The sequence below is a fragment of the Nonomuraea sp. NPDC050733 genome, assembly GCF_040654215.1.
Taxonomy (GTDB): domain Bacteria; phylum Actinomycetota; class Actinomycetes; order Streptosporangiales; family Streptosporangiaceae; genus Nonomuraea.
In genome coordinates this window covers 2,188-116,025 of the sequence record NZ_JBFAHO010000012.1, presented here as the reverse complement: position 1 = coordinate 116,025, position 113,838 = coordinate 2,188, and the positions used below count along the sequence as shown (strand labels likewise).

The following is a 113,838-nucleotide window of genomic DNA, read 5'->3' as shown; positions in this document are numbered from 1 at the left end:
GGCAGCGGCGCGGCGCCGGTGGCGGTCCACTCCGCGCGGTCGAACCCGATGAGCGCGCGCACGCCCGCCAGCAGCTCCGCGTCGGCGCGCTCGTAGGCGGCGCGGACCTCCGGGGTGACGGTGTGGCCGTGCTGCCCCGCCTCGACGTAGGCCAGACCGGCCGCCATGGCCCGCCGCACGGCCTCCTGGCGCTCCTCCGGCTGGGCGGAGAGCACGGCGAGCAGGCGGGCCATCATCTTCTCCCACACGCGGGGCACGCCGAAGAACAGCATCGGCCGTACCTGCCCGAGCGTGGCGCCGAGCTGGGCCAGGTCGGTGCAGAAGTGCACGTGCGACGCCTTCGCCAGCGGCAGGTAGAGGCTGAGGACCCGCTCGGCGATGTGCGCGTACGTCAGGTAGGAGACCTGGGTGCCGCGCTCCGGCAGCCGGGCCATGCGGTCGGTGGCCGCGACCTCGTACAGCACGTTGCGGTGGGTGAGCGGCACGCCCTTGGGCGTGCCGGTGGTGCCCGAGGTGTAGAGGACGGTCACCACGTCCTCGGCGCTCACGGCGCGCAGGCGGGCCTCGGCGGCGTCCGGGTCGGCGGCCAGCGCGGAGCGGCCGAGCGCGAGCAGGTCGTCCCACGCCATGAACCGGTCGCCGGCCGGCGCGCCCTCCAGCAGGATGACCTTCCGCAGGCCGGGCAGCTCGTCGAGCACGGGCTGCCAGCGCGCGAGGTCGGCGGGGCCGCCCAGCACGGCGTAGGCCGCGCCGGCGTCGGCGGCGGCGAACGCGATCTGGCCCGGCGCGAACGTGGAGTAGATCGTGCACCCGACGCCGCCCGCGTGGACGGCGCCGAGGTCGGCCAGCACGTGCTCGCTGCGGTTGACCATCATGAGCGCGACCGTCTCGCCGGGCCGCAGGCCGAGCGCGGCGAACCCGGCGGCGATCTCCAGCACCCGCAGCCGCGCCTCGGCGTAGGTGAGCGTGACCCAGCCGCCCGCGGCGGCCGGGTCCGAATAGGCGGGGGCGTCGGGATGCCGCTCGGCCGCCGTCCTGAGCTGGTCGCAGATGGTACGGCCGGCGATCAGCTCGTCGATCTCCGCCCGCACGTCGAGGACATCGGCCATGGCAACCGCCTCCGCAGCTGTTCACTTGTCCGCGTGGCATGCATCGCACCACACGACCGGGGTAGCGGCAAGGCCTCGCCGGTAGCGGAGACCGTCATCACGTAGAGTGATGGATCGGCTGCGGAGGAATGCCCGGGGGAGCGCATGAAAACGCACGAACGCACCTTCTTCGGCCACCCGTGGGGGCTGGCCACGCTCTTCGGCACGGAGATGTGGGAGCGGTTCAGCTGGTACGGCCTGCGTGCCATCCTGGCCACGTTCATGGCCGCGTCCCCCGCCCAGCACGGCCTGGGCATGAGCGAGCAGACCGCGACGGCCGTCGTCGGCGTGTACGGCGCGCTCATCTACCTGGTGGCGCTGCCCGGCGGCTGGATCGCCGACCGCATCCTCGGTCCGCGGCGCTCGGTGTTCTGGGGCGGGTTCGTCATCATGTGCGGCCACATCAGCATGGCCGTGCCGGTGACGTCGCCGGTCTTCGTGTGGCTGGGGCTGGGGCTGATCATCTCCGGGACCGGCCTGCTCAAGCCGAACATCTCCGTCATGGTGGGCAAGCTCTACCCGGAGGACGACGACGGCCGCCGCGACGCCGGGTTCTCGCTGTTCTACCTGGGGATCAACCTGGGCGCGTTCTTCGCGCCCATCGTGGTGGGCTGGCTGGCCGACGGCGACCGCTGGCACCTGGGCTTCAGCGCCGCGGCCGTCGGCATGGCCCTCGGCCTCGCCCAGTACGTCCTCGGCCGCGGCAACCTGCGCGGCGTCGGCGAGCGGCCCGGCATGCCGCTGGCGCCGGAGCACCGCCGGCAGGTGCTGCGGCACGTGGGGCTGGGCACGCTCGGCGTCGTGGCGGCCATGGCGATCTGGGTGGCGACGGGCACGTTCACCATCGACCGGTTCACGGTCGTGGTGACCGTGATCATCCTGGCGGTGCCGGTCGTCTACTTCGGCTACATCCTGCTGGGCAGCCACGACCTGACCGAGGACGAGCGGTCCCGGGTGAAGGCGTACGTGTGGCTGTTCACCGCCGCGGCGATCTTCTGGATGCTGTACGACCTGGCGCCGAGCAAGCTGCTGTTCTTCGCCGAGAACAGCACGGACCTGACGCTGTTCGGGGTGCACATCAACGCGGCCACCACCCAGTCCTTCAACCCGCTGTTCATCATGATCTTCGTGCCGGTGTTCGCGGCGCTGTGGGTGAAGCTGGGCACGCGGGTGAGCACGCCGCAGAAGTTCTCCTTCGCGCTGGTCATGGTGGGGCTGAGCTTCCTGGTGATGGCGGTGGCGGCCACGCTCGCCCAGGGCGGCCGGGTGTCGGTGTGGTGGCTGGTGCTCGTCTACCTCATCCAGGTGTTCGGCGAGCTGTCGCTGAGCCCCGTCGGGCTGTCGGTCACCACCAAGCTGGCTCCCCGGGCGTTCAAGGGGCAGATGCTGGGGCTGTGGTTCATCGCGGTCTCGGTGGGCGACGCGGTCGGCGGGCAGACCGGGCGGCTGAGCGGCGTCGTGTCCGAGCCGATGTACTACACGCTGCTGGCGCTGATGGCGATCGTGGCGGGGCTGGCCCTGCTGATGTTCACCCGCCGGCTGCGCCACCTGATGTCCGAGCACCACGAGCCCGCGACGCCGCCGCTCGGCTGACCCGCCCGCTGATCCCGTCCACCGGCCCCGAACGCGCCCGCGGGACAGCCGATCCGATAGACATGTGACCGTGCCCGAACTGCTCGACCTGGTGGGAATCTTCGTCTTCGCGCTGTCCGGCGCGCTCATGGGCGTGCGCAAGCGGCTCGACGTCGTGGGGATGGCGGTGCTCGCCGAGATGACGGCGCTGGGCGGGGGCGTGGTGCGCGACCTCATCCTGAACGTGCGGCCGATCGCGTTCCAGAGCGTGGGGTACGTGCTCGTGCCGCTGGCGGCCACGGTGATCGTGTTCTTCTGGCACCCGCACGTGGCGCGGGTGATGCCGGCGATCCTGGTGTTCGACGCGGCCGGACTCGGGCTGTTCTGCGCGGTCGGCACGCTCAAGGCCCTCGACTACGGGCTGAGCCCGCTGCACGCCACCCTGCTCGGCGTCACCACGGGCGTCGGCGGCGGCATGCTGCGCGACGTGCTGGCGGGCGAGATCCCGACGCTGCTGTACGACCGCCAGCTCTACGCGGTGCCCGCGCTGCTCGGCTCGTCCATGATGGCGGAGCTGTCCACGCTGGGGCTGCACGGCTGGCCGGCCACGCTGGCCTCGGCGCTGGTGGCCTTCGGGCTGCGCGTGGCCGCGATGCGCTACAAGTGGCGCGCCCCGCTGGCCCGGGGCGTCAAGCCCTCCGAGTGAGCACCGGTCATACCATCGGGACCAGCGAGTCGGCGGGCCTGTCCCCTCCTGCCGGGCCGTGGTCGCGGGCGGCCACGATGCGCTCCACGGCCTCCTCCAGCACCGCCGGCGGCAGCGTGTACGGCAGGCGCAGGTACCCCTCCAGCGTCCCGTCGACGCCGAACCACGGCCCCGGCGCCAGCCGCACCCCGCGCGTGGCGGCGGCCTCGGCCAGGGTGACGGCCGAGCCGGAGTCGAGCCGTACCCACAGGGTGCCGCCGCCGCGCGGCACCGCGAACTCCCAGGCGGGCAGCCGCTCCCGCAGCGCGGCCACGAGCGTGGCGCGGGAGGCGCGCAGGCCGCGCAGGCGCTCGGCCCTGGTCTCCTCCAGCCGGTCGAACAGGCGGGCCACCACGAGCTGCTCCAGCACCGGGCTGGCGATGTCGACGGCGGCCCGGTGCACGGCCAGCCGGCGGATCAGCGCGGCGCTGGCGCGCAGCCAGCCGATGCGCAGCCCGCCCCACCACAGCTTCGAGGCCGAGCCGATGCTGATCATCCGGTTGTCGGAGTCGAAGGCGCCCATGGGCGCGACGGTCCCGCTCCGAGCGGCCGTGGACGGGCCGGGCTCGGACAGGTCCAGCTCCGCCCAGGTCTCGTCGATGAGGATCGTGGTGTCGGTGCGCCGGGCCGCGCCGGCGACGGCGGCGCGGGTGGCGTCGTCCATGAGCGCGCCGGTGGGGTTCTGGAAGTCGGGCATGAGGTACGCGACCCGGGCCGCCGACTGGCGCAGCGCGCAGGCGACCAGGTCGGCCTGCCAGCCCTCGTGGGAGATGCCGACCGGGACGATCCGGGCGCCGCACCGGCGGGCCACGTCGATGGCGTGCGTGTAGGTGGGCGACTCGACGAGCACGGGGTCGCCGGGCCCGGCCAGCAGGCTCATGGCGAGGTGGAGGGCGTGCTGGGAGCCGGTGGTGACGAGGATCTGCTCGGGCCGGGTGGCCAGGCCGCGCGCGGTGTAGCGGGCGGCGACGCGCTCGCGCAGCACGGCCAGGCCCATGGGGTCGTAACCGTGGCCCATGCCGTACCGGGGCAGGTCCTCGACGGCCTCGGCCATCGCCTCGCGCAGCGCGGACGGCGCGGGCGGGGCGGCGGCGTGGAGCTGGATGAGCCCGTCGCGGCCGGTGGACAGCCACGGGTTGTCGGCGGTGGAGGCGGGGTCGGGCAGGGCGGTCCAGCTTCCGGAGCCCTGCCTGCTGTCGAGGTAACCTCGCTCGCGCAGCAGGTCGTAGGCGGCGGTCACGGTGGTGCGGCTGACGCCCAGGGTGGCGGCGAGGTGCCGCTCGGCGGGCATGCGCACGCGGACCGGGATGCGACCGTCCAGGATGAGCGCGCGCACGGCGTCGGCGAGCGCCCGGTAGTACGGGCGCGCCTCCGGGGGCACGTCGGCGAGCCGGGCCACCTGCGCCGCTCCCACATACCTCATCGGGCCACTTTTGCTGATTGGCCCTGTTTTGGCAAGCGGGTGGCCTGCCACTCTGGGTCCACTATGAGCGAAGCGACCGTCCCGCACCTGGGCTCCCTCCCCTCCCGTCTCGTCCGGCTCTACGGCGGCCTGGCCCTGTACGGCGCCGGCATCGGCCTCCAGGTCCGCTCGGGGCTGGGCAACAACCCGTGGGACGCCTTCCACCAGGGCCTGGCCGGCCGCCTCGGGCTGTCGATCGGCACCGTGATCATCGGGGTCGGGGCACTGGTGATGCTGCTGTGGATCCCGATGCGGCAGCGGCCCGGCCTCGGCACCGTCAGCAACGTGATCTTCGTCGGCCTGTTCGCCGACGCCGCGCTCTCCGTGCTGCCCGCCTCCGGCCACTGGGCGCTGAGCTGGCTCTACCTGGGCCTGGCCATCGTGTCGATCGCGCTGGCCACCGTGCTCTACATCGGCGCCGGCATGGGTCCCGGACCACGTGACGGGCTCATGACCGGCCTGGTGCGGCTGGGCCTGTCGCTGCGGCTCGGCCGCTTCCTCATCGAGATCGCCGTGCTGGCCGTGGGCTGGCTGCTCGGCGGCACCGTCGGCGTCGGCACGCTGGTGTTCGCGCTCGCGATCGGGCCGCTGACCCAGCTGTTCGCCCGCCGCTTCCCCCTGACGTGATCACGCGGCCGGGTCCGTCACGACGCGACGTGATCGGACCCGGCCGCGTGATCACCCTCCGGCCGAGTAGCGTCAAGGCATGCGGATCGAGGACTACGCGCTGATCGGAGACATGCAGTCGGCCGCCCTGGTGGGCAGGGACGGCTCGATCGACTGGCTCTGCCTGCCCAGATTCGACTCCCCGGCCTGTTTCGCGGCGCTGCTCGGCGGCGACCGCAACGGTCACTGGTGGATCGGCCCGCCCGGCAGGCAGCCCGCCACCCGCCGCCGCTACCGTCCCGACACGCTGATCCTGGAGAGCGAGTGGGACACCCCCACGGGCACCGTCCGGGTCATCGACTTCATGCCGCCCCGCGACCTCAACCCCGACGTCGTGCGGATCGTGGAGGGCGTCTCCGGCACGGTGGAGGTGGCCACGCAGCTGCGGGTGCGCTTCGACTACGGCCGGATCGTCCCGTGGGTGCGCCGTACCGACGGGCACCTCCAGGCCGTCGGCGGGCCCGACTCCGCCTGGCTGCACTCCCCCGTCCCCCTCAAGGGTGGCGACTACGCCCACCGCGCCACCTTCCACATCAAGGCGGGCCAGCGGCTGCCGTTCGTGTTCACCTGGCATCCGTCGCACGAGCCGATGCCCGAGCAGATCCACGCCGAGGCCCAGCTCGACGAGACCGAGGCCCTGTGGAAGGAGTGGGTGGACACCTGCACCCACCAGGGCCCCTGGCGCGAGGCCGTGGTGCGCTCCCTCATCACCCTCAAGGCGCTCACGTACGCCCCCACCGGCGGCATCGTCGCCTCGCCCACGACGTCCCTGCCGGAGGACCTCGGCGGGGTGCGCAACTGGGACTACCGCTTCTGCTGGCTGCGCGACGCCACGATGACGCTGGAGGCGCTCATCAACAACGGCTACCTCGGCGAGGCCGCCGAGTGGCGGGCCTGGCTGCTGCGCGCGATCGCCGGCCGGCCGCAGGACCTCCAGATCATGTACGGCGTGGCGGGCGAGCGGCGGCTGCCGGAGATGCAGCTCGACTGGCTCGACGGCTACGAGGGCTCCCGGCCCGTCCGCATCGGCAACGACGCCGTCAACCAGCTCCAGCTCGACGTGTACGGCGAGGTGATGAACGCCCTCTACCTGGCCGGCGCCTCCGGGCTGACGGCCGACCAGCGGGCCTGGTCCATCCAGCGGCAGCTCCTGGACTACGTCGAGGAGCACTGGGACGAGCCCGACGAGGGCCTGTGGGAGGTGCGCGGCCCGCGCCGGCACTTCACCCACTCCAAGGTCATGTGCTGGGTGGCCCTGGACCGGGCGGTCAAGTACGTCGAGCGGTACGGCCGGGTCGGCCCCGCCGACACGTGGCGGAGCATCCGGGACCGCATCCACGCCGAGGTGTGCGAGCACGCCTTCGACGCCAGGCGCAACACCTTCACGCAGTCCTACGGCTCCAGCGAGCTGGACGCGGCGCTGCTGCTGATGCCCATGGTCGGCTTCCTGCCGGCGGACGACCCGCGCATGGTGGGCACCGTGGCGGCCATCGAGAAGGAGCTGATGGCCGACGGCTTCGTGCTGCGCTACCCCGTGGCCGAGGACAACGCGGTGGACGGCCTGCCCGGCGGCGAGGGCGCGTTCCTGGCGTGCAGCTTCTGGCTGGTCGAGGTGATGGCGCTGCAGGGGCGCAGGGACGAGGCGAAGGAGCTGTTCGAGCGGCTGCTGGCGCTGCGCAACGACGTGGGGCTGCTGGCGGAGGAGTACGACCCCCGCTACGGCCGCCTGGTGGGCAACTTCCCGCAGGCGTTCAGCCACGTGCCGCTGATCCACGCGGCCCGCGCGCTGTCCGAGAGCGACCGCACCCCCAAGCTGGGCCGCGACAGCTGAACCGGGCCCCCTCCTCCCGCCCGGACCGGGCGCCCCGGTCAGGCGGCGAGGCGGGCCAGGACGCGGGCGAAGTCGGGCGGCGGGGCGACGACCAGTCTCGTCTGGCCGCCCCGCAGCTCGATGTCGGCCCGGATGAGCGTCAGCCGGCCCCCGTGCCACCAGTAGACCTGCGGGCTGAGCCCGCCGGTGCGGGCGGCGTGGACGCGCAGCCGCTCGATGGCGCGCACCACGCCGATCCCGTTCACGGGATGGACCAGCAGCGTGTACGGGTCGGGCAGCACGGCGAGCGCGCCGTGCGCGGGCACCGGAAGGTAGTCGCCGAGCCAGCGCAGGTGCGTGGCCGCCGACGGCGTGGGCGCGGTCAGCCGGACGACGGCCGTGCCGGACAGCTCGACGGCCTCCACCGTCAGCCTCTCCACGCGCCGGACGTTGGCGACGGCCAGCTCCAGCGCCTCGGCCGCGGGCAGGGGCCAGCAGCCGGCCTCCTCGGGCAGCACCGGGCGGCCGCCGACGGTGAGCAGCTCCACCAGGTCGCCGTTGAGGTGCCGGCCGACCACGCGGGCCGGGTCGGGCACCTCGTCCACCGCCTCCACGCGGGTGCGCAGCAGCGGCGCCGCCTGCTCGAAGTCGCACACGTCCACCCGGTCCCCGGCGGCGGCGACGGCCCGTGCCAGGTGCTCGGAGACGAGGGTCGGCCAGTCCTCGCGCGGCCGGCGGCCCGCCTCGCGGCGCAGCCCGGCCAGCCGGACGAGGATCTCGCCTTCGCGCGGCCGTCGGGGGGCCGGCAGGCCGAGGGTGAGTGAGCCGCCGTCGGCGGCGAAGGCGCAGGTGAAGCCGAGAGTCTCGGCGACGAGCGCGAGCAGGGAGTCGAGGTCGACGTCCTCGACCGCCCTGCGGGGGGGTTTGCGGCCACGTTTGAAGAACGTCACGCGCCGTGTCCCATCATGTCCGTTTCATCCCGATATGTCCCTCCTACCTTGCCTGCTCCCCGCTGCGGAGCGGCCCAGCCAGCGAGCACGATTCGGTATCGATAACGGCCGGGGCTCCAAGCCACACACTCAGCTGTGGTGATCCGTGCCCAACCGGCAGACCCGCCAGGACCGGCACCCCGAGCGGCAGCAGCCGGTCACGCAGCACCGGACCGGGATCGCCGCAGTCCACCCACGAGCCGAGCACCAGGCCCCGCACGCCGTCGAAGGCGCCCGCCTGAAGGAGCTGGGTGAGCATCCGGTCGATCCGGTACGGCTCCTCGCCGATGTCCTCCAGAAGGACGACCTTCCCGTCGAACGACGGGTGGTGGCGGGTGCCGCACATCGAGGCCAGCAGCGACAGGTTGCCCCCGGCCAGCACGCCCTCCGCCCGGCCCGGGACCAGCGCCCGGTCGCCGGTGACCGGGGGCGCCTGCCCGGTCAGGGCCGCCCGCAGGTGCTCCCACGACACCGGCTCGGGGGCGTCGCCGCCGGCGATCGTGTCGCAGGCCGGCATCGGGCCGTGCAGGGTCGGCACGCCCAGCTCGGCCGCGAACACGTGGTGCAGCGCGGTGATGTCGCTGGAGCCGACCAGCGTCTTCGGACCGGCCGCCCGCATCGCGTCCCAGTCGATCAGGCCGATCAGCCGCGCCGCGCCGTACCCGCCCCGGGCGCAGAACACCGCCGTGACGGCCGGATCGCACCAGGCGGCCTGCAGATCGGCGGCGCGGTCCGCGTCCGAGCCGGCCAGGTACGGCAGCTCCTGCCGGTCGAGCACCCGCCCGCCGGCCACGACCTTCAGCCCCAGCCCCTCCAGCCGCTCGACTCCGCGCTTCAGCAGCGCGGCGTCCGGCGGCCCCGACGGCGCCACGACGGCGACGGTGTCCCCGGGCCGGACCGGGGTGATCTGTCCTTCAGGCCGCGCCGGCCCGTTCCCTGGCTCGTTCACGGGGAAAACGGTGTCACACTTGCATCTCGTATGCGACTTCCGCCCCACATCCTCGTGGTCAACGGCATCAAGGTCCGCCGGCCGGTCTTCCTGCTCGGAGCGCCGCATTCCGGCACGGACCTGCTCGGCCGCGCCCTGAAACGGTCACCGGGCTTCCACGTGACCATGGGCCGGGCCGGCGTGGCCAACGTCCTGTACGCCTTCGCCCGCAAGCCATCCCTCGGCGAGAGCTCCGGCGCCGTGCGGGTGCTGCGCGACGCGCTCGCCGAGTCGTGGCAGGTGCTGCCCGACTCGTGCCGCCGGTGCGGCCAGGTGTGCCGGGACGCGGGCGGCGTCACCGGCGGCGGTCCCTGCGTCTCGACGGGCGGCGTCACCCGCTTCGGCGACGCGAGCCCCGACCTGATCTACAGCGCGGCCACGCTCCTGCGGGCCTTCCCCGACGCCCGGTTCATCCAGATCGTCCGCGACGGCCGCGACGTGGCGGCCGACATGCTGGCCGACCCGGCGTGCCTGGCCTGGTTCAAGCCGGCGATGCTGTCGGACGGGACCGAGTTCCCCAACCCGTTCCTCGGCGTCAACCGCGACGAGCACCTCGACAAGTGGAAGGGCATGCCGGTCGCCGGCAAGAGCGCCCTGCGCTGGCGCAGCGCCGTGCGCCTCAGCGCCACGCTCCGCCGCGACCTGCCCGAGGACCAGCTCCTGACGCTGCGCTACGAGGACCTGGCGCTCAGGCCCGCCCAGGCGGCGGCGTCGGTCGCGGACTTCCTCGGCACGCGCGTCTCCAAGGTCGCCCTGTACGGCGGCCCCTCGGAGCCGGGCTCCCACCGCTCCCGGCTGCGGCCCGAGGACCTCGCGCTGGTGGAGAAGGTCGCCCGGCAGGAGCTCATGACGCTGGGCTACCTGACGAGCTGAACTGGGTGCGGTGCAGCTCCGCGTAGAGGCCGCGGCGCGCCAGCAGCTCGTCGTGGGTGCCCCGCTCGGCGATCCGCCCGTCCTGGACCACGAGGATCTCGTCGGCCTCGCGGATCGTGGACAGCCGGTGGGCGATGACCAGCGAGGTGCGGCCCGCGAGCGCCGTCTTCAGCGCCTGCTGCACGGCCGCCTCCGACTCCGAGTCGAGGTGCGCGGTGGCCTCGTCGAGGACGACGACGCGCGGCGCCTTCAGCAGCAGCCGGGCCAGGGCCAGCCGCTGCTTCTCGCCGCCCGACAGCCGGTGACCGCGGTCGCCGACGACCGTGTCGAGCCCGTCGGGCAGACCCTCCACCAGCTCGCCGATCTGCGCGGCGCGCAGCGCCTCCCACAGCTCCTCGTCGCTCGCGCCGGGCCGGGCGTACCGCAGGTTGGCGCCGATCGTGTCGTGGAACAGGTGGGGGTCCTGGGCCACCACGCCGACGGTGTCGCGCAGCGAGGCGAGCGTGGCCTCGCGCACGTCGAGCCCGTTGAGCCGCACCGCGCCCTCGCTCACGTCGTACAGCCGGGACACCAGGGAGGTGATCGTGGTCTTGCCCGCTCCGGACGGGCCGACCAGCGCCACGAGCCGGCCCGGCCTGGCGGTGAACGACACGCCCTTGAGCACGGGGTGCGAGGGGGCGGTGTCCTGGCGGGCCACCGACTCCAGCGAGGCCAGCGAGACCTCCTCGGCGGCCGGATAACGGAAGCGGACGTCGTCGAACTCGATCGTCACCGGCCCGTCGGGCACCGGCCGGGCGTCGGGCCGCTCGGCCACCATGGGCTTCAGGTCGAGGATCTCGAAGACCCGGTCGAAGCTGACCAGCGCCGTCATCACGTCCACGTGCACGTTCGACAGCGACGTCAGCGGGCCGTACAGGCGCATGAGCAGGGCGGCCAGCGCGACCAGCGTGCCGAGCTCGAACACGTCGCCGATGGCCAGCACGCCGCCGATGCCGTACACCAGGGCGGTCGCCAGCGCCGCGACCAGGCCGAGCGCCACCCGGAACACGGTGCCGTACATGCCGACCGTGACGCCGACGTCGCGCACCCGGGCCGCGCGCCCGCCGAACATCGCCGCGTCGTCCTCGGGCCGGCCGTAGAGCTTGGCGAGCATCGCGCCGGCCACGTTGAAGCGCTCGGTGGTGACGGAGCTCATCTCGGCGTCGAGCCGCATCTGCTCGCGCGTCAGCGCCGACATGCGCCAGCCCACCCACTTGGCCGGGATCACGAAGATCGGCAACAGCACCAGGGCGACCAGCGTCACCTGCCACGACAGCACGAGCATGGCGCCCAGCACGAGCACCAGGCTGATCACGTTGGACACGACGGACGACAGGGTGCTGGTCAGGGCGCGCTGGGCGCCGATGACGTCGGTGTTGAGCCGCGAGACGAGCGCACCGGTCTGCGCCCGCATGAAGAACGCGACCGGCATGCGCTGCACGTGATCGAACACCTCGGTACGCAGGTCGTAGATCAGCCCCTCGCCGAGACGGGCCGAGAACCACCGCTGCGCCAGCGTGAGCCCGGCGTCGAGGAGCGCGAGCGCCCCGATCGCCAGCGCCAGGCCCACCACGACGTCGGTGCGCCGGGGCAGGATGCCGTCGTCGATGATCGCCTTCATCAGCAGCGGGTTGGCCACCACGACGCCCGCCCCCGCCATCACCAGCAGCAGGAACGCGGTGATCTGCCGGGTGTACGGCCGGGCGTAACCCGCGATGCGCCGCACGGTGCCGGGCGTGAGCCGCTGCTTGGTGACCGACTCGTCGCGGCGCAGCGACGCCATCACGTGGGGACCGAAGCCCCCTCCCATCATCGCCATCCGGGGCCCTCCTCCCCGGTATGAGCGCCGCCGGGACGCCCGGTGATTCCCCGTTCCCGCGAGATCGGCTCCGCTCAGCGCGAAACCCGGGGATCAGGGCTGGGCGGCGAACAGCGCGCGGAGGCGTTCGGCCTGCTCGGCGCCCTCGGCCGCGCACTGCTCCTCCAGGGTGCGCGAGCGCGCGCCCTGGAGGAGTCGCTTGGTCGCCGCCGCCGCGTCCCGGTTGGTCGAGAGCAGCCCGGCGATCTTGTCGTGCACGGCCCGGTCCAGGTCGTCGCGGGCGACGACCTGCTCGGCGAGCCCGATCCGCTGGGCCTCGTCGGCCTCCACGGTCCGGGCGGTCAGGCAGATGTCGATCGCCTTGGCCAGGCCCACCAGCTCGACCAGCGGCTTGGTCCCAGTCAGATCGGGCACCAGCCCCAGGGCGGGCTCCTTCATACAGAACTTGACATCGTCGGCCACGATCCGCAGGTCGCAGGCGAGCGCGAGCTGGAAACCCGCGCCGATCGCATGACCCTGCACGGCCGCGATGGAAACGATCTCGGGGCGGCGCAGCCACAGGAACCCCCGCTGTGCCTGCCGCAACCGCTGCTCGAACGCCGCGGCCCCGAGCCGCGCCGTCGAACTGAACGAGCCCTGTCCGGGCACGCCCTCTGGTGTGAACATCCGCAGGTCGATGCCTGCCGAGAAGGACGGTCCCTCACCTCTCACCACGACGACGCGCACCCGCTCCGGCAGGTCATCACCAATACGGGCCAACGCTGACCAGGTCGCGAACGTCTGAGCGTTCCGCTTGTCCGGCCGGTCCAGCGTGATCGTCGCGATCTCACCGTCCACCTCGAAGCGCAGTCCCGTCTCCGCCGGATCTCCGGCGAACACGTGGTCCGCGTTCCCCCCGCGCTTGTGTGGCGCCTTCGCTTCCGCCATCGCCCGCTCCCTCGTCGCCGCTGAACCGTCGCGCCCGAGCTTACAGAATGAGATTCTGGGCCCGGGCGCGACGGCTGGCTGACTAGGGACGAGCGGCTGCGGTCGCACGTTCCGAGGCGGCCGTCAGCGCTTGGACTTGCCTCGGGTCGCCCCGCCGCGCCCGCGCAGAGTCACACCGGACTCGCTCAGGATGCGGTGGATGAACCCGTAGGACCGACCGGTCGAAGCGGCGAGCGCACGGATGCTCTCGCCCGCGGCGTAGCGCTTCTTGAGATCGCCGGCCAGCTTTTCACGGTCGGCCCCGGTGACCCGGGTGCCCTTCTTCAGTGTCTCGGCCACGAGTACCTCCTGTAGTGCCGGACTTCCGCAGCGTTACTCCGCCATGATCAGTCATTTCAGCGGGATCGGCTACCTACTCCATGGGAAAAGATCCGTACCCGCCCAAATTAAGATCAGGCAAGTGCCACAAGATCGGAAAATTCGGCGCTCCATGCGTCTTCAGTTCCGTCCGGTAGCAAGATCACCCTATCCGGTGACAGGGCGTCAACGGCACCCTCGTCGTGGGTCACGAGGACGATTGCTCCTGAATACGACCTCAGAGCGTTGAGAACCTGCTCGCGGCTGACCGGATCGAGGTTGTTCGTTGGCTCGTCGAGGAGGAGGACGTTGGCGCTGGAGAGGACCAGCATGGCCAGCGCCAGGCGGGTCTTCTCGCCGCCGGACAGCACGCCCGCCGGCTTGTCGGAGTCGTCGCCGCTGAACAGGAAGGAGCCGAGGACCTTGCGCAACTCGGTGTCGGTGAACTCGCCGCCGGCCGAGCGCATGTTCTCCAGGATCGTGCGCTCGCCGTCGAGCGTCTCGTGCTCCTGGGCGTAGTAACCGATCTTGAGGCCGTGGCCGGGGCGGACCTCGCCCGTGTCGGGCTTCTCGATGCCGCCCAGTATCCGCAGCAGTGTGGTCTTGCCCGCGCCGTTGAGGCCGAGGATGACGACCCGGTGACCTCGGTCGATGGCCACGCTGACGTCGGTGAAGACCTCCAGCGAGCCGTACGACTTGGACAGGCCCTCGGCGGTGAGCGGGGTGCGCCCGCACGGCTGCGGCTGCGGGAAGCGCAGGCGGGCCACCTTGTCGCTCTGGCGCTCCTCCTCGGTGCCGGCCAGCAGCCGGTGGGCGCGGCGCATCATGTCCTGCGCGGCCTTGGCCTTGGTGGCCTTGGCGCGCATCTTGTCGGCCTGGGCGAGCAGGGCTCCGGCCTGCTTCTCGGCGTTGGCCCGCTCGCGCTTGCGCCGCTTCTCGTCGGTCTCGCGCTGGGCGAGGTAGGCCTTCCAGCCGACGTTGTAGTGGTCGATGACGCAGCGGTTCGCGTCGAGGTGCAGGACCTTGTTGACCGTGGCTTCAAGAAGACCGACGTCATGGCTGATGATGGCCAAGCCGCCCTGATGGGAACGCAAAAAATCACGAAGCCACCCGATTGAGTCCGCATCAAGGTGGTTTGTCGGCTCGTCAAGAAGGAGAGTTTCCGCACCGCTGAAAAGAATGCGCGCCAATTCCACGCGCCTGCGCTGTCCGCCGGAAAGCGTTTCCAGTGGTTGTCCGAGGACGCGGTCCGGCAGACCGAGGCTGGAGGCGATCGAGGCGGCCTCCGCCTCGGCCGCGTAGCCGCCGAGGACGTGCATCTGGTCCTCCAGCCGGCCGTAGCGGCGGACCGCCTTCTCGCGGGTCTTGTCGTCGGCGGAGGACATGCCGATCTCGGCCTCGCGCAACTTGCGCAGCACCTCGTCGAGCCCGCGGGCGGACAGGATGCGGTCGCGGGCGAGCACCTGCAGGTCTCCGGTGCGGGGGTCCTGCGGCAGGTAGCCGACGCTGCCGCTCGTGGTGACCGACCCGGAGGCGGGCAGCGCCTCGCCGGCCAGGACCTTGGTCAGCGTGGTCTTACCCGCGCCGTTGCGGCCCACCAGACCGATCTTGTCGCCCGGGTTGACCCGGAAGGAGGCGCTTTCGATGAGCAGGCGCGCGCCGGCGCGCAGCTCGATGTCATTGGCAATGATCATGGTTGACGGAACACTCCCGAGCTAGGAAACGAGGGATGGGGTGTGCGGCGGCCGCGTGCGCCGTGCCGTCAATCGGGAGTGTGCATACCGATCAGTGTAGGCCCCTGAGCTGGAGTCCCACCTCCCGTTATCGCCCTGCTCGTCACCTCTGTCCCGCGGCTCTCTCCCCTACCGCCCCGACGCCTTTTCCTGTGTGCCGGGGGGCTGCTCCGGGAGGTGGTCGCCGATGAGCGCGAGGTTCTGGATGGCCGCCAGGCCGTACTGGGCGGCGTCGTTGGTCGAGACGAACGGCGCCTCCTCGACGGCGGCGAGCACGCCCGGCCCCTCCACGCGGGTCAGCCGCCAGTGCGGCTCGCGCTGCAGCTCGTTGCGGTTGAGCTGGTCGTCCTCGTCCAGGTAGAACTTGCGCCAGGCGCGCGCCGCCTGCGCCGCGTCACCCGTGCGGGCCGCCGCGTACGCGGTCAGCCGGCTGTGCGCCTGCACCAGCGAGATGCCGCGCAGCGGCTCCCCCACCTCGGCGGCCTGCTCGGCGGCGGGCGCCAGGTAGAGCCGGCAGTAGTCCAGCCAGGCCCGCTCGAAGCCCGGCACGTCCAGGTCGAGCGCGATCAGCTCGGAGCACATCTCCGGCAGGCCGAACACCGACGACAGGTGCGAGACCATGATCGCGTCTCGGGAGGCGTCGAAGCGCCCCGTGGCCAGGTCGAGCCGGGCCTCGCCGGTCAGGAACCCCCGCGGCAGCGCCCCGATGCCGGCCATCGTGCCGAGCAGCCGGTCACGCGCCCGCTCGTCGCCGTGCCGCTCCCAGCGGGTCAGCCACGCAGCCGCGAGCGCGCCCCAGTCGGTGCCGAGCCCGACAGACAAGGCCGACGGGTCCGGCGTGTAGACGTCCTCGCGCACCTTGCGCTGCGGGTCGATCGCCAGGAACGTCGCCTCCGGCTCGGACAGCTCGTCGAGCAGGTCACCGGTGCGCTCGTCGGCGGTCAGGTAGTAGAAGAAGCGCCGGTAGGCGGCGTTGGAGATGCGCAGCTGCTTGCAGCTGCACCCCCAGTGCTGCACGTTGTGCCGGCTGCCGAGTCCCTTCCAGCGGCCCAGGTGGTAGACGTCGACCTCGCCGGTGTGGCGGGTCATCGCCTCGGCGAAGCGGAAGACGTCGGCCCGCCCGGTGCGCAGGAACTGGTACCACAGCCACAGGTCGGGCGAGAGCTCGGAGTTGTCCCAGGCGTAGCCGCCCACGTCGTAGCGCCAGGTGTGCCGGTCGGCGTCGTAGGTGTGCATGACGTCGCCGTAGTCCCAGAAGCCGTACCAGCGGCGCTGCTCCCGCTCCCGCGTGTACAGGTCGAACAGGAAGTCCAGCCGGTCCTCGATCGCGGCGCGGGCCGGGGTCGAGCGGTCCGGCAGCGCCCAGTCGCCGAAGACGCCCGCCTCGCGGATCCGCGCGGGCGGGGCCGTCAGCAGCGCGGGGTCGTTCATGGCGGTGGCGTGCGCGGCCAGCGCCTCCGCCGGGGGCGTGGCCTCGTGGACGCGCAGGGTCAGCTCGTGGGTGCGGGCGACGCCGTGGGCGTCGCCGAAGCCCGGCTCGTGGTCCTCGTAGGTGATCTCCAGACCTTCGAGCTGCTCGGCGTACGTGTCCTGGCCCATGCCGTCGTGCCAGAACCGCAGGTCCATGGCCGGGGCGGACGGCGACCACAGCCAGACCGTCGCCGTGGCGAGGTTCGTGGCCGCGCCGCGCACGTCGAGCCGCGTCGGGTGCAGCCGCCAGAAGTCGCGCAGCCCGAACCCGAGCCCGCCGCTCACCCCGCCCACGTAGCCGTAGCCGGCTGAGCGGGTGCCCGAGGGGATCGTCACCCAGGCGTGGCCCTCGCCGGTGCGCTTGCGCAGCGTGAAGCCGTCGGCGGAGGTCTGGTCGAGGGTGTAGTCGTTCCAGGCCGGGATGAGGTGCAGGCGGCCGGCCACCTCCGGATTGCCGATCGGGCCGCACGGCCGGCCCTCGACCTGCGCCCGCCGCACGGCCTCGCCCGGGTCGCGGCGCAGCCCGGTCAGCCCGCGCACGGCCTCGGTGAGGAACCCGTCCGGCCCTGCCAGCCGTACGTGCCGGTCGTGGAGCTCGTCGCGCATGACGACGTCGGCGCGCAGGCCGAGCCCGGCCAGGAAGTCCCGCTCGGGGTCGCCGTCCCAGACGAACGTGTGGACCACGCGGACGTCCTCGGCCCCGGCGTAGAAGTACAGCCGCACACGGAACGGCAGCCGCGCGCCGCCGTCTCCTCCCGCCGCGCGGACGTGGTGGCCCTCCAGCCGGACGACCGCGCGGACCGGGCCGTCCTGCTCGACGGTGACGCGGGTGACGTGACCGGTCGCCTCGGCTCTCGTGAGCGGGCCGGCGTCGTCGGGTGTGGGCCCGTCCTGGTGCAGGCTGACCAGGCGGACGTCGCGGACGATCTCCTGGGAGCCGCGCGTCACCGAGCGGGCGAGCGTGGCGCCCGACTCCTCGATCGTCCAGGTCACGACGCCCGTGCTCACGCGCAGCACGCCGTCCCCGCGCGTCACGGTGACGGGCGAGGAGGGGGCGGCCGGCCCGCGGCCGGGCTCCAGCCGGTACGTCGCGGCGGGCTCCGCCTGCGGGCCGACGGCGTGCGCCGACCACTTCACCGAGCCGTCCGGCCAGGTCGCGGTCACCCAGCTCTGCACCGGGACCTCGCGGCCCTCCGGATCGGCCAGGGCGAACGCCGCACCCGGCTGCACCGTGCCGCGCGACCAGGGGACTCCCCAGGTCACCCCATGCTCCGCGGGTCGGTCCAGCCAGCGCAGCACAGTCATGCGATCTCCTTGAGTCGCTCGGCGACGACGGCGGCCACCTCGTCGGCGCCGCGGAAGCAGAAGTGGGTGTCGTCGGCCACCCCGTCCGGGTGGAGCGGGTGCCGGCCGGGCGGGAAGTGGGTGAACAGCGCCTTCGACCCCTCCGGGCCGAGGCGCTCGTACAGCTCGGTGGTGGCGGCCGTCAGGTCGATCAGCGGCACGCCCAGCTCGGCGGCGAGCGCGCGGACCCGGTCCGGGTAGTCGCCGTGCGTCGGCGCCAGCCGGTCCCCCACGAACCGGCGGCGCTGCACGGGCGTGCACAGCACCGGCAGGGCGCCCGCGCCGCGCGCCTCCTCGACGAAGGCGCGCAGGTTGTCGCGGTACGGCAGCTCGGGCTCCTTCTGGTCGTTGTGCCCGAACTGGATCACCACCACGTCGCCGGGGGACGTCTCCAGCAGCAGCGCCGCCCACAGCCCCTCGGCCCGGTGGCTGGCCGTGGTGGCCCCGCCCTTGGCGAAGTTGCGCACCGGCCCGCCCGTGTACGCGCCGAGCTGCGCTCCCCACCCCGACATGGGCGCCTCGACGGCCGGGCAGGAGGCCACCGTCGAGTCGCCCGCCAGCAGCACGGTGCGGGTCACTCCTTGACGCCCCCGATCAGCACGCCCTTGGCGAAGTGCTTCTGCAGGAACGGGTAGAAGAACAGGATCGGCAGCGTCGCGATGACGACGACGGCGAACTTCAGCCCCTGCTCCGGCGGCACCCAGTTCCGGTCCATCTGGGCCAGGGCGTTGGCGGCGTCGGTGCTGGTGAGCTGACGCACCAGGATCTGCAGCGTCCACTTGCTCGGGTCGTTGATGTAGAGCAGGGGCGACATGTAGTCGTTCCAGATGCCCACCGCGTAGAACAGCGAGAACGTCGCGATGATCGGCTTGGACAACGGCAGCACGATCTTGAAGAAGACGCCCATCTCGTTGGCGCCGTCGATGCGCGCCGCCTCCTCGAGCGCCTGGGGCAGCTCCTGGAAGAAGCTCTTCACGATGATCAGGTAGAACGGGTTGATCGCCAGCGGCAGGATCAGCGCCCAGTAGCTGTCGAGCAGCCCGAGGTCGCGCACCACGAGGTAGGTGGGGATCATGCCGCCGGAGAAGACCAGAGTGAAGATGACCAGGTTCAGCACCAGGGCCCGGCCCGGCAGGTACCGCTTGGCCAGCGGGTAGGCCATGCTGAGGGTCAGCAGCAGCTGGATCACCGTGCCCACCGCTGTCACCACGACGGTCGTCAGCAGGGAGCGGACGAAGGTGTCCGTGGCGAAGATGTAGCGGTACGACTCCGTGACGAACTTCTCCGGCCACAGGAAGAACGGCCGTGAGGAGATCTCCGCCTCGCCGGCGAACGACCCGGCGAGGACGTAGAGCAGCGGCAGGATGGTGATCAGCGCCAGGCCGACGAGAATGGCGATGTTGATCACGTCGAACACGCGGCTGCCCGTGGTGCTGTAGTCGTCCGCGAGCTTCTTGGTGTTGGTCTTCATGGCGGGCTCCTCAGAAGAGTCCACGCTGGCCGAGGCGCTTGGCCAGCCAGTTGGAGCCGAAGATCAGGATGACGCCGGCCACGCCCTTGAACAGGCCGACTGCGGTGGAGTAGCTGATCGCGCCCTGGGTGATGCCGGTGTAGTAGACGTAGGTGTCGAACACGTCCGCCACCGAGCGGTTCAGCGAGGTGGTCATCAGCCAGATCTGTTCGAAGCCCGAGTCGAGCAGGTTGCCGGAGGCGAGGATGGCCATGACGACGACCGTGGGCCGGATGGCGGGCAGGGTGACGTGCCAGAGCTGCTTGAAGCGTCCCGCACCGTCCATGCGCGCCGCCTCGTACAACTGCGGGTCCACGCCGGCCAGCGCGGCCAGGTAGATGATCGTTCCCCAGCCGGTCTGCTTCCACAGCTGCTGCAGGACGATCAGCGGCCGGAACCAGTCCTCCTGCGCCATGTAGTCGATCTTCGAGGTGTCGCCCGCGATGTCGCGGATCCATCCGGAGAGCACGCCGAAGTCGGCCGCGAACAGCACGTACGTCAGCGACGCGACGATCGTCCAGGACAGGAAGTGCGGGATGTAGATCAGCGACTGGACCGAGCGCTTGAGGACGTTGATCCGCAGCTCGTTGAGCAGCAGCGCGACGATGATCGGCGCCGGAAAGACGAAGACGATGTGCAGCAGCGCCAGGAGGAGCGTGTTGAACATCAGCCGGCCGAAGTCGGGCCCGGAGAACAACTCCTCGAAGTGCCTGAACCCGACCCACGGACTGCCGGAGTAGCCGAGGAAGGGCAGGAAGTCCTGGAACGCGATCGTCACGCCGTACATCGGCAGGTACTTGAAGAGCGCGAAGTAGACGACGCCCGGCAGGAGCATCAGGTAGAGCCAGCGATAGCGCACGAACGAGACGCGCAGTCCCAGCTTATGGCGTCGGCGCCCGGAATTTCTCGCCGCCCTCGTGGGAGGCGGCGCCAGGTCGGTGGCCACAGCGGCCTCCTTTCATCTGAGGGGCCCGGGCGAGGCCCGGGCCCCTCAGGGCGGGGTCAGTTGGTGGTGCCGAGCTTGGAGACCAGGTCGTTGATCTCGGTGGCGACCTGCGTGCCGCCGCTGTCGTACCAGCGCTTGATCTCGCCCTTCAGCTGCTCCTCGGTGAGCTGGCCGGACAGGAACTTGATCCGGGCGTCGGGGATGATCGTGTCGATCTGGGCGCCCTTGGCGACGGCCGTGGGAGAGACCACCGGCAGCGCGGGGTTGAACACCGCCGTCTTGAGGTCCTCGGCCATCAGCTTGTTCTGGAGGTTGATCATGTCCTGGTACGGCTTCCCAGGAGGCGTGCGCTGGTAGGCGATGCCGCCGATGTCCGCGGTGCCCTTGGTGCTGAGCTGGGTGAAGGCGTTGTCCACGTCCTTCTGGACGATCTCGACCTTGGGGTCGGTCTCGTTGATCAGCGAGGCGGTGTTGCCCGCGACCTTGAAGTTGCGGCCCTCGATGCCGTTCTGCAGCAGGACCTGGCCCTCCTTGGTGGCCAGCTTGTCCAGCGCCTTCAGCAGGTTGTCGAGGTCCGCCTCGGTCCGCACGCTCTGCTTGGAGATGGCCAGGGTGTCGTTGTAGCCGGTGAACGGGGAGGAGAACTTCTGGCCGTCGGAGCGCTTGAGGTTGCCGACCATGGCGACCTTGTCGCCGTAGTTCTCGGGGTCGTCCTCCCTGAACAGGTCGAGCAGCGCCCTGGAGCGGATGTTCACGTCGATGATGATGCCGCCCTTGCCCTGGTGGAACGGCTCGTTCCACTTGGCCGAGTCGAGCGTGGCGAAGTCGGGGTTGACCAGCCCCTCATCCACCATCTTCTTGAGGAACTTGTTCGCCTCGAGGAACTCGGGGGTGTCGAACCCTGGGACGAGCTTGCCGTTGCGCTCACCCCAGCCGTTCGGGGCGCCGAACCAGGTCTCCAGCACGTCGTACGGGCTGGAGGTGGCGTAGTTCCCCGGCCACTTCGGGATGATCAGGCCGTAGGTGTCCTTCTTGCCGTTGCCGTCGGGGTCCTTCTCGGCGAACGCCTTGGCGATGTCGTACAGGTCGTCGACGGTTTCGGGCAGCTTCAGGCCGACCTTCTCCAGCCAGTCCTTGCGGATCAGGACCGCGGAACGCAGCTGGGGCCGCATCCGGTAGAGACCGTAGATCTTGCCGTTGACGGAGGCGTTCATCGCGGTGCGCGGGTCCGCCTGCTTGAGGTTCGGATACTTGTCCAGCTTGTCGGTCAGATCCCAGAACGCACCGGCCTGCGCGGCCTTGACGAACGACGGGTTCTTCGGGTCCACGACCATGACCTGCGGGAGGTTGCCCGACGCGAGAGTGACGTTGATCTTGTCGGTGTACTCGGCGTTGGGGACCCAGTTGATCTGGAGCTTCTTGCCGATGAACTTCTCGACCGCCTGCTGCATCTCGCCCTTGGGATCGGGCGCGGTGCCGAAGAGCTTGGACATCACGGTGATCGTGTTGGGGTCTGCCGCGGGCGCGTCACCGCCGCCCGAGCAGGCCGAGGCGGTGAGTGCAGCCGTGAGCGTTAGCGCACCGGCGATGAGCCGGCGGCGACGGGGTGCGCTCATGTGTTCCCTTTCGAATGCAGGCGCGCCTCGTTCTCCTCGAAGAAGCGCAGGCAGAGCCACGTGTTGAGGTAGATCCACGCGCCGAAGCTGATCATCGGGGCGAGGATGTACGCCGCCGAGGTCGCGTAGGCGATGGCTGAGAGAGCTAGCAGCAACAGCACGGACGAGGCCGGGCGCAGGAGCGCTAGCTGTGCCGCCTTGGGCCAGTACGCCCACAGCGGCAGGTCGAAGTGCGCGTAGAGCGGCCCCACGTACGCCCCCACACCGGCCAGTGCGATGAGCGCCACGAAGGTCGTGATCCGCAACGCTCCCATGTCGGGCCCGAGGGCGGAGAGGTACAGGTAGCTGCCGACCATGAGGACGGCCAGCACCGCCACCGGCAGCACCAGCAGCGAGCCGCGGACGAACTCCCGCCGGTAGACGGACCAGAACTCCGGTACCGCCTGAAACGATTCACCACGAGCGTGCCTCCGGGCCAGCGTGTAGGCGGCGACGGTGGCGGGGCCCAGCCCCAGGACGACTCCGCCCACGAGGGTGAAGGCGATCCACAGCAGGTTCAGCCGGACCGCCCAGACAAGCTCCGAGCAGACCGCGTAGACCCTGATTGACGTGGTGGAATGGCTCATCCGGCAGCACTTTCTCGTAGCGTGTGCACGGACACGGCGATGGGGGTGTTGCACCGTGGTTCCCGCCCCGTTACGGACGGATGAACGTCTCGGTGGTGGCGAACGTAGTGTTGAATCGACTCAGAGTCAATGACGCGAAACCCGGAGATTTCCGTATTCGCCGATCAATGGGGCCATCTGCCGGAAGCCGACCTTGCCTCCAACCAGGGCCGGACCGCCCACGAGGCCCTCGTCCATCCAGCTGAACGAGACCAAATCGTTGACCGAGAACGTGACCTCACCTGCGCGGATGTCGAGACGCATGGCGTAGGGGCCCTCGGCGTCGAGCACCGCGGGCAGCGGGTCGGGCCCCTGCGCGACCAGATGGAACCCGTGGCTCTTGCGCAGGTTGCAGGTGTGCAACTTTCGCTCCGAGGTCCACATCCGTCGAAAGTAGGACACGTGGTAGGCGTCGATGTCGCCGCTGTGATACTGCTCGTACGGCCCCTCACGCCGGGCCAGCGCCGGGTCGAACAGGTCCTCGCCGCCCCTTCCCCGCGCGTGGAAGAACAGGATGGCCAGCCCCGGCTCCCTGACCGGCCAGAAGTCCCACTCGATCCGCACGTCGGCGGGGAAGTCCTCGGGACACCACAACACCAGGTTGGCCGCCTGCCCGTCGGCCGGCGGGCGCAGGCTCTCCAGCCGCATCCTGCCCATGGGGAAGGAGACCGCCCCGGCTCCCTCCATCCGGAACCCCTCCAGGTCGTCGGGTCCCGCGAGCCGGTTGCGGTAGATCTCGGTCACGGTGATGCTCCTTCTAGCTGCGCCTTCGCAGTGCGCTGGACTCCCGGACGACCAGGTCCGGCTGGAAGATCACCTGCCGGTGCCGGTGCCGCTCCGGGTGGGCGACCTCCTCCAGCAGGAGCTCGATGGCCGTACGGCCGAGCAACTCGCGCGGCTGCCGCACCGACGAGAGAGGAACCGCCGCGGCGGCGGCGAAGTCGATGTCGTCGTAGCCGACGATCGCCATGTCGTCGGGCACGCGCAGCCCGCACGCGGCCATGGCCTGCAGGAACCCGAGCGCCAGCAGGTCGTTGGCACAGAAGGCGGCCGTCGGCCGCTCACCCTCGGGCATGGCCGCGACGCGCTCACCGGCGGCGCGCCCGGCCGCGGCGCTGAGCATGGGCATCGAGGAGTCGACCAGCTCCACGCCCCCGGCCGCGGCGACGGCCCCGGCCACACCCGCGTGCCGGTCGGCCACCTGCTTGATCGACGGCGGCCCGCCGACGAACGTGATGCGGCGATGCCCCCGCTCGATGAGGTGGGCGGCGGCGATCTGGCCGCCGAGCCGGTCGTCCACGGCCACCGAGCACTGGAGGCCGGTCGCGGCGCTGTCGACCAGCACCACGGGCGTCCCCCGGGCGGCCAGCTCGGCCAGCCGGGGCTGCTGCGCGTCGACCGGGGTGATCAGTATGCCCATGACGCGCTGCTGTTCGAGCTGGTCGAGGTGGCGCCGCTCACGGCTCGGATCGGCCCCGCTGTTGCACAGCACGACCATCGTGTCGTGCTCGTCGGCCAGCGTCTCGGCGCCCTGCGCGACGTCGGCGAAGAACGGGTTGGCCACGTCGAGCACGAGCAGGCCGACCGTGCGGCTGCGGCCGACGCGCAGGTGGCGGGCCACCTCGTTGCGCACGAAGCCCAGCTCGCGGATGGCGTCGAACACCCGTGCCCGGGTCGCCGGCGCGACGATCTCCGGCCGGTTGAGCACGTTGCTCACGGTGCCGACCGAGACGCGCGCCAGCCGCGCGACCTCCTTGATGCTCCTTGTCGCCATGGATCCTCACGAGGCCGCGCCGGGGGTGAACGTCGCTCATCATAGCGGCCTTGAAGATTCTTTTGAATCGACTCAACCTGCGGTTTCTCTGGCAACCGCTTACCGGAACAATATTCTACTTTTCGTTTCAGTGCGTCCCTGCCGAACACCCCTCCGACGCACCCACCGAACGGACGTCCGAGAGTGGAAGCCGCTCCTGCGCCTCCACAGCGCGCGGCCGGCCGCGCGGGCTCCATGCGACCGAGCCGGGAGGCCGCGTCGCGGGGCCGGACTCACGAACCTTCGGACGTAGGTCCCTGGCGGCCCAGCAGGGAAGCCGCGTTGCGGAGCCGGACTCACGAACCTCCGGACGCAGGCCCCAGGCGGCCCAGCCCGGGAGCCGGGTTACCGGGCCGGACTCACGAACCTTCGGACGCGGGTCCCATGTGGTCCCACCGGGAAGCCGGGTTGCCGGCTGCGGGTCCCGTGCCCGTGGGCGGTGGTGGGTCCACCACGTGGATGCGGACCGCGCGGAACTGTGCCGGCGTCTCCCGCAGCACCGCCAGCCTGGGGTCCGGGACCGTCAGGAACGGCTCCGCCTCCAGCGCCAGGAGCGGCGCGAGCCGGCGGTCGGCGCGCAGGGCGTCCACGGCCCGCCGGTCACCCCCGAGCACCACGGCCTCCAGCTCCGGCAGGTGCGGCGTCAGCACGCGCAGCGCCGTGTCGGCGGCCGTCTCCAGCGCCTGGTCCGCCTGGTTGCGACGGCGTCTGGCGAAGCGCTGCTGGGACCAGCCGCCCGCCGCCGTGCGCCCCTGGACCAGCCGGGAGCCGACCTTGGACGCCACCAGCTCCGAGCCCTGGAACACCCCGGCCGCGTACCCGCCCAGCCGTACCAGCACGACACCGATCCGCCGCTCCGCGCGGGCGTGCGCGACGAGCCGGGTGACGTGCGGCGGCCCCGGGCGCATGGGCGGGAAGGGCGCGTGCAGCTCGGCGAGCGCCCCGTCGGCGGCCACCAGCCGCACCGCCCGGTCGTCACCCGTCGCCTCGAACGGCCCGTGCCGGTCGGCGAACCCGTCGATCCACGGGTGGACCCGCTCGGGGGGCACGGACACCCACCGTCCGCCGCCCTTGGCCGGTCGCGCGCTCATGCCGGAAGGCTAACCGACGCGCCCACTCCACCGGTCAGCCGAGCGGGGTCCCCGGCCGGACGTGAGCGTGCGAAAGCCCCACGCCACGCGCAGCGGGGAGAGCGGCCGGCGGCGTGCGCGAGCCCCACGACATGCGCGGCGGACCGCGACCGGCTACATGCGGAAGCCCCACGCCACCCGCGGTCGACGGCGTCGGCGGCGTGCGGCACGGGATGGAGACCCCGGCGGTGACGCGAGGGCCGCCGGGGACAGGGAAAGGCAGGTCAGAGGCGGCAGGCGTAGATGTCGGTGACCAGGATCGCGCGGGCGCCGATGTCCCAGAGCTGGTCCATCACCTGCTGGTGGCCCTTGCGCCGGACCATGGCACGGACCGCGACCCAGCCCTCGCGGTGCAGCGGCGACACCGTCGGACCCTCCATGCCGGGCGTCAGCGCGATGGCCTCCTCGATGCGCTCGGCGCGGATGTCGTAGTCCATCATGACGAAGTCGCGCGCGTGCACGACGCCCTGGAAGCGGCGCACGAGCTGCTGGACGCCGGGCGGCTCCGGGGCGCTCTGCCGCTTGATCAGCACGCCCTCCGAGCGCATGATCGGCTCGCCGAACACCTCCAGGCCGACGTTGCGCAGCGTGGTGCCGGTCTCGACGACGTCGGCGATCGCGTCGGCCACGCCGAGCCGGATGGCGGTCTCGACCGCGCCGTCGAGCTTGATGACGCGCGCGTCGACGCCCGCGTCGGACAGGTACTTGCCGAGCAGCCCGGTGTAGGAGGTGGCCACGCGCATGCCGTCGAGGTCCTTGACCGACGAGAGCGTGCCGGGCCTGGCGGCCAGGCGGAAGGTGGAGTCGCCGAAGCCGAGCGGCATGATCTCCTCGACCGGCGCGCCGGAGTCGACGAGCATGTCGCGGCCGGTGATGCCGGCGTCGAGGGTGCCCTCGCCGACGTAGACGGCGATGTCGCGCGGGCGCAGGAAGAACAGCTCGCAGCCGTTGTCCTCGTCGAGGATGAACAGCTCCTTGCTGTCCCGGCGGGGCCGGTAGCCGGCCTCCTTGAGCATGGCCTGGGCGGCTTCGCTGAGTGCGCCCTTGTTGGGTACGGCTAGTCGGATCATGTCGGTGTCGTCTCTCCGTGTCTCGCGGATGCGGGCGTGGGGCGGGCGAGGCGGGCGCTGGGCGCCCTAGAGATGCTTGTAGACCTCGTCCAGCCCGATGCCCTTCGCGAGCATGAGCACCTGCACGTGGTAGAGAAGCTGGGAGATCTCCTCGGCGGCCCGGTCGCTGGACTCGTGCTCGGCGGCCATCCAGCTCTCGGCGGCCTCCTCGACGACCTTCTTGCCGATGGCATGGACGCCGGCGTCGAGCGCGGCCACGGTGCCCGACCCCGCGGGCCGGGTGCGCGCCTTCTCGGACAGCTCGGCGAACAGCTCTTCGAAGGTCTTCATGGTCTCTCTCGTCGGTCGGCTGACGTGCACGACCAGCCTAGTCGGACCGCGCGGGTCGCACGTCCGGTGTCCGGAACGCGAGACACGATCCCGGTGAACTGATCTTGACCCCATTCTGTCATTCATCTATGGTCCATTTGGCAAATGAACAGGGGAATTTTCGACCAGCCGATGGAGGCTTTTGTGCCGACGGAAAGCCTCTTTCCGCTTTCACTCCGTACACTGCTCCGCCCCGAAATACTGCGTGACCCCGCTCCGGTGTACTCGGCGTGGCGCGAGAACGACCCGTTCTTCTGGTTCGAGGAGCTCGGCACGTGGGTGCTGACGCGTCACGAGGACTGCACGGCGGTGCTCAAGCGGCTCGACTGCTTCACCTCCGACTGGCGGCGGCTCGGCGAGGGCGTCCCCGGCGAGCTGGTCATGCTGCAGACGGTGGACCCGCCCGAGCACCCTCCCGTGCGGCGGCTGCTCACGGCCGCCTACCGGGCGTGCGACCACGCCGCGCTGGCCGAGCGCACGGCCGCGCGGAGCAGGGCGCTGCTGGCCGGGGTGGACGGGCGGACGGCCGACTTCGTGGACGAGGTGGCCCTGCCGCTGACGGTCGCGACGATCTGCGACGTGCTCGGGGTGGACCCCCCGGACCTCGCCCTGCTGCGGCGCGTGTCCCCGCCCGTCATCGACACCATGGACGCGGGGCTGCGGCCCGAGGTGATACCCGCCGGGCTCGCGGCGCGCGCGGAGCTGGACGAGATGGTCGAGCGCTGGATGAGCGACCACCGTCCGGGCGGCATGTTCGCAAATGTCAGCCAAAAACTCGACGGGCTCGGCGCGGATCGTCGTTTGGCAATGAATTCCCTGCGGTCCACATTTCACGCCGGTTTCGAATCGTCCGCCCGGCTGCTGTCGCTCGCGCTGCTCGCCTTCACCGATAATCCGGGCGTCCTTCCAAAATTCACCGAAAATCCGGAATCCGCGGTGGAAGAAGTCGTCCGTTACACGAGTCAGGTGCAGGTGCTCGCCCGCGGCTGTCTGACGGACACCGAGGTGGGAGGCCACAAGGTGCGCGGCGGCGACGGCGTGACGCTGATCATCGGCGCCGCCAACCGCGACCCCGCCGTCTTTCGGGAGCCCGACCTCCTGCGCCTGGGCCGCTTCCCCAACCCGCACCTCGGCTTCGGCCGCGGCCTGCACTCCTGCCTGGGCGCCGGGGTCGCGTCGATGCAGGCCCGGGTGCTGTTCACCGAGCTGGCCGGCTACGCGGACGTACGCCGCGACGGCGAGCCGGTCATGTGGGACAGCGGCACCCTGCGCGGAGTGCGAGCCCTGCCCGTCACGCTCTCCCGAGGAGGTGATCCCGCATGCGCTACGCCTACTGACCGGTAGCCCGTGGCCGGTCGCCCGATGGCCGGCGCGGCCGGCCGCGCCGGCGTCCTACCCTCCGAGGAGGTCCCATGGACCGACCCACCGGCCGGCCCCCCGATCGTTCCCCCGGCCCGTCCTCCATCACGCCCGACGGCCTGCCCGACGGCCTGCCCGACGGCCTGTTCGACGACCCGGCCGACGTTGTCGGTGGTCCGGCCGACGTTGCCGGTGGCCCGGCCGGCGTCTCGGCCGGCGGCCCGGCCGTGACGGCGCGCGGCCGCTACCGTGACGCCCTGGCCGTCCCCGAGTTCCGTGCCCTGTTCCTGTCGCACGTGGCGGCCATGCTGGGCACGATCATGACCCAGTTCGCGCTCACCGTGCTGGTCTACCGCCAGACCGGGTCGCCGTTGCTCTCGGCCCTGGTGTTCACCGTGGCGTTCGTCCCCTACCTGTTCGGTGGGGTGCTGCTGTCCGCGCTGGTCGACCGGGTGCCGGTCCGCCGGCTGCTGGTGGGGTGCAACCTGGCCACGGCCGCGCTCGCCGCCGTGATGGCGCTGCCCGGACTGCCGGTCGTGGCGGTGCTGCTCGCCGCGTTCGCGATCGGCCTGGTGGCGCCGGTCTTCGCGGGGGCGCGGGCCGCGGTGCTGCCCCGCGTGCTCGACGCCGACGTCTACATAGCCGGTCGCAGCCTCTTCCGGCTGGTGGCGCAGGCCACGCAGGTGAGCGGCTTCGCGCTCGGAGGGCTGCTGCTGGTCGTGGTGACGCCCCGGACCGTGCTGCTGATCGACACGGCCGCGTTCCTCGTGTCGGCCGCGGTGCTCGCCGTGGGCGTCAGGGTCAGGCCGGCCGCCTCCCCCCGGGCCCACGGCCTCGCTCGTCCGCGACTCGGTGGGCGGCCTGGGGCGGGTCTTCCGCGTCGTACGGCTGCGCCGGGTCCTGGTGTTCGGCTGGGCCGCGCCCGCGCTGGCGGTGGCTCCGGAGGCGCTGGCGGCGCCGTACGCGGAGCTGAAGGGGTTCGGCACGCTGGGGCTGGGGCTGCTCATGTCGGCGCTGCCCGTGGGCACGGTGCTGGGTGAGGTGCTGTGCCTGTGGATCGCCTCGCCGGAGCGGCGGCTGCGGCTGGTCGTGCCGCTGGCCCTGCTGATGTTCGCGCCGCAGCTCGGCTTCGGGCTGCGGCCGGGGCTGCCGCTGGCCGTCGCGCTGCTCGTGCTGTCCGGCATGGGCCTGGCGCACCACCTGGGGCTGGACGCGCTGCTGGTGGACGCGGCCCCGGAGAGGTTGCTCGGGCGGGCGCTGAGCATCCAGACGTCGGGGCTGATGTTCTGGCAGGGCGTCGGCTTCGCCGTGGCGGGCGCGGCGGCCCAGCTCGTCCCGCCGCCGGTCGTGGTGGCGGCGAGTGCGGCGCTGGGGCTGGCGCTGGTCACGCTGCTGCGCCCCGCCCGGGCCCCCGCCCGGACGGCGCCTTCGCCGGGCGTCACACCGGAACGATCAGGGTGACACCCCACTGGATCAGGCCCCAGCGAACGGGGTGATGTCGCACGAGGTCGGCAGGGCGCGGGTGGTCTCCGGGCTCAGCCGTCCAGGTCCAGGAGCCGGTCGTCGGAGGCTCGCAGGCCGCCGTACCGCCGGACCCTGCCGACTCCCGCCGTACCGCCGGACCGTGCCGGCCCGATCCTCGCGGCGTGCCGGCCCACGGCGTACGCGCGGGCGGCGCGCGGATCTACGCCCAGTACGGCCGGGGGCTCGGCGGCGGCGAGGGCGGGAGCTTCGGTCATCGCGTTCGATGAACCGGGTAAGCACGTGACCGTAGGCTGTGGCGTGATCACTGTCAATCCCGCTGATACGGTTCAGTGAAACTTTCATGCCGGAGGTGCGCGTGAAGAGGCCGACGATCGCCGACATCGCCAGGCGGGCCGGTGTCTCGAAGGGCGCGGTGTCCTACGCCCTGAACGGCCGGCCGGGCGTGTCGGAGGAGACGAGGGCGCGCATCCAGGCGATCGCCCAGGAGATCGGCTGGCGGCCCAACGTCGCCGCGCGGCTGCTGACCGGGGCCGGCGCGGGCGCGATCGGGCTCGTCGTGTGCCGTCCGGCGCGCTTCCTCGGCGTGGAGCCGTTCTTCATGGAGCTGATCAGCGGCATCGAGGACGAGCTGGCGGCCCGCTCGTGCGCGCTGATGCTCCAGGTGGTCGCCGGCCACGAGGCCGAGATCGCCGTGCATCGCCGCTGGTGGGGCGAGGGGCGGGTAGACGGCGTGATCCTCGTGGACCTGCACGCGGACGACCCGCGGGTGCCGGTGATGGAGCGGCTGGGCATGCCGGCGGTGGTGATCGGCCACCCGTCCGCGTCGGGCTCGCTGCCCGCGGTGTGGTCGGACGAGGCGGCCGCGATGCGCGAGGTGATCGAGCACCTGGCGGCGCTCGGCCACCGCCGCGTCGCCAGGGTGGCCGGTCCGGCCGCCCTGGCGCACACCGCGATCAGGGACGCGGCGTTCACGGAGTCCCTTGCGGCGCTGGGGCTGGAGGAGGCGGCCGTCCCGCACACCGACTACACCGGCGAGGCGGGCGCCCGGGCCACCAGGCGGCTGCTCAGCTCGCGCGCCAGGCCCACGGCGATCGTCTACGACAACGACATCACGGCGCTGGCGGGCCTGTCGGTGGCCCGGGAGATGCGGTTGGAGGTGCCGGCCGACCTGTCGATCGTGGCCTGGGACGACTCGCCGCTGTGCCAGGTGGTGCGGCCGCCGCTCACGGCGCTGACGCGGGACATCCCGGCCTCGGGCGCGCGGGCCGCCGGGCTCGTGCTGCGGATGGCGGCCGGCGAGGAGATCTCCGGCGTGGAGGACCCGGCGGCGCGCCTGCGCCCCCGCGGGAGCACCGCCCCACCGCCCCGCACCGCCCCCTGAACCGCTTCATCGCGGCCGCCCGGCGGCGTGACCACGGGCGACGCCCGGCGGGCGGGAAACATTCCAGCAATCTCAATCGCCGCCTATTGTAACTTACCCGTTTAAGTGGTGAGATCCCCATACCCGTGAATTCGGGCGCCGGGCGCGGGATGCCCCGCACATTCCGCATGCCTCCGCCAGGGGAACCGGGCGCCCATCCGACCGACAGATCGGACAGCCCCTATGCGACGAACGACGGCAGTCTGCAGCACGGTCCTGGTGGCACTCCTCAGCGCCGCCTGCGCCACCAGCGGCCAGTCGGAGACCAAGCAGGCCGACCAGAACGCCCCCGCGAACCTGTCCTTCTGGTCCACCGGCGGGGACGACGAGACCGCGATCTTCCAGAAGGCCGCTGACCTGTACAAACAGTCACACCCCAACGTGACGATCAAGGTGCAGACCCTGTCGTGGGACGACGCGTACGCCAAGCTGCTGGCGGCGGCCACCAGCCGCAGCGGCCCGGACGTCCTGTCCGGCGGCATGACGTGGACCATCCAGTTCGGTGCCCGCGGCGCCATGGTGGACCTGCGCAAACACGGCCTGGACGCGCTGAAGGCGCAGGCTCAGCCCGCCCAGTGGGAGTCGGCCGTCTCCCCCGACGGCTCGGTGTACGGCGTGCCGCTCGACATGTCGACGTTCGCCCTGTTCTACCGCAAGGACCTGCTGGAACAGGCCAAGATCGACGCCCCGCCCAAGACGTGGGAGGAGCTGGTCGCCGACATCGACAAGCTCAAGGCCGCCGGGGTGAAGAAGCCGTACAGCCAGGACTGGGGCAACCTCGACTGGATCGGCTACTTCAACTACCTCTACCAGGCGGGCGGCACGTTCTACACGCCCGACTGCAAGCCGTCGCTGAACACCCCGCAGGCCGAGCAGGCGCTGACGTACTGGGTGGACCTCTACCGCAAGCACGGCGCGCCGACGGCCCAGGTGGAGGGCTCCGACGCGCTCGACACCGGCACCGCGCTGGTGGTCGCCGGCAACTGGATCGCCAAGGGCATCGACATCAACAAGCCGAAGCTGAAGGGCAAGTGGGCGATGACCACGCTGCCCGCGGGCCCGGCCGGGCCCACCACGTTCATCGGCGGGCGCGCGATCGGCGTCACGTCGTTCAGCAAGTACGCCCAGATCGGCGCGGACTTCGTGAAGTTCCTCTACTCCGACCCGGCGATCACCGCGATCGTGGACGAGGCCAAGAAGCGCAACCTGCCCTTCATCCCGCCGCGCGCGGACAAGGTGGTGTCCGCCTCGACGTTCACCCCTGAGCAGGCCCAGGTGTTCGACGCCTCGATCAAGACCGGCAAGGCCGCGCCGGGCTGCCCCGGCTGGGACGAGAGCGCCGGGGACGTGTCCAAGCAGCTCCAGTCGGCCATCCTCGGCAAGGCGGACGTCAAGACCGCGCTGGCCGAGGCCGCGAAGATCATGGAACGCAACGCCGGATAGCCGCCCGCCGGGACCGGTGGGCGCCGGTCCCGGCCACCGATCCAGGAGCCTGACATGGCCGACATGGCGACCTCCGCCGTGACCACCCCCCTGCGCAGCGCGCTGCGCCGCTACGGCACCTCGTACCTGATGCTGCTGCCGTTCCTCGCGCTGTTCGCGGGCTTCCTCATCTGGCCGCTGGCCAACTCGCTGTTCCTGAGCTTCACCCGGTTCGACGGCATCAACCCGGCCGTGTTCACCGGCCTGGACAACTTCCGCCAGCTCGCGGAGGACGCCAGGTTCGGCCACGCGCTCGGCAACACGGCCCTGTACGTGGTGGCGTCGGTCGGCTTGGGCACGCTGCTGTCACTGGGCCTGGCGCTGGCCTTCAACGGCACGAGCTGGCCGCACCGGATCATGCGCACCCTGTTCTTCCTGCCCTCGGTCACCTCCTCCATCGCGCTCATGCTCCTGTGGAAGTGGGTGCTGTTCCCCAGCGACGTGGGCCTGGCCAACACGATCGTGGGCTGGTTCGGCGGCAAGGCCGTCGCCTGGCTGGCCACGCCGGGGCTGACCATCCCGGTCCTCGTGCTGATGTCGGTGTGGGGCGGCATGGGGTACGGCATGGTGCTGTACGTGGCGGGGCTCGGCTCGATCCCGGAGGAGTACTACGAGGCGGCCCGGATCGACGGCGCCTCGGCCTGGCAGCAGTTCCGCCGCATCACGCTGCCGCTGCTGCGCCCGGTCACCACGTACGTGGTGGTCACGGGGCTGATCGGGGCGTTCCAGGTGTTCGAGGCCGTGTACATCGTCTTTCGCGGCACCAACAACGTCGGCGGCGTGCTCGACTCCGGCCTGATGATCGTCCCCTACCTGTACGACCAGGGCTTCACCCACTTCAAGCTCGGCTACGCCTCGGCGATCGCCTGGGTGCTGTTCCTGATCATCTTCGTGCTGAGCCTCGTCAACCTGCGCCTGGGCCGCGCGATGAAGGAGCTGTGATGGCCGTCGCCCCGCTGGACACCATCGCCCCCGCCCGTCACACCCGGCAGCCGGAGCGGACCGGCGACCGGCGCACCCGCGTCAACAGGCACCTGCTGCGCCTGCCGTTCTACCTGCTGTCGCTGACGATGATCGCGCCGTTCTACTGGCTGGTCATCACCGTCTTCAAGCCTCCGGCGGAGCTGGCCAGGACACCGCCGTCGTTCGTGCCCGAGTCGCCCACGTTCCACAACTTCTACGACCCGGGGTGGTCGGCCCAGCAGATCAACCCGGGGCACCTGCAGGGCATCTTCCAGCGGTTCCAGGTGGACTTCGGGTTCTGGCGGTTCCTGTTCAACAGCCTGTTCATCACCAGCGCCATCACGGTGGGGTCGCTGCTGGTCTGCTCGCTGGCGGCGTACGTGATCGCCAAGCACGACATCAAGGGCCGGCGGGTGATCTTCTTGATGATCATCGCGTCGATGATGGTGCCGTGGCAGACCACGCTCATCCCCAACTACGTGATCATGCGGAACCTGGGCTGGCTGGACAGCTACGCCGCCTACATCGTGCCGGCGCTGGCCAAGGCGTTCGTGCTGTTCTTCCTCGTGCAGTTCCTCCAGTCGCTGCCGAACGAGCTGATCCAGGCGGCCCGGGTGGACGGCGCCGGGGAGTGGCGGATCTGGTGGACGATCGTGCTGCCGCTGCTGCGGCCGGCCCTGGCGGCCATGTCGATCTTCATCGTGCTGGCGGAGTGGAACAACTTCCTCTGGCCGCTGATCATCGTGCAGAGCGACGAGATGGCCAACCTGCCCGTGGCGCTGGCCAGGCTCAACTCCTACTTCGCCGGGCCCGACCACCAGGGCGCCATCATGGCGGGCGGGCTGCTGGCGTCGGTGCCGACGATCGTGTTCTTCCTCGTCTTCCAGAAGTACTTCACCCGGGGCATCGCGCTCAGCGGCCTCAAGGGCTGACCGCGCCCGCCCTGTGCGCCTGGAGCAGCTCCAGGAGGTCCCGGTCCACCTCGAACCCGTCCAGCCGCTCGAACCTGGCGCCCGGCCGGCGGTGCCCCACCACTCCGAACGGCCCCTCGAACTGCCAGAGCGCGTACCCCCACCCGAAGGACGCGAACACGCCGAGCACGTCGGCCAGCCAGCGCAGCGCGACGTCGTTCGGCGAGTACTCGTAGCAGCCGAACTCGCCCACGTGGACGGGCACGCCCCGGGCGGCGACCGCCAGCCAGGGGGCGTAGAAGTCGCGCAGGGCAGCCCGGTCCCAGTGCCGGCCGTCGTAGTCGCCCGGGTAGGCCGGCTCGGGAAGGTCGGGCGAGCCGGGCCACCACTCGGCCCGGTAGTGGCTGACGCTCATGGGCTGGTACCCGCGGGTGCTGTGGATCACGCCCAGATCGGCCAGCTCCGGCATGGCGAGGTGGCCGCCGCCGAGACCGTCGATCACGAGAGGGCGCTCCGGGTCGATCTTCCGGATCTCCGCCACGACGCGCCGGATGACCGCCTCGTGGGCGTCTCGGGTGAAGCCCCGCTCCCCCACCGAGGGCGGCTCGTTGACCAGGTCGAAGGAGAGCGCTTCGGCCGGCACCCCGAGGTGGCGCTGGGCGAAGCCGGTCCAGATGCCAGCGAACCCGTCCTGCGCCTCCTGGTCGGCCCAGAGGTTGTGGTGCTCGCTCTCCCAGCCGGTGATGACGTAACCGGGAGCGCGGTGCAGGTTGAGCGACAGGTGCAGGCCGCGCTCGCGGCAGGCCGCCAGGTAACCGTCCAGCACCTGGAGCACCCGCTCGTCGGGGTGGGTGTAGTCGAGGCCGCGGGTCCAGAACCGGTAGTCGCACGGCATCCGCACGAAGTCGAAGCCCCAGGAGGCGATGGCGTCGAGCACCCGCTCGTCCACCGGGGCCGGCTCGGCACCGGGCTCCTTCCAGAACATCCACTGCAGGTTGAACCCGTACCGCCTCATCCCGCCACCACCCCGTTCGCTTAACCGGTTCTGTCCACAATCCCAGCACGACATGTCCCGGTAGGCAACAGGTGTGCTGAACCGCTTCATCCAGGCACGGGGGCCCTGGCGGTCATGCGCCGCGCACGCGCGCCAGGATCGGACGACGACAAGGCGACGGTCCCGGCGTGACCTGCCGCCGGAAACGGCGAGGCCCGCCGTACCGCTCTCTTCGAGTGGTACGGCGGGCCGTCGAGGATGGTGCGCGGGTCAGCGGCCGTAGCGGCGCTCACCCGAGCGGAAGCCGTTGCCACGGCCCTCGGAGCGGAAGCCGCCCGAACGCGGACCGCGGTCGTCGGCACGGTAGCCCGCCGAGCGGTGGCCGTCACGGGGACGGTCCTCGGAGCGCACGCTGCGCTCACGGTCGGCCGAGAACGGCCGGCCACGGTCACCGGTGCGGGGGGCACGGTCGTCGGCTCGGTAGCCGCCGCCGCGCGGACCGCGCTCGTCAGAGCGGAAGGGACGGTCGTCGGAGCGGAAACCGCCGCCCCGGGGGCCACGGTCGGAGGCGCCGGCGGGCCGCTCGTCGGAGCGGAAGCCGCCGTCACGCGAGCCCTGACCGTCGCCGCGGTAGCCACCGCCGCGCGGACCGCGCTCGTCGGAGCGGAAGCCGCCGTCCCTGGGGCCGCGGTCGTCGGAACGGTAGGGGCGGTCGTCGGAGCGGAAGCCGCCGCCGCGCGGACCACGGTCGTCGCGGCGGAAGCCGCCGCCCCGCGGGCCACGGTCGTCGCCGAACGAGCGCGGGCCGGAGCCCTGCTCGCCGCCGGAGGCCGGAGCGCCGTCGTCGTGGCGGCGGGGCCGCCGGTCGCCGTCGAAGTCACGGCGCCCGCGACGGCCGCCGCCGCGACGGTCGCCGCCCTGCCCGCCGCCGTTGCCGTGCTCGCGGCGCGGCCGCAGCGGCTTGCGGACGTCGGGCTCCCACACGGGGATGGACTCGCCACTGGGGACACGGGCGCCCGTCACCTCGGCGACCCGCGGGTGGCCCGGGGTGGCCTTGAGGCGGAACGGCTGGATGCCGGCCCGGCGGGTGAGCTGGTCGGTGGAGCGGCGCTCGTTGGGCAGCACCAGCGTGACGACGGTGCCCTTCTCGCCCGCGCGGGCCGTGCGGCCGCCGCGGTGGAGGTAGCTCTTGTGGTCCTGCGGCGGGTCGACGTGCAGCACGAGGCTGATGTTGTCGACGTGGATGCCGCGGGCCGCGACGTCGGTGCAGACGAGCACGTTGACGGAGCCCTCGCGGAACTCGGCCAGGATGCGGGTGCGCTGGTTCTGGCGCTTGCCGCCGTGCAGGCCGCCCGCCTTGACGCCGACCCGGGCCAGCTGCTTGCACAGCCGGTCCACGCCGTGCTGGGTGCGGACGAAGATGATCGTGCGGCCCTCGCGGTTGGCGATCTCGGCGGTGACGTCGAACTTGTCGTCACGCGTGACCTGCATCACGTGGTGCTCCATGGTGTCGACCGGGGAGGTCGCGGGGGCCACGGAGTGCGTGATCGGGTCCTTGAGGAAGCGCCGCACGAGCTTGTCGACGTCGCCGTCGAGCGTGGCGGAGAACAGCAGCCGCTGCCCGCCGGCCGGGGTCTGCGCGAGCAGCTCGGTGACGACGGGGAAGAAGCCGAGGTCGCACATGTGGTCGGCCTCGTCGAGGACGCTCACCTCGATGTCGGACAGCGAGCACTCACCCTGGCGGATGAGGTCGCCGAGCCGGCCGGGCGTGGCGATGACGATGTCGACGCCGCGCCGCAGCGCCTCGATCTGCTTGCCCATGGACATGCCGCCGACGATGACCTTCATCCGCAGGCCGAGACCACGGCCGAGCGGCTCCAGCGCGTCGTGGACCTGGAGGGCCAGCTCGCGGGTGGGAACGAGGATCATCGCGCGCGGACGGCCCGGCGCGGGCCGGACGCCGGCCAGGCGGGCCATGGTGGGCAGGCCGAACGCGAGCGTCTTGCCGGAGCCGGTCTGGCCGCGGCCGAGGACGTCGGCGCCGGTGAGGACGTCGGGGATGGTCGCGGTCTGGATGGGGAAGGGGCTGTCGATGCCCTGGCGGGCCAGGCCGGTCACGAGCGGCTTGGGAAGACCCAGCAGCTCGAACTCGGAGATGCCCTGCTCGGGAGCGAGCGTGGGCACGCCCTGCTCGGGGGCGAGCTCGGGCAGGACAGCGTCAAGCATGGTCACGAACGTCGTGCCTTTCAGTCGAAGTGGCGCGTCACTTCTGCGAAAGGACGAGCCAGGACGTGCGGCTACGTGCCGCACTCATTGCGAGGCGCGGGTGATCGGCACCCGCTGGGGTGGGGACAGGCCCGGCCGGTGATCTCACCGGCACGCATCGGGGCCGTCTACGCGCACCCGCTTGCCGGCCGCAGGCGGCTAACGCACATGAAGGTGCGCCAGGTGCACGTGGTGCCAACGCGGGGAAGACATCGAGTATTCCCCGACCGGTCCGGCTCTCGGACCGCGGCACGGGCGCGGCCGGCACTGGGATGCCGGCCGTACTGCTCAAAACATGGTGCTCAGAACGTACTGCTGGAACTGATGCCGCTGACTGATGCTGAAGGTCAGGAGATCAGACGTTGAAGCCTAGCATACGCAGCTGCTCACGGCCCTCGTCGGTGATCTTGTCCGGGCCCCACGGCGGGAGCCAGACCCAGTTGATCTTCACATCGGAGACCATACCATCGAGCGCGGAGTGCGCCTGATCCTCGATCACATCCGTGAGCGGGCAGGCGGCACTGGTGAGCGTCATGTCGATGGTGGCCACGGGGCGGCCGTCCTCGGCGGGGTCGAGGTTGAGGCCGTAGATCAGGCCCAGGTCGACGACGTTGATGCCGAGCTCGGGGTCGACGACGTCCTTGAGCGCCTCCATGACCTCCTCGACGGTGGCCTCACCGTCGAACGCGGTCGGCGTCTCCACCGGCTTGCTCATCTGCTGGCACTCCTCACTACAGCGTCCTTGTAGGCCATCCACGACAGCAGCGCGCACTTGACCCTGGCCGGGAACTTCGCGACCCCGGCGAACGCCACAGCGTCGCCGAGGACGTCCTCGTCGGCCTCCACCTGGCCCCTGCCCTGCATGAGCCGGGTGAACTCGTCGACGACCGACAGGGTCTCCTCCACCGTGGAGCCGGCGGTCAGCTCGTGCAGGACCGACGCGGCGGCCTGGCTGATCGAGCAGCCCTGGCCGTCGTAGGAGACGTCCTCGATCCGGCCGGCGTCGCCGAGCTTCACCCGGAGCGTGATCTCGTCGCCGCACGTCGGGTTCACGTGGTGGACCTCGGCGTCGTACGGCTCACGCAGCCCCCGCCCCTGCGGGTGCTTGTAGTGCTCCAGGATCAGCTCCTGGTACATCGACTCGCCGATCATGGCTATGCGAACACTTTCTGGACGTGGTGGAGGCCGCGCACCAGGGCGTCGATCTCGCCCGTGGTGTTGTACAGGTAGAACGACGCCCGCGTGGTCGCCGGTATTCCGAACCTGAGGTGCAGCGGGCGGGCGCAGTGGTGGCCGACGCGCACGGCGACGCCGAAGCTGTCGTCGAGGATCTGCCCCACGTCGTGCGGGTGGATGCCCTCCAGCGTGAACGACAGGGTGGCGCCCCGCCGCTCCAGCGAGTCGGGCCCGATGAGCCGCAGCGTGGGCACCTCGCGCAGCGCGTCCAGCGCGTACGCCGTGAGCGTGCGCTCGTGCGCCTCGATGGCGTCCAGGCCGACGCCCTGGAGGTAGTCGACGGCCGCGCCGAGGCCGATGGCCTCGACGATCGGCGGGGTGCCGGCCTCGAACTTGTGCGGGATCGGCGCGTACGTCGAGTGGTCCATCCAGACCGCCTCGATCATCTCGCCGCCGCCCATGAACGGGGGCATGGCCTCCAGCAGCTCGCCGCGTCCCCACAGCACGCCGATGCCGGAGGGGCCGAGCATCTTGTGGCCGGTGAAGGCCACGAAGTCGACGCCCAGCTCGGCGACGTTCACGGGGTGGTGGGGCACGGACTGGGAGGCGTCGAGCATCACCAGGGCGCCCACCTCGCGGGCGCGCCGCAGCACGTCGGCGACCGGGTTGACGGTGCCGAGCACGTTGGACTGGTGGGCGATCGACACGATCTTCGTCCGCTCGGTGACCAGCTCGCCGAGGTTCGACAGGTCGAGCCGGCCCTCGTCGGTGACGCCGAACCACTTGAGCGTCGCGCCGGTGCGCTGCACGAGCATCTGCCACGGCACGATGTTGGAGTGGTGCTCCATCTCGGAGATGACGATCTCGTCGCCGGGGCCGAGCGCGAAGCGCGGGTCGGCGTCCTGGCCGGCGCCCTCGCCGCCCGGGGTCCACAGGTGGGGCCCGAAGGCGTGGGCGACCAGGTTGAGCGCCTCGGACGCGTTCTTGGTGAAGATCACCTCGTCGCGTGAGGGCGCGCCGATGAACGCGGCCACCTTGTCGCGCGCGCTCTCGTACGCCTCGGTCGACTCGGCGCCGAGCACGTGCATGGCGCGCCCGACGTTGCTGTAGTGCATCGCCAGGTGCTCGCGCACCGTCTCGACGACCGGCGTGGGCTTCTGCGATGAGTTGCCCGAGTCCAGGTAGACGAGCGGGCGCCCGCCGGGCAGCTCGCGGGAGAGGACCGGGAAGTCCTTCCTGATCCTCTCCACGTCGAAGCTGGTGGGATAAGTCATGCAGTCGCCTTCGTGTACTGCTCGTAGCCCTCGGCCTCGAGCTTGTCGGCCAGCTCCGGCCCACCCTCCTCGACGATCCGGCCGGCCGCGAAGACGTGGACGAAGTCCGGCTTCACGTAGCGCAGGATGCGGGTGTAGTGGGTGATGAGCAGCACGCCCGTCTCGCCGGAGGCGCGGAAGCGGTTGATGCCCTCCGACACCACGCGCAGCGCGTCGACGTCGAGGCCGGAGTCGGTCTCGTCGAGCACCGCGATCTTGGGCTTGAGCAGCTCGAGCTGGAGGATCTCGTGGCGCTTCTTCTCACCGCCGGAGAAGCCCTCGTTGAGGTTGCGCTGGGCGAAGGCCGCGTCGATGGACAGGGCGTCCATGCCGCCCTTGAGGTCCTTGGCGAACTCGCGCAGCTTGGGCGCCTCGCCGCGCACCGCGGTGACGGCCGAGCGCAGGAAGTTGGACACCGAGACGCCGGGGACCTCGACGGGGTACTGCATGGCGAGGAACAGGCCGGCGCGGGCGCGCTCGTCGACCGACAGCTCCAGCAGGTCGACGCCGTCGAGCAGCACCTGACCGCCGGTGATCGTGTACTTGGGGTGGCCGGCGATCGCGTAGGCCAGGGTCGACTTGCCGGAGCCGTTGGGGCCCATGATGGCGTGGGTCTCGCCGGAGCTCACGGTGAGGTTGACGCCGCGCAGGATCGCCTTGTCCTCGACGGCGACCTGGAGGTCACGGATCTCAAGGGTGGACATGTGTTTATGACTCCTTCGAGAGCGAGACGAGGACGTCGTCGCCGTCGATCTTGACTGTGTAGGTGTTCACGGGCCTGGTCGCGGGAGGGCCGGTGGGCTTGCCGGTCCGGACGTCGAAGCACGAGCCGTGCAGCCAGCACTCCAGCGTGCCGTCGTAGACCTCCCCCTCGCTGAGCTTGACCTCGGCGTGGGAGCAGATGTCGTGCAGGGCGAAGACCTCGTCGCCCTTGCGGACGAGCGCGACCGGGGTCTCGTCGACCTCGACGCCGATCACCCCGCCGTCGGGGATGTCGGTGACGCTGCACACCTTCTGGAAACTCATCGTGCGAGCTCCGCCTCCACCGCGCTCATGACGCGCTCGCGGATCTCGTCGATCTGGATGCGCTCGATGAGCTGGCCGAGGAAGCCCCGGATGACGAGGCGGCGCGCCTCGTCGAAGGGGATGCCGCGGGCCTGGAGGTAGAAGATGTGCTCGTCGTCGAGGCGGCCCGACGTCGAGGCGTGACCCGCGCCGGCGACCTCGCCGGTGAGGATCTCCAGGTTGGGCACCGAGTCGGCGCGGGCGCCGTCGGTGAGGATGAGGTTGCGGTTGAGCTCGTAGGTGTCGGTGCCCTCGGCCTCGACCCTGATGATCACGTCGCCGATCCAGACGGCGTGGGCGTTCTCGCCCTGCAGGGCGCCGCGGTAGTCGACGTTGCTCTTGCAGTTGGGCTGCGAGTGGTCGACCAGGAGGCGGTGCTCCAGGTGCTGGCCCGCGTCGGCGAAGTACACGCCGGACAGATCGGCGTCGCCGCCGGGGCCGGTGTAGGACACGCTGGGCGACAGCCGGACGAGGTCGCCGCCGAGCGTCACCACGAAGCTCTTGAACGTGGCGTCCTTGGCGAGCTGGGCGTGGTGGTGCGACACGTGGACCGCGTCGTTCTGCCAGTCCTGGAGGCTGACGACCTTGAGGGAGGCGCCGTCGCCGACGACGAACTCGATGTTGTCGGCGTAGACGGCGCTGCCCTGATGCTCGATGACGACGACGGCCTCGGCCAGCGGCTCCACGTTGATCACGATGTGGCCGTAGGAGGCGCCGTCGGTGCCGCCGCCGCGCAGCTCGATGCTGATGTGGTCGCTGGGCGTGGCCTCCTTAGGCACGGTGACGACCAGGGCCTTCTCGAAGGTGTTGTAGGCCTGGGCGCTGACCCGGTCGGCCGGTACGTAGGCCTTGCCGACGCGCGCGTCGTCGCGGCCGACCCACTCGGCGCTCACGCCGGCCGGCGTGTAGACCTGGGTGACGACCTGACCGCTGACCTGGGCCTTGCCGTTGTGCAGGCCCTTGAGGCGCGACAGCGGGGTGAAGCGCCAGGCCTCCTCGCGCCCGGTGGGCACGTCGAAGTCGGCCAGGTCGTACGACGCCCTCTCGTGCAGGGTCGACAGGGGCTTCTCGTTCAGGCCCATCAGCCGACGGCTCCTTCCATCTGCAGCTCGATCAGCCGGTTGAGCTCGAGCGCGTACTCCATCGGCAGCTCACGCGCGATCGGCTCGACGAAGCCGCGCACGATCATCGCCATGGCCTCGTCCTCGCCGAGCCCGCGGCTCATGAGGTAGAACAGCTGGTCCTCGCTGACCTTGGAGACCGTGGCCTCGTGCCCCATCGACACGTCGTCCTCGCGGACGTCGACGTAGGGGTAGGTGTCGGAGCGGCTGATCTGGTCGACGAGCAGCGCGTCGCACTTGACGGTGCTGGCGCTGCCGTGGGCGCCCTCCTCGATCTGCACGAGACCGCGGTAGGAGGTGCGGCCGCCGCCGCGCGCCACCGACTTGGAGATGACGCTGGAGCTGGTGTGGGGCGCCAGGTGCACCATCTTGGAGCCGGCGTCCTGGTGCTGGCCCTCGCCGGCGAACGCGACGCTCAGGGTCTCGCCCTTGGCGTGCTCGCCCATGAGGTAGACGGCCGGGTACTTCATCGTGACCTTGGAGCCGATGTTGCCGTCGATCCACTCCATGGTGGCGCCCTCGTAGGCGACGGCGCGCTTGGTCACCAGGTTGTAGACGTTGTTCGACCAGTTCTGGATGGTCGTGTAACGGCAGCGGGCGTTCTTCTTCACGATGATCTCGACGACCGCGGAGTGCAGCGAGTCGGACGAGTAGATCGGCGCGGTGCAGCCCTCGACGTAGTGGACGTAGGAGTTCTCGTCCACGATGATCAGGGTCCGCTCGAACTGGCCCATGTTCTCGGTGTTGATCCGGAAGTAGGCCTGGAGCGGGATCTCGACCTCGACGTTCGGCGGCACGTAGATGAACGAGCCACCGGACCACACGGAGGTGTTGAGAGCGGCGAACTTGTTGTCGCCGACCGGGATGACCGAGCCGAAGTACTCCTTGAAGAGCTCCTCGTGCTCCTTCAGGCCCGTGTCGGTGTCGACGAAGATGACGCCCTTCTCCTCGAGGTCCTCACGGATCTTGTGGTAGACGACCTCGGACTCGTACTGCGCTGCGACGCCGGCGATGAGGCGCTGCTTCTCCGCCTCGGGGATGCCCAGCTTGTCGTAGGTGTTCTTGATGTCCGCGGGCAGCTCGTCCCAGGAGGCGGCCTGCTTCTCCGTCGAGCGGACGAAGTACTTGATGTTGTCGAAGTCGATGCCGGTGAGGTCGGAACCCCAGGTGGGCAGCGGCTTCTTGTCGAACAGGCGGAGGCCCTTCAGGCGAAGGTCGAGCATCCACTCCGGCTCGTTCTTGAGCGCGGAGATGTTGCGCACGACTTCCTCGGACAGGCCGCGCTTGGCCGCCGCTCCGGCGGCATCCGGGTCGGCCCAGCCGAACTTGTAATTCCCGAGGCCTTCCAGCTCCGGGCGGTCGGTGACAGTCACCTTCCGGTCTCCTTGCTCTTGTCTCTATGTACGGGATCACCCAGCGATTGCGGGCTGACGTGCGTGGTGCAGACCCCGTCGCCGTGGGCGATCGTGGCCAGGCGCTGCACGGGGGTGCCGAGGAGTCGCGCGAACGCCTCCGTCTCGGCCTCGCAGAGCTGCGGGAACTCCGCCGCCACGTGCGCCACGGGGCAGTGGTGCTGGCAGAGCTGGTCACCGCCCGACTTGGCCTTGGTGGAGGAGGCGGCGTAGCCCTCCGCGGAGAGCGCCTGCGCCAGCACCTCGACGCGCCGCTCCGGGGGCACCGAGCTCATGACCGGCTCCAGCCGCCGCAGCAGGCCGGAGACCTGCGTGCGGGCGAAGTCGGTCACCGCTTCGCCCCCCATGCGCTCGGCCAGGAAGCGCAGGGCGCTCCCGGCCAGGTCGTCATAGGCGTGCTCGAAGGCACTGCGCCCCGCGTCGGTGATGGCGAACAGCTTGGCCGGTCGCCCCCGCCCGCGCTGGCCGCGTGGCCGTACCGTGCGAGGCTCTATCATCCCGTCGGACAGCAACGCGTCGAGATGGCGGCGGACGGCGGCCGGGGTCAGCCCGAGCCGTTCGCCCAGCGCGGCGGCCGCGACGGGACCGTGCTCCAGGATGAGCCGGGCCACGCGCGCACGCGTGCTGCGCTCGCTGCCTGGCTCGATCGTGGTGGGCACGTTTTTCACAACATCAGTGTGCCGTAATTCCTTCCCGTCCCACAAATGGATCCGGGGAATGGGTCAATGCAATTTCTCACTCAGGTAAGGCTTACCTAATGCCCTGGTCGGCGGCCTGGAGGGACTCCCGCGGCCGTCCCCGCAGCAGGGTGAAGACGAGGGCCGCGAGGACGAGCAGCGCCAGTATGACGGCGGCCATCGGCGTCGCCGAGCCGGACCCCACGAGACCCACCAGCGGGGCCGCCAGCGCGCCCAGCGCGAACTGGAGCACCCCGAGCAGGGCCGAGGCGCTGCCCGCGACCTGCGGCGGCTGCCCGGCCAGGGCGAGCGCGCCGGTGCCCGGGAGGACGAGGCCCTGCCCGCACATGATGACGAAGAGTCCCGCCACGATCCCGGCCAGCCCGAGCCCGGTGGCCGCGGCCGCCAGCAGCAGCGCGGCGCCCGTGACGGCGACGGCCAGGCCGGTGAAGACCAGCCGCGCCGGCGCCACCCGGCCCGCGAGCCGCCCGCCGACCTGCGCCATGAGGGTCAGTCCGAGCGCGTTGAGCCCGAAGATGAGGGAGTACTGCGAGGGCGTGGCGTGGTACACCTCCTGGATCACGAACGGCGACCCGGAGATGTAGGCGAACATCGCGGCGAACCCCAGCCCGGCCGTCAGGGCGGAGCCCATGAACGGGCGGTCGCCCAGCAGCCGGCCGAAGGTGCGCAGGGTGTTCCGCAGGCCGCCGCTCTCCCGGCTTCCCGCCGGCAGGGTCTCGCGCACCCCGAAGACCACGGCCAGCAGCAACACCACCCCGGCGACGCTGAGCGCGACGAACACGCCCCGCCACGAGGTGAACTCCAGCAGCTGGGCGCCGGCCACGGGCGCGAGGATCGGCGCGAGGCCGCTGACGAGCATGAGCGTGGCGAAGATGCGGGCGATCGCGGCGCCGTCGTACAGGTCGCGCACCACGGCGCGGACGATCACCAGGGCCGCGCCGCCGAGCACGCCCTGCAGCAGCCGCAGCCCGATGAGCACGGGCACGGACGGCGCGAACGCGCACAGCAGCGAGGACAGCGCGAACCCGGCGACCCCGACGAGCAGCGGCATCCTGCGCCCGCGCACGTCGCTCACGGGCCCGGCGACCACCTGGCCGGCCGAGACGCCGATGAGGCAGGCGGTCAGCGTGAGCTGGACCTGGGCGGGCGTGCTGAGCAGCTCGCCGGTGATGGCGGGCAGCGCGGGCAGGTACATGTCGATGGACAGCGGGCCGATGGCCGACAGCGCGCCGAGCACGAACAGGAGCAGGGCGGTGCCCCGCCTCGCCGGGCGGTCCTCCCCCTCGATCCCCGCCGGTCCGGATGCTGTCGACGACCCGGATACGGACGACCCGGATTCGGACGACCCGGATTCGGACGACGCTGATGCGTCCGATGCCGCCGGCGCCACGGACATACGTGTACCCCTCTCCCTCGCGGGCTGCGGCCCACGAGGGCCGAGGGAGTTGAACAGCGGTAAAGTCCTCCTAATTCCCGGTCATCTGTTTTTTACTGATTCTCGATGAGCTGGATCACCGACAGGGCCGCCCCCTGCGGGTCCGCGAGCATCCCGAACCGGCCCGGCGGAGAGTCCATGGAGTCCACGAGGATCTGCGCGCCGCCGCGCCGGGCCGCCTCGATGGTCGCGTCGAGGTCGGCGACCGCGAAGTAGACCATCCAGTGCGACGGCGTCTCCGGCGGGTACATGGGGCCCATCTCGATCATGCCGGCGACGCCCCGGTCGCCGGAGTGCCACTCGGTGTAGGTGACGCCGTCCATCTGCTGCGGCTGCGGGGTCCAGCCGAACACCGACCGGTAGAACCGCTCCGCCGCCCCGGGGTCGCGGGTGACCAGCTCGGCCCAGCAGAACGAGACCGGCTCGTTGACCAGCTCGGCGCCGTGGTGGCGGCCCGCCTGCCAGATCGACGCGTACGCGCCGTCCGGGCTCTGGAGGACCGCCATCCGGCCCTCCTCCATGACCTGCATCGGCCCGGCGACGACCGCCCCGCCGGCGTTCTTGACCCGGTCGACGGTCGCGTCGGCGTCCTCGACGGCGACATAGGTGTTCCAGTGGGGCGGCATGACCTCGCCGTGCAGGGGGCCCACGCCGGCGACCCGCTTGTCGCCGTGGAAGAACTGGCCGTAGCCCCCGGCCTCCGGGTCGCCGGCCATCTCGGCCCGCCAGCCGAAGACCTCGCCGTAGAAGCGCACCGACGCGACGACGTCGGGACTCGACAGATCCACCCAGCACGGGACACCCGGCTCGTAGGCGCTGCGCTCTGACATGGGAACCCTCCTTGCCGTCCTCGCCGGGCCGCCGTCGCCGTCAACGGCCGCCCGGCTCTCCCCCTCATCAGACTTTCACCCGGCCCGTGCCCCTGCCGGGAAACGCCGGGCAAACAGGTGGCCATATCCGGCCAGTGGCCGGGCCGGTGCGCGGCGGGTGCCCGGACAGATGATCGACCGGCGGCCGGGCTGCGCACGAGACCGCTCCCCGCAGTCCTTAGACTCGTGGCCATGGACTCCCCAGCCGTCGAGATCATCGGCCTGGTCAAGCGCTACGACGGCACGACCGCGGTCGACGGCCTGTCGCTGCGCGCGGGCCGCGGCGCGGTGACGGCCGTGCTCGGGCCCAACGGCGCGGGCAAGACGTCCACGGTGGAGATCTGCGAGGGGTTCCGCAAGGCCGACGGGGGCACCGTGCGGGTGCTGGGCCTGCCGCCCGACGCCCCCGCGCTGCGGCCCCGGGTGGGGGTCATGCTCCAGTCGGGCGGCGTGCCGCCCGCGACGCGCTGCGGCGAGTGGCTGCGCCTGGTGTCCCGCTTCTACGCCCGTCCCCTCGACGTCGAGGCCCTGCTCGTACGGCTGGGCCTGGCCGCCCACGCCCGCACCCCGTACCGCCGGCTGTCGGGCGGGCAGCAGCAGCGGCTGTCTTTGGCCGCGGCGGTCGTCGGGCGGCCGGAGCTGGTGTTCCTCGACGAGCCGACGGCCGGGCTCGACCCGCAGGCCCGGCACGCCTGCTGGGACCTCGTGGCCGACCTGCGCGCGGCGGGCGTCTCGGTGGTGCTCACCACGCACCACATGGACGAGGCCGAGCGGCTGGCCGACCACGTCGTGATCATCGACGGCGGACGGGTGGTGGCCGAGGGCAGCCCGGCGGCGCTGACCGGCGCCGAGCGGCAGCTCCGCTTCCGCGCCCGCCCCGGGCTGGCGCTGGAGGAGCTGCTCAACGCCCTGCCGTCGGGCAGCGCGGCCAAGGAGTCGCCGGCCGGCCACTACATCGTCGAGGGGCAGGTGGGCCCGGAGCTGCTGGCCACCGTGACCGCCTGGTGCGCGGCCGAGGGCGTCACGGCCGACGACCTGCGCATCGAGCGCCGCACACTGGAGGACGTCTTCCTGGAACTGACGGGCAGGGAGCTGCGATGACGGCGCCGCACACGACCACGCTGGACCTCACGCCCGCGCCGGGGGCGGCGCCGTTCCCGCGCATGGTGCTCGCCCAGGCCGGCGCGGAGGTGCGCGCGACGCTGCGCAACGGCGAGCAGCTCCTGCTCACCCTCGTCATCCCGGTGCTGCTGCTCGCCGGGTTCACGGTGGCGCCGCTCATCGACGTGGGCGGGGGCAGCCGGGTGGCGTTCCTGGCCCCGGGCGTGCTCGCGCTGGCGGTCATGTCCACGGCGTTCACCGGGCAGGCGATCGCGACCGGGTTCGAGCGGCGCTACGGCGTGCTGAAGCGGCTCGGCGCGACCCCGTTGTCGCGGGCCGGGCTCATGCTGGCCAAGACGGCGGCGGTGCTCGTGGTGGAGCTCATCCAGGTCGTGGTGGTCACGGCGGTGGGGCTGGCGCTCGGGTGGCGGCCGCACGGGTCGTTCGCGGCGGCGGCGCTGCTCGTGGTGCTGGGCACGGCGGCCTTCAGCGGGCTCGCCCTGCTCATGGCCGGTACGCTGCGGGCCGAGGCGACGCTGGCCGCGGCCAACCTCGTCTACCTGGTGCTGCTGGGTGCGGGCGGGGTGATGTTCCCGCTGTCGAAGCTGCCGGAGGCGGTGCGGCCGGCGCTGGAGGTGCTGCCCATCTCGGCGCTCACCGGGGGGCTGCGGACGGTGCTGTCGGGCGGAGCGCTCCCGCTGGGCGCGCTGGGGGTGCTGGCCGCGTGGGCGGTGCTGTGCCTCGGGCTGGCCTCGCGCACGTTCCGCTGGGAGTGACGCTCTCACGCCGTACGGCCGAGCCTGGTCAGGCCGGGGACGGCGGGGCGTCCGGCGGGGGCGTGCCGTACCTGTGGCGGCCCACGACGGCGACCGCCGTCAGCGGCAGCGCCACCGCCGCCGCCACGGCGAACAGCAGCCCGTACGACCCGTCACCGGCGAGCGGCCCGCCCGCCCAGGACGAGGCCGCCCCGCCGATGAACAGCGCCGCCGCGAAGAACGCCACGGCCGTCCCCCTGGCATGGGGCGCGACGGAGGTCGCCCAGTTCTGCAGTGACGAGTGCATGAACGACCAGCCGCCGCCGAACAGCAGCGCCGCCGCCATCACCGTCACCAGGCTCACGTGGACGGCGACGAGCGCGTGGCCGAGACTGAGCTGCGCGCCGCCGACCGCGATGAGCAGCGGCGCCGGCCAGTGCCGCGACAGCCGCTTGACCAGCCGGCTGAGCAGCCACAGCCCCACCCCGTACACCGCGGTGGCCAGGCCCGCCACGGCGGCCGTGACCCCGTGGTGCTGGAGCGCGGTGGCCAGGAACGGCAGCAGCCCCAGCAGGACGGCTCCCTCCACGAACGCCAGCCCCAACACCAGCAGCGCCCACCGCTCCCGCAGCACCGCGCCCACGTGCGCGCCGAGCCCGCCGACGGCGCCGCGGGACGGCTCCGGCACCGAGCGCAGGCCGAGCGCGCAGGCCAGGGCGCACAGGGCGGCCGTGACGAAGACGACGCGCCAGCTCACCAGGTCGGCCAGCACGCCGCCGAAGCCGGTGGCCATGGCGGTGCCGAGCGCGGCGGTGCCCATGAGGTCCGTCAGGGCGCGCTGGCGGATCGGCGCCGCGACGGTGTCGCCGACGTACGTGAGCGAGGTGGGGATCACGGCGCCGAAGCAGGCGCCCGCCACGACGCGGAGCGCGACCAGCGGGACGAGCGAGGGCATCAGCGCGGAGGCCAGGCCCGCCGCGGTGGCGCCCAGCAGCGCGGCCCGCATCACCGGCATGCGCCCGAACCGGTCGGACAGCACCCCCCACAGCGGCTGGGACAGGCCGTAGGCGAGGTAGTAGCCGCTGGCCGCCGCGACGGCCGCGGCGAGCGTGACGCGCAGGTCCAGGGCGATCAGCACCAGCATGGGGCCGACGGCGAAGCGGTCGAAGCTGCTGACGAAGGAGGCGGCGGACAAGGCGAACGGCGGCCGCACCAGGGTGACGGGCGGAGCGGGTGCGGTCATGTCTCCAACGCGGGACGGGGAGGTGTTCGGGACATTCGTCCTACCACCCCAAGTGGGGAAATGTCGAGGTCGGCGACTATCCTCAGCTATCGCCCTGTTCAGGCCGCGCCTGACCAGCTCCCCGAGGAGTACCGTGACCGCCTTCGCCCTCGACGACCCCTTCGACCGCAGCTCCGGAGTGCCGCGGCCGGGAAGTCTCCTGCGCTCCGCGGCCGACTCCATACCGCCGTCGGGGCTCGTCCTGCTGGCGATCTTCTCCGTGCAGCTCGGCGCGGGGTTCGCCAAGGAGCTGTTCGCGGCGCTGCCGCCGAGCGCGGTGGTGTTCCTGCGCATCACGGCGGGCGCGATCATCATGGGCGCGGTGGCCCGGCCGAAGCTCCGGGGGATGTCCTGGCGGCACTGGGCGGTCGGGCTCGGCTTCGGGGCGACGCTCGGCCTGATGAACCTGTCGTTCTACGAGGCGCTGTCGCGGCTGCCGATGGGGATCGCGGTGGCGATCGAGTTCCTCGGCCCGCTCGGCGTGGCCGTGGCCGCGTCGCGGCGGCGGCTGGACCTGCTGTGGGTCGGGCTGGCCGGGCTGGGCGTGGTGCTGCTCGCGCCGTGGGGCCAGTCGCAGAGCGTGAGCTGGGCCGGCATCGGGTTCGCCCTGGTGGCCGGCGTCTGCTGGGCGGCCTACATCGTGCTGTCGGCCGCGGCGGGGCGGCGCTTCCCCGGGACGTCGGGGCTGTCGTTCGCGATGATCGTCTCGGCCGTGGTGGTGGCGCCGGTGGGCATCGCGACGGGCGGGGCCGACCTCCTCCAGCCGGAGCTGGTGCTCATCGGGCTCGGGGTGGGGCTGCTGTCGTCAGTGATCCCGTACTCGCTGGAGCTGCAGGCGCTGCGGAGGATGCCCAAGCACGTGTTCGGCATCCTCATGAGCCTGGAGCCGGCCGTGGCGGCGATGATCGGGCTGGTGGTGCTGGGCGAGGTGCTGCACATGCAGCAGTGGGCGGCCATCGCCTGCATCGTGGCGGCGAGCCTGGGCGCCACCCGCTCCCGCTGAGCCCGCCTCCCGAACGCTGCGGGGCGTTCCAGGACGTTCTAGGCGCCGGTGCTCTCGGGGCCGGCGGTCTCGGGGCCGGTCTGTCCGGGGCCGGCCCAGATGCCGCGGACGTGGCCGATGTGCTCGGCCATGAGGTGCCCCACCGCGTCGCGGTCGCCCGCCTCCAGCGCGTCGAGCAGGGCCAGGTGCTCGCGCGCCGACCCGGCCAGCTTGTCGCCCGGCAGCGTCGACAGCCCGTACAGGCGGGCCCGGGTGCGCAGGTCCGTGACGATCGACACCAGGCGGGAGTTGCCCGACAGGGCCAGCAGCTCCACGTGGAAGCGCAGGTCGGCGTCCACGTACGCGAGCAGGTCGCCCCGCTCGGCGGCCGCCACGATCTCCTCGGCCAGCGGCCGGAGCCGGGCGAAGCCCGTGGCGGGGACGCAGGCGGCCAGCCGTGTCACGGTCGGCACCTCGATCAGCCGCCGCAGCTCGGTCAGCTCGTCCAGGTCGCGGGCGGACAGCTCGGCGACCCGGAAGCCCTTGTTGCGCACGGCCTCGACGAGGCCCTCCTTGGCCAGGTCGAGCATCGCCTCGCGGACGGGCGTGGCCGAGACGCCGAACTGCTGCGCCAGCGCGGGCGCGGAGTACACCACCCCAGGGCGCATCTCGCCCGTGACCAGCGCGGCGCGCAGCGCGTGGGCCACCTGCTCGCGCAGGCTCTGCCGCTCTCCGACGGCCGGCAGGTCGAGCCGGTGCTCCGCGCCCATGCGCTCATCCCTTCGCTACGTCCCACGCCTCGTACGCGGCGGCCGCCACCACCAGGTCCTCCCACGCCATGCCCGTGCTCTTGAAGACGCGGGGCCCGGGACCCACGGCGACCCGGCCGGCGATCAGCTCGGCGAGGTTTCCGGCGAGATGACCAGTGGTGATCGTACCGTGGCGGATCGGCGCCATCACGTCCCCCGCCTCGACCAGGGCGGAGGAGCGGGCCTCGACGACCACGGTGGCGCGGGCGACGAGCTCGTCGTCGAGCTCGCGGGCGCCGGGCTCGTGGGAGCCGACGGCGACGACGGTGGCGCCGTCGCGGGGCAGGGCGCCGGGGAACAGCGGCAGCCGGGCGGTGGTGCAGCAGGCGACGAGGTCGGCCCGGGAGAGCGCCTCGCGCAGCGCATCCGGCTCCGGGGCGGAGCCCGTCACGGGCAGGGCGCGGGCGCGCAGGCCCAGCTCACGGCAGTGGGCGGCCAGCGCCTCGGCGCGGGCGGCGTCGCGACCGGCGACGGTGACGGTCTCGACGGGGCGTACCGCGGCGAGCGCCTCGACGTGCCCGTACGCCTGCGGCCCCGTCCCGAAGACCAGCAGGTCGCGCGCGTCCGGCTCGGCCAGGTGGCGCACGGCCAGCGCGGAGACGGCCGGGGTGCGCAGCGAGGTGAGCGCGACCCCGTCGAGGGCGGCCAGCGGCGTCAGCGTGCCGCCCTCGAACAGCAGGTAGGTCCCCTGGATGCGGGGCAGCCCGCGCTCGGCGTTGCCCGGTGCGACGGTGACGGCCTTGACCCCCGCGTACCGGCCCGCGGCGGCGGGCATCAGCAGGAGCTGGCCGCCGGGCAGGTCCGCGGCGGTGCGCAGGGGCGTGTCCTCGGGGTCCAGCCCGGCCCGCAGCGCCTGCTCCAGGATGCTCACCGCCCGCGCGACGGGCACCAGCCGTCGCAGCGTGCCCGCGTCGAGGTACGGCAGCGTCGCGGCGGACGGGGCGGGACTGGGCTGGAGGTCCATGGTCAGATCATCCGGCACGCGTCACCTCAGCACGAACCCGGTGCCGAGCGGGTCGTCCGGATCCAGCTCGAAGGCGTGCCGGCCGGTGCGGTACGCCATGCCCTCGACCTCCGGCACCACCCCCTCCCCCGTGACCCGGGCGACGCGGGCCCGGAAGGTGGAGCCCACGACGCTGTCGTGGATCAGCGGCTCGCGGACGCCGTCGTCGTGCAGGAGCGCCAGGCGCGCGGCCGTGCCGGAGCCGCACGGCGAGCGGTCCACCTCGCCGTCGGCGAAGACGGTGACGTTGCGCTGACGGACGTGGCCGTCACCGCCGGGCAGGTCGTCGTGGAAGATCACGCCGTAGACGCCGGAGAGGCGCTCGTCCTCGGGGTGCCGCGTGGCCGGGTGCCCCTCCAGGGCCCGCTTGATGCGGCGGGCGCGGGCGATCAGCCCGGTCAGGTGCTCGGGCCGCGCCTCCAGCCCCGCGGCGCGGGCCGGCAGGCTGGCGTAGACGGCGCCGCCGTAGGCGAGGTCCACGCGGGTGCCGTCCGCGGGGACGCCGCGGGCGAGCACGAACGACGGGACGCCGACGAACGTGACGGCCTCGATCCGCCCGGCCGCGCGGCGGACCCGGGCGGTGACGCGCCCCGACGGCACGTCCACCACGACGTCGGTCTCCCCGTCGGGCGCGGCGGGCACCAGGCCCTCGCGGACGGCGTGGACGCCGAGCGCGATCGTGCCGTGCCCGCAGGCGGTGGAGAAGCCGTCCTTGTGCCAGAACAGCGCCCCGAGGTGGGCTCCCGGGTCGTCCGGAGGGACGAGGAAGCAGCCGTACATGTCGGCGTGGCCGCGCGGCTCGTGGCAGAGCAGCCGCCGCACCCTGTCGGCCTCGCCGCCGGGGCGGCGCGCGTGCTCGCGGCGGTCGAGCACGGTCGCGCCGGGGATCTCGGGCGCGCCGCCGGTGACGACGCGGAACGGCTCGCCGCCGGTGTGGTAGTCGACCGTGGTGACCACGCCGTCCTCGCCCTGTCCTGGCTTGCGGCGATGGGTCATGACCAGTCCTCCAGACCGGGGCTCGGGCGCTCCTGCGCGGATGGCCGCGCCGTCAGTAATGTGTCACATACCGCCAGGCTTGAGAAGGCGTTCCCCGGTGGCGGGACCGGCCGGTACGGCCCCTACCATCGATGACGTGAAGGTACCCACGGACCACCCGAACCCTCTCGTCCGGAGCCTGCTGTCGCCCTGGGCGCCCACGGCGACGTCGTTCCGGGCGTGGGCGCTGGCGTCCGTGGCGGCCAACGCCGGCATCACCGTGAGCGGCGCCGCGGTGCGCGTCACCGGCTCCGGCCTCGGCTGCCCGACCTGGCCGAGGTGCACGCCCGACAGCTTCGTGCCGGTGCCGCATCCCGAGGTCGCGATGGCCAACATGCTCGTCGAGTTCGGCAACCGGCTGGTCACGTTCCTCGTGCTGGCGGTGGGGGTGGCCTGCGTGCTGTCGGCGCTGCGGCTGGCGCCGCGCCGCCGCTCGGTGCTCGGGCTGGCCCTGCTCCAGCCGCTGGGCGTGCTGGCGCAGGCCCTGTGGGGCGGCCTGGTGGTCAGGACCATGCTCAACCCGTTCACGGTGAGCGTGCACTTCCTCATCTCGATCGCGCTGGTCGCCGCGTGCTGGATGCTCTACCGGCGCATCGGCGAGGGCGACGGCCCGGTGCGGCGGGTGGTCCACCGCGACATCCGCCGGCTCGGCCACGTCCTGATCGCCGCGGTGTCCGTCCTCCTGCTGGCCGGGGTGGTCGTGACCGGCACGGGCCCGCATTCGGGCGACGTCCTGGCCTCGCGTTTCGACCTCGACATCGAGAGCGTGGTGCGGCTGCACGCCGACGTCGCGTACCTGGTGGTGGGGCTGTCGTTCGCGCTGGCGTTCGCGCTGCACGTCACCGACGCGCCTCGCCCGGCCCGCCGGGCGGCGCTGGCCCTGCTCGGGATCGAGCTGCTCCAGGGCGTGATCGGCTACGTCCAGTACTTCCTGGCCGTGCCCGCGTTCCTGGTGGGGCTGCACGTCCTCGGCGCGACCCTGGTGTGGATCTTCGCGCTGCGCGCCGTCACCGCCCTGCGCGTGCGCGGCCCGGTCGAGGAGGCGCCCGCCCCCTCCCCCACCGAAGTGGCCGCCGTCCACTGATCGGTTATGCCAGGGTATGGGGTGAGAAGTCGGCCACTCCCCCACCGATGTGAGGTGCCGTTTTGCGGCAGTTCGTCCGCTCCTTCGGGAAGTCCTCGCGGCTGCGCCGCCCCTCCCGGAAGACGCTGCGGCGGGCCTACCAGGGGTCGGTGCTGGTCAGCGTGCTCGCGCTGGCCCCGATGACCTGGGCCTGGCTCGGCAGCGCCCCGCACCGCGCGGTGGCCGGCGCCCCGGGCTGGGAGGCGCGGGTGCCCGCCGCCGACACCGCGCTCGTGCTCGGCGCCGGCCTGTACCAGGGCAGGCCCACCGGCATGCTGGCCGGCCGGCTCGACATCGCCGCCCGGCTGTACCGCACGGGCAAGGTCAAGGCCGTGCTCCTGTCAGGCGACAACAGCAGGAAGGACTACGACGAGCCGTCGGCGATGGCCGCGTACCTGCGCGCCCGCGGGGTGCCGGACGACGTCATGGTGCTGGACTACGCCGGCTTCGACACCTGGGACTCCTGCGTGCGGGCCCGCCGGGTGTTCGGCGCCGCCCGGGTGACCGTGGTGACCCAGGCCTTCCACCTGCCCCGCGCGGTCTCGCTGTGCCGGGCGGCGGGCCTGGAGACGTTCGGCGTGGGCGAGGACTCGACCCGCCGGTGGGCCGCCACCACCTACGTCTACGCCACCCGGGAGCTCGCGGCGACCGCCAAGGGGCTCGCCGACGCCCTGCTGCTCCACTCCGACCCGGTCTTCCCGGGGCCGCGGGAGACGTCGCTCACCACGATCCTGGCGCGCTCCCGCTGATCGACGGGAACCGCGCGCGGGACATGCTCATGATCTCCAGCAGGGCCCGCTGCTCCTCGTGGAAGGCGTGCTCGTCGACGACGTGGCGGGCGGCCCGCTCGTGCAGCAGGCCCAGCTCGGTGGCGGCGAGCTGGTAGTCGCGCATGGCGCGCAGCCCCCGCTTGCCGCCGTAGGCCCTGGCCCACTGCCGGGCCTTGCGCCGGCGGGGCAGCGCGGACAGCATGCGGATGTCGGCCGCGTCGACCAGCCGCGTCGGCTCGTACGGCGGCAGGTAGCGCTGCAGGAGCGCGACGATGCGCCGCCGGTCGCGGAAGACCACCGCGATCAGCACGGCCAGCACCACCAGCAGCGTCGCGTACGCGATGACCAGGCCGGCGAAGCCGCCGTAGGACACCATGCCGTTCCACAGGCCGTGCAGGACCATGGCCCCGGTCCAGCCGGCCAGGATGTAGAACACCCGCTCGGGCCCGTGGCGCTGGGCGGCGTAGGCGACCGCCACCCCGATCATCGAGGTGAACAGGGGATGCGCGAACGGCGACAGCACCCCGCGCAGCACCACGGTGACGGCCAGGCCGACGCCGCCGGCCTCGGAGTTGAGCGCCTGGACGTAGTAGCTGACGTTCTCGCTCATCGCGAAGCCGAGGCCCACCATGCTGGCGTAGATGACGCCGTCGGTGGGCCCGTCGAGCTCGGCCCGACGGAACCTGAGCAGCCCGAGCAGCACCAGGCCCTTCATGGTCTCCTCGACCACGGGGGCGCCGAAGGTGGCGGTGAGGTTGCGGGCGCTGGCCGCGGACAGGTTGGAGGTGTCGATGATGTAGTGCAGGTTGAGCGAGTTGATCAGACCGGCGACCAGCACGGCGACGCCGGCGCCCCAGGCGAAGGCGAAGACCAGGTTGCTGCGCGGCTCGGGCTCCATCCGGTCGAGCGCCAGCACGGCGGCCAGCAGCAGCGGCACGGGCGCCAGGGCCAGCACGAGCGCGATGAAGAACTGCACGGGCGCGCCGTTGATCACGTCGAAGGAGAACGAGACGAGGGCGCAGATGCCGGTGACGACCAACCCGGTGATCAACGCGAACGACGGGCGGTCCTTCAACACCCAGCGTGGATCACGGGACGTCATAGGGTGACTTTAACGGATCACGGGGCAGGTGTCCCGCGCGGGGACCTGCCCCGGGAAGCCCCCCACGACAGCCGCTCAGGACAGCAGCGGGTCGATCGCGACGGCGAGGAAGAGCAGCGCCAGGTAGGCGTTGGACCAGTGGAAGAAGCGCATGGGCCGCAGCGCCACCCCGCTCTTGCCGGCGTTGAGCCGGGCCAGCAGGCGGTGCACCTCCCACAGGCACATGACGCCCAGGACGGCGGCCACGATCGGGTAGAACAGCGTGGTGCCGGCCACCGGCCACAGCGCCAGCGAGCACAGCACGGTCGCCCAGGTGTAGGCGATCGACTCCAGGATCACCCGGCGCTCGGTGGCCACGACGGGCAGCATGGGCACCTCGGCCGCCGCGTAGTCCTCCTTGTAGCGCATGGCCAGCGTCCAGGTGTGCGGCGGCGTCCAGAAGAACACCACGCCGAACAGCACCAGCGGCGCCCAGTCGAGCCGATCGGTGATGCCGGCCCAGCCGATCAGCACGGGCATGCAGCCGGCGATGCCGCCCCACACGATGTTCTGGGCGGTGCGCCGCTTGAGGATCATCGAGTAGACGCACACGTAGAACAGGATCGCGCCCGTGTTCAGGGCGGCGGCCAGCCAGTTGGTCGTCAGCCCCAGCCCCGCGACGGACAGGACGCCGAGCACGATGCCGAAGATCAGCGCGCCCCGCGGGGAGACCTGGTGGCGGGCCAGCGGGCGGCGCCGGGTGCGGCGCATCTTCTGGTCGATGTCGCGGTCGACGTAGCAGTTCAGGGCGTTGGCGCTGCCCGCCGACAGCGTGCCGAACACCATGACCCAGATCGACGTCCACAGCGGCGGCAGCCCTCCGGCGGCCAGGAACATCACCGGCAGCGTGGTGATGAGCAGCAGCTCGATGATCCGCGGCTTGGTCAGGGCGACGTAGGCCTTGACGATCATGCCGATCGAGCGGCGGCTCGGGCGCGGCGCATCCTCCGCCGGAGCGGGGGCCGTCGCCTGCCTGTTCGTCAGCACCGTCAAGGCGCTTCCAGCACGTGCGGAGTCAACGCGTAACCTCTGATTAGAGCGGATCCGTGGACGGGGCGCCGTGGCGGCCCTGCGGACAACAACCAAAACTGTAGTCGCAGGGTCGGCCGGTCCGGCCAATGGGGGGCTCGGGCCATGCACCACCGGCGCACGGATCACGCACGGAACATGTACGGAGCACGCATGGGAGGGAGTGGGGAACGTTCGGCGTCCCCACTCGGTTAGGGTCCGGTGTGGGCGGGATATGCCAGACCGGCACCATCCACCAATGACAACTAGATTCCGGAGATCGAGCACTTGAGCACCGAACTCGTGCCAGCCCTCGAATGGACCGACCTCGACAAGCAGGCGGTCGACGTCGTTCGAGCCCTGGCCATGGACGCAGTGGAGAAGGCGGGCTCGGGACACCCCGGCACCGCCATGAGCCTGGCACCCGCCGCATACCTGCTTTTCCAGCGTACGATGCGTCACGACCCGACGGACCCGACCTGGATCGGTCGTGACCGATTCGTGCTGTCCTGCGGTCATTCGAGCCTGACGCTGTACATCCAGCTCTACCTGTCGGGTTCCGGTCTCTCGCTGGACGACCTGGAGCGGCTGCGCCAGTGGGACAGCCTCACCCCCGGCCACCCGGAGCACGGCCACACGCTCGGTGTGGAGACCACGACCGGCCCGCTGGGCCAGGGCCTCGGCAACGCCGTGGGCATGGCCATGGCCGCCCGCCGCGAGCGCGGCCTGTTCGACCCCGACGCCGCCCCCGGCGCCTCGCCGTTCGACCACCACATCTGGTGCTTCGTCAGCGACGGCGACATCGAGGAGGGCATCAGCCACGAGGTCAGCGCGCTCGCCGGCCACCAGAAGCTGGGCAACCTGACGGTCGTCTACGACGACAACCACATCTCGATCGAGGACGACACCCTCATCGCCAAGTCCGAGGACGTCGTCAAGCGCTACGAGGCGTACGGCTGGCAGACGCTGAGCGTCGACTGGACCGAGACCGGCGACTACGTCGAGGACGTGCAGGCGCTGCACGCGGCGCTGGAGGCCTCCCGCGCCGAGACGGACCGGCCGACGTTCATCCGGCTGCGCACGATCATCGGCTGGCCCGCGCCCAACAAGCAGAACACCGGCAAGATCCACGGCTCCGCGCTCGGCGCCGAGGAGGTCGCCGCCACCAAGCGGGTGCTCGGCATGGACCCCGACAAGAGCTTCGACGTGCCCGCCGAGGTGCTGGAGCACGCCCGCGGCGTGGCCCGGCGCGGTCACGAGGCGCGCGCCGCCTGGCAGAAGTCCTACGACGCCTGGCGCGAGGCCAACCCGGAGCGCGCGGCCGAGCTCGACCGCATCTCCGCCCGCGAGCTGCCCGCCGGCTGGACGCAGGCGCTGCCGCAGTTCGAGAAGGGCGCCTCGATGGCCACCCGCAAGGCCTCCGGCGAGGTGCTGAGCTCCCTGGCGCCGGTGCTGCCGGAGCTGTGGGGCGGCTCGGCGGACCTGGCCGAGTCCAACAACACCACGATGAAGGGCGAGCCGTCGTTCATCCCGGAGGAGTACCAGACCAAGGACTTCCCCGGTAACCGCTACGGCCGCACGCTGCACTTCGGCATCCGCGAGCACGGCATGGGCGCCATCCTCAACGGCATCGCCCTGCACGGCGGCACCCGCCCCTACGGCGGCACGTTCCTCGTCTTCTCCGACTACATGCGCCCGTCGGTGCGGCTCGCCGCGCTGATGAAGCTGCCGGTCACGTACGTGTGGACGCACGACTCGATCGGCCTCGGCGAGGACGGCCCGACGCACCAGCCGATCGAGCACCTGTGGGCGCTGCGCGCCATCCCCGGCCTCGACGTGGTCCGTCCCGGCGACGCCAACGAGACGGCCTACGCCTGGAAGGCGGTGCTGGAGCACACCGACCGGCCGGCCGCGCTGGCGCTGACCCGGCAGAATCTGCCCGTCTTCGAGGGCACCAGCGCCGAGGGCGTCGCCCGGGGCGGCTACGTCCTGCGTGAGGCGTCCGACGGGCAGCCGAAGGTGATCCTCATCGCCACCGGCAGCGAGGTCGAGCTGGCCGTCAACGGCCGCGACCTGCTGGAGTCCCAGGGCATCCCGACGCGGGTCGTGTCGATGCCGTGTGTCGAATGGTTCCACGGGCAGGACTCCGCATACAGGCAGAGTGTGCTGCCGTCGGACGTCAAGGCCCGCGTCGCGGTCGAGGCGGGGGTCGCCCTGGGCTGGCGCGAGTTCGTCGGCGAGGCGGGGGAAGTGGTGGGCCTCGAACACTTCGGCGCCTCCGCGCCGTACAAGACGCTGTACGAGCAGTTCGGGCTGACGGCCGAGCGTGTGGCGGCGGCGGCCAAGTCCAGCCTGGCCAAGCTGGGCCAGGACAAGGGTGAGACGACGGGAAACTGAAGATGAGCGAGATCCTCAACAAGCTGTCGGGCCAGGGCGTGTCCATCTGGCTCGACGACATCAGCCGCGAGCGGCTGCGCACGGGCAACCTCGAGCAGGTGATCCGCGAGAAGAACGTGGTCGGCGTGACCTCCAACCCCACGATCTTCGCCAGCGCCCTCAGCAAGGGCGACGCCTATGACACGCAGATGCACGACCTGGCCGTGCGCGGGGTCGACGTGGGCGAGGCCGTGCGCGCCATCACCACGTACGACATCCGCTGGGCGGCCGACGTGCTGCGCCCCGTCTACGACGCCACGGGCGGCGCCGACGGGCGCGTCTCGCTGGAGGTGGACCCGCGCCTGGCGCGTGACACCGACAAGACCATCGCCGAGGCGCGCGCGCTGTGGTGGCTGGTGGACCGGCCCAACCTGTTCATCAAGATCCCGGCGACGCTGGAGGGCCTGCCCGCGATCACGCAGGCCATCGGCGAGGGCATCAGCGTCAACGTCACGCTGATCTTCTCGCTGGAGCGCTACCGCGCCGTCATGGAGGCCTGGCTGGCCGGCCTGGAGGCCGCGCAGGCCAAGGGCCTCAACCTGGCCACGATCGAGTCGGTGGCGTCGTTCTTCGTCAGCCGCGTCGACACCGAGATCGACAAGCGGCTCGACCAGCTCGGCAAGCCGGAGCTCAAGGGCAAGGCCGGCATCGCCAACGCGCGCCTGGCGTACGCGGCGTTCGAGGAGGTCATGGCCTCCGAGCGCTGGCAGCGGCTGCGCGCGGCCGGCGCGCGCCCGCAGCGTCCGCTGTGGGCCTCGACCGGCGTCAAGAACCCCGAGTACTCCGACACCATGTACGTCGACCAGCTCGTCGCGCCGGGCACGGTCAACACGATGCCGGAGAAGACGCTCGACGCGACCGCCGACCACGGCCAGATCTCCGGCGACACCGTCCGCCCGTACTACGAGCAGTCGTGGAACACCATGGCCGCGCTCAAGGAGGCCGGGGTCGACTACGACGACGTCGTCCGGGTGCTCGAGGAGGAGGGCGTCGAGAAGTTCGAGGCGTCCTGGAACGAGCTGCTCGAGAGCGTCACCAAGAACCTGGTCCCCTGATGCCCGGTCCTTCGCTGGACGTCAACGACCGCGAGGAGGAGGCGGCGGTGCGCCGCCTCCTCCGGCGGCGCACCGCTCGCGGTAGCACAGGAGGCTTGACATGACAGATCCGCAGGCGCCCGCGGAGGAGGCGCAGGCTGTGGAGAGCACGGTCGACGGCGCGATCCAGGGAGCCGCCGGCGCGGCGGCCGGCTCGGTCCGGGCCTCGGTCGCGGCGTCCGCGGCGACCTCGGCCGCGGGCACGTCCACCACGATCGAGGCGGCGGCGGCCAACCCGCTGCGCGACCCGCACGACAAGCGGCTGCCGCGGGTGGCGGGGCCGTGCGTCATGGTGCTGTTCGGCGTGACGGGAGACCTGGCCAAGCGCAAGCTGCTGCCGGCGATCTACGACCTGGGCAACCGGGGGCTGCTGCCGCCCGGCTTCTCCCTGGTCGGCTTCGCCCGGCGTGACTGGAAGAACCAGGACTTCGCCCAGCTCACGCACGACGCCGTCAAGGAGCACGCGCGGACGCCGTTCCGCGAGGAGGTCTGGAAGCAGATCCGCGAGGGCATCCACTTCGTCCCCGGCGACTTCTCCGACGACGGCGCCTTCGACGCGCTGGCCATGGCGCTCAAGGAGATCGACGAGACCCGCGGCACGGGCGGCAACTACGCCTTCTACCTGTCGGTGCCGCCGAAGTTCTTCCCCGTGGTGGTGGAGCAGCTCAAGCGGACCGGCCTGTCGGACGCCCCGCCCGGATCGTGGCGGCGCGTGGTCATCGAGAAGCCCTTCGGGCACGACCTGCAGTCGGCCCACGAGCTGAACGAGATCACCACCTCCGCCTTCCCGGAGAGCTCGATCTTCCGGATCGACCACTACCTGGGCAAGGAGACGGTCCAGAACATCATGGCCCTGAGGTTCGCCAACAACCTCTACGAGCCGATCTGGAACCGCAGCTTCGTCGACCACGTGCAGATCACGATGGCCGAGGACATCGGCATCGGCGGCCGGGCCGGCTACTACGACGGCATCGGCGCGGCCCGTGACGTGATCCAGAACCACCTGCTCCAGCTCCTCGCCCTGGTCGCCATGGAGGACCCCACGTCCTTCGAGGCGCAGTCGCTGCGGCGGGAGAAGGAGAAGGTCTTCAAGGCGGTCCGGCTGCCGGCCGACCTGGCGGCCAACACGGCGCGCGGGCAGTACGCCGCGGGCTGGCAGGGCGGCCAGAAGGTCGTCGGCTACCTGGAGGAGGACGGCATCTCGCCCGAGTCCGTCACCGAGACGTACGCCGCCGTCAAGCTGGAGATCGCCAACCGGCGCTGGGCGGGCGTGCCGTTCTACCTGCGGACCGGCAAGCGGCTCGGCCGGCGGGTGACCGAGGTGGCCGTGGTGTTCCAGCGGGCGCCGCACCTGCCCTTCTCCAAGGACGACACCGAGATCCTCGGCCAGAACGCGCTCGTCATCCGGGTGCAGCCGGACGAGGGCATCACGGTGCGGTTCGGCTCGAAGGTGCCGGGCACGGCCATGGAGGTGCGCGACGTGTCCATGGACTTCGCCTACGGCGAGTCGTTCATGGAGTCGTCCCCCGAGGCGTACGAGCGGCTGCTGCTGGACGTGATGATCGGCGACCCGCCGCTCTTCCCGCACCAGCGCGAGGTCGAGCTGTCGTGGAAGATCCTCGACCCGATCGAGGAGTTCTGGGCCACGCAGGGCCAGCCGGAGCCGTACCCGTCGGGCTCGTGGGGTCCGGCGGCGGCCGACGAGATGATGGCGCGTGACGGCCGCGTGTGGAGGAGGCTCTGATGACGACGTTCATGCTGAGCGACACGACGGCCGGGAAGATCTCCAACCAGCTGACCATGCTGCGTCACCAGATGGGCGCGCCGGCCATCGGCATGGTGCTGACGCTGGTGGTGGTCTGCGAGGAGCGTGACCAGTACGACTCGCTGCGGGCGGCCACGGAGGCGGCCCGCGAGCACCCGTCGCGCATCCTCGTGGTGATCAACCGGGAGATCGACGAGACCACCCGCCTCGACGCGGAGCTGCGCATCGGCGAGTCCACGCCGGGCGAGGTGGTCGTGCTGCGCCTGTACGGCGAGCTGACCGACCACGCCGACTCGGTCGTGAGCCCGCTGCTGCTGCCGGACACGCCGGTGGTGGTCTGGTGGCCCGGGACGGCGCCGGACGTGCCGTCCAAGGACCCGATCGGGATGCTCGCCCAGCGGCGCATCACCGACGCCCGCGCCATCGCCGACGGCGGCGTCAAGACGCTGGCGACGCGGGCCAAGGGCTACGCGCCGGGCGACACCGACCTGGCCTGGGCCCGGCTGACGCCGTGGCGGAGCCTGCTGGCGGCGGCCTTCGACCAGCCGGTCGGCAAGGTCCGCAAGGGCGTGGTGGAGGCGGCTGCGGGCAACCCGAGCGCGCCGCTGCTGGCGGCGTGGCTGTCGGAGCGGCTCGGCGCCACGGTGAAGGTCGGGGAGTCGGCCGGTCCGGGCCTGACCTCCGTACGGCTGTCGACGTCCGAGGGCGACCTGTCGGTGGCCCGCGCCGACGCCCGGCTGGCGACGTTGTCGCGGCCGGGGCAGCCGGACCGGAACGTGGCGCTGTCGCGCCGGCAGACCCCCGAGCTGCTGGCCGAGGAGCTGCGGCGGCTCGACTCCGACGAGATCTACGAGGCGGCCGTCAAGCGGCTGGCCCGCTCGTACAAGTCCTGACGCCCCGGCGTCAGGACGACGGTGCGACGGCCGGGTGCCCTTCACGGGGCGCCCGGCCGTTTCGCGCTCCCGGCGCTCAGCGTGCTTCCAGCGGTCGCGGCCCGTTCGGCCGTCGCGGTTTCGGCCGTCGCGGCGGTTTCAGCGGTCGCGGTGCTTTCGGCCGTCGCGGTGCTTTCGGCGGTCGCGGCGGTTCAGCGGTCGCGGCGCTTTCGGCGCTCACACGCCTCCCGGGCCGCCTCGCGGGGGACGGCCGTGGCGTGATCGTGGTCGTGAGGGTGGAAGACTGGTCCCGTGAGCGTTCCAACCGTAGTCGTCCACCGCGACGCCGACATCCTGGCCAAGGCCGTGGCCGCGCGGATCATCACCCGGCTCGTCGACGCCCAGTCCGCCAAGGGCACCGCGTCCCTCGTGCTGACCGGAGGCACGGTCGGCATCGCCACGCTGGCGGCCATCGCGGGCACGCCCGCGCGCGACGCCGTCGACTGGCGCCGCCTCGACATCTGGTGGGGTGACGAGCGTTTCCTGCCCGACGGCGACCCCGAGCGCAACGAGACGGGCGCCCGGCGGGCCCTGCTCGACCACGTAGACGTCGACCCGGAGCGGGTCCACGTCATGCTCGGCCCCGACTCGGGGCTGACGGCGGAGGAGTCGGCCGACGCCTACGCCACCGAGCTGGCCAAGGCGGCCCGGCCGGAGGACCACGGGCCGTCGCCGTCGTTCGACGTGACGCTGCTCGGCATGGGGCCCGACGCGCACGTGGCCTCGCTGTTCCCCGGCATGCCCGCGCTGTACGACACACGCCCGGCGGTCGCGGTGCACGGCTCCCCCAAGCCGCCGCCCACCCGGATCTCGCTGACGCTGCCGGCGATCCAGGCCTCGCGCGAGGTGTGGGTGATCGCGGCCGGGGCGGAGAAGTCGGCCGCGGTGCGGCTGGCGCTGTCCGACTCCGGCCCGGTGCAGGTGCCGGCGGCGGGGGCCCGGGGGCGGTCGCGCACGCTGTTCCTGCTGGACCGCACGGCCGCCGGCAAGATCCCGCCCGGCCTCGGCCGGCTCGCCTCCCCCTGAGGCTCCCCGTTCTTCTCAGGCGGGCCCGGCCGTGACCGGGCCCGCCTGCCCGGCCTCCAGCGCGTCGATCTCGGCCAGGAGCTCCCGCTTGCGTTCCGGGGCCAGGTAGGAGGCGGTCACGCCGTTGCGGGCCAGCTCGGCCAGCTCCGGCCGGCCGAGGCCGAAGACCCGCGCCGCGGTCCGGTACTCCCCGGCCAGCGTGGTGGCGAACATCGGCGGATCGTCGCTGTTGAGCGTCACGAACAGCCCTTCCTCCAGCAGGCGCGGCAGCGGGTGGTCCTCGATGCGGGCCACCTGCCCGGTGCACACGTTGGAGGTGGGGCAGACGTCGAGCGGCAGCCGCGTCTCGCGCAGATGGGCGACGAGCCGCTCGTCCCCGAGGCAGGAGATGCCGTGGCCCACGCGCTCGGCGCCGAGCCCCTCGATGACCTCCCAGATCGTCTCCGGTCCGGTCATCTCGCCGCCGTGCGGGACGCTGTGCAGGCCGGCGTTGCGGGCGGCGGTGAACGCGTCGCGGATCGCGTCGCGGTACCGGGGGCGCTCCTGCTCGATGCCGCCCAGCCCGAAACCTACCAAAGCAGCGGGAGGTTCTTCCAGGGCGTGCGCGACGGTGATCTCCGCGGCCTCGACGCCGTACTCGCTGGGGATGTCGAAGATGTAGGCCATCTCCACGCCGTGCTCCTCCGGGGCACGGCGGGCGGCCAGGTCGAGGGCCTCGGTGACCTCGCGCCGCGGCATCCCGACCATGTGGTGGGCGTACGGGGTGACCTGGAGCTCGGCGTAGCGGGCGCCCTGGGCGGCGAGGTCGCGGGCCAGCCCGAGCACCAGCGTGGCGACGTCCGCGGGCTCGCGCACGAGCGCGTTGACGGCCCGGTAGACGCGCGCGAAGTGCGGGAAGTCGGTGAAGGTGTAGAAGGCGCGCAGCTCCTCCTCGTCCGTCGGCACACCACTGCCGGGGTGGCGGCGCGCCAGCTCCAGGACCGTGGGGACGGACGCGGAGCCGATCAGGTGGACGTGCAGCTCGACCTTGGGCAGCGCGTCGATGAACGCGTCGAGCGCGGCGTCGCCGGAGGAGTCGGCGACGGGCACACCCGTGGTGGAGGCGCCCGTGTCAGGGGCGCCCGCGGTGATGGGGGCGTCGATGGTCATGGCGCCGACCCTAGGACGACCTCCTTCACCGAGAACAGACCTGGCGCCCAAATCTCACACAAAGACGTCAAATTCGCTGAGCAGAAGAGGCGGCCCAGGCCCGTACCAGCGGCAACAGCACCTCACGCGCCGACTCCTCCACGAACGCCTCATCCAACGGCGGCCCGACGAAGATCAGACGATGCCACACCAGGGCCTCGGCGACGGCGGTGAGCCGGGCGGCCTCCACGGCGCGCGGCGACCCGCCCACCGACCCGCCCGACGGCTCGCCGGCCGATCCGCCCGTCGGCTCGCCGGCCAGCTCGCCGCGCTCCCATGCCCGCTCCAGCAGGGCCTCCACTCCGCCGAAGTCCCTGCTGGGCATGTGCGCGCGCAGCGCCCTGGCCAGCTCCTGGTTGGACACCAGCGTCGGGGAGAGGCCCATGATGAGGGTGTGCTTGCGCTCGGCCGTCTCGCACAGGCACCGCACCAGCTCGGCCAGGTCGCCCCGAAGGGAGCCGGTGTCGCGCGGGCGCGGCATGTCCATGTCGAAGCGGTTGCAGATGACGTCCACGACCAGCTCGGGCTTTCCCGGCCAGCGCCGGTAGATCGTGGCCTTGCTGGCCTTGGCGCGCCTGGCGATCTTGTCGACCGACATCCGGTCGTAGCCCATCTCCGACAGCAGCTCCAGCGCGGCGTCGAGGATGGCCCTCTCGCGCCCGGGGTCGAGTGGGGCCACGTACACGTCCTCCGGTCTGCCCGGCAGGCTCTGCCCGGCGGCGTCTGTCAGGTGGTCACGGGGCCGTCCGGTGCCCGCCTGCGCGGCGTCACCGTACGGCGATCTGTTCGAATCGTACGCCGGTGAGCTCGGTGGACACGTCCCAGAGGCGGGCGGCGAGCTCCTCGGAACGAGCATCGGCCGACGGGGCGAGGATGCGCAGCTTCGGACCCACGAACTCGCCGCCGCGGATCTCCGGCGAGGTGGCGGCGTACAGGGACGGCAGCGCGCCGGTCTCGGGGCTGAGCAGGAACAGGGCCAGGAGGGGCTTGAGCGGCCCCACCTTGACGATGTTCGTGGCGGTGGCACCGGGGTGGGTGGCCACGCTCGTGAGGTCGGCCTGGGCCCGCTCAGCGCGTCGCTGGAGCTCCAGGGCGAACAGCAAATTGGCCAGCTTGGAGCGGCCGTAGGCGCTCATCCTGCCGTAGCCGCGTTCGAGGGAGAGGTCGTCGAAGTCGAGCCGGCCGCGGGTGTGGGCGTCGCTGGACACGGTAACCACGCGCGCGCCGGGTCGGGCGAGCAGCTTCGGCAGGAGCAGGCCGGTCAGGACGAAGTGGCCCAGGTGGTTGGTGCCGAACTGCAGCTCGAACCCGTCCTTGGTCAGGCTGCGCGGCGTCATGCCGACGCCGGCGTTGTTGATCAGCAGGTCGACCTGGTCCACGCCCTCGGCGAACGCGCGCACCGAGGCCAGGTCGGCTAGGTCGAGCCGGGCATGCTCGGCGCGGGCGCCGGGGACGGCCCGTCGGATGGCGGCGACGGCCTCGGCGCCCTTGGCCTCGGAGCGCGCCGCTGCGATGACGCGAGCGCCGTGGCGGGCCAGCTCCAGCGCGGTGGGCAGGCCGATGCCGCTGTTGGCGCCGGTGACGATCGCGGTCCGGCCGTCGAGGTCCGGCATGTCGGCGAGGGTCCAGGTTGTCATGGCCACTCCAGGTGCGCAGGTGTACGGAACCGTTTCGTACACCATAACTGTCCACGACCGTCCACGCGATCTACGCGAGCCCTCCGCCCGGTCCACACGGGCACTCCCCCCGATCCACAGCGGGCGCTCGCCCGCGCCGCCGCGCGGGGTCAGCCCTCCAGACGGTGGCGGGCGTGGCGTTCCTCGCGGCGGGCGACCTCCAGGCGCTGCTCGCTCTCCCGCAGCCGCTTCTGCGCCTTGGCCAGCTTGCGCTCCAGCCGCGCCACCTTCTCCGCGCGCTTGTCGTGCTCCCGTACGGCCTCGGCAAGCGCGTCGCGCCACTCCAGGTAGGCCGCCTCCGCCTCGACCCGCTCCTGCGCCTTGCGCGCCTCCCGCGCGGCCCGCGCCTCGGCCTGCTGCCTGGCCCGCTCCTCGGCCGCCGCCTTGCGGTCCGCCCGGCTCTCCTCAGGGGCCGGGCGGTCCGCCCGTCCCCGTCCACGCCTCCCGAGGTCCGCCCGTTCCCCTCCAGGCCCCCCGCGGTCCGCCCGGCCCTCGCCGGGCGCCTCCGGCGCGCCCGCGCCGTCCGCCCGCGCAGGACGAGCCGCCGGGGCCGGGGCCGGAGCGAAGCCGCTGTACTCCAGGGGCCGGACCAGGCGCCCCCGCCGCACCTCGTCCGCCGCGCCCTGGTCCACCACGGCGGCGTCCAGCGTCCGGTCCACCTCCGCCGCGGCGGCGGCCGACAGCCCGGCGTCCTCCTTGACCAGCCGGGCGACCCGCTCCGAGACCGCGCCGCGCCGCCGGGTGACCTCGGTGAGCGCGCCGGCGTCGTGCGCCTCCCAGGCCCGCCGCAGCTCCTCCCCCACCGCCAGCAGCTCGCGCAGGTCGTCCGCGTGCTCGCGGACGGCCCGGTTCACCGCCCACGCCGAGACCGTGGGCTTGCGCAGGCGCCCGATCTCGCGCGACAGCCGTACGTCGCCCGCGTCCTTGGCCGCCCGGGCCTCGGCGGCGCGCGCGGCGGTGAACTCGGACGGCGGCAGGCCGTAGAGCCGGTCGGCCACCTCGTCAAGATCCACACCAGTGAGATACCCCACATGACCGGGTTTGTAGCGCATAGTGGAGGCAAGGCCAGCCGAACGGAGTTTTCCTCGTGTTCGAGCGTTTCACCGATCGCGCCCGCAGGGTGGTCGTCCTCGCCCAGGAAGAGGCGCGGATGCTGAACCACCACTACATCGGCACCGAGCACATCCTGCTCGGAATCCTCCACGAGGGCGACGACGTCGCGGCGCGGGCGCTCGCGAGCTGCGGGGTGGAGCTGGGGCCGGTGCGCCGGTTCGTGGAGCAGGAGGCGGGGCGTGGCACCAAGGGGCCCACCGGGCACGTCCCGTTCACTCCGCGGGCCAAGAAGGTGCTGGAGCTGTCGTTGCGGGAGGCGCTCCAGCTCCGGCACAACTACATCGGCACGGAGCACATCCTGCTCGGCCTCGTGCGAGAGGGGGAGGGGCTGGCGTCGCGGGCGCTCGTGGACGCGGGGGCGCCCCTGCAGCAGGTACGGGACCGCGTCATCACGCTGATCACGGCAGGGCCGAGGGACAGGCCGGCCGAGGCGTACTACGTGACGGGCGGCCCGACGGTGGCCGAGCGGCTGACGCGGATCGAGGAGAGCCTGGAGCGCATCGAGCGCCGTCTCGGCATCCCCCGCACACCCGAGGACACCGGCGAGCCCCCCGCCGGGGGCCCCACCGAGGTGCCCAGTGAGGTTCCCGGCGAGGATGCCGGTGAGGACGCCGGTGAGGAGCCGCGCGCCGAGGGGTCAGGTTGAGACCATCGCGCCCACGGGCAGCCGCGACTCCAGCACGCCCGGGTCCTCGGTGTAGGTGATCGAGGCGCCGAGCGACAGCATGAGCCGCCGCATGCGGACGTTGTCCGACAGCATGGTCGCCCGCACCTCGGCGTACCCGAGGTCGCGCGCCGCCCGGATCAGCGCCCTGGCCATCGCCGAGCCCAGACCGCGCCCCTGCCAGCGGTCCTCGACCAGGAAGGCCATCTCGGCGATGCCGGGGTCGGAGGTGAACATCAGGTTGGCCATGGCCACGACCTGCCCGTCGTGGCCGCCCACGAGCGAGTGGCCGCGGCTGCGGTCGCACAGCGTGTCGAACATGCGCGGCGGCAGCGCGGGCATCGAGGTGAAGTAGCGGAACCGGCGGGCCTCGGGCGAGCACCTGTCGTGCAGATCGCGTACGGCCTCGCGGTAGATGGAGGTGAGGGGGCGGACGGCGACCTCGACGCCGTCGGCCAGCTTCACGGAGCGGTCCCCGGAGCCCTGCTCCGCCGGCGGCTGGGCCAGCCGGGCGAAGGAGGCGGCGCGGGCGGCCTCGGTGAGCGTGAACGGCAGCTCGGCGCGGCGCAGCCGTACGGCGCGGCGGGGCGCCACGGGCACGACGAGCTGGGTGGGGTCGGGGAGATCGCTCACGGCCTCACCATAGATCCACCGGGCGTCGTCCGCGCGCAGCAGCTCGGCCAGCAGCTCGGGCAGGCGCCACGGCATGGAGCGCAGCCGGGAGGCCAGCAGCAGGGCCCGGGTGGGCTCGTCGGTCAGCTCGTGCGCGGTCGCCGGGACGACCTGGACGCGGCGGCCACCGGCCGCTTCCAGGGCCTCGCGCACGGTCTCGGGGCCGGCGGGGATGTCGGCGACGAACTCGTCCACCGTGCCGTCGGCGTCGGACTGGACGCTGAGGCCCAGGATGTTGCCGCCCCTGTCGGCCAGGGCGGCGGCCAGTGAGGCGAGTCGTCCCGGCCGCTCGTCCACCGTGGTGCGGATGCGCAAGAATCCCATGGGCATCAGCATGACGGGGTGCTGTTACACAGCCGCTACCGTCGCGTTTCATGTAGCAAGATATGCGCCTATGAACGCACATGTTCTGGTTTCACCGGTCTTGCCGGTTTTGATGATTGCCGGCGGAGGCCGACTCCTCCGAGGCGGACGGGCGGGGAAGGGCCGATGACGACGCTGTTCCGAGGCGGGCGGGTGTTCACGGCGACCGGCGGGTTCGCCGAGGCCGTGCTGGTGCGTGACGGGGTCGTCGCCGCCGTCGGCGCCGAGCGCGACCTGGCCCGTGAGGCGGGTCCCCACGAGACCGTGGACCTGGAGGGCGGCCTGCTGACGCCCGGGTTCACGGACGCGCACATCCACCCGGTGCAGGCGGGGCTGGAGCGCTCGAAGTGCGACCTGTCGGAGGTGTACGGACTCGACGCGTACCGCGCGATGATCGCCGACTATGCCGCGAAAAATCAGGACAGGGAGTGGATCGACGGGGGCGGCTGGGACATGTCCGCCTTCCCCGGCGGCCTCCCCCACCGCACCCAGCTCGACTTCGTCGGCCGCCCCGTCTACCTGATCCAGCGCGACCACCACGCGGCCTGGGTCAGCACCCGCGCCCTGGAGCTGGCGGGCGTCACCCGCGACACCCCCGACCCGGCCGACGGCCGCATCGAGCGTGACGCCGACGGCACACCGAGCGGCGTGCTGCACGAGGGCGCGATGGACCTCGTGGGCCTGCTCACCCCCCGCCCGACCGCCGCCGACCTCGACGCGGCGCTGGCCGACGCCCAGCGGCACCTGTTCTCCCTCGGCGTCACCGGCTGGCAGGACGCGATCGTCGGCTCGTACGCGGGCTCGGACGACCAGCTCCCCACGTACCTGTCGGCGGCCCGCGCCGGCACGCTGCGGGCGCGCGTGGTGGGCGCGCTGTGGTGGGACCGCACGCGCGGCGCCGAGCAGATCGCGGAGCTGGTCGAGCGGCGGGCCTCCGCCGAGGGCCTGGAGCGGTTCGCCGCCACCTCCGTCAAGATCATGCAGGACGGCATCACCGAGAACTTCACCGCCGCCACGCTGGAGCCGTACTGCCTGTGCGGCGGCACGGGCCTGTCGTACGTGGACCCCGGCAAGCTCAAGGAGTATGTCGCCGAGCTGGACCGGCTCGGCTTCCAGGTGCACTTCCACGCCATCGGCGAGCGGGCGGTGCGCGAGGCGCTCGACAGCTTCGAGGGCACCGACCCGGCCAACCGGCACCACATCGCGCACCTGCAGATCATCGAGCCGACGGACGTGCCGCGCTTCGCCCGGCTCGGCGTCGCGGCCAACCTGCAGCCGCTGTGGGCCACGCACCACGCCCAGATGGACGAGCTGACGCTGCCGTTCCTGGGCGAGCCGCGCTCGTCGTGGCAGTACCCGTTCGCCGACCTGCTGGCGCACGGCACCCGGTTCTGCGCGGGCAGCGACTGGCCCGTGTCGGACGCCGACCCGCTGCAGGGCATGCACGTGGCGGTCAACCGCACCGAGCCGGGCGGTTCGGTGCACGCCGGCTACCCGACCGCGGGGACGCCGTTCCTGCCGGGGCAGCGCCTCGACCTGGCCACGGCGATGACCGCGTACACGGCCGGGTCGGCCTGGATCAACCGCTCCCCCGCCGGGGTGATCGAGCCGGGCCGCCCGGCGGACCTCGTCGTGCTCGACCGCGACCCGTTCGCGCTGCCCGCCGAGGAGATCTGGACGACGCGGGTGGCCCGGACGTTCGTGGACGGCGAGCAGGTCCACCGGCGGGCGGGCTCGTAAACCGGGGGGTTCGTACGCCGAAGGGCCCCGGCGTGATGCCGGGGCCCTTCGAGGCACGTCATGCAGCGCGGACGTGATGTCCAGCCCTGCCGGCCCTGCGGGCAGGGCCGAGCGGGACTACCAGGGGGACCTGTTGTTGCGCAGGCGCTCGAGCGCCTCCTCGAGGATGGCCTTGCCGTCCTTGTCGCTCCTGCGCTCCTTCACGTAGGCCAGGTGCGTCTTGTACGGCTCATTCTTGGGCGGGGCAGGCGGGGCCTGCTCGTCCTGTCCTGCCGGGAGGCCGCAGCGCGGGCAGTCCCACGTCTCGGGGACCGCCGCGTCACTGGCGAAGCTGGGGCGCGTCTCGTGCATGTTCGCGCACCAGAACGAGACCCGCACTCTCGGAGCTGCCTCACCGCGCTCGGCCTCCCCCATCGGGCCGGCGCCGACACGGCTGCCACGGATCGCGTTGCCACTACCCACGGATGAACTCCTCGCTCGATCGCCCCGCGAGACACGGGGGGAGAATCACTGTCACGCGCCGAATCGCTACGGCTTCAGCAGCAGGCCAAGCGCGATGATGCAGACGAACCAGATCACGCCCGTGATGACCGTCAGCCGGTCAAGGTTGCGCTCCACCACGGACGAGCCGCCGAAACTCGACGAGAAACCTCCGCCGAACATGTCCGACAGGCCGCCACCCTTGCCCTTGTGGAGCAGCACGAGCAGGACCATGAGACAGCTCGCCAGGATGAGGGCGATGGAGATTCCGATTTCCACGGTATGCCTGTTCCTTCAGTGCTCTGTGACGCGTGACGATTCAAACTTGCCTCTAGAGGGTACGACCTGCTGTCAAGTCGCGCGCCCGGAACGGCTCAGCTAGCCGGGCATATCGGAAAAACGGCAGATCTTGACGAACTCGCCGGCGTCGATGCTGGCACCGCCCACCAGAGCGCCGTCGACGTCGGACTGCGCCATGATGCCGGCGATGTTGCCCGACTTCACCGATCCTCCGTACAGGATACGGACACCTGAGGCCACTTCGTCGTCGTACAGCTCAGCGAGTCGTCCGCGCAGGGCCGAGCAGACCTCCTGCGCGTCCTCCGGCGTCGCCACCTCGCCGGTGCCGATCGCCCACACCGGCTCGTAGGCCACCACGATCGACTTGACCTGCTCGGCGGTGACCTTGCGCAGCGCGCCCTCCAGCTGAGCCAGGGTGTGCGCCACGTGGCCGCCCTCCCTGCGCACCTCCAGCCCCTCGCCCACGCACAGGATCGGCGTCAGCGAGTGGCGGTAGGCGGCGTGCACCTTGGCGTTGACCAGGTCGTCGTCCTCGCGGTGGTGCTCGCGGCGCTCGGAGTGGCCGATCACCACGAAGGTGCAGCCGAGCTTGGCCAGCATCGCCCCGGAGATCTCCCCGGTGTAGGCGCCCGCGTCGTGCCGGGACAGGTCCTGCGCGCCGTACACGATGCGCAGCTTGTCGCCGTCCACCAGCGTCTGCACGCTGCGCAGGTCCGTGAACGGCGGCAGGACGGCCACCTCGACCTTGTCGAAGTCCTTGTCGCCGAGCGCGAAGGCGAGCTTCTGCACCAGGGCGATGGCCTCGAGGTGGTTGAGGTTCATCTTCCAGTTGCCGGCGATGAGCGGCTTGCGGCCGGCCCCACGGTCACCCTGTCGCGTCACTCCGCATCCTCCAGGGCGGCGAGTCCGGGGAGGGTCTTGCCCTCCAGGTATTCGAGGCTGGCCCCGCCACCGGTGGAGATGTGGGAGAAGCCGTCCTCGGGGAGGCCGAGCCGGCGCACGGCCGCGGCCGAGTCACCGCCGCCGACCACGGTGAAGGCGTCGGAGGAGATCAGCGCCTCCGCCACCGCGCGGGTGCCGCCCGAGAACGCGTCGAACTCGAACACGCCCATCGGGCCGTTCCAGAAGACGGTCCGGGCGTCGGCCAGCTTGCCCGCGAACAGCTCGCGGGTCTTCGGGCCGATGTCGAGCCCCTGCCGGTCGGCCGGGATCGCGGTCGCCTCGACGACGTCGTGGGGCGCGTCCTTGCCGAACTCGGTCGCCGCCAGCACGTCCACCGGCAGCACCAGCTCGACGTCGCGCTCGGCCGCCTGGTCGAGGAAGCCGCGCACCTGGTCGAGCTGGTCCTCCTGCAGCAGCGACTGGCCGACCTCGTGGCCCTGGGCCTTGAGGAAGGTGTAGGCCATGCCGCCACCGATGAGCAGCCGGTCGACCTTGGTGAGCAGGCTGGCGATGACGCCCAGCTTGTCGGACACCTTGGCGCCGCCCAGCACCACCACGTACGGCCGCTCGGCGTGCTCGGTGAGGCGCTTGAGCACCTCGACCTCGGCCACGACGAGCCCGCCCGCCGCGTGCGGCAGCAGCCGGGGCACGTCGTAGACGCTGGCGTGCTTGCGGTGCACCGCGCCGAAGCCGTCGCCGACGTACAGCTCCGCCAGGCCGGCCAGCTTCGCGGCGAACTCGCCGCGCGCCTGGTCGTCCTTGGACTCCTCGCCCGGCTCGTACCGGAGGTTCTCCAGCAGGGCCACCTGGCCGTCCTGGAGCCCCGAGACGGTGGCGTGGGCGCTGTCGCCGACCACGTCGGTGGCGAACGCCACGTCCTGGCCGAGCAGCTCGCCCAGGCGTGCGGCGACCGGCTTCAGCGAGTACTTCGGGTCGGCCTTGCCCTTGGGGCGGCCGAGGTGGGCGCAGACGACGACCTTCGCGCCACGCCCGGCCAGGGTCTGGATCGTCGGAACCGACGCTCTGATGCGGCCGTCGTCGGTGATCGTCTCACCGTCGAGAGGGACGTTGAGGTCGGCGCGCACGAGCACGCGCCGGCCCTTCACGTCGAGATCGTCGATCGTGCGCAACTGTGCTCCTTCCGCCGAGCGCGGCTCGGACGGTCCCGGGTGATGGATGTCTCGCTCAGCGCGGACCCGTCACAGGTCGGCGCCCACCAGCTCGATGAGGTCGGCCAGGCGGTTGGAGTAGCCCCACTCGTTGTCGTACCAGCCGACGACCTTGACCTGGTTGCCGATGACCTTGGTGAGGCCGGCGTCGAAGATGCAGGAGGCCGGGTCGGTCACGATGTCGGAGGAGACGATCTCGTCCTCGGTGTAGGTGAGGATGCCCTTGAGCGGGCCCTCGGCGGCCGCCTTGAGCGCGGCGTTGACCTCCTCGACGGTGACGTCACGGCTGACGTCCACGGTCAGGTCGGTGGCCGAGCCGGTGGGGATCGGCACGCGCATCGCGAACCCGTCGAGCTTGCCCTTCAGCTCCGGCAGCACCAGGCCGATCGCCTTGGCGGCGCCGGTGGAGGTGGGCACCACGTTGAGCGCGGCGGCGCGGGCCCGGCGCAGGTCCTTGTGCGGGCCGTCCTGCAGGTTCTGGTCCTGCGTGTAGGCGTGGATGGTGGTCATCAGACCCTTCTCGATGGTGAAGGTGTCGTGAAGGACCTTGGCCAGCGGAGCCAGGCAGTTGGTGGTGCAGGACGCGTTGGAGATGATCGTGTGGTTGGCCGGGTCATAGGAGTCGTGGTTGACGCCCATGACGATGGTGACGTCCTCGTTCTTGGCCGGGGCCGAGATGATGACCTTCTTGGCGCCGTTGTCGGCGTGCACCTTGGCCTTGGCGGCGTCGGTGAACAGGCCGGTCGACTCGAGGACGACGTCCACGCCCAGGTCGCCCCAGGGCAGCTTGGCCGGGTCGCGCTCCTCGAAGACCTTGATGGCCTTGCCGTCGACGGTGATCTCGTCACTGGTCGCCTTCACCTCGTACGGCAGGCGGCCCAGGATGCTGTCGTACTTCAGCAGGTGGGCGAGCGTGGCGTTGTCGGTCAGGTCGTTGACCGCAACGATCTCGATGTCCTTGCCGCCGGCGGCGACCGCACGCCAGAAGTTGCGACCGATGCGGCCGAAGCCGTTGACGCCTACGCGGATGCTCACGGGAACCGATCTCCTCGTACGTGATGCGGGCTGAAACCTCAATCCCCAACCCTATCGGACCTAAATTGGTTTAGACCACTGCAACCCCCGGCCTGCGTATCACCATTCCGGAGGCGCAATTTGTAGCGTTCGAGTAAAGTGCCCGACTCATCGGTGTAAATTCGGGCATTCTCTGGGGGCTGAGATGTCACAACGCAGGTCCGGCCTGCTGTCCGGCCTGGTCGTGGGCTTCGTCGCGATGGTCATCGGAGCGGCGGGATATGCGGCGGCGCTGTTCTTCGGATCGAGCCTGCCGTTCGATGTCCGCTGGCTCGGTGACGGTCTCGCTCTTCCGGCCGCCGCCTCGTTCGCGGTGGGCGTGTTCGGTGGCCTCGCCGTGCGGGCGGTGCGCGGGCGCAGCCTGGTGCTCCCGGTGGTGTCGGTGGTCTACGCCTGCGGCGCCTTGGTCCTCGGCTTCGTCGCCTTCCTGACGGCCGGAGCGATCAAGAACGGGATGCCCGTCGAGAACGTCGACAAAGTCCTCGCCTACGCCCAGGCGGGCGTGTTGATCCTGTGGCGCTTCCTCCAGACCTCGTGGGCGTTCTGGCTCATGGGTGGGGTCGCGGCGCTTCCCGCCTTCCTCCTGCCACTGGCCCGGGCCCTGCGACTGCGGCGCGCCGACCGCCGAGCGGACCGTGCCGACGCCATGCCCGCGCAGGAGCCACTGCCCGAGGAGCAGCCCGAGCCGGAGTACCGGGCGCCGTTCGAGCCGCTCCAACCGCCCAAGGCGACGCCCACCGCCACGACGGCCAACCTCTTCGCCCCTCGCGACCCCGTCCAGGACTGACCGCCCCGGCCCGCCTCACGTTGACGCACTCGCCAAGCGAGGCGGGGCCGGCACACGGCACCCCCGGACACACGTCCGGGCCGGTTCAGCGCCTACGGGCCCGGACCGCCTCCAGGGCCTTCGGGCGCGGACACACGTGCACGAGGCTGCCGTGCGCGACTCGCGACCGCGCGGACACGCCCCCAAGGGCGTTCCACGGGCGCGGGTCGCGGGTGGCCGTGTCTCAGGGACCGTGCCTCAGGGGGCGAGCATGTCGACCGTGAGGTTGGCCTCGGTGTTGGGGACGCCGAGGTCGGAGGCGCGCTTGTCGGCCATGGCCAGCAGCCGCCGGATCCGGCCCGCGATCGCGTCCTTGGTCAGCGGCGGGTCGGCGATCTGCCCCAGCTCCTCCAGCGACGCCTGCTTGTGCTCCACCCGCAGCCGCCCGGCCACCACCAGGTGCTCCGGCGCCTCGTCACCGAGGATCTCCAGGGCCCGCTGCACCCGGGCACCCGCCGCCACGGCGGCACGGGCCGAGCGCCGGAGGTTGGCGTCGTCGAAGTTGGCCAGCCGGTTGGCGGTGGCGCGCACCTCGCGGCGCATGCGGCGCTCCTCCCAGGCCAGCACGCTGTCGTGCGCGCCGAGCCGGGTGAGCAGCGCGCTGATGGCGTCACCGTCGCGCACCACGACCCGGTCGACGCCGCGTACCTCGCGCGCCTTGGCGTGGATCTTCAGCCGCCGGGCGGAGCCGACCAGCGCCAGCGCCGCCTCCGGACCCGGGCAGGTGACCTCCAGCGACATCGACCGGCCCGGCTCGGTGAGCGAGCCGTGTGCCAGGAAGGCCCCCCGCCAGGCCGCCTCGGCGTCGCAGGCCGCCCCCGCGACGACCTGACGCGGCAGCCCGCGCACGGGCCGCCCGTGGTTGTCGATCAGCCCCGTCTGCCGGGCGAGCGCCTCACCGTCGCGGTAGACGCGCACGACGTACCGTGATCCCTTGCGCAGCCCGGCGGGCGCGAGCACGAGGACCTCCGCCTTGTGGCCGAACACCTCGCCGATGTCCTTGATCAGCCGCCGCGCGGTGGCGTTGGTGTCGAGCTCCGCCTCGATCACGATGCGCCCGCCCACCAGGTGCAGGCCGCTGGCGAACCGCAGCAGCGTGGATACCTCGGCCTTGCGACAGCAAGGCTTCAGCACCGGCAGTCGGCTCAGCTCGTCCTTGACCACACCCGTCATCGCCATAAGCGTTAGTCCTCCCCCATTCAGACCGGCTCCCAGCAGTCTCTCGCACCTTCGCACCCCGCCGACCAGGATCAACGCTTCTGGAGGAAAATCTCGTCCAGGACGGAGGCAAGACGTCGTGGGTCATGCCGGGGCGAGCCGTCGGCGGCGGCCACGTCGGCCAGCACGGGACGGCCACCGAGCGCGGCGGCCGCCTTCTCCAGCGCGTCGAGGTCGTCGACCACGCCCGTGTCGGCCAGGATGACGTCGACCATCAGCTCGGGCGCGTGCTGTCTGAGCACGTCCAGATGCTGCTGGGGGGAGAAGTCGTCGGTCTCGCCCGCCTGCGGGGCGAGATTGAGCGTGACGAGCCGCCTGGCCCGGGTCTCGTGCAGGGCCCTGGCCAGCTCGGGCACCTTCAGATGCGGCAGCACGCTGGTGAACCACGATCCCGGCCCGAACACCACCCAGTCGGCCTCCAGGACCGCCTCGATGGCCTCCGGCCGGGCGGGAGGGTCCTCGGGGACCAGGGAGATGGCCTGCACGCGCCCAGGGGTGAGGGCGCACGCCACCTGGCCGCGCACGGTCGAGGTGACGCCGTCGAGCTCCACCTCGGCGACGATGTCGAGCGGCACCGAGGCCATCGGCAGCACCCGCCCGCTGGCTCCCAGCAGCCGCCCCACCCAGTCGAGACCGGCCACGGGATCGCCGAGCAGCTCCCAGAGCGCCACGATGAGGAGGTTGCCGACGGTGTGGCCGTGCAGATCACCCTCGCTGCGGAAGCGGTGCTGGACCACCTCGCTCCAGGTGATGCCCCACTCGTCGTCGCCGCACAGCGCGGCCAGCGCCATGCGCAGGTCGCCGGGCGGCAGGACGCCGAGCTCGCGCCGCAGACGGCCGCTGGAGCCGCCGTCGTCGGCCACGGTCACGATGGCCGTGAGCGAGTCGGTCACGGCCCGCAACGCGGACAGGGAGGCGTACAGGCCGTGCCCGCCGCCGAGGGCCACGACCCGCGGCCCCCGAGGCCGGCCCTCACCCGCCGGCACCCCACTCGCGGACATCTTCCTCATGGGCACCCCACTCTTCGGTACCCCACCCACAAGCGCCCCACTCATCGGCGCCCCACTCGCGGACGCCCCACTCGCGGACGCCCCACTGCGAGGCACCCCACTCGCCGGCACCCCACTCGCGGGCACTTCACTCGCTGGCACCCCACTCGCGAACGCCCCACTCACGGGCACTCCGCTCGCGGACGCCCCACCGCGAGGCACCCCACCTGCGAACGCCCCACTACGGGGCGACTCAACGCCAGCGGTCGAGAGGTTCACGGACGACGTCTTCACCGAGGAGGCGGCCGCGGAAGACGCGGCTACGGACGACGCATCCGTGGACGGAACACCCTGGTCCTGGTTGTCATCGGTCACTCCCGCCCCACATCCCGATGGCTCACCTGGACCTCCATCCCGCGGTCGCGCAGGCGGCCGGCGACCTGCTCGGCCATGGCGACGCTGCGGTGCTTGCCGCCCGTGCAGCCCACCGCCAGCGTCGCATAGCTCTTTCCCTCGCGGGCATAGCCGGCCGCGACCACCTTCAGGACCTCCTCGTACGCGTCGAGGAACTCCTTGGCGCCCGGCTGGCCCAGCACGTACTCGCTGACCGGCGCGTCCAGGCCGTTCATCGGCCGCAGCTCGGGCACCCAGTGCGGGTTGGGCAGGAACCGGCAGTCGACCACGAGGTCGGCGTCGACCGGCAGGCCGTACTTGAAGCCGAAGGACACCACGTTGACCCGCAGCCCGGGACGGTCCTCGCCGCCGAAGTAGGCGACGATCTTGTTGCGGAGCTCGTGCACGTTGTGGGAGGAGGTGTCGATCACGAGGTCGGCGTTGGCCCGCACCTCGCGCAGGATGCCGCGCTCCCGGGTGATGCCGTCGACGAGCCTGCCCTCGCCCTGCAACGGGTGCGGGCGGCGGACGTTCTCGAAGCGGCGGACCAGCTCCTCGTCGCTGGCCTCCAGGAACACCACGCGCACGCGCACGCCGCGGCCTTCGAGCTCCTCGATGGCGGCGTTGAGGTCGGTGGTGAAGGCGAGGCTGCGCACGTCGACCACGGCCGCCACCTTGTCGGCGGCGAGCTTGACCTTGCCGGCCTCCTCGGCCATGGCGAACAGCAGGCCCGGCGGCAGGTTGTCGATGACGAACCAGCCGAGGTCCTCCAGCGCCTTGGCCGCGGTGCTGCGTCCCGCCCCGGACATGCCGGTGACGATGACGAACGCGGGCTCCCTGCTCTCGGCCACGCCCCGCTCCACGGCGGCTGCCGCGGCCGCGGCGACCTGGGCCGCCGGGCCCGCCGGAGCACCTTGGGCCGCTCCACCACCCGGGCGTGTCGCGCCCGGCTCCTCGTTGTCTTCGGCGGCGCTCATCGTCTCACTCCGTTCGGCCGCTCGGTCGGTCAGGCCTACCCGCTTCGCCCGGCGCCGTGACGGCTGCCCCGCCCCCGGTGACGCCGTTCAGGGCGCCGGCGCCGTCACCGGCACGCGTGCCGAGAGTGCCGTCACCGGCACGCGTGTCAAGGGTGCCGTCGGCGTCGCCGGCGGCCCGCCGGGCGGGCGCCGCCTCGCTGGTGGTCACGGATGACTCCCCCTTCAGCGTCGATGCGATCACCTCCGCGGTCGACCGGCCGATGCCGGGGACCTCGCAGATCTCCGCCACGGTGGCCTCGCGCAGCCGTTTGACGGAGCCGAAGTGCTTGAGCAGCGCCTGCCTCCGTGCCGGGCCGAGACCTGGCACGCTGTCGAGCGCGCTCTCCTTCACGGTCTTGGACCTCTTGGACCGATGGTAGGTGATGGCGAACCGGTGCGCCTCGTCGCGGACACGTTGCAGCAGGTAGAGCCCCTCGCTGGAGCGCGGCATGATGACCGGCTGGTCGTCGCCGGGCAGCCACACCTCCTCCAGCCGCTTGGCCAGGCCGCACACGGCGACGTCGTCGATGCCCAGCTCGTCGAGCGCCCGCTGCGCGGCGGCGGCCTGGGGGCCGGCGCCGTCGACGACGACGAGGTTGGGCGGGTAGGCGAACTTGCGTGGCTTGCCGGTCTCGGGGTCGATGAGGCCGTGGGCCTCGTCGTCGGCGGCCAGCTCGCCGGTGGCCGAGCGCTCCTCCAGGTAGCGGCGGAACCTCCGCATGATCACCTCGTGGATCGAGGCGACGTCGCCCTCCTTGGTCTTGACGGCGAAGCGGCGGTACTCGCTCTTGCGGGCCAGGCCGTCCTCGAAGACGACCATCGACGCCACCACGTTCTCGCCCTGGAGGTGGGAGACGTCGTAGCACTCGACGCGCAGGGGCGCCTGGTCGAGGCCGAGCGCGTCGGCGATCTCCTGGAGCGCCTTGCTGCGCGTGGTCAGGTCACTGGCGCGGCGGATCTTGTGCTGGGCGAGCGACTCCATGGCGTTGCGCGCGACGGTCTCCAGCAGCGACTTCTTGTCGCCGCGCTGCGGCACCCGTACCTCGACCCGGGCCTTGCGATGCTCGGACAGCAACTCGGCGACCGCGGCCGCGTCGGGCGGCAGCTCGGGCACGAGCACCTCGCGGGGCATCGAGTCGGGGCTCGCATCGCCGTACATCTGCAGCAGGAACTGCTCGACCAGCTCGCCCGGCGTGGTCTCCTCGACCTTGTCGACGACCCAGCCGCGCTGGCCGCGGATGCGCCCGCCGCGCACGTAGAAGACCTGGACGGCGGCTTCGAGCGGGTCCTCGGCCAGGGCGATGACGTCGGCGTCGGTGCCCTCGCCGAGCACGACCGCCTGCTTCTCCAGGGCGCGCTGGAGCGCCTGGACGTCGTCGCGCAGGCGGGCGGCGCGTTCGTACTCCTGCTCGCCGGCGGCCTCGCGCATCTCCTTCTCCAGCCGCTTGATGAAGCGGCTGGTGTTGCCGGCCATGAAGTCGCAGAAGTCCTCGGCGAGCGCGCGGTGCTCCTCGGGGGTGACGCGGCCGACGCACGGCGCGGAGCACTTGTCGATGTAGCCGAGCAGGCAGGGCCGGCCGATCTGCCCGGCCCGCTTGAACACCCCGGCGCTGCAGGTGCGCACCGGGAAGACGCGCAGCAGCAGGTCGACGGTCTCGCGGATGGCCCAGGCGTGGGAGTAGGGGCCGAAGTAGCGGGTGCCCTTGCGCTTGGCGCCGCGCATCACCTGGACGCGCGGGAAGTCGTCGCCCATGGTGACGGCGAGGTACGGGTAGGACTTGTCGTCGCGGTACTTGACGTTGAAGCGGGGGTCGAACTCCTTGATCCAGGAGTATTCGAGCTGCAGCGCCTCGACCTCGGTGCCGACGACGGTCCAGTCGACGTCGGCCGCCGTGGTCAGCATCGTCTGGGTGCGCGGGTGCAGGGCGGAGAAGTCGGCGAAGTACGAGTTGAGCCGCTGTCGCAGGCTCTTGGCCTTGCCGACGTAGATCACCCGGCCGTGCGCGTCCCTGAACCGGTAGACCCCCGGGGACTCCGGGATGGACCCGGGCCGGGGCCGGAAGCTCAAGGGGGTGCCCGCTGATCTCGCCACGTTCAAAGACTAACGGCCCCCACCGACAGACCCCGCCGCCGACCGACCGGTCCCGGGCCGCCGGGGCGAAGGGCATGGGTGTGGCCCTGCACAGGTGCCTCGCGGGTGTGGCGTGGGCCCGGCGAGGGACCTGTGCAGGGCCGTACGGAATGGCTCAGGCCAGGGTGATCTGGTCGCCCTCCACCTTGATCTGCTTCTCGGGAAGCGGCTCCGTGGCCGGCCCGTCGGCGACCGCGCCGTCCTGCACCTTGAACTTGCTGCCGTGACACGGGCAGTCGATCAGCCCGTCGGCCACCTTGTTGACCGTGCAGCCCTTGTGCGTGCAGATCGCGCTGAACGCCTTGAACTGGCCCGCCGTGGGCTGCGTCACCACGATCTTCTGCTCCTTGAAGACCGTACCTCCGCCCACCGGGATGTCGGCCGTCTTGGCCAGGGCGCCGCCCGCGGACGAGCCGGTGCTCCCGGCACTCGGCTGCCCGCTCCCGCTCGTGGACGGCGCGCCGGTCTCGGTGCCGGTGGACGTGCCGCTCTCGCCGCCGCCACAGGCGGTCAGCGCCAGCGCGAGGCCACCGACGCCCACTCCCGCGATCACCGCTCTGCGGCTCTGAAGGTCTTCTGCCATACGTCCCACCCAACCGCACTCAGGTGAGAAAAGCATGAAAGTTTAATCAAGCAAGCATGATCTTATCGCCGTCCACCTTGATCTTCTTCTCGGCGAGCGGCTCGTCCGCGGGGCCGTCCGCCACGGAGCCGTCCTCGATCTTGAACTTGCTGCCGTGGCAGGGACAGTTGATCGTGCCGTTCGAGACGCTGGCCACCGTGCACCCCGCATGGGTGCAGACCGCCGTGAAGGCCCTGAACTCGCCGTCCTGCGGCTGGGTGACGACGATCTTCTGGCTCTCGAAGACCTTCCCGCCCCCCGAAGGGATGTCGGCGGTGTCGGCGAGCGCCTTGCCGCCGCCCGTCGTCTTCGTCTTCTTCTTCGTCGGCGCCGCGGACGAAGAAGACTCCTCGGCCTGGGGTTCCTCCTCGGCGGGAGGCAGGCTGCCCTGGGTGGCGGGGTCGCCGTAGCTGGCGCAGGCGGTCAGAACCGCGGCCAGTCCGGCGCCGCCGGCCCCCAGTACAACCGCCCGGCGCGTCGTATCGGTCATGGTGCGTTCCTCCAGGTTCGGGTCTCATCCCCAGGTACGGCCGGCACCCGCCGGCCGGTTCAGCGTCACCTACGCCGATCGGGAGAACCACGCACAATTACCGGTAGGACGCACCCGCAGGGGTGAGCCCCTCAGACGACGACGATGCCGTCGCCCTCGACCTTGACCTGGTACGCCGCGAGGGGCGCGGTGGCGGGCCCCTTGAGGCACTTGCCGGTGTCGGCGGCGAACTCGCTGCCGTGGCAGGGGCACGTCATGACGGAGTCCTGCGGCGAGCCGACGGAGCAGCCGCGATGCGGGCAGATCGCGCTGAACGCCTTGAAGACGCCCTCGGCGGGCTGCGTGATCATGATCTTCCACTGCTCCACGAAGGTGCCGCCGCCGACCGGCACGTCGGCCGTCTTGGCGAGGACCTGCCCCTTGATGCTCTGCGCCGGGGCCGTCTCCTCGCCGCCGGCGCCGCAGCCGGCGAGCGCCAGCCCGCACACGGCCGCTCCCGCCACGCCGATCGCCTGACGACGTCCCACCGCATCCACGCGCGTCTCCTCGATCGCGGGCATGTCCTCGATCGCGGGCATGGCGAAGCCCCGCTCCGAACCCCTCATGTGCTGCCGACCCTTCCGCGTCGCCGCCGACCCCCGCAGGTCAGGCCCCCTGAAGACCTTGCTCCTGCGCGTTCATCACTGTAGGGGCAGTGGGCGCCGGTCCCGTCAGCGGGTGGTGCGCGATCGGTCAGCGGCACCGGCGAACCTGCCGCCATGACCGTTCTCAGCGACTCGTCCGAGCCCTCCTCCCCGCCGCCCTCCTCCCCGCCGCCCTCCTCCCCGCCGGGCCACGTCCCCTCCGCCGGGTCCCGGCCGCCGCTCTCCGGCGCGCGTCCTCGCTGGTGGCGGCGGCCGTGGGTGGCGCCGCTGGCCGTGGTCGCGCCGGCGTTCGTGGCGTTCTCGCTGCCGCCGTACGTCTCGTTCGACCCGTCGCTGTCGCGGGTGCCCGCGCCGGCGTTCTTCCCGCCCCACTACGTGGTGCTGTCGCTGCACGTGGTGTTCGGCTCGGTGGCGATGCTGACGTGCTGCCTGCAGATCTGGCCGTGGTTCAGGGAGCGCCATCCGCGGGCGCACCGGCTGGTCGGCAGGGTGTACGTGTTCGGCGGCTGCCTGCCGGCGGGGCTGATGGGCCTGGTGGCGGGCCTGGCCACGCCGTTCGGGCACGTCATCCGGGCCAGCAACGTGCTGCTCGCGCTGCTGTGGCTGGGCTGCACGATCGCCGGATGGCGGACGGCCCGGCGGCGCCGGTTCGTGGAGCACCGCAGGTGGATGGTGCGCAGCTTCGCCCTCACCATGTCGATCATCACGAACCGGATCTACGGCGTGGTGCTCGTCATGCTCTTGCAGCCGGAGCTGGAGACCACCTTCCACGGCGACCAGGCGTTGCTGGCCCAGACGGCGGCGGGCCTGGGGGGATGGCTCGGCTGGGTGCTGCCGCTGCTGGTGGCGGAGTGGTGGCTGGAGCGCGGCGACGCCAGGCGCCGCGCCCGCCGCCGCGCAGCCGAGAGCCCGTCCTCCGCGGCCTGACCGGCCGGGGAGGGACTGCCTGACCGGCCGGGACCCCGCGCCCGGCTAGAGCTGGAGGATCTTGCGGAGGAAGCGGCCCGTGTGGCTCTCCTCGACCACGGCGATCTCCTCGGGCGTGCCCGCGGCGACCAGGGTGCCGCCCCGGGAGCCGCCCTCCGGCCCCATGTCGATGATCCAGTCGGCGGTCTTGATGACGTCGAGGTTGTGCTCGATGACGATCACGGTGTTGCCGCCGTCGACCAGCCGGCCGAGGACGCCGAGCAGCCTGCGGATGTCCTCGAAGTGCAGGCCCGTGGTCGGCTCGTCGAGGACGTAGATCGTCCGCCCGGTCTGCCGCCGCTGGAGCTCAGAGGCGAGCTTGACCCGCTGCGCCTCACCGCCGGACAGCGTGGTGGCGGGCTGACCGAGCCGGACGTAGCCGAGGCCGACGTCGTGCAGCGTCTGCAGGTGCCGCTTGATCGCCGGGATCGCGTCGAAGAAGGCGAGCGCCTCCTCGATCGGCATGTCCAGCACCTCGGAGATGGTCTTGCCCTTGTAGTGGACCTCCAGCGTCTCCCGGTTGTAGCGGGCGCCGTGGCAGACCTCGCAGGGGACGTAGACGTCCGGCAGGAAGTTCATCTCGATCTTGATGGTGCCGTCGCCCGCGCACGCCTCGCACCGGCCGCCCTTGACGTTGAAGCTGAAGCGGCCAGGCTGGTAGCCGCGGACCTTCGCCTCGGTGGTGGCCGCGAACAGCTTGCGTACGTGGTCGAACACACCGGTGTAGGTGGCGGGGTTGGAGCGCGGGGTGCGCCCGATCGGCGACTGGTCGACGTGGACGACCTTGTCGACGTGGTCCATGCCGTTGATCCGGGAGTGGCGACCGGGCACCGTGCGGGCGCCGTGCAGCTCCTTGGCCAGGGCGGCGTACAGGATGTCGTTGACCAGCGTCGACTTGCCCGACCCGGACACGCCGGTGACGGCGGTGAACAGGCCCAGCGGGAAGTCGATGTCGACGCCCTTGAGGTTGTGCTCGCGGGCGCCCTTGACCGTGATCTGCCGCTTGCGGTCGCGCTTGCGGCGCTGGGCCGGGATGGCGATGCTGCGGCGGCCGGACAGGTACTGGCCGGTCAGCGACTCCTCGCTGGTCAGCAGGTCCTGGACGGTGCCGGAGACGACGACCTGGCCGCCGTGCTCGCCGGCGCCCGGCCCGATGTCGACCACCCAGTCGGCGGCGGCGATGGTGTCCTCGTCGTGCTCGACGACGATCAGGGTGTTGCCCATGTCGCGCAGCCGGACCAGCGTGTCGAGCAGGCGCATGTTGTCGCGCTGGTGCAGGCCGATCGAGGGCTCGTCCAGGACGTACAGGACGCCCACGAGACCGGAGCCGATCTGCGTGGCCAGCCGGATGCGCTGCGCCTCGCCGCCTGCCAGGGTGGCGGCGGCGCGGTCCATGGTGAGGTAGTCGAGGCCGACGTCGAGCAGGAAGCCCAGGCGGGCGTTGATCTCCTTGACGACCCGCTCGGCGATCTGCATGTCGCGGTCGGACAGCTTGAGCTCGGACAGGAACGCCGCGCACTCGCCGATCGACATGGCCGACACCGCGGCGATCGACTGGCCGGAGACGGTCACGGCCATCGAGACCGGCTTGAGCCTGGCTCCCTTGCAGGCTGGGCAGGGGATCTCCCGCATGTAGCCCTCGAAGCGCTCGCGGGTCGCGTCGCTCTCCGCCTCGGCGTGCCGGCGCTGCACCCACGGGATGACGCCCTCGTAGGTGGTGTAGTAGGAGCGCTGGCGGCCGTAGCGGTTGCTGTAGCGGACGTGGACCTGCTCGTCGTAGCCGAACAGCAGCGCCTTCTGGGCCTTCTTCGGCAGCTTCTCCCAGGCGGTGTCGAGCGTGAAGCCCATGGTGTGGCCGAGCGCCTCGACCAGCCGGACGAAGTACTCGCTGGTGTGGCCGCCCGACCAGGGGTGCAGGGCGCCCTCGCGCAGCGTGCGCTCGGGGTCGGGGACGACCAGCTCCGGGTCGACCTCCATCTTGGTGCCGAGGCCGGTGCACTCGGGACAGGCGCCGAACGGGGAGTTGAACGAGAACGAGCGGGGCTCCAGCTCCTCGAACGACAGGTCGTCGTACGGGCAGTAGAGGTGCTCGGAGTAGAACCGCTCGCGGCCGGGGTCGTCGTCGGGCAGGTCGACGAAGTCGAGGGTGATCGTGCCACCGGACAGCTGCAGCGCGGTCTCGACCGAGTCGGTGAGCCGCCGCCGCGCCGACTCCTTGACCGACAGACGGTCGACGATGACCTCGATGTCGTGCTTCTCGTACTTCTTCAGCGTCGGCGGCTCCTCCAGACGCACGACGGTGCCGTCGACCCGCGCCCGGGCGAAGCCCTTGGTCTGCAGCTCGCGGAACAGCTCGCTGTACTCGCCCTTGCGGCCGCGGATGACCGGGGCGAGCACCTGGAAGCGGGTGCCCTCCTCCAGGTCCATCACCCGGTCGACGATCTGCTGCGGCATCTGCCGCGCGATCGGGCGGGAGCAGACCGGGCAGTGCGGCTTGCCGATGCGCGCCCACAGCAGCCGCAGGTAGTCGTAGACCTCCGTGATCGTGCCGACCGTGGAGCGGGGGTTCTTGCTGGTGGCCTTCTGGTCGATCGACACCGCGGGCGACAGACCCTCGATGAAGTCGACGTCGGGCTTGTCCATCTGGCCGAGGAACTGGCGGGCGTAGGCCGAGAGCGACTCGACGTAGCGTCGCTGGCCCTCGGCGAAGATCGTGTCGAAGGCCAGGCTCGACTTGCCCGAACCGGACAGGCCGGTGAAGACGATCAGAGCGTCTCGCGGCAGGTCGAGCGAGACGTCCTTGAGGTTGTGTTCGCGCGCACCACGCACGATGAGGCGGTCTGCCACGGCGATCCCGATGTCAAGAAGGCGGATAGGTCCACGGGGATGGTAGACGGGGGCACCGACAATTTCGGCGGGCCGTTTGCCGCCCCCCGAAAATCCGTCCCTCTCAGATTACGGCCTGCTCCCACCTCAGCAGGTGGCCTTCCCATGTCAACGTCATGACCTGCCCTTTTATGCCCGTCGCCCGATCCCGCACCCACCAGATGCTGAAATATGTGGCATGACAGTAGTTACGACCTTACGGGGTGAGCTGACCTCGGCGACCTCCGCGCTCCTGGACACCGTGGCGGCGCTCGGCGACCCTGACGTGGCCGCGCCGTCCCGTCTGCCCGGGTGGACGCGCGGCCACGTCCTCGCCCATCTGGCCAGGAACGCCGACGGGCTCGTCAACCTGCTCACCTGGGCCAGGACGGGCGTGCGCGTCCCGCAGTACGACAGCGCCGCCGCCCGGGACGCCGGGATCGAGGCCGGCGCCCACCGGACGGCCGCCGAGCAGCTGGCCGACCTCCGGGAGAGCGCGGCCCGCCTGGACGCCGTGGTCGAGGACCTGCCGGAGGAGGCGTGGCGGGCCCCGGTGGAGGCGATGCGCCCGCCGCCGCACCCGGCCTGGTACGTGCTGGTCCGGCGCATCCGCGAGCTGGGCATGCACCACGTGGACCTCGGGGCGGGGTACGGCCCGGCGGACTGGGGCGAGCGGTTCGTCCGGCGGGAGCTGCACGACTGCCTGCGGACGTGGCCGCACGACAGCAGCACGGTCGGCGGGATCCGCCTGCTGGACGCGCCGGGCGGAGACCTGCCGGCTCTCTGGCGTGACCTCGGCACGGGTCCGGTCGTGGAGGGCCGGCCGGCGGACATGCTGGCCTGGCTGACAGGCAGATCAACGGGCAAGGGGGTTAGGGTGGTGCTGGAGGGGCGGTCGTCCGTGCCCGGCCCGGCGGACCCGCAGGTTCCCGCGGCACCGCCGTGGCTGACGATGCCCGCCCCGGCTGACCTGCCCGCGACGCCCCCGGAGGACTACCCATGACCTACACAGGCGACGTCCAGGTCGGCGGTCCGGCCGACGTGCGCGAGCTGCCCAAGCTGACGATCAGCAAGCTCGCCGTCGGACCGTACGACAACAACGCCTACCTGCTGCGCTGCGCCGAGACCGGCGACGGGCTCCTCATCGACGCGGCGGCGGAGGCGGACCGGCTGCTCGCGCTGGTGTCCGACCAGCCGCTGAGCTCCATCGTGACGACGCACCAGCACGGCGACCACTGGCAGGCCCTGGAGCAGATGGTCAAGGTGACGGGCGCCCAGGTGATCGCGCACCCCCTGGACGCGCCGGCCCTGCCGGTGCCGGTGGACCGCGAGGTCGAGCACGGCGACCGGATCACGGTCGGCGTCGTGACGGTGGAGGTGATCCACCTGCGCGGCCACACGCCGGGCTCGATCGCGCTTCTGTACGACGGTGGCGGCGCGGAGAAGCACCTGTTCACGGGTGACTCGCTGTTCCCCGGCGGCGTGGGCAACACGTGGAAGGACCCCGAGCGCTTCGCGCAGCTCTACGCCGACGTGGTCGAGCGGATCTTCGACCGGCTGCCGGACGAGACGTGGGTCTACCCGGGCCACGGCAAGGACACGACGCTGGGGGCCGAGCGGCCGTCGCTGCCGCAGTGGAAGGCCCGCGGCTGGTGAGCCGGCGGGCGGCCGGGTGATCCGGTGTCCGTTCAGCGGCCGGTGAGCACCTGCGCGATACGGTTCGCCGCCAGCGCCGGGTCGTCGGCCAGCCCGACGATCTCACCCCACGACCAGCGGTAGAACCATCCGTCCGACAGCGGCACGCAGTCGACGGTCTCGGCCAGCATCGCCGTGTCGGGATCGCTGATCCGCAGCGCCGGGGGGTAGGCGCGCAGCGTGGCGGTCAGGCCGCGCGCCTCCAGCTCCTGTGCCAGCTTGCCCAGGAAGTACGTCCGGGTGTGCTCACGGGGTGTGGCCGACATGGCGGCTCCATCCATCCGGGGCCGGGACGGCGGCCGCCGTCAGCCGACGCGCTCGGCTTCCTTCCGCTGCTCCCGCTTGTAGAACAGCACCCTCAGCGGGATCGCCGCGACGAGCGCGATCTGCATCGAGGCACCGATCTTGATCGGCAGGTCGCCGCCTTCCGGCCAGGCCACCCAGAAGGTGAGGAAGGCCACGTTGACCATGATCCAGCCCAGCACGACGGCGGCGAGCTGGCCCTTCGGCTTCGGGTACTCGATGCGGCTGACCATCAGCCAGGCCACGCCGAGCACGGCCAGCAGGGCCAGGATGTTCGGCTCGAACAGCAGCACGATCGAGATCACGGTCATGGCGCCCATGGGGATGGGCAGGCCCATGAAGTCGCCGCTCTTCGTCTTCACGCAGGCGAACCTCGCCAGCCGTACGACGCCCGCGATGAGCACCGCGGCGGCGGCCGCCAGCACGGCGGGGAACGGAACCCGGTCGGTGAAGCCGCCCCAGATCACGATCATGAACGCGGGTGCGAACCCGAAGCTGATCACGTCGGCCAGGTTGTCCAGCTCGGCGCCCATCGCCGAGGCGCGGAAGCGCCGGGCGACCAGGCCGTCGAACAGGTCACAGGTGGCGCCGATGAGGAGCAGCACCACCGCGGTCGCGAAGTAGCTCGGCGCGGGCCGGAACCCGTCGCCCTCCTGCAGCGAGCGGATCGCCGAGGAGGCGAGGACGCAGACCGCGAGGAACCCGCAGAGCGCGTTGCCGAGAGACAGCGAGTCGGCCGCCGAGAGACGGAACGCCTTGCCGACGGGGCCCTGAGGCTCCTCCTCCTCGGCCTGCCAGCTGCCGGCGTCAGCCGTGGTCAATTCTGGTCACCCCCGCAACCGTCTTCTGGCCCACCGACACAGCGGGCGAGATGCCTTCCGGAAGGTAGATGTCCACCCGGGAGCCGAACCTGATGAGACCGATGCGATCGGTCTGCTCGACCTTGGCGCCCGCGGTCAGGTACGGCACGATCCTGCGCGCCACCGCGCCCGCGATCTGCACCATCTCGATGTCGCCGAGCGCGGTTTCGAAATGCCACACCACGCGTTCGTTCTGGTCGCTGTCCTTGTTGAAAGCCGGCAGGAACCCACCCGCCACATGCTGCACGGAGGTGACATTTCCCGCAAGAGGCGCCCGGTTGACGTGGACGTTCAGCGGGCTCATGAAGATGGCGACCCGGGTGCGGCCGTCGGGCCACGGGTCGATGCTCTGCACGACCCCGTCGGCGGGCGACAGGATCCGGCCGAACCCGGGGATGCGGTCAGGGTCGCGGAAGAACCAGAGCATGCCCCCGGTCAGCGCGCTCAACGGCACCGCCGCGAGCGCCCATCGCCGGTCCCGGCGCGCGAGCAGCGCGGTCGCGGCCGCGATGGCCGCAGTCGGGAGGAGCCACGGGGACACCCCGCGTGCGAGCCGGACTCGGCTCGTCTTAGCAGAATCGTCTGACACGGACAACCTTTGGTGAATGACTGGACTGGGCGCTTTGCCGTGATGTTACAGAGTCAGCAACTATTACACGGCGCGACTACACAAGCAAAGCGCCTCGAAAGCCATTTAGCCAGCCCTGGTAGGACTGCTTTCCTCGCTCCGGCGCGTGTCGACGCGGGCCTTGATCAGGCTGGCCACGGTGGTGATGACCATGGTGCCGCCGATGACCGTGAGTGACAGCCAGATGGGGATCTCGGGCGCCCAGGAGGCCCCGCTGGCGTGCAAGGCCTCCGATATCAGCTTAACCCCGATGAACCCAAGGATGAACGCCAAACCGTAGCTGATGTAAACAAGCCGCTGCAGCAGGCCACCCAGCAAGAAGTAGAGCTGACGCAGCCCCATCAGGGCGAACGCGTTGGCGGTGAAGACGATGAACGGGTCGGTGGTGAGCCCGAAAATCGCCGGAATCGAGTCGAGCGCGAACAGCAGATCGGTGGAGCCGATCGCGATCATCACGATGAGCATCGGGGTGACCATGCGGCGGCCGTCGATCTTGGCGGTGATCTTCGAGCCGACGTACCCCTCGGTGGTGGGGAACGCCCGGCGCACCCACCGGAGCAGGATGTTCTCGTTGAAATCCTCGTCCTCGTCCTTGAGGTGGTCACGCACGATGGTGAAGGCGGTGTAGAGGAGGAACGCGCCGAACACATAGAACAACCAGCTGAACCGCTCCAGTGCGGCGGCGCCCAGCGCGATGAAGATGCCGCGCATCACCAGCGCCAGCACGATGCCGACGAGCAGCACCTTGTGCTGGTAGGCCCTGGGCACCGCGAACCTGCTCATGATGATGAAGAAGATGAACAGGTTGTCGATGCTCAGGCTGTACTCGGTGATGTAGCCGGCGAAGAACTCGCCCGCCTTGTCGGGGCCCGTCGTGGCCCACAGCAGGGCGCCGAAGGCGACGGCCAGGGCGACGTAGAACGTGACCCAGTAACCGGCCTGGCGCATGGAGAACTCACGCGCCTCGCCACGGTCGACGATCCACAGGTCCACGGCCAGAACCACCAGTAGACCGCCGATGACGGCGAAATAGGCCCAAACGGGTGCGGTCACGTCACTTCCTCCGGCATGCATGAACTGACTGCCGGAGGTCTCTCCCGCCCGCCATGATCGGCGAACCGGCAGCCCCGGGGGCCCCGTGGAGCGGGGCTGCACCGTGATGACGAGGCTGCCGCGAAGGGATACTCCCCTCCCTAACGAACGCAGTATATGAGAACGCTTAAGGTCCGCCTAATCATCCCCCACCTTGGCGGTCTCCGTACACGGACAGCACGCTGTCCACCGCGTCGTCGTCGCCGGGCAGCTCGGCGCCGCGCCGGGCGGAGGCCGCCGCCATGCGGGTCGCCGCCGCGGGGTCCGCCACGATCTCCCGTACGGCCGCGCGCATCGCGCCGGCGTCGCCGTACGGCACCAGCCGCCCCGCCCCCGCGAGCAGCCCGGGGATACCGCCGACGGCGGTCGCGACGACGGGACGACCGGCCATGAGCGCCTCGCTGAGGCTCAGCGGCAGGCCCTCCCAGCGGCTCGGCCACACGACGACGGTGGCGGCGGCCAGCAGGTCGGGCACGTCGTCACGGTTGCCCAGCAGCGTCACGGGCAGCCGCTCGGCGTCGATCCTGGCCTGCAGCGCCTCCCTCAACGGCCCCTCCCCCGCCACCACGAACAACGGCCGCACATCCTCGCCGGCCGCGGACTCGGTCGCCCCTGCCCCCGCCTCCTTCGCCGCCCCGGACCCCACGCCCTGCTCGACCGAACCCGAGCCCCGGCCTCCGGAGCCCTGCCCTCCCGAACCGCGGCCCTTTGAACCGTGGCCTTCCGAGCCGTGGCCTTCCGAACCGTGGCCCACTGGGCCGCGGCCCTCTGAACCGTGGCCGCCCCAGCCGTGGTCCCCCGGCTTCGCGCCCGGCCAGGGGCCGCGGGCGACGTCGAGCAGGGTCTCCAGGCCCTTCTGCTGGGCCAGCCGCGCGAGGGTCAGCACGATCGGCCGTCGCCCGGCCCCCAGCTCGGACCGTACCTCCTCGGGTGTCTTCTTCGCCGGCCTGAGCACCCGGCCGGGCACCACGGCGGGCCGCACATCACCGGCCCCCAGCGCGACCATCCGCTCCCCCAGGTCCGGGGAGACGACGAGCACGTGGTCGGCGCGCCGGGCCACGACGCGTTCGAGCACCCCGTAGACGACCCCGACGAGCCCCCCGGCGGTGAGCGCGTTGTGCAGTGTCACGACCAGCACCCTCCGCCGCCGCCCCGCCGTGCGGCCGTCCCGCCCCTCGGGCGCATCGGAGCCGCCACCACGCCCCGTCACAGCACCCGCCCCGCCGTCACGCCCTTCCGGCGCATCGCCCGGCGCGCCGGCCCCGACCGACCTCCGCGACAGCCGGCGGGTCAGCAAGGCACCGCGGCCCGGCAGGGCGAGGGCGGCGAGGGCGCCGGCGCGCAGCCCGTGGGCGTGGACCACGTCGGCGTCCCTGGTGAGCCGCCGGAGGGCCAGCACCGAGCGGGCGTCGTCCAGCGGGTGCGGCCGGTCGGAGACGCGGACCGGCACGAACCGGGCGCCCCCCTCCGTGAACGCGAACTGCTCCTCGACGCTCGCGGGCCCCGCCACCAGCACCCGGTGCCCGCGCCGCGCCAGCCCTCCGGCCAGCATGCGCACATGCCGGCCGGTGCCCCCGGACGTGGTCCCCATGACGAATGCCACCCGCACCTGCTCGTTCCTTTCTCTCCCGCCACCTGAAAACGACCGGAAAAACACCTGGTAACCGCCTGAAAGACCCGGAAAGCAGGCCTCAGGACCGTCTGCCCCGTACGAGCGTGCCCGCGAGAGCTCTGGCGTCGTCGCGGTCCACCAGCGCCACCACGAGCCCGCCCGCGGCCAGCGCCGCGACCGCGGCCAACGGCAGCGCGCCGATCTGCCCCCAGAAGCCCTGCGGATCGAGCGCCGCCACGACGCCGGCCCCCGCGAGGTAGCCGGCCACGCCGCCCGCGACGGCAGCAAGCGCGGCACGTCCCAGGCCGGCCGCCGCTTCGCGTCCCCGCGCGCGTACGACGGACACCATCAGCAGCACTCCGCCCATGGTCATGCCCACGCTCATGCCGAGCGCCATCCCGGCGATCCGCCACCCCTCGGGGAAGGTGAGCGCGAACACCGTCTGCGCCACCATCGTCACGACCCATCCGGTCACCGTGCCGGTGGCGGCGGCCCTGCCGTGCCCCGCCGCGTACAGGACGCGGCTCAGGTGTGCGATGAGCCCGTAGCCGAGCAGGCCGGGCGCGAACAGCGCGATCGTCCGCGCCAGGTCGTCCGGCGGCACGTCGCTCTTGGTCCAGAGGAACACCGCTGCGCCCGGCTCCGAGGTGGCGGCGAGCACGCCGGCGGCCAGCCCGGACACGACCACGACCGCCCGGCTCGCCCCGGCCGCCAGGGCGGAGAACGCCGCCGTCTCCCCCGTCTCGGCCTGCGCCGACAGCCGGGGGAAGGCGCTGGTCGCGATGGGCACGGCCAGCACGGCGTACGGCACCAGGTAGATCGCCCAGGCGTAGTTGTAGACCGCGAGCGCCCCGCCGCCCACGGCCTTGTTGGACAGCAGCACGACCACGACCATGGCGGCCTGCTGGGCGAGGAGCGCGGCCACGCCGGCCATGGCCAGCCGCCGCACCTGGACGGCCACGCCGGGCGGGAAGCGGAGCGCGGGCCGCCATCGCAGCCCGAGCCCGGCGACGGGCCCCACCACGGTGAGGACGAGCGCGAGCACGCCGAGGCTGGTGCCCACGGACAGGGCCAGCTCGGCCGGGCGGGGCAGGGCGGTCAGGCCGTCCCGGCTCGCCCAGTCGCCGCTGAGCGGGACGAACAGCAGGTAGCCGACGATGACCACGATGCTGGACACCAGAGGGGCGAGCGCGGGCCCGGCGAACCGCTTGTGCGCCTGCAGGACGCCGTAGAGGACGACCGCGACCCCGTACAGGGGGATCTGAGGGGCGAAGACGACCAGCATGCGCGTCGCCACGGCCTGGACGCCCGCGACGTCGGAGACGTCGCAACCTTTCACCTCCCCGCCGAGGAACAGCCCGACGATCGGCCCGGCGAGCAGCGCGGTGAGCGCGCCGAGGGGGACGAGCACCACCAGCACCCAGCTCAGCAGGGCGGAGCTGATCTCCTCCACCCGCGCCCGCCCGGCGCCGCCGTCCTGGCCGGTGGCGGCCGCCCCGGCGAGGACGGGGACGACCATCCCGGCCAGCGCCCCGCCCACCACGACCTCGAAGATGATGTTGGGGATCTGGTTGGCGGTGAAGTAGGCGGTGCTCAGGCAGTTGGTGCCGACGGTCCTGGCGAAGGCGTACTGCTTGGCGAAGCCGGTCACGCGGGCGAGGATCGTGATGGCGCCGATGAGCATGGCGCCCCCGGCGACGCCGCGCGCCAGCCGGGCCGTCACGACGTCCTCCCCGCGGCAGGCCGGCTGACCGGCCGCCGGGCCGCGTGCGCCATCAGTCCCCCGATCACGCTGACATCCTGGCAGGCGGCACCGACAGCCCCGTCACCTGGGACCCCGGCCGCCGTGAGCGCTTCGGTCACACCGGGTCGACGGGGCGGCGGCCCAGCATGTCGAGGCGGTTGAGCACCCGGTTGCCGGCGATCACCTTGGTGAAGCTGACCTTCTCCGAAGCGGCCGTCAGCGCCGCGACCGTGCCGAGCAGCACGAGCCTGCCCGGCCGTCCCAGCGTGGTGACCGCCGCCAGGCCGATGAGCGCGCCGAGCGCGTTGGCGCCCGCGTCACCCAGCATGGCCCGCTCCCCCAGGTCGTCGGGCAGCAGCGCGGCGGCCGCGCCCAGGGGCACGGCCGCCAGCGCGGCGCTCGCCGGCCGGTCGCGGAGCAGGGCGGCGGCCAGCAGCGGCCCACCGGTGAGCAGGCCGACCTTGATGGCGCGGCCCGGCCGCAGGTCGAAGAGGTTGGCGAGGTTGGCGGCGCCGGCGATGGCCGCGCCGTTGACGAGCGTGTCGGCGGGGCCGCTGGAGACGAGCGCGGCCGCGCCGAGCCCGGTCGCGCCGATGCCGAGGATCTTGACGGCTCCGCTGGTGACCTCGCCGCGCGCGAGCGCGCTCAGGTGACCCTTGAACCCCTTGGAGGAGGTGGTGCCGTACAGGTCGTCGTAGGCGCCGAGCGCCCCGCTGCCGCCTCCGGCGAGCAGCGCCGCGAGCCGTACGCGCGGCGGCAGGCCCGGGAGGAGCGCGGCGGCGGCTCCCGCGCCGGCCACGAACGCGGGGCCTTCAAGCAGGGTGATCGGCTCACCGCGGTGGTTCTTACGGGTCCAGCGGTCATCCGGGTCCTGAGACCTGGCCCGGGTCAGGAGGGTGTGGGCGGCGCGGGCGGCGACGGCGCCCAGAGCGGCGCCGGCCAGCGCGTGGAGCAGGCCACGGGCCATGTCAGCTCCCAGAGGGGGTCAGCCCCCGGAGGAGGGGGTCGCGGTCGGGGTGGAGTTGGGCACGGCGGGCATGGGCGCGGTCACGTTGGCGCCGATGCCGTACTGGCCGGCCCGCCCGTTGAGTTGCTCCCGCAGAGCGTAGACGATCGCGGTGCGGCCCGCGGGCATGTCGAGGGTGTCGACGGTGGAGACGCGCTTGACCAGGTCGCTGTCGTCGCGGGCGGCGGTGATGAGGCCGCCCGCCGAGGCCGCGGTGACGCTGCCGGCGATGACGGTGCCCTTGCCGGCGGCGTCGAGCCCGCGTGCGAGGGCCAGCAGGGCGGCGGCCTGCGGCTCGGCGTTGTCCCCCTCGAAGGCCCGCTCCGGCGCGAACATGACGACGAGCGTGGACCGCTTGGCCGGCTCGTCGTCGATGCTCAGCAGGCCGCCCGCCTCGAACCCGCCGAGCACGGCCGCGGTGGCGGGGTTGGCGGTGCCGGCCTGGGCCTGGTCGGTGGTCACGAGCGTGGCCGCCAGCAGGGCCGCGGCCTTGTCGTAGGCGCCGGCGGACGGGGCCAGGGCCATGTCGCGCGGCTTGAGCTGGGTGACGAGCCCGTCGATCACGCCCTGGTTCTTGGCGTCGAGGATCTTGTCGGTCAGCGTGACGCGGCCGGTGATGGCGGCGCCCGCCTGGAGCAGCACCTGCTGCTGCGCCTCGCGGTAGGTGCTGCTGGCGCCGGGCGCCTCCACGAGCAGGACGCGCTCGCCGTTCAGCGCGCCGGCGACGAGCTGCGGGGTGAACGCGGTGACGAACGCGTCGTCGGCCGCCTCCCGGCCGCGCCGGACGTCGAGCTCGGACCTCAGGTCGTTGTTGGTCTTGGCCATCAGGTCGCTGGTCCTCTTGGCGGTCTCGATCGCGGGCGTCTGGAGCAGCGTGGTGCCCATGACGATGCCTACGGCCAGCGCAAGGAAGATCGCGACGATGGAGACGAGGTGGTAGCGAAAATCAATCACGAGAAGAGTCCGACCAGCCAGAAGATGAACGCGTTCCAGGCGTCTTGGAGACCGTTCAGCCAGGTCTGGCCGATCGGCGAGATGAAGAGGGCGACCCCCATCGTGATCAGTGCGGTGATCACGAGCAGGAGCAGCTGCGGAGTGGAGATGCGGCTGCGGTAGAGCCTGCTCACGCCCTTGGCGTCGATGAGCTTGCTGCCGATGCGCAGGCGGGTGAGGAAGGTGCTGGCCATGCCGGAGCGCCCCTTGTCGAGGAACTCCTCCAGGGTGCCGTGGGTGCCGACGGCGACGATGAGCTCCGCGCCCTTGTCGTCGGCCAGCAGCATCGCGATGTCCTCGCTGGTGCCGGTGGCGGGGAAGATGACGGCCTCGCGGCCGAGCTGGTGGACGCGTTCGAGGCCGGGGGCGCGGCCGTCGCGGTAGGCGTGCACGACGAGCTCGGCGCCGCAGCTCAACGCCTTGGTGGAGACCGAGTCGAAGTCGCCGACGATCACGTCGGGCAGGTAGCCGGCCTCCAGCAGCGCGTCGGCCCCGCCGTCCACGCCGATGAGGATGGGGCGGTACTCGCGGATGTACGGGCGGAGGGTGGCGATGTCGTCCTTGTAGTGGTAGCCGCGGACCACGATGAGGACGTGCCGGCCCTCCATCGTGGTGCGGATCTCCGGCACCCCCACGCCGTCGATGAGCAGCTTGCCCTCGCCGCGGACGTACTCCATCGTGTTGACGGCGAACGCCTCGATCTGCACCGCGAGCCCGGCGCGGGCCTCGGCCATGGCGGCCTCGACGGCCTCGGCCGTCTGCTCGTCGCCCTTGCCGACCACCATGTCGTCGAGGTGGACGACGCCCTCGTGCAGTCGTACGACGTCGCCGTCCTTGACCCGCTCGAACAGCTCCGGGGTGGCGTTGTCGACGAAGGGCACCCCGGCTTCCAGCAAAATCTGGGGCCCCAGGTTCGGATAGCGGCCGCTGATGCCGGCCGCGGTGTTCACCACGGCCGCCGCACCGCATGCCACAAGCGCCTCCGCGCTGACCCGGTCGACGTCGACGTGATCGATGATCGCGATCTCACCGGGCTGGAGGCGCTTGGTGAGCCTCTTCGTCCGTCGATCGATTCTCGCCACTGCCGTGACACCGGGAAGGTCGTCGACCTTCCTGCCGCGGAGGCCCGGCATCCTGCTTCCCGGAACCTTCATCATGAACATCCTGCCAGAGCGAAACAGCTCAGCGGCCCATCATCGCGGCGCGTGTCCAATTTGTCACAGACAGTCATCGCTCCGCGGCGGCCAGTCCCAGCAGTTCCTCGGCGTGCGCCCGGCCCAGCTCGGAGTCCTCCAGCCCGGCCAGCATGCGCGAGAGCTCCCGCACCCGTCCCTCGTGGTCGAGCGTGACGACGCCGCTGCGCACCACGCTGCCGTCGCTGGCCTTCTCGACCACCAGATGCTGGTCGGCGAAGGCCGCCACCTGCGGCAGATGGGTGACGACTATCACCTGCGCGGTGCGCGCCAACCTGGCCAGCCGCCGGCCGATCTCGACCGCGGCCTTGCCGCCCACGCCCGCGTCGACCTCGTCGAACACGAACGTCGGCACCGGGTCGGCGCCCGCGAACACCACCTCGATGGCCAGCATGACCCGACTCAGCTCACCACCGGAGGCGCCCTTGGTCAGCGGCAGCGGCGGCGCGGCGGGATGGGCGGCCATGCGCAGCTCGACCTCGTCGACGCCCTCCGGCCCGAAATCGGCGGCCCGCGTGAGCTGGACCACCACCCGGGCGTGCGGCATCGCGAGCGCGGTCAGCTCCTCGGTGACGGCCTGCCCGAAGCGCTCGGCCGCCGCCTCCCGCACGCGCGTCAGCTCGGCGGCCAGCTCGGTCAGCCGGGCCGTGAGCTCCTCGTGCTCGCGCGTCAGCTCCTCGATGCGCTCGTCGTCGCCCTCCAGCTCCGTGAGCCGGGCGGCCGAGCTCCGCGCCCACTCCAGGACGCTGGCGACGTCCACGCCGTACTTGCGGATCAGGCCCGACAGCAGCGACCTGCGCTCCTGTACGACGGCCAGCCGGGCGGGGTCGGCCTCGATCGACTCGGCGTAGGAGGCCAGGTCGGTGGCCACGTCGGAGACGAGGTAGCCGGCCTCGGCCAGCCGGTCGGCCATCTCGGCCAGCTCGGTGTCGAAGTCGCGGACGGCCTCGATGGCGGCGCGCGCCTCGCCGAGCAGGGAGATCACGTCGTGCGCGCCGTCGACGGCCTCCATCGGGTCGCCCAGCAGCGCCGTGTGGGCGCTGGTGGCCGCGCCGCGCAGCGCGTCGGCGTGCGAGAGCCGCTCCTCCTCACCGCGCAGCTCCGCGTCCTCACCGGGCTTGGGATCGACCTTCTCGATCTCCTCCAGGCCGAACCTCAGCAGGTCGGCCTCCTGCGCCCGCTCGCGGGCGCGGGTGGTCAGCTCGTCGAGCAGCGCCGCGACCTGCTTGTGCCGTTTGTACGCCTGGGTGTAGGCCCGCAGCGGCTTGACCAGGTCGTTTCCGGCATAGCGGTCAAGCGCGGCGCGCTGGCGGGCGGGCTGCAGGAGGCGCTGCTGGTCCATCTGGCCGTGCACGGCGACGAGGTCGTCGGCCAGATACGTCAGGGTGCCGACGGGCACGCCGCGCCCGCCCAGCCAGGCGCGCGAGCGGCCCTCGGCCGAGACGGTGCGGGAGATGATGAGCTCGCCGTCGTCGACGGTGCCGCCGATGTCCTCCACCTGCTGGCCGACCCGGCCGGCCGCCTCGATGACGAGCGTGCCCTCGACGCTGGCCCGGTCGGCGCCCGGCCGGATGCGCGACGGGTCGGCCCGGCCGCCGAACAGCAGGCCGAGCCCGGTGACGACCATCGTCTTGCCGGCCCCGGTCTCGCCGGTGACCACGTTGAAGCCCGGCGAAAGCTCGAGCACGGCCTCATCGATGACGCCGAGTCCCTGGATGCGGACCTCCTCGACCCTAGGTCGCACTGCCCACTCCCGTCGCTCCTGACTCCGAACACCTGTGCGTATGTGATCCTACGCGCCTCACAGTCCATTCACTCAGGGACGCACCCTTCCGCGCCAGCCCTGGACGGGTAGTTCGAACTTGGCGACCAGCCTGTCGGTGAAGGGCGCGCCGCTGCTCTCGACGCCGTGCAGCCGCGCCAGGCGCACCGGCCGGGCGCCCCTGCGTACCTCCACGCGGGTACCGGAGGGCAGGTCGAACCGGCGCCGCCCGTCGCACCACAGCACGCCGCCCGGCGTGTCGGGCAGGGTCTCGACCGCGAGCGTGGAGCGGGGCGAGACCACGAGTGGCCGGGCGAACAGCGCGTGGGCGCTGATCGGCACCATGAGCAGGGCCTCCACCTCCGGCCACACCACGGGACCGCCCGCGGAGAAGGCGTAGGCGGTCGAGCCGGTGGGGGTGGCGCAGATGACGCCGTCGCAGCCCCAGCGCGACAGGGGCCGGCCGTCGATCTCGGCCACGACCTCCAGCATGCGGTCGCGCTTCTCGACGGACACCTCGTTCAGGGCCCACGTGTCGGCGATGGTCTGGCCGTTCTGGCGGGCGAGGACGTCGATGGTCATGCGCTCCTCGACGTCGTAGCGGCCCGCCACGACGCTGTCGACCGCCGCGGCGAGGTCGGCCACCTCCGCCTCCGCCAGGAACCCGACGTGGCCGAGGTTGACGCCCAGCAGCGGCGTGCCGGTGGGCCGGGCCAGCTCGGCCGAGCGCAGCAGCGAGCCGTCGCCACCCAGCACGATCATGACCTCGGCGTCCTTGGCGGCGCCCGGCTCGCCGGGCACCACCTCCGCCCCGGAGCAGCGGATCTCGTCGGCCTCCGTGTCGAGCACCCGGACCGTCAGCCCGGCGCCGACCAGGCGCTTGATGACGAGGCGGGCGCTGTCGACGGCGGCCTCGCGCCCCGTGTGCACGGTGACCAGCACGGTACGGTTCATCGCGGCCCTTCCTCGACGGCGCGCTCGATCGCGGCCTCCAGGTCCTCCACCGGAGGCTCGCCCTCCCCCTTGCCCATCCAGAGGAGGTACTCCACGTTGCCCGAGGGACCCGGCAACGGACTGGCCGTCACCCCGCGTACCGACAGACCGAGCTCCAGCGCGCGGGCCGCCACGTCGCGCACGGCGCGCGCCCGCAGCTCCGGGTCGCGCACCACGCCGCCCGCCCCGACCAGCTCCTTGCCCACCTCGAACTGCGGCTTGACCAGCATCACCAGGTCGGCCGCCGGGGCGGCCACCTCGGCCAGCGCCGGGAGCACCAGCCGCAGCGAGATGAACGACAGGTCGCCCACCACCAGCGTCGGCGGCTCGCCGACCATGTCGGGCGTGAGGTCGCGCACGTTGACGCGCTCCATCACCGTGACCCGCTCGTCGGTGCGCAACGACCAGGCGAGCTGGCCGTAGCCGACGTCGACGGCCAGCACACGGGCGGCGCCGTGGCGCAGCAGCACGTCGGTGAAGCCGCCGGTGGACGCGCCCGCGTCGAGGCAGCGCCGCCCCTCGACGGTCAGGGCGCCGAACGCCTTCAGCGCGCCGAGCAGCTTGTGCGCGCCGCGCGAGACGTAGTCGGGCCCGTCGGCCGACTCGGCGACGACGATCGGCGAGGCGGTGTCGACCTGCGTGGCCGGTTTGCCCGCCCGTTGCCCGGAGACCGTGACGCGGCCCGCCTCGATGAGCTGGACGGCCTGCTCCCGCGACCTGGCCAGGCCGCGGCGCACCATCTCGCTGTCCAGGCGTATCCTGCGGCTCACTGGTCGTCCACGGCCGCGAGCGTGGCCTCCAGCCCGGCGAACGCCTCGTCGAACACCGCCACGTGCTCGCTCACCGGCAGGCCGGCCAGGCGGCCGAGCCCCGTCACGACCGCGTCGACCCGTTCGTCTCCGGTCTCCTCCGGCAGCGCACTCATGACACGAAGGTAACGCCTCTCGCGAGCGCGCAGGCACCTTGGCGGGTGTGTCACACGTTGACGGGGCATACGCCACGCCACCGATGTGGAACGCTACGTCGGTGAAGGTCAGGCGTCCGTAAAGATGAGCGAAAGGGTGGACACCATGGCAAGCGTCGAGGAGTGCCGGGCGGCACTGGCCAAGCTCGTCGCGCAGTTCGACGAGATCGACGCGGAGGACCGCGCGCGGCACGTGGTGGAACGCACGGTCAGCTGCCGCGTCTCCGATCTCGGTGTGATGTTCTACGGCCGGCTGCACCACGACGGGCTCGACCCGTTCACGGAGGAGCCGCCGACGGACGGCAGGCCGGCGGACGTGCGGCTGACGATCGGCAGCGACGACCTGGTGGCACTGGTGGACGGAGAGCTGGACATGGCGCGGGCGCTGCTGGGCGGGCGGGTGAAGGTCGACGCCAGCTTCGGCGACCTGCTGCGCCTGCGCCGCCTGCTCTGACTCCTGCCGCTTCCCGAGCGGCCTCGCGAGGTCTCAGCCCACGCGGTCCAGCGCCTGCTTGACCGCGTCCTCCTCGGCACGTCCCTCTCCCACGGCCGCCCAGACGGCGTCACAGGCGGCCCGCAGGCCGTCGATCCGGCTGCCGTCGCCCTCCAGCCGCAGCGCGCCGTCCTCCCAGCGGGCCCGCCAGCCTCCGCAGACGCCCTCCCGCACCTCCGGATAAGGCTGCGACAGCGCGTCCAGCCCCTCGGCGACGTACGTGGGCCGGTGCCTCGGGCCGGCCGTGAGCAGGTCCAGCGGGGTCGCCACGCCGGTCAGCACGAGCAGGCCGTCGACACCGGCGTTGGTGGCGCCCTCGATGTCGGTGTCGAGCCGGTCGCCCACGACCAGGGGCCGCCGGGCCCCGGTGCGGATCATCGACTCGCGGTGCAGCGGCGGGTCCGGCTTGCCCGCGTACACGGGCTCCACTCCGGTGGCGGCGGCGATCACCCGCACCATCGCCCCGTTGCCGGGCAACTCGCCCCGGCCGGTCGGCATGGTGCTGTCGCCGTTGGACGCCACGAACAGCGCGCCATGCCGCACGGCCAGCGCCCCCTCGGACAGCAGCCCGTACGACAGGCCGGGCGCGATCCCCTGCACCACCGCGACGGGCGCGTCCATCGCGGTGGTCACCGGCCTGAGCCCCCGGTCCCGCACGGCCAGCCGGAGCCCGGAACCGCCGACGACCAGCACGTTCGAGCCGGCCGGCACCCGCTCGGAGACCAGCCGGGCGGCGGCCTGCGCCGAGGTCACCACGTCACCGGCGGCGGCGGACACGCCCAGCTCGCGCAGGTGCGCGGCGATGGCGGCGGGGGTGCGGGAGGCGTTGTTGGTCACGTACGCCAGCCGCACGCCCAGCCCCCGCGCCTCCTCCAGCGCCTCGGGGGCGCCGGGGACTGCGTGCCTGCCCAGATAGACCACACCGTCGAGGTCGAGCAGCAGGGTGTCGTAACCGTCGATCAGCACGGGTCGCCTTTCGCTTCTTGGTCCTTGATCCGCTCCCCGCCACGGTCCGGGGCCGCGCCCTGTGACGCTCCGCTTCGGAGACCGGCGGCGTCATCTCGGGTCATGCGCCGAGGCCGTCACCACGCACGGCCCTTCTCGTGGTGCGATGCGCTCGACGGACGTCGAGGCCTGCGCCGTCGCCTCGCCACGCCGGGACACACCTCGCCACGTCCGGCCCGTGCCACCTCGCCCGGTGCCACCTCGCAGGGAGACGTCACCACGGAGACTGTAGCGCCGCCCGTCCGCACGCCTCCGACCACCCACCCGGATCCGCAGGGCCCGCTCGGACCGCCTGTCACATCTCCCGCCGTGCGCGCAACGTCGCCCGCACGCTCTTCAACGCCGACACGTAGTGCCGCTCGTCAGGACGCATCGCCACCGCGATGGCCAGCGGCTCCTGAGCGCCCTCCACGTCCCCGGTGCGCCACAGCGACAGCCCGAGACCGAAATGGGCGTAATCCTCAGCCGGGTTGGCGTCCACGATCTGCCGGAAGCTCTCCGCCGCCTCCGCGTACTGCCGCGAATTGAACTGCGCCCGCGCCAGTGCCTCCAGGATGCTGCGCGAGTCGGGCTCGGCGAGGGCCGCCCGCTCCAGCAGCGCGGCCGCCGCGGCCGGACTGCCCTCCTTGAGCAGCTTCACCCCACGCTGGTACCAGTCGTAAACGTCACCTTCGGGGGTGCCGGGGGAATCATCGTGGACGTTTCTACCTTGGACCATGCGTGAGGCCTCCTTCATCGGCAGATGACGGCTCCGCTCGGCTCGCCACGGAGTCGGGCGCGACGGGGTGCTGGGGCGGCTTCTGGAAGATTCGGACCTTTAAGGGAGCATGCCCGATATGGGGAGTCCTGAACTGCCGGTGCCCGACGGCCTCGAGCTGCACCCCTTCCGCGGTGTCCGCTTCGCCGTGGACGACCCCGCCAAGGTCACCTCCCCGCCCTATGACCTGATCTCGGACGACGACGTCCGGGCGTTGCTGGACTCCCATCCCAACAACGTGGTCCGCCTCATCCTTCCCCGCCCCACCACGCCGGCCCCGGACACCGACGCCGCCCCCATGGCTGACAGGGACGACTTGGGCAGTTCCGCGAGCGCCGGTGCCGGCGGCCCCACCGACCGGAGCGGCGCCGGCGACGGCCTGCCCGCTCCGGCACCCGACATCGACGTGACCCGCTACGCGGAGGCCCGTGACACCCTGCGCGCGTGGCTGGAGGCGGGCATCCTCACGACGGACGCCCTCCCGGCCCTGTACGTGTACGAGCAGCGCGGCCCCGGGGTCCTTCAGCGCGGCCTCATCGGCGACGTGGGCATCGCCGATCCGACGCAGGGCGTCATCCTGCCCCACGAGCACGTCTTCCCCGGACCGGTGGCGGACCGGCTCGCGCTCATGAGCACCACCCAGGCCAACCTGGAGCCCATCTTCCTTCTGTACGACGGCGACGACGGCCAGGCGACGCGGCTCGTGGACGAGGTGGCCACCACCCGGGAGCCCCTGGTCGCGGCCCACACCGAGGACGGCCTCACGCACCGCCTGTGGGCGATCACCGACGCGACCGAGATCGCCGCCGTCAACGCCGACCTCCGCCCCCGCCAAGCTCTCATCGCGGACGGCCACCACAGGTACGCCACGTACCGAGTCCTCCAGCGGCAGGAACACACTGCCCGCGCCCAGACCCACTCCGCCCACCTCTCAGCAACCGCCGCCGGGCCGGAGTCGGGCCCATGGGACTTCGGCCTGGCGCTGCTGGTCGACGTCTCGGCCTATCCACCCGACCTCAAGGCCATCCATCGAGTCATCCCGGCCCTCGCCCTCACGGAGGCGGCGGCCAGGGCGAAGGGCGCGTGGCGGGTCCACGACTTCCCCAGCCTCGCCGAAGGGCTGGCGGCGCTCGACGCGGCCTCGGGGCCGGCCTTTCTGCTCGCCGGTGAAGGCGGGACCCACCTGCTGACCGACCCCGACCCCATGCAACTGGCCCATGCCATGCCCGCCGACCGCTCGGACCGCTGGAACGCCCTGAACACCGCCATCCTCACGGAGTTCCTGATGCCCAAGGTCTGGGACATGCAGGACGACGAGCAGGCCGTACGGATCGTCCACCACGACCCGCGCGCCGCGGCGGAGCAGGCCGCCCACACTGGGGGAACGGCGGTGATCCTCAAGCCGCTCGCGGTCGCCGACGTCCTCGCGGTCGCCGCGGCCGGCGAACGCGTACCCCGCAAATCCACCTCCTTCGGCCCCAAGCCCCGAACCGGCCTGATCCTCCGCACCTTCGCCACCGGCTGAGACCAAGGACGCATCTGGCCTGCCCGCCTTCTCACCGGCCGGGATCTACAGAGGCTTGGTCCCGGCACCGTCCTCACAGGGCTGAGGCCGACCACCGGCCTGCTCCGCCACACCTCGCCACCACCGAAGCGCCGGCACTCCTCAGGAGTGTCCATCGCTCCTCCAGCCGTTAGGGTCGTTCATGATGACGACTTCTGCTTCATCGGGCGCGCGGTGGCTGCTGCTGGACGAGTACACCGGTGAGGTGGATGTCACGTTGGGCGTGTGCCACGACATCGACGGGCTCTTCGTGGACCCCGAGCCCTTCCCCCCGCCCGAAACGCTCACTCTGCTCGGCTGTGAGCCGGCGGGTCCACTGCTGAAAACTCTGCAACATATAGGGACCGAGCGGGCGTGGCTCCCCAGTATTGCCCTGACTCCCGTTCACGGGCCGCAGCAGCGGCCCGCCGGGTGCCTGGAGTACGAGCACGGATGCACGTGCGAAGAGGAACTCATCGACGTGAGCCTGGTCAGCCGACGCCCTTCCGCGCAGGGCGAAGGATTGGTGGACCTCGACTTACGCGGATATGTCCGGCTGCTTCCGGAGTGGGGGATGCCTGAGGAGAAGCCGAATGCGATGAGGTTTCGCCTGTCCGCGCTCAACAACGCGGAGTCAGGCGAGTGCCTGGACGTCGCTGGCGTCTTCCGCGAGCGCCCCGCCGCGCCTGTCCGGCCGGTGACGCTGATCGGCTTCCGTCCCGAAGCGCCGCCACTGAATCCCGTCGAGGGAAGCAGGATCACGGCATCCCTCATGGCCGTCCGACGCGACGGCCGCATCACTGGAGGCATCAGGGCGCTGTCGGCCGCCGTGGTCTCCGCCCGTCCGTCGAGCTCGGGCGACGGCCTGCTGGACATCGCCCTGGACGGCGGGGTGGAGGAGCCACTACCGAATGGCGCCCGTGAGATCTTCCAGATGTGGTACGACGGCGGCCCGGCCGAGCCCAACCTGTGGGCCCGCTACGACCGACTTCTGCAGCACGAATGGTCCGGCCTGGCCATCAGGAACCGCCCTCAGGGCCTGACTGACAAACCGGCTGGAACGACATATCACCTCGACGGTCGATTCGTCACCGACGTCGATGCCTTCTACTGCGCCATCGGAGAGGCGATCAACGGTCCTGGCGGCTACTTCGGCTGGAACCTCGACGCCCTCCACGACTGCCTCAGCCACGGATGGGGTGCCGCCACCCCATTCCGGCTGATTTGGCACCACTCCGACGTGGCCCTCCGGCATCTCGTCCCTGGGTATGACCGGCCGAGTCACCGCCTACGCAACTGGGGGCCGAACGTCGAACTGGACTACCTCCTTAAGATCTTTTCCGAGCACGATGTCGATGTCGAGCTCCGCTGACCCAACCGCCGGCTGCCTCTCGTCTTACAGCGCCGCTGGACCATGACGCGGCCCGGCGCCGGGTCAGGAACCAAGTTGCGCCACTCGGTGAGCATGCAGAAGAACGTCGAGCGCGGTGCGGCAGAACGCTTCAGTGACGGCGACGGGTCTGCCGTTGAGGGCACAGCATCGGCAGCCGTCTCATCACCGCGCTGCGAAGTGAGGCCCGACAGGAGAGGCCGAGCCTGGTGGACGTGTTGCCGTGCGTACGCCCTCTACCGCCGGCTTGGCCTGACGGAAGTCGCGCGTCACGGCGGCAGCGAGATCAAGACCAAGATGCGTTGCAGCCCGACGTCCACGCGACGGCCCCTGTTTCCGGACATTTCTGTTTCCGGTGATCCTTGTCAGACCGACGCACGACGCTGCTGCCTCTGATATCCGCGGCGACCAGACCACGCCCAGCCGTCGGTGGCCGGTCGACGGTGCGCTTTCAGCGGTGGGTTCGCGAAAGCACGCCTCTCCCGGCGGACCTGCATGTGTCGATCATGGTCTGGAGACGGCTTGGCGTAGGAGGAGCGCCTGGCAGGTCATGGTCCTCCGGCGTCTCGGTTTCCTTCGGACGTGGCGACGTCGTCTCCTCCGGACGTGGCGACGTCGTCTCCTCCGGACGTGGACGTGTCGGACGCGATGGGGACGGTACCTGCATGCCAGGGTTCGCCACCATGGGTGTTTCCGCGGAGCCGCGCACAGCGCGTCGGGAAGCTTCACCGGCCCTAGAAGGTTCTCCGGCCCTTGGAGCTTCTCCGGCCATGGGTTGTCCGGCCATGGGTAGTTCCCCGGCCGGGGGTGACTCCGCGGTCAACTGAGGCGATGCCACCACTGGGTGCTGTGTCGCGGCGGGATGCCGTGCGGCCATGGTTGATCTGGCCACACCGGGAATCTCGTGGGCCAAGGACCGCTCGGTGGCTGCGGAAGGATCCGTGGCGGCGGGCGGCTTTGCGATCGGGGTAAGCGATGTGGCCGCCGCACGGTCTGGCGTTGCGGGGCTTCCTCCGGTGGTTCGGGGTCCTGTCGCGGGCCGGGGTTGCCCGGCTGCCGGGTCGTGCGCGCGTGCGACGGCCGTCGACCTCGTGGAGTCGCTCAGGCTCGGCAGTGCGTTGGCGGTCGGTGGAGATGGCGGATGCGCGGGCAAGCCCATGCCTTGTGAGGCGTTCATACCTTGCGCGGCGAGAGCGTCGGTGGAGGCTGGGGCACTGGCGGTCCCGGACGGAGAAGTGCCTGGGGCCGTGGTCTGATTCTTCAGTGCACCGGAACCCGTTGTGGCGGGTGAAGGTGTGGATGCGCGCGATCCCCTGGACGGGCGGCGGCGCTCACCGTCCCGAGGCAGCTCCAGAACCGCGGTGACCGGCTCAGTGACGGCCGGCTCGGTGATGGCCGGCTCCGCGGTGAAGACCTCTACCTCGTAGCGCCAGATCTTGCCGGACGATGGACCGTAGATGCGGCAGCGGAACGCGCCTCGCACCTCCAGCGGATCGTCCGGTTTCAGGTCGCGCACCACGGCTGCGGTCGCGGCGTCGAAGGTGACGCACGGGATGCTGTCCGTCATCACACCCCCTTTCGGGTGCGGGCGGTCCCTGCGCACGGCCACGCGCCACCTCGTCAAGGTGTCACCGCTGGGCAACCTCTTGACCTCGGCTGCCGCGGACAGCCTCCCTACCAGCACGACCTCGTTGCGGTCCACTGTCGTCCTCCCATCCGATGCTCCGGTGGGGATCACTCTCTACGATGTGGGCAAGGCCGGAGCGGCTTGAATGTCGTTCTGGGGATAGCGGACCGCTGGCTCGGGAGCTCCTGTGGACAACATCACCGCCCTCGGCGGCGACGTCTATGAGATCGACACGAAAATGGCTGGATACTCGGGCATAACCGCCGGGTACCTGATCCTGTCTGACCGGCCCTGCCTGGTGGAGACCGGGACGTCGACTTCCGCACCGGTGGTGCGCGACGCCATGGCCGCGCTGGGAGTGGGTCCCGACGACCTGTCGACCGTGGTCGTCACCCACATCCATCTGGACCACGCCGGAGGGGTCGGCGACATCGCGAAGTTCTTCCCCTCCGCGCAGATCGTCGTACACGAGAAGGGCGCCCGGCATCTGGCCGACCCGTCAAGGCTGATGGCCAGCGCCCGGATGGTCTGGGGCGACCAGCTAGACACGCTGTTCGGCGAGCTCACGCCGACCGAGGCCGAGCGCATCGTCGCGCTCGGCGACACCGGCGCCATCGACCTCGGCAACGGACGCACTCTCAGCAGCCACTACTCGCCCGGCCACGCCAAGCACCACGTCGGCCTCGTCGACTCGGGCACCGGCGACCTCTACGTCGGCGACGCGGCCGGCGTCTACCTCCCCGAGACCGGCGACCTGCGTCCCGCCACGCCGCCGCCGGACTTCGACCTGGACACGGCGCTCGACTCGATCGCCCTGTTCAGAGCGCTCGGCCCGCAACGGCTGCTGTTCAGCCATTACGGGCCGGTGGACGCTGTTCAGGAGACTCTCGAGCGTTCCGCGGAAGAACTGCGCGTCTGGGTGGATCTGACCCGCCAGGCACACGCGGAAGGCATGGACCTGGACCACGCCGTCGCCATGGTGTGGGACCAGACCAAGGAGCGCTACGCGGCGGTGGACCTGGAGAACGAGGCAGCCGAGCAACTGGAGCTGCTGAGCGGGGCGCCCTCCAACGTCGCGGGCATCCTCCACTGGCTCAACCGGGTCTCCCCGAAGAAAACACAGCCCTGAAACCCGCGAACGGTACAGCCGGCACACCGTGGGGTGTGCCGGCTGTACCGTCTGCTGGTCCTCGCGGTACGTCTCACAGATCTTCAGTGAGCGACCACGACGGCGTCAGTCGTCGCGCTTGGCCCTGTCCTCGGAAGGCTCGTCGGGCTCGTCCAGGATGTCGCCGAAGTTCGGCTCGATGAACGCCAGGTTGATGTCCGGGGCGGAGTCGGCCGCGGGCTTAGCCTTGGTCGACCGCTTTGAGCCGGCATCCGACTTGACGTCCTCGGCGGCAGCCGGGCTGTCCCCCGCCTGCTGAACGTTCTCCGCTACCGGGTCGCCCGCCGGGCTGTCGTTCGGCTCGCCGGCCGTGGAGGCGGCGGTTCCGGTCTCCGTGACCGCCGCAGCCGAGGCACCCTTGGCGGGAGCGTCGTCTGTGGCATCGCCACCTGACACGCTCGCCTCGGAGCCCTCATCGTCGGACATGTCGTGCTCGGACGCGTCCTTGGCGGACATGTCCTGGCCGCCGGCGGTCACCGCGGACTCGCTGGACGCCGGCGACTCACCGGATCCACCGCCCTCGCCACGGACATCCTCGACGAGGTCGGCCTCGTCGGAGTCGTCTTCATCGAGGTCGTCCTCGTCCGAGCCGTCCCCGCCGAGGTCGTTCTCGGCGTCCGCTTCCGAGGGCCCAGACTGGTCCGAGTGCTGAGGCTGCTCGGACTGCTCAGCCTCCTGCGACGACGTGGCGCCGAAGGCGGCGTCATCGTCCAGGGGTACGTCGAGGTCGTCGTCGTCCTCGTAGTCCTCTTCGAGGTCGTCGATGACGGCACCGGTCAGCGTGGCGTAACGCTCGGCGGCGTCGGTCTCCCCGTCGCCGTCGAAGGCCATCGCCCTGGCGAACCAGTCGGTCGCCGCGTCCTGGTGGCCGGCGTCGAGCAGCGCGTCGGCGTACGCGAACGCGAGCCGTGCCGACCACGGCTTCGGCTCCGGGTCGCGCAACTCCGGCAGCCGCTGGAGCGTGATGACCGCGGCGTCGTTCTGACCGAGGTCACGGCGAGCGCCGGATTCGACCATGGCCAGCTCGATGCGCTCGGGCCGGTCGAGGCGCTCGGCCTCCGGAGAGCGAACGAGGTCCAGGGCACGCTCGGGACGACCGAGACCACGCTCGCAGTCGGCCATCACCGGCAGGTACGCGTCGGAGCCCGTCATCCTCCTGGCCGCGCGCAGGTCGCTCAGCGCCTCGGAGTAGTGCCCCGCGTGGTAAGCGACGATGCCCGCCGCCTCCCGGACGACGCCGATACGGGCGGCGAACCGGCGAGCCACCGTGGTGTGCTCGTGCGCCCGGTCGGGATCGTCCTCCTCCAGGGCACGCTCGGCGGCGACGAGGTGCCGGCCCACGAGCTCGGCGAGGTCGCCGGGCAGGGAACGCAGCTCCTCGCGCACCTCCTTGTCGAGCTCCTCGGCGGTGATGTCAGGGGCGACCTCGGGGAGCCGCTCGCGCGGCGGGGCGTCGTCCCGGTCCGGCCTGCCGTACCTGGCGCGGGTGCCGCTTGACTGGCGGTCGTCGCGGTCGCGGGAGAAGGGACGGGAGCCACCGTCACGGGAGCCACCGTCGCGGTAGCCGCCTTCGCGGCGCGGGCCGCGGTCGTCGCGGAACCCGCCCTCACGGCGCGGACCGCGGTCATCGCGGTCGCGGAACGGGCGACGCTCGTCGTCACGACGCGGTCCCCGGTCACCGAAGCCACCCTCGCGACGGGGACCCCGGTCGAAGCCACCCTCGCGACGCGGACCACGGTCATCGCGGAAACCACCCTCACGACGGGGACCACGATCGTCACGGTCGCGGAACGGGGGACGGCTGTCGCCCTGCCCACCCTCGCGGCGCGGACCGCGATCACCGAACCCGCCCTCACGGCGCGGACCGCGGTCATCGCGGTCGCGGAACGGACGACGCTCATCGTCACGACGCGGACCCCGGTCACCGAAGCCACCCTCGCGACGGGGACCCCGGTCGAAGCCACCTTCACGGCGCGGCCCACGGTCATCGCGGTCACGGAACGGGGGACGGCTGTCGCCCTGCCCACCCTCGCGACGCGGACCGCGATCACCGAACCCGCCCTCACGGCGCGGACCGCGATCGTCGCGGTCGCGGAACGGACGACGCTCATCGTCACGACGCGGACCCCGGTCACCGAAGCCACCCTCGCGACGGGGACCCCGGTCGAAGCCACCTTC

Annotated in this window: 104 protein-coding genes and 1 pseudogene (1 of these 105 only partly in view); 32 read left to right on the top strand and 73 right to left on the bottom strand. The window is 71.8% G+C overall.

The annotated features are described in order from the left end of the window. On the bottom strand, positions 1-1,109 hold the 5' portion of the coding sequence (locus AB0H64_RS21270; RefSeq protein WP_357626912.1) for an AMP-dependent synthetase/ligase. 727 nt of this gene lie to the left of the window's left edge; the window shows 1,109 of its 1,836 coding nt (coding positions 1-1,109); it begins with the start codon at positions 1,107-1,109; its stop codon lies off the left edge, out of view. A gap of 144 nt (positions 1,110-1,253) precedes the next feature. On the opposite strand from AB0H64_RS21270, the gene AB0H64_RS21265 reads away from it, so the two are divergent. Both AB0H64_RS21265 and AB0H64_RS21260 read left to right on the top strand, forming a co-directional pair. Then, positions 1,254-2,741, top strand: coding sequence for a peptide MFS transporter (locus AB0H64_RS21265; RefSeq protein ID WP_357626910.1), 1,488 nt, complete (start codon positions 1,254-1,256; stop codon positions 2,739-2,741). A gap of 70 nt (positions 2,742-2,811) precedes the next feature. After that, positions 2,812-3,426, top strand: a complete 615-nt coding sequence (locus AB0H64_RS21260) for a trimeric intracellular cation channel family protein (RefSeq protein WP_357627091.1) — start codon at positions 2,812-2,814, stop codon at positions 3,424-3,426. A 7-nt stretch (positions 3,427-3,433) separates the two neighbouring features. Here AB0H64_RS21260 and AB0H64_RS21255 read toward each other — a convergent pair whose 3' ends face one another. Further along, positions 3,434-4,888, bottom strand: coding sequence for a PLP-dependent aminotransferase family protein (locus tag AB0H64_RS21255; RefSeq protein WP_357626908.1), 1,455 nt, complete (start codon positions 4,886-4,888; stop codon positions 3,434-3,436). A 63-nt stretch (positions 4,889-4,951) separates the two neighbouring features. Between AB0H64_RS21255 and AB0H64_RS21250 the strand changes: the two genes are divergently transcribed. Together AB0H64_RS21250 and AB0H64_RS21245 are read left to right on the top strand one after the other, a co-directional pair. After that, complete coding sequence (locus AB0H64_RS21250; protein ID WP_357626906.1) at positions 4,952-5,554, top strand: hypothetical protein; 603 nt, start codon at positions 4,952-4,954, stop codon at positions 5,552-5,554. 79 nt (positions 5,555-5,633) lie between these two features. After that, positions 5,634-7,424 (top strand): glycoside hydrolase family 15 protein, encoded by a 1,791-nt coding sequence (locus tag AB0H64_RS21245; protein WP_357626903.1) that lies wholly within the window; start codon positions 5,634-5,636, stop codon positions 7,422-7,424. A 38-nt stretch (positions 7,425-7,462) separates the two neighbouring features. On the opposite strand, the gene AB0H64_RS21240 is transcribed toward AB0H64_RS21245, so the two are convergent. Next, positions 7,463-8,353: a hypothetical protein gene (locus AB0H64_RS21240; RefSeq protein ID WP_357626900.1), complete on the bottom strand. Its 891-nt coding sequence runs from the start codon at positions 8,351-8,353 to the stop codon at positions 7,463-7,465. Positions 8,354-8,396: 43 nt separating this feature from the next. Further along, a complete protein-coding gene (locus AB0H64_RS21235) occupies positions 8,397-9,341 on the bottom strand; it encodes an LD-carboxypeptidase (RefSeq protein WP_357626897.1) in 945 nt (314 codons plus the stop codon). 30 nt (positions 9,342-9,371) lie between these two features. Here AB0H64_RS21235 and AB0H64_RS21230 point away from each other — a divergent pair, with 30 nt between their 5' ends. Further along, on the top strand, positions 9,372-10,253 hold the full coding sequence (locus AB0H64_RS21230; protein ID WP_357626895.1) for a sulfotransferase: 882 nt from the start codon (positions 9,372-9,374) through the stop codon (positions 10,251-10,253). Here AB0H64_RS21230 and AB0H64_RS21225 read toward each other — a convergent pair. From AB0H64_RS21225 to AB0H64_RS21155, 15 genes are all read right to left on the bottom strand, one after another. Next, entirely contained in the window at positions 10,225-12,111 is a 1,887-nt protein-coding gene (locus AB0H64_RS21225; RefSeq protein WP_357626892.1) for an ABC transporter ATP-binding protein, read from the bottom strand. The two genes, AB0H64_RS21230 and AB0H64_RS21225, sit on opposite strands and share 29 nt — an antisense overlap. Before the next feature lie 93 nt (positions 12,112-12,204). Then, positions 12,205-13,038 (bottom strand): enoyl-CoA hydratase/isomerase family protein, encoded by an 834-nt coding sequence (locus AB0H64_RS21220; protein WP_357626890.1) that lies wholly within the window; start codon positions 13,036-13,038, stop codon positions 12,205-12,207. Positions 13,039-13,161: 123 nt separating this feature from the next. After that, positions 13,162-13,377 (bottom strand): helix-turn-helix domain-containing protein, encoded by a 216-nt coding sequence (locus AB0H64_RS21215; protein WP_020547488.1) that lies wholly within the window; start codon positions 13,375-13,377, stop codon positions 13,162-13,164. Between the two features lie 113 nt (positions 13,378-13,490). Next, on the bottom strand, positions 13,491-15,089 hold the full coding sequence (locus AB0H64_RS21210; RefSeq protein WP_357626887.1) for an ABC-F family ATP-binding cassette domain-containing protein: 1,599 nt from the start codon (positions 15,087-15,089) through the stop codon (positions 13,491-13,493). Between the two features lie 168 nt (positions 15,090-15,257). Beyond that, entirely contained in the window at positions 15,258-17,903 is a 2,646-nt protein-coding gene (locus AB0H64_RS21205; RefSeq protein ID WP_357626885.1) for a Tat pathway signal sequence domain protein, read from the bottom strand. Further along, the gene (locus tag AB0H64_RS21200) at positions 17,900-18,520 is read right to left on the bottom strand and encodes a rhamnogalacturonan acetylesterase (protein ID WP_357626884.1); all 621 of its coding nucleotides are present in this window, start codon (positions 18,518-18,520) and stop codon (positions 17,900-17,902) included. Before AB0H64_RS21200 ends, AB0H64_RS21205 begins: the two co-directional genes overlap by 4 nt. Beyond that, entirely contained in the window at positions 18,517-19,413 is an 897-nt protein-coding gene (locus AB0H64_RS21195; RefSeq protein ID WP_357626881.1) for a carbohydrate ABC transporter permease, read from the bottom strand. The genes AB0H64_RS21200 and AB0H64_RS21195 overlap by 4 nt, the downstream gene beginning before the upstream one ends. A gap of 10 nt (positions 19,414-19,423) precedes the next feature. Further along, positions 19,424-20,398 carry an ABC transporter permease subunit gene (locus tag AB0H64_RS21190; RefSeq protein WP_357626878.1) on the bottom strand — a complete coding sequence of 325 codons (975 nt, stop codon included), beginning with the start codon at positions 20,396-20,398 and terminating at the stop codon, positions 19,424-19,426. Positions 20,399-20,454: 56 nt separating this feature from the next. Continuing rightward, positions 20,455-22,014, bottom strand: coding sequence for an extracellular solute-binding protein (locus tag AB0H64_RS21185; RefSeq protein WP_357626875.1), 1,560 nt, complete (start codon positions 22,012-22,014; stop codon positions 20,455-20,457). Beyond that, on the bottom strand, positions 22,011-22,640 hold the full coding sequence (locus AB0H64_RS21180; RefSeq protein WP_357626873.1) for a DUF624 domain-containing protein: 630 nt from the start codon (positions 22,638-22,640) through the stop codon (positions 22,011-22,013). The genes AB0H64_RS21185 and AB0H64_RS21180 overlap by 4 nt, the downstream gene beginning before the upstream one ends. 126 nt (positions 22,641-22,766) lie before the next feature. Then, positions 22,767-23,423 (bottom strand): DUF1961 family protein, encoded by a 657-nt coding sequence (locus AB0H64_RS21175; RefSeq protein WP_357626871.1) that lies wholly within the window; start codon positions 23,421-23,423, stop codon positions 22,767-22,769. A 13-nt stretch (positions 23,424-23,436) separates the two neighbouring features. Next, positions 23,437-24,453, bottom strand: coding sequence for a LacI family DNA-binding transcriptional regulator (locus tag AB0H64_RS21170; RefSeq protein ID WP_357626868.1), 1,017 nt, complete (start codon positions 24,451-24,453; stop codon positions 23,437-23,439). Between the two features lie 398 nt (positions 24,454-24,851). Then, complete coding sequence (locus AB0H64_RS21165) at positions 24,852-25,583, bottom strand: acVLRF1 family peptidyl-tRNA hydrolase (protein WP_357626867.1); 732 nt, start codon at positions 25,581-25,583, stop codon at positions 24,852-24,854. Positions 25,584-25,846: 263 nt separating this feature from the next. Beyond that, positions 25,847-26,692 carry an ATP phosphoribosyltransferase gene (gene hisG / locus AB0H64_RS21160; RefSeq protein WP_357626864.1) on the bottom strand — a complete coding sequence of 282 codons (846 nt, stop codon included), beginning with the start codon at positions 26,690-26,692 and terminating at the stop codon, positions 25,847-25,849. Positions 26,693-26,758: 66 nt separating this feature from the next. Further along, entirely contained in the window at positions 26,759-27,022 is a 264-nt protein-coding gene (locus tag AB0H64_RS21155; RefSeq protein ID WP_214636287.1) for a phosphoribosyl-ATP diphosphatase, read from the bottom strand. A 258-nt stretch (positions 27,023-27,280) separates the two neighbouring features. On the opposite strand from AB0H64_RS21155, the gene AB0H64_RS21150 reads away from it, so the two are divergent. The 3 genes from AB0H64_RS21150 to AB0H64_RS21140 all read left to right on the top strand — a co-directional run bounded on the left by AB0H64_RS21150 (position 27,281) and on the right by AB0H64_RS21140 (position 29,881). Next, positions 27,281-28,405 (top strand): cytochrome P450, encoded by a 1,125-nt coding sequence (locus tag AB0H64_RS21150; protein ID WP_357626861.1) that lies wholly within the window; start codon positions 27,281-27,283, stop codon positions 28,403-28,405. Between the two features lie 68 nt (positions 28,406-28,473). Next, entirely contained in the window at positions 28,474-29,460 is a 987-nt protein-coding gene (locus AB0H64_RS21145) for an MFS transporter (RefSeq protein WP_357626858.1), read from the top strand. After that, the gene (locus tag AB0H64_RS21140) at positions 29,426-29,881 is read left to right on the top strand and encodes a hypothetical protein (RefSeq protein ID WP_357626856.1); all 456 of its coding nucleotides are present in this window, start codon (positions 29,426-29,428) and stop codon (positions 29,879-29,881) included. Before AB0H64_RS21145 ends, AB0H64_RS21140 begins: the two co-directional genes overlap by 35 nt. Positions 29,882-29,955: 74 nt before the next feature. Here AB0H64_RS21140 and AB0H64_RS21135 read toward each other — a convergent pair whose 3' ends face one another. Continuing rightward, a complete protein-coding gene (locus AB0H64_RS21135; RefSeq protein ID WP_357626853.1) occupies positions 29,956-30,159 on the bottom strand; it encodes a hypothetical protein in 204 nt (67 codons plus the stop codon). 101 nt (positions 30,160-30,260) lie between these two features. Here AB0H64_RS21135 and AB0H64_RS21130 point away from each other — a divergent pair, with 101 nt between their 5' ends. The 4 genes from AB0H64_RS21130 to AB0H64_RS21115 all read left to right on the top strand — a co-directional run bounded on the left by AB0H64_RS21130 (position 30,261) and on the right by AB0H64_RS21115 (position 34,702). Beyond that, complete coding sequence (locus AB0H64_RS21130; RefSeq protein WP_357627088.1) at positions 30,261-31,286, top strand: LacI family DNA-binding transcriptional regulator; 1,026 nt, start codon at positions 30,261-30,263, stop codon at positions 31,284-31,286. A 258-nt stretch (positions 31,287-31,544) separates the two neighbouring features. Beyond that, entirely contained in the window at positions 31,545-32,768 is a 1,224-nt protein-coding gene (locus AB0H64_RS21125) for an extracellular solute-binding protein (RefSeq protein WP_357626851.1), read from the top strand. A gap of 54 nt (positions 32,769-32,822) precedes the next feature. Further along, the gene (locus AB0H64_RS21120) at positions 32,823-33,749 is read left to right on the top strand and encodes a sugar ABC transporter permease (protein WP_357626848.1); all 927 of its coding nucleotides are present in this window, start codon (positions 32,823-32,825) and stop codon (positions 33,747-33,749) included. After that, positions 33,749-34,702: a carbohydrate ABC transporter permease gene (locus tag AB0H64_RS21115; protein ID WP_357626845.1), complete on the top strand. Its 954-nt coding sequence runs from the start codon at positions 33,749-33,751 to the stop codon at positions 34,700-34,702. The genes AB0H64_RS21120 and AB0H64_RS21115 overlap by 1 nt, the downstream gene beginning before the upstream one ends. Here the strand turns inward: AB0H64_RS21115 and AB0H64_RS21110 are convergent. The 12 genes from AB0H64_RS21110 to AB0H64_RS21055 form a co-directional block, all read right to left on the bottom strand. Further along, positions 34,692-35,696: a cellulase family glycosylhydrolase gene (locus AB0H64_RS21110; protein ID WP_357626842.1), complete on the bottom strand. Its 1,005-nt coding sequence runs from the start codon at positions 35,694-35,696 to the stop codon at positions 34,692-34,694. The two genes, AB0H64_RS21115 and AB0H64_RS21110, sit on opposite strands and share 11 nt — an antisense overlap. Positions 35,697-35,945: 249 nt before the next feature. Then, positions 35,946-37,901, bottom strand: a complete 1,956-nt coding sequence (locus AB0H64_RS21105; RefSeq protein ID WP_357626839.1) for a DEAD/DEAH box helicase — start codon at positions 37,899-37,901, stop codon at positions 35,946-35,948. Positions 37,902-38,295: 394 nt separating this feature from the next. Beyond that, complete coding sequence (locus tag AB0H64_RS21100; protein WP_357626837.1) at positions 38,296-38,655, bottom strand: metal-sulfur cluster assembly factor; 360 nt, start codon at positions 38,653-38,655, stop codon at positions 38,296-38,298. Continuing rightward, on the bottom strand, positions 38,652-39,092 hold the full coding sequence (gene sufU / locus AB0H64_RS21095; RefSeq protein WP_357626834.1) for a Fe-S cluster assembly sulfur transfer protein SufU: 441 nt from the start codon (positions 39,090-39,092) through the stop codon (positions 38,652-38,654). Before sufU ends, AB0H64_RS21100 begins: the two co-directional genes overlap by 4 nt. 2 nt (positions 39,093-39,094) lie before the next feature. Beyond that, positions 39,095-40,390, bottom strand: a complete 1,296-nt coding sequence (locus AB0H64_RS21090) for a cysteine desulfurase (RefSeq protein ID WP_357626831.1) — start codon at positions 40,388-40,390, stop codon at positions 39,095-39,097. Next, positions 40,387-41,133 carry a Fe-S cluster assembly ATPase SufC gene (gene sufC, locus AB0H64_RS21085; RefSeq protein ID WP_357626828.1) on the bottom strand — a complete coding sequence of 249 codons (747 nt, stop codon included), beginning with the start codon at positions 41,131-41,133 and terminating at the stop codon, positions 40,387-40,389. Before sufC ends, AB0H64_RS21090 begins: the two co-directional genes overlap by 4 nt. Positions 41,134-41,137: 4 nt before the next feature. After that, complete coding sequence (locus AB0H64_RS21080) at positions 41,138-41,455, bottom strand: non-heme iron oxygenase ferredoxin subunit (RefSeq protein ID WP_357626826.1); 318 nt, start codon at positions 41,453-41,455, stop codon at positions 41,138-41,140. Further along, on the bottom strand, positions 41,452-42,576 hold the full coding sequence (gene sufD, locus AB0H64_RS21075; RefSeq protein WP_357626823.1) for a Fe-S cluster assembly protein SufD: 1,125 nt from the start codon (positions 42,574-42,576) through the stop codon (positions 41,452-41,454). The genes AB0H64_RS21080 and sufD overlap by 4 nt, the downstream gene beginning before the upstream one ends. Further along, positions 42,576-43,988 (bottom strand): Fe-S cluster assembly protein SufB, encoded by a 1,413-nt coding sequence (sufB, locus tag AB0H64_RS21070; RefSeq protein WP_357626820.1) that lies wholly within the window; start codon positions 43,986-43,988, stop codon positions 42,576-42,578. Before sufB ends, sufD begins: the two co-directional genes overlap by 1 nt. Then, positions 43,985-44,695, bottom strand: coding sequence for a metalloregulator ArsR/SmtB family transcription factor (locus AB0H64_RS21065; protein WP_357626817.1), 711 nt, complete (start codon positions 44,693-44,695; stop codon positions 43,985-43,987). Before AB0H64_RS21065 ends, sufB begins: the two co-directional genes overlap by 4 nt. A gap of 82 nt (positions 44,696-44,777) precedes the next feature. Beyond that, complete coding sequence (locus tag AB0H64_RS21060) at positions 44,778-45,974, bottom strand: multidrug effflux MFS transporter (RefSeq protein ID WP_357627086.1); 1,197 nt, start codon at positions 45,972-45,974, stop codon at positions 44,778-44,780. Between the two features lie 239 nt (positions 45,975-46,213). Continuing rightward, positions 46,214-46,990, bottom strand: coding sequence for a VOC family protein (locus AB0H64_RS21055; RefSeq protein ID WP_357626814.1), 777 nt, complete (start codon positions 46,988-46,990; stop codon positions 46,214-46,216). Between the two features lie 231 nt (positions 46,991-47,221). Here AB0H64_RS21055 and AB0H64_RS21050 point away from each other — a divergent pair, with 231 nt between their 5' ends. Both AB0H64_RS21050 and AB0H64_RS21045 read left to right on the top strand, forming a co-directional pair. Next, the gene (locus AB0H64_RS21050) at positions 47,222-48,130 is read left to right on the top strand and encodes an ABC transporter ATP-binding protein (protein ID WP_357626811.1); all 909 of its coding nucleotides are present in this window, start codon (positions 47,222-47,224) and stop codon (positions 48,128-48,130) included. Further along, a complete protein-coding gene (locus AB0H64_RS21045) occupies positions 48,127-48,906 on the top strand; it encodes an ABC transporter permease (protein WP_357626808.1) in 780 nt (259 codons plus the stop codon). The genes AB0H64_RS21050 and AB0H64_RS21045 overlap by 4 nt, the downstream gene beginning before the upstream one ends. 28 nt (positions 48,907-48,934) lie before the next feature. On the opposite strand, the gene AB0H64_RS21040 is transcribed toward AB0H64_RS21045, so the two are convergent. Next, the gene (locus AB0H64_RS21040; RefSeq protein WP_357626806.1) at positions 48,935-50,128 is read right to left on the bottom strand and encodes an MFS transporter; all 1,194 of its coding nucleotides are present in this window, start codon (positions 50,126-50,128) and stop codon (positions 48,935-48,937) included. 133 nt (positions 50,129-50,261) lie between these two features. Between AB0H64_RS21040 and AB0H64_RS21035 the strand changes: the two genes are divergently transcribed. After that, positions 50,262-51,170 carry a DMT family transporter gene (locus tag AB0H64_RS21035; RefSeq protein WP_357626803.1) on the top strand — a complete coding sequence of 303 codons (909 nt, stop codon included), beginning with the start codon at positions 50,262-50,264 and terminating at the stop codon, positions 51,168-51,170. Positions 51,171-51,208: 38 nt separating this feature from the next. On the opposite strand, the gene AB0H64_RS21030 is transcribed toward AB0H64_RS21035, so the two are convergent. The 3 genes from AB0H64_RS21030 to AB0H64_RS21020 are packed head-to-tail and all read right to left on the bottom strand — an operon-like array spanning position 51,209 to position 53,957. Next, entirely contained in the window at positions 51,209-51,919 is a 711-nt protein-coding gene (locus AB0H64_RS21030; RefSeq protein WP_357626800.1) for a GntR family transcriptional regulator, read from the bottom strand. Positions 51,920-51,923: 4 nt separating this feature from the next. Then, positions 51,924-52,940 (bottom strand): ornithine cyclodeaminase family protein, encoded by a 1,017-nt coding sequence (locus AB0H64_RS21025; RefSeq protein ID WP_357626799.1) that lies wholly within the window; start codon positions 52,938-52,940, stop codon positions 51,924-51,926. A gap of 3 nt (positions 52,941-52,943) precedes the next feature. Next, on the bottom strand, positions 52,944-53,957 hold the full coding sequence (locus tag AB0H64_RS21020) for a proline racemase family protein (protein WP_357626797.1): 1,014 nt from the start codon (positions 53,955-53,957) through the stop codon (positions 52,944-52,946). Positions 53,958-54,093: 136 nt separating this feature from the next. Here AB0H64_RS21020 and AB0H64_RS21015 point away from each other — a divergent pair, with 136 nt between their 5' ends. Together AB0H64_RS21015 and AB0H64_RS21010 are read left to right on the top strand one after the other, a co-directional pair. Beyond that, positions 54,094-55,080 (top strand): COX15/CtaA family protein, encoded by a 987-nt coding sequence (locus AB0H64_RS21015; protein WP_357626794.1) that lies wholly within the window; start codon positions 54,094-54,096, stop codon positions 55,078-55,080. A 62-nt stretch (positions 55,081-55,142) separates the two neighbouring features. After that, positions 55,143-55,868, top strand: coding sequence for an ElyC/SanA/YdcF family protein (locus AB0H64_RS21010; protein ID WP_357626792.1), 726 nt, complete (start codon positions 55,143-55,145; stop codon positions 55,866-55,868). Here the strand turns inward: AB0H64_RS21010 and AB0H64_RS21005 are convergent. Together AB0H64_RS21005 and AB0H64_RS21000 are read right to left on the bottom strand one after the other, a co-directional pair. Further along, positions 55,840-56,991 carry a PrsW family intramembrane metalloprotease gene (locus tag AB0H64_RS21005; RefSeq protein WP_357626789.1) on the bottom strand — a complete coding sequence of 384 codons (1,152 nt, stop codon included), beginning with the start codon at positions 56,989-56,991 and terminating at the stop codon, positions 55,840-55,842. The genes AB0H64_RS21010 and AB0H64_RS21005 overlap by 29 nt on opposite strands. A 75-nt stretch (positions 56,992-57,066) precedes the next feature. Continuing rightward, a complete protein-coding gene (locus tag AB0H64_RS21000; protein ID WP_357626788.1) occupies positions 57,067-58,023 on the bottom strand; it encodes a heme o synthase in 957 nt (318 codons plus the stop codon). 381 nt (positions 58,024-58,404) lie between these two features. Here AB0H64_RS21000 and tkt point away from each other — a divergent pair, with 381 nt between their 5' ends. The 5 genes from tkt to pgl all read left to right on the top strand — a co-directional run bounded on the left by tkt (position 58,405) and on the right by pgl (position 65,291). Beyond that, on the top strand, positions 58,405-60,435 hold the full coding sequence (gene tkt / locus AB0H64_RS20995) for a transketolase (protein WP_357627083.1): 2,031 nt from the start codon (positions 58,405-58,407) through the stop codon (positions 60,433-60,435). 2 nt (positions 60,436-60,437) lie between these two features. Beyond that, the gene (gene tal / locus AB0H64_RS20990) at positions 60,438-61,529 is read left to right on the top strand and encodes a transaldolase (protein ID WP_357626785.1); all 1,092 of its coding nucleotides are present in this window, start codon (positions 60,438-60,440) and stop codon (positions 61,527-61,529) included. A 100-nt stretch (positions 61,530-61,629) separates the two neighbouring features. Continuing rightward, positions 61,630-63,312: a glucose-6-phosphate dehydrogenase gene (gene zwf / locus AB0H64_RS20985; protein WP_357626783.1), complete on the top strand. Its 1,683-nt coding sequence runs from the start codon at positions 61,630-61,632 to the stop codon at positions 63,310-63,312. After that, entirely contained in the window at positions 63,312-64,226 is a 915-nt protein-coding gene (locus AB0H64_RS20980; RefSeq protein WP_357626780.1) for a glucose-6-phosphate dehydrogenase assembly protein OpcA, read from the top strand. The genes zwf and AB0H64_RS20980 overlap by 1 nt, the downstream gene beginning before the upstream one ends. A gap of 291 nt (positions 64,227-64,517) precedes the next feature. Next, entirely contained in the window at positions 64,518-65,291 is a 774-nt protein-coding gene (gene pgl, locus AB0H64_RS20975) for a 6-phosphogluconolactonase (RefSeq protein ID WP_310708927.1), read from the top strand. A gap of 15 nt (positions 65,292-65,306) precedes the next feature. Here the strand turns inward: pgl and add are convergent, their stop codons facing one another. The 4 genes from add to AB0H64_RS20955 all read right to left on the bottom strand — a co-directional run bounded on the left by add (position 65,307) and on the right by AB0H64_RS20955 (position 69,168). Next, positions 65,307-66,440 carry an adenosine deaminase gene (add, locus tag AB0H64_RS20970; RefSeq protein WP_357626777.1) on the bottom strand — a complete coding sequence of 378 codons (1,134 nt, stop codon included), beginning with the start codon at positions 66,438-66,440 and terminating at the stop codon, positions 65,307-65,309. A 67-nt stretch (positions 66,441-66,507) separates the two neighbouring features. Next, positions 66,508-67,158: a TetR/AcrR family transcriptional regulator gene (locus tag AB0H64_RS20965; protein WP_357626774.1), complete on the bottom strand. Its 651-nt coding sequence runs from the start codon at positions 67,156-67,158 to the stop codon at positions 66,508-66,510. A gap of 88 nt (positions 67,159-67,246) precedes the next feature. Then, positions 67,247-68,116 carry an oxidoreductase gene (locus AB0H64_RS20960; RefSeq protein WP_357626771.1) on the bottom strand — a complete coding sequence of 290 codons (870 nt, stop codon included), beginning with the start codon at positions 68,114-68,116 and terminating at the stop codon, positions 67,247-67,249. Between the two features lie 149 nt (positions 68,117-68,265). Next, positions 68,266-69,168, bottom strand: coding sequence for a hypothetical protein (locus AB0H64_RS20955; protein ID WP_357626768.1), 903 nt, complete (start codon positions 69,166-69,168; stop codon positions 68,266-68,268). A 74-nt stretch (positions 69,169-69,242) separates the two neighbouring features. On the opposite strand from AB0H64_RS20955, the pseudogene AB0H64_RS20950 reads away from it, so the two are divergent. After that, positions 69,243-69,668: pseudogene (locus AB0H64_RS20950) on the top strand (Clp protease N-terminal domain-containing protein); the annotation flags it as partial. Between the two features lie 237 nt (positions 69,669-69,905). Here AB0H64_RS20950 and AB0H64_RS20945 read toward each other — a convergent pair. Beyond that, complete coding sequence (locus AB0H64_RS20945; protein WP_357626767.1) at positions 69,906-70,928, bottom strand: GNAT family N-acetyltransferase; 1,023 nt, start codon at positions 70,926-70,928, stop codon at positions 69,906-69,908. A 165-nt stretch (positions 70,929-71,093) separates the two neighbouring features. Here AB0H64_RS20945 and AB0H64_RS20940 point away from each other — a divergent pair, with 165 nt between their 5' ends. Then, positions 71,094-72,707, top strand: a complete 1,614-nt coding sequence (locus tag AB0H64_RS20940) for an amidohydrolase (protein WP_357626765.1) — start codon at positions 71,094-71,096, stop codon at positions 72,705-72,707. A 117-nt stretch (positions 72,708-72,824) separates the two neighbouring features. On the opposite strand, the gene AB0H64_RS20935 is transcribed toward AB0H64_RS20940, so the two are convergent. The 5 genes from AB0H64_RS20935 to gap all read right to left on the bottom strand — a co-directional run bounded on the left by AB0H64_RS20935 (position 72,825) and on the right by gap (position 76,633). Beyond that, entirely contained in the window at positions 72,825-73,169 is a 345-nt protein-coding gene (locus tag AB0H64_RS20935; protein WP_310708920.1) for an RNA polymerase-binding protein RbpA, read from the bottom strand. Between the two features lie 66 nt (positions 73,170-73,235). Continuing rightward, on the bottom strand, positions 73,236-73,466 hold the full coding sequence (gene secG, locus AB0H64_RS20930; RefSeq protein ID WP_310708919.1) for a preprotein translocase subunit SecG: 231 nt from the start codon (positions 73,464-73,466) through the stop codon (positions 73,236-73,238). A 99-nt stretch (positions 73,467-73,565) separates the two neighbouring features. Continuing rightward, positions 73,566-74,369, bottom strand: a complete 804-nt coding sequence (gene tpiA / locus AB0H64_RS20925) for a triose-phosphate isomerase (protein ID WP_357626761.1) — start codon at positions 74,367-74,369, stop codon at positions 73,566-73,568. Continuing rightward, positions 74,366-75,559, bottom strand: a complete 1,194-nt coding sequence (locus AB0H64_RS20920) for a phosphoglycerate kinase (protein ID WP_357626758.1) — start codon at positions 75,557-75,559, stop codon at positions 74,366-74,368. Before AB0H64_RS20920 ends, tpiA begins: the two co-directional genes overlap by 4 nt. Before the next feature lie 69 nt (positions 75,560-75,628). Further along, positions 75,629-76,633 (bottom strand): type I glyceraldehyde-3-phosphate dehydrogenase, encoded by a 1,005-nt coding sequence (gene gap / locus AB0H64_RS20915; RefSeq protein ID WP_310708916.1) that lies wholly within the window; start codon positions 76,631-76,633, stop codon positions 75,629-75,631. A gap of 184 nt (positions 76,634-76,817) precedes the next feature. Between gap and AB0H64_RS20910 the strand changes: the two genes are divergently transcribed. After that, a complete protein-coding gene (locus tag AB0H64_RS20910) occupies positions 76,818-77,459 on the top strand; it encodes a hypothetical protein (protein ID WP_357626756.1) in 642 nt (213 codons plus the stop codon). 237 nt (positions 77,460-77,696) lie between these two features. On the opposite strand, the gene whiA is transcribed toward AB0H64_RS20910, so the two are convergent. The 7 genes from whiA to AB0H64_RS20875 form a co-directional block, all read right to left on the bottom strand. Then, a complete protein-coding gene (gene whiA / locus AB0H64_RS20905; protein ID WP_310708914.1) occupies positions 77,697-78,677 on the bottom strand; it encodes a DNA-binding protein WhiA in 981 nt (326 codons plus the stop codon). 71 nt (positions 78,678-78,748) lie between these two features. After that, positions 78,749-79,717: a uridine diphosphate-N-acetylglucosamine-binding protein YvcK gene (gene yvcK / locus AB0H64_RS20900; protein WP_357627080.1), complete on the bottom strand. Its 969-nt coding sequence runs from the start codon at positions 79,715-79,717 to the stop codon at positions 78,749-78,751. Between the two features lie 359 nt (positions 79,718-80,076). Further along, entirely contained in the window at positions 80,077-81,075 is a 999-nt protein-coding gene (gene rapZ, locus AB0H64_RS20895; RefSeq protein ID WP_357626753.1) for an RNase adapter RapZ, read from the bottom strand. Positions 81,076-81,079: 4 nt separating this feature from the next. Then, positions 81,080-83,182, bottom strand: a complete 2,103-nt coding sequence (gene uvrC, locus AB0H64_RS20890) for an excinuclease ABC subunit UvrC (protein ID WP_357627077.1) — start codon at positions 83,180-83,182, stop codon at positions 81,080-81,082. A gap of 178 nt (positions 83,183-83,360) precedes the next feature. After that, a complete protein-coding gene (locus AB0H64_RS20885; protein WP_357626751.1) occupies positions 83,361-83,828 on the bottom strand; it encodes a Rieske (2Fe-2S) protein in 468 nt (155 codons plus the stop codon). Positions 83,829-83,874: 46 nt separating this feature from the next. Next, a complete protein-coding gene (locus tag AB0H64_RS20880) occupies positions 83,875-84,357 on the bottom strand; it encodes a Rieske (2Fe-2S) protein (protein WP_357626749.1) in 483 nt (160 codons plus the stop codon). Positions 84,358-84,488: 131 nt separating this feature from the next. After that, positions 84,489-84,962 (bottom strand): Rieske (2Fe-2S) protein, encoded by a 474-nt coding sequence (locus tag AB0H64_RS20875; RefSeq protein WP_357626746.1) that lies wholly within the window; start codon positions 84,960-84,962, stop codon positions 84,489-84,491. A 153-nt stretch (positions 84,963-85,115) separates the two neighbouring features. On the opposite strand from AB0H64_RS20875, the gene AB0H64_RS20870 reads away from it, so the two are divergent. Then, entirely contained in the window at positions 85,116-85,928 is an 813-nt protein-coding gene (locus AB0H64_RS20870; protein ID WP_357626744.1) for a DUF2306 domain-containing protein, read from the top strand. 45 nt (positions 85,929-85,973) lie between these two features. On the opposite strand, the gene uvrA is transcribed toward AB0H64_RS20870, so the two are convergent. Beyond that, on the bottom strand, positions 85,974-88,814 hold the full coding sequence (gene uvrA, locus AB0H64_RS20865; RefSeq protein ID WP_357626741.1) for an excinuclease ABC subunit UvrA: 2,841 nt from the start codon (positions 88,812-88,814) through the stop codon (positions 85,974-85,976). 217 nt (positions 88,815-89,031) lie between these two features. On the opposite strand from uvrA, the gene AB0H64_RS20860 reads away from it, so the two are divergent. Together AB0H64_RS20860 and AB0H64_RS20855 are read left to right on the top strand one after the other, a co-directional pair. Continuing rightward, entirely contained in the window at positions 89,032-89,835 is an 804-nt protein-coding gene (locus AB0H64_RS20860) for a maleylpyruvate isomerase family mycothiol-dependent enzyme (RefSeq protein WP_357626738.1), read from the top strand. Further along, a complete protein-coding gene (locus AB0H64_RS20855) occupies positions 89,832-90,488 on the top strand; it encodes an MBL fold metallo-hydrolase (protein ID WP_357626735.1) in 657 nt (218 codons plus the stop codon). Before AB0H64_RS20860 ends, AB0H64_RS20855 begins: the two co-directional genes overlap by 4 nt. Positions 90,489-90,520: 32 nt before the next feature. Here AB0H64_RS20855 and AB0H64_RS20850 read toward each other — a convergent pair whose 3' ends face one another. From AB0H64_RS20850 to AB0H64_RS20790, 13 genes are all read right to left on the bottom strand, one after another. Continuing rightward, complete coding sequence (locus AB0H64_RS20850; protein WP_357626732.1) at positions 90,521-90,793, bottom strand: hypothetical protein; 273 nt, start codon at positions 90,791-90,793, stop codon at positions 90,521-90,523. Positions 90,794-90,832: 39 nt separating this feature from the next. Further along, positions 90,833-91,651: a CDP-diacylglycerol--serine O-phosphatidyltransferase gene (gene pssA / locus AB0H64_RS20845; protein WP_357626730.1), complete on the bottom strand. Its 819-nt coding sequence runs from the start codon at positions 91,649-91,651 to the stop codon at positions 90,833-90,835. After that, a complete protein-coding gene (locus tag AB0H64_RS20840; protein WP_357626727.1) occupies positions 91,638-92,279 on the bottom strand; it encodes a phosphatidylserine decarboxylase in 642 nt (213 codons plus the stop codon). Before AB0H64_RS20840 ends, pssA begins: the two co-directional genes overlap by 14 nt. A gap of 105 nt (positions 92,280-92,384) precedes the next feature. After that, positions 92,385-93,371, bottom strand: coding sequence for a TerC family protein (locus AB0H64_RS20835; protein ID WP_357627074.1), 987 nt, complete (start codon positions 93,369-93,371; stop codon positions 92,385-92,387). Between the two features lie 181 nt (positions 93,372-93,552). Continuing rightward, positions 93,553-95,019: a glycosyltransferase family 4 protein gene (locus AB0H64_RS20830; RefSeq protein ID WP_357626724.1), complete on the bottom strand. Its 1,467-nt coding sequence runs from the start codon at positions 95,017-95,019 to the stop codon at positions 93,553-93,555. An 82-nt stretch (positions 95,020-95,101) separates the two neighbouring features. After that, positions 95,102-96,745, bottom strand: coding sequence for a lipid II flippase MurJ (locus tag AB0H64_RS20825; protein WP_357626721.1), 1,644 nt, complete (start codon positions 96,743-96,745; stop codon positions 95,102-95,104). Between the two features lie 136 nt (positions 96,746-96,881). Beyond that, positions 96,882-97,733, bottom strand: coding sequence for a hypothetical protein (locus tag AB0H64_RS20820; protein ID WP_357626718.1), 852 nt, complete (start codon positions 97,731-97,733; stop codon positions 96,882-96,884). Between the two features lie 18 nt (positions 97,734-97,751). Continuing rightward, complete coding sequence (locus AB0H64_RS20815) at positions 97,752-98,726, bottom strand: copper transporter (RefSeq protein WP_357626715.1); 975 nt, start codon at positions 98,724-98,726, stop codon at positions 97,752-97,754. Further along, on the bottom strand, positions 98,723-99,919 hold the full coding sequence (gene steA, locus AB0H64_RS20810) for a putative cytokinetic ring protein SteA (protein ID WP_357627072.1): 1,197 nt from the start codon (positions 99,917-99,919) through the stop codon (positions 98,723-98,725). Before steA ends, AB0H64_RS20815 begins: the two co-directional genes overlap by 4 nt. A gap of 73 nt (positions 99,920-99,992) precedes the next feature. Continuing rightward, positions 99,993-101,702, bottom strand: a complete 1,710-nt coding sequence (recN, locus tag AB0H64_RS20805; protein ID WP_357626713.1) for a DNA repair protein RecN — start codon at positions 101,700-101,702, stop codon at positions 99,993-99,995. A 72-nt stretch (positions 101,703-101,774) separates the two neighbouring features. Beyond that, positions 101,775-102,674, bottom strand: coding sequence for an NAD kinase (locus AB0H64_RS20800; RefSeq protein WP_357626710.1), 900 nt, complete (start codon positions 102,672-102,674; stop codon positions 101,775-101,777). Further along, complete coding sequence (locus AB0H64_RS20795; RefSeq protein WP_357626707.1) at positions 102,671-103,483, bottom strand: TlyA family RNA methyltransferase; 813 nt, start codon at positions 103,481-103,483, stop codon at positions 102,671-102,673. Before AB0H64_RS20795 ends, AB0H64_RS20800 begins: the two co-directional genes overlap by 4 nt. Further along, complete coding sequence (locus AB0H64_RS20790) at positions 103,480-103,638, bottom strand: hypothetical protein (protein ID WP_310708894.1); 159 nt, start codon at positions 103,636-103,638, stop codon at positions 103,480-103,482. The genes AB0H64_RS20795 and AB0H64_RS20790 overlap by 4 nt, the downstream gene beginning before the upstream one ends. A 145-nt stretch (positions 103,639-103,783) precedes the next feature. On the opposite strand from AB0H64_RS20790, the gene AB0H64_RS20785 reads away from it, so the two are divergent. Beyond that, positions 103,784-104,131: an SCP2 sterol-binding domain-containing protein gene (locus tag AB0H64_RS20785; RefSeq protein WP_357626704.1), complete on the top strand. Its 348-nt coding sequence runs from the start codon at positions 103,784-103,786 to the stop codon at positions 104,129-104,131. Between the two features lie 33 nt (positions 104,132-104,164). On the opposite strand, the gene AB0H64_RS20780 is transcribed toward AB0H64_RS20785, so the two are convergent. Both AB0H64_RS20780 and AB0H64_RS20775 read right to left on the bottom strand, forming a co-directional pair. Beyond that, positions 104,165-105,136: an HAD-IIA family hydrolase gene (locus AB0H64_RS20780; RefSeq protein WP_357626702.1), complete on the bottom strand. Its 972-nt coding sequence runs from the start codon at positions 105,134-105,136 to the stop codon at positions 104,165-104,167. 334 nt (positions 105,137-105,470) lie between these two features. Continuing rightward, positions 105,471-105,893 carry a tetratricopeptide repeat protein gene (locus tag AB0H64_RS20775; protein WP_357626699.1) on the bottom strand — a complete coding sequence of 141 codons (423 nt, stop codon included), beginning with the start codon at positions 105,891-105,893 and terminating at the stop codon, positions 105,471-105,473. 109 nt (positions 105,894-106,002) lie between these two features. On the opposite strand from AB0H64_RS20775, the gene AB0H64_RS20770 reads away from it, so the two are divergent. Beyond that, positions 106,003-107,457: a DUF1015 domain-containing protein gene (locus AB0H64_RS20770; RefSeq protein WP_357626696.1), complete on the top strand. Its 1,455-nt coding sequence runs from the start codon at positions 106,003-106,005 to the stop codon at positions 107,455-107,457. Between the two features lie 181 nt (positions 107,458-107,638). Further along, on the top strand, positions 107,639-108,847 hold the full coding sequence (locus AB0H64_RS20765) for a barstar family protein (RefSeq protein WP_357626693.1): 1,209 nt from the start codon (positions 107,639-107,641) through the stop codon (positions 108,845-108,847). 469 nt (positions 108,848-109,316) lie between these two features. Here the strand turns inward: AB0H64_RS20765 and AB0H64_RS20760 are convergent, their stop codons facing one another. After that, entirely contained in the window at positions 109,317-110,549 is a 1,233-nt protein-coding gene (locus tag AB0H64_RS20760; RefSeq protein WP_357627069.1) for a single-stranded DNA-binding protein, read from the bottom strand. 130 nt (positions 110,550-110,679) lie between these two features. Between AB0H64_RS20760 and AB0H64_RS20755 the strand changes: the two genes are divergently transcribed. Next, positions 110,680-111,621: an MBL fold metallo-hydrolase gene (locus AB0H64_RS20755; RefSeq protein WP_357626690.1), complete on the top strand. Its 942-nt coding sequence runs from the start codon at positions 110,680-110,682 to the stop codon at positions 111,619-111,621. Positions 111,622-111,726: 105 nt separating this feature from the next. Here the strand turns inward: AB0H64_RS20755 and AB0H64_RS20750 are convergent, their stop codons facing one another. Further along, positions 111,727-113,046 (bottom strand): hypothetical protein, encoded by a 1,320-nt coding sequence (locus tag AB0H64_RS20750; RefSeq protein WP_357626688.1) that lies wholly within the window; start codon positions 113,044-113,046, stop codon positions 111,727-111,729. Positions 113,047-113,838: the final 792 nt, after the last annotated feature.

Bases quoted from the DNA above. Each gene is read 5' to 3' on its own strand.
- AB0H64_RS20910 (WP_357626756.1), top strand. From the start codon at position 76,818: ATGTCACAACGCAGGTCCGGCCTGCTGTCCGGCCTGGTCGTGGGCTTC.
- AB0H64_RS21265 (WP_357626910.1), top strand. From the start codon at position 1,254: ATGAAAACGCACGAACGCACCTTCTTCGGCCACCCGTGGGGGCTGGCC.
- AB0H64_RS21120 (WP_357626848.1), top strand. From the start codon at position 32,823: ATGGCCGACATGGCGACCTCCGCCGTGACCACCCCCCTGCGCAGCGCG.
- AB0H64_RS20870 (WP_357626744.1), top strand. From the start codon at position 85,116: ATGACCGTTCTCAGCGACTCGTCCGAGCCCTCCTCCCCGCCGCCCTCC.
- AB0H64_RS20765 (WP_357626693.1), top strand. From the start codon at position 107,639: ATGATGACGACTTCTGCTTCATCGGGCGCGCGGTGGCTGCTGCTGGAC.
- AB0H64_RS21225 (WP_357626892.1), bottom strand. From the start codon at position 12,111: ATGGCGATGATGGGAGGGGGCTTCGGTCCCCACGTGATGGCGTCGCTG.
- AB0H64_RS20875 (WP_357626746.1), bottom strand. From the start codon at position 84,962: ATGAGGGGTTCGGAGCGGGGCTTCGCCATGCCCGCGATCGAGGACATG.
- AB0H64_RS21170 (WP_357626868.1), bottom strand. From the start codon at position 24,453: ATGGCGACAAGGAGCATCAAGGAGGTCGCGCGGCTGGCGCGCGTCTCG.
- add (WP_357626777.1), bottom strand. From the start codon at position 66,440: ATGACCATCGACGCCCCCATCACCGCGGGCGCCCCTGACACGGGCGCC.
- AB0H64_RS21165 (WP_357626867.1), bottom strand. From the start codon at position 25,583: ATGAGCGCGCGACCGGCCAAGGGCGGCGGACGGTGGGTGTCCGTGCCC.
- AB0H64_RS20850 (WP_357626732.1), bottom strand. From the start codon at position 90,793: ATGTCGGCCACACCCCGTGAGCACACCCGGACGTACTTCCTGGGCAAG.
- AB0H64_RS20775 (WP_357626699.1), bottom strand. From the start codon at position 105,893: ATGGTCCAAGGTAGAAACGTCCACGATGATTCCCCCGGCACCCCCGAA.
- AB0H64_RS21210 (WP_357626887.1), bottom strand. From the start codon at position 15,089: ATGATCATTGCCAATGACATCGAGCTGCGCGCCGGCGCGCGCCTGCTC.
- AB0H64_RS21230 (WP_357626895.1), top strand. From the start codon at position 9,372: ATGCGACTTCCGCCCCACATCCTCGTGGTCAACGGCATCAAGGTCCGC.
- whiA (WP_310708914.1), bottom strand. From the start codon at position 78,677: ATGGCGATGACGGGTGTGGTCAAGGACGAGCTGAGCCGACTGCCGGTG.
- sufD (WP_357626823.1), bottom strand. From the start codon at position 42,576: ATGGGCCTGAACGAGAAGCCCCTGTCGACCCTGCACGAGAGGGCGTCG.
- steA (WP_357627072.1), bottom strand. From the start codon at position 99,919: ATGAAGGTTCCGGGAAGCAGGATGCCGGGCCTCCGCGGCAGGAAGGTC.
- AB0H64_RS21155 (WP_214636287.1), bottom strand. From the start codon at position 27,022: ATGAAGACCTTCGAAGAGCTGTTCGCCGAGCTGTCCGAGAAGGCGCGC.
- AB0H64_RS21020 (WP_357626797.1), bottom strand. From the start codon at position 53,957: ATGACCCATCGCCGCAAGCCAGGACAGGGCGAGGACGGCGTGGTCACC.
- AB0H64_RS21195 (WP_357626881.1), bottom strand. From the start codon at position 19,413: ATGAAGACCAACACCAAGAAGCTCGCGGACGACTACAGCACCACGGGC.
- AB0H64_RS21255 (WP_357626908.1), bottom strand. From the start codon at position 4,888: ATGAGGTATGTGGGAGCGGCGCAGGTGGCCCGGCTCGCCGACGTGCCC.
- AB0H64_RS20785 (WP_357626704.1), top strand. From the start codon at position 103,784: ATGGCAAGCGTCGAGGAGTGCCGGGCGGCACTGGCCAAGCTCGTCGCG.
- AB0H64_RS20945 (WP_357626767.1), bottom strand. From the start codon at position 70,928: ATGGGATTCTTGCGCATCCGCACCACGGTGGACGAGCGGCCGGGACGA.
- AB0H64_RS20855 (WP_357626735.1), top strand. From the start codon at position 89,832: ATGACCTACACAGGCGACGTCCAGGTCGGCGGTCCGGCCGACGTGCGC.
- AB0H64_RS21180 (WP_357626873.1), bottom strand. From the start codon at position 22,640: ATGAGCCATTCCACCACGTCAATCAGGGTCTACGCGGTCTGCTCGGAG.
- tal (WP_357626785.1), top strand. From the start codon at position 60,438: ATGAGCGAGATCCTCAACAAGCTGTCGGGCCAGGGCGTGTCCATCTGG.
- sufC (WP_357626828.1), bottom strand. From the start codon at position 41,133: ATGTCCACCCTTGAGATCCGTGACCTCCAGGTCGCCGTCGAGGACAAG.
- AB0H64_RS21090 (WP_357626831.1), bottom strand. From the start codon at position 40,390: ATGACTTATCCCACCAGCTTCGACGTGGAGAGGATCAGGAAGGACTTC.
- sufU (WP_357626834.1), bottom strand. From the start codon at position 39,092: ATGATCGGCGAGTCGATGTACCAGGAGCTGATCCTGGAGCACTACAAG.
- AB0H64_RS21110 (WP_357626842.1), bottom strand. From the start codon at position 35,696: ATGAGGCGGTACGGGTTCAACCTGCAGTGGATGTTCTGGAAGGAGCCC.
- AB0H64_RS21030 (WP_357626800.1), bottom strand. From the start codon at position 51,919: ATGGGCGCGGAGCACCGGCTCGACCTGCCGGCCGTCGGAGAGCGGCAG.
- AB0H64_RS21050 (WP_357626811.1), top strand. From the start codon at position 47,222: ATGGACTCCCCAGCCGTCGAGATCATCGGCCTGGTCAAGCGCTACGAC.
- AB0H64_RS20960 (WP_357626771.1), bottom strand. From the start codon at position 68,116: ATGACAACCTGGACCCTCGCCGACATGCCGGACCTCGACGGCCGGACC.
- zwf (WP_357626783.1), top strand. From the start codon at position 61,630: ATGACAGATCCGCAGGCGCCCGCGGAGGAGGCGCAGGCTGTGGAGAGC.
- AB0H64_RS21080 (WP_357626826.1), bottom strand. From the start codon at position 41,455: ATGAGTTTCCAGAAGGTGTGCAGCGTCACCGACATCCCCGACGGCGGG.
- AB0H64_RS21205 (WP_357626885.1), bottom strand. From the start codon at position 17,903: ATGACTGTGCTGCGCTGGCTGGACCGACCCGCGGAGCATGGGGTGACC.
- AB0H64_RS21135 (WP_357626853.1), bottom strand. From the start codon at position 30,159: ATGACCGAAGCTCCCGCCCTCGCCGCCGCCGAGCCCCCGGCCGTACTG.
- AB0H64_RS21185 (WP_357626875.1), bottom strand. From the start codon at position 22,014: ATGAGCGCACCCCGTCGCCGCCGGCTCATCGCCGGTGCGCTAACGCTC.
- AB0H64_RS21220 (WP_357626890.1), bottom strand. From the start codon at position 13,038: ATGGCGGAAGCGAAGGCGCCACACAAGCGCGGGGGGAACGCGGACCAC.
- AB0H64_RS20880 (WP_357626749.1), bottom strand. From the start codon at position 84,357: ATGACCGATACGACGCGCCGGGCGGTTGTACTGGGGGCCGGCGGCGCC.
- AB0H64_RS21105 (WP_357626839.1), bottom strand. From the start codon at position 37,901: ATGCTTGACGCTGTCCTGCCCGAGCTCGCCCCCGAGCAGGGCGTGCCC.
- rapZ (WP_357626753.1), bottom strand. From the start codon at position 81,075: ATGAGCGCCGCCGAAGACAACGAGGAGCCGGGCGCGACACGCCCGGGT.
- hisG (WP_357626864.1), bottom strand. From the start codon at position 26,692: ATGATCCGACTAGCCGTACCCAACAAGGGCGCACTCAGCGAAGCCGCC.
- AB0H64_RS21245 (WP_357626903.1), top strand. From the start codon at position 5,634: ATGCGGATCGAGGACTACGCGCTGATCGGAGACATGCAGTCGGCCGCC.
- AB0H64_RS20980 (WP_357626780.1), top strand. From the start codon at position 63,312: ATGACGACGTTCATGCTGAGCGACACGACGGCCGGGAAGATCTCCAAC.
- AB0H64_RS21250 (WP_357626906.1), top strand. From the start codon at position 4,952: ATGAGCGAAGCGACCGTCCCGCACCTGGGCTCCCTCCCCTCCCGTCTC.
- AB0H64_RS21045 (WP_357626808.1), top strand. From the start codon at position 48,127: ATGACGGCGCCGCACACGACCACGCTGGACCTCACGCCCGCGCCGGGG.
- AB0H64_RS20885 (WP_357626751.1), bottom strand. From the start codon at position 83,828: ATGGCAGAAGACCTTCAGAGCCGCAGAGCGGTGATCGCGGGAGTGGGC.
- AB0H64_RS20860 (WP_357626738.1), top strand. From the start codon at position 89,032: ATGACAGTAGTTACGACCTTACGGGGTGAGCTGACCTCGGCGACCTCC.
- tkt (WP_357627083.1), top strand. From the start codon at position 58,405: ATGGACGCAGTGGAGAAGGCGGGCTCGGGACACCCCGGCACCGCCATG.
- AB0H64_RS20820 (WP_357626718.1), bottom strand. From the start codon at position 97,733: ATGGCCCGTGGCCTGCTCCACGCGCTGGCCGGCGCCGCTCTGGGCGCC.
- AB0H64_RS21140 (WP_357626856.1), top strand. From the start codon at position 29,426: ATGTCGGCGCTGCCCGTGGGCACGGTGCTGGGTGAGGTGCTGTGCCTG.
- AB0H64_RS21040 (WP_357626806.1), bottom strand. From the start codon at position 50,128: ATGACCGCACCCGCTCCGCCCGTCACCCTGGTGCGGCCGCCGTTCGCC.
- AB0H64_RS20790 (WP_310708894.1), bottom strand. From the start codon at position 103,638: ATGAGTGCGCTGCCGGAGGAGACCGGAGACGAACGGGTCGACGCGGTC.
- yvcK (WP_357627080.1), bottom strand. From the start codon at position 79,717: ATGTCCGCGAGTGGGGTGCCGGCGGGTGAGGGCCGGCCTCGGGGGCCG.
- AB0H64_RS21100 (WP_357626837.1), bottom strand. From the start codon at position 38,655: ATGAGCAAGCCGGTGGAGACGCCGACCGCGTTCGACGGTGAGGCCACC.
- AB0H64_RS21145 (WP_357626858.1), top strand. From the start codon at position 28,474: ATGGACCGACCCACCGGCCGGCCCCCCGATCGTTCCCCCGGCCCGTCC.
- AB0H64_RS20770 (WP_357626696.1), top strand. From the start codon at position 106,003: ATGCCCGATATGGGGAGTCCTGAACTGCCGGTGCCCGACGGCCTCGAG.
- AB0H64_RS21115 (WP_357626845.1), top strand. From the start codon at position 33,749: ATGGCCGTCGCCCCGCTGGACACCATCGCCCCCGCCCGTCACACCCGG.
- AB0H64_RS20940 (WP_357626765.1), top strand. From the start codon at position 71,094: ATGACGACGCTGTTCCGAGGCGGGCGGGTGTTCACGGCGACCGGCGGG.
- AB0H64_RS21055 (WP_357626814.1), bottom strand. From the start codon at position 46,990: ATGTCAGAGCGCAGCGCCTACGAGCCGGGTGTCCCGTGCTGGGTGGAT.
- AB0H64_RS20800 (WP_357626710.1), bottom strand. From the start codon at position 102,674: ATGAACCGTACCGTGCTGGTCACCGTGCACACGGGGCGCGAGGCCGCC.
- AB0H64_RS21005 (WP_357626789.1), bottom strand. From the start codon at position 56,991: ATGACGTCCCGTGATCCACGCTGGGTGTTGAAGGACCGCCCGTCGTTC.